Source organism: Leptothoe spongobia TAU-MAC 1115, from assembly GCF_018739885.1.
Taxonomy (GTDB): Bacteria; Cyanobacteriota; Cyanobacteriia; order Phormidesmidales; family Phormidesmidaceae; genus Leptothoe; species Leptothoe spongobia.
In genome coordinates, this window is the sequence record NZ_JADOES010000007.1 from 57,672 (window position 1) to 152,299 (window position 94,628).

Annotated in this window: 69 protein-coding genes and 1 CRISPR repeat array (1 of these 70 only partly in view); of the genes, 26 read left to right on the forward strand and 43 right to left on the reverse strand. The window is 47.8% G+C overall.

What is annotated here, in order from left to right:
• The 3 genes from IXB50_RS05355 to ppk2 form a co-directional block, all read left to right on the forward strand.
• Positions 1-1,891, forward strand: the 3' portion of a protein-coding gene (locus tag IXB50_RS05355; protein WP_215607916.1) for a CHAT domain-containing tetratricopeptide repeat protein. It extends 767 nt beyond the left edge of the window; the window shows 1,891 of its 2,658 coding nt (coding positions 768-2,658); its start codon lies off the left edge, out of view; its stop codon occupies positions 1,889-1,891.
• A 308-nt stretch (positions 1,892-2,199) separates the two neighbouring features.
• Positions 2,200-3,312 (forward strand): VWD domain-containing protein, encoded by a 1,113-nt coding sequence (locus IXB50_RS05360; RefSeq protein WP_215607917.1) that lies wholly within the window; start codon positions 2,200-2,202, stop codon positions 3,310-3,312.
• Positions 3,313-3,493: 181 nt separating this feature from the next.
• Positions 3,494-4,540, forward strand: a complete 1,047-nt coding sequence (gene ppk2 / locus IXB50_RS05365) for a polyphosphate kinase 2 (RefSeq protein WP_246564114.1) — start codon at positions 3,494-3,496, stop codon at positions 4,538-4,540.
• 129 nt (positions 4,541-4,669) lie between these two features.
• Here ppk2 and IXB50_RS05370 read toward each other — a convergent pair whose 3' ends face one another.
• From IXB50_RS05370 to IXB50_RS05380, 3 genes are all read right to left on the reverse strand, one after another.
• Positions 4,670-5,011 carry a DOPA 4,5-dioxygenase family protein gene (locus IXB50_RS05370; protein WP_215607918.1) on the reverse strand — a complete coding sequence of 114 codons (342 nt, stop codon included), beginning with the start codon at positions 5,009-5,011 and terminating at the stop codon, positions 4,670-4,672.
• Between the two features lie 43 nt (positions 5,012-5,054).
• The gene (locus tag IXB50_RS05375) at positions 5,055-5,699 is read right to left on the reverse strand and encodes a VOC family protein (RefSeq protein ID WP_215607919.1); all 645 of its coding nucleotides are present in this window, start codon (positions 5,697-5,699) and stop codon (positions 5,055-5,057) included.
• A gap of 136 nt (positions 5,700-5,835) precedes the next feature.
• Positions 5,836-7,476: an ArnT family glycosyltransferase gene (locus IXB50_RS05380; RefSeq protein WP_215607920.1), complete on the reverse strand. Its 1,641-nt coding sequence runs from the start codon at positions 7,474-7,476 to the stop codon at positions 5,836-5,838.
• A gap of 175 nt (positions 7,477-7,651) precedes the next feature.
• Here IXB50_RS05380 and IXB50_RS05385 point away from each other — a divergent pair, with 175 nt between their 5' ends.
• Positions 7,652-10,903, forward strand: coding sequence for a PAS domain S-box protein (locus tag IXB50_RS05385; RefSeq protein WP_215607921.1), 3,252 nt, complete (start codon positions 7,652-7,654; stop codon positions 10,901-10,903).
• 466 nt (positions 10,904-11,369) lie between these two features.
• Here IXB50_RS05385 and IXB50_RS05390 read toward each other — a convergent pair whose 3' ends face one another.
• Positions 11,370-12,665 carry a tetratricopeptide repeat protein gene (locus IXB50_RS05390; protein WP_215607922.1) on the reverse strand — a complete coding sequence of 432 codons (1,296 nt, stop codon included), beginning with the start codon at positions 12,663-12,665 and terminating at the stop codon, positions 11,370-11,372.
• Between the two features lie 184 nt (positions 12,666-12,849).
• A complete protein-coding gene (locus IXB50_RS05395; protein WP_215607923.1) occupies positions 12,850-14,589 on the reverse strand; it encodes a diflavin flavoprotein in 1,740 nt (579 codons plus the stop codon).
• A 464-nt stretch (positions 14,590-15,053) separates the two neighbouring features.
• On the opposite strand from IXB50_RS05395, the gene IXB50_RS05400 reads away from it, so the two are divergent.
• Positions 15,054-15,614 carry a Uma2 family endonuclease gene (locus IXB50_RS05400; protein WP_215607924.1) on the forward strand — a complete coding sequence of 187 codons (561 nt, stop codon included), beginning with the start codon at positions 15,054-15,056 and terminating at the stop codon, positions 15,612-15,614.
• Between the two features lie 163 nt (positions 15,615-15,777).
• Here the strand turns inward: IXB50_RS05400 and IXB50_RS05405 are convergent, their stop codons facing one another.
• Positions 15,778-16,623 (reverse strand): helix-turn-helix transcriptional regulator, encoded by an 846-nt coding sequence (locus IXB50_RS05405; protein ID WP_215607925.1) that lies wholly within the window; start codon positions 16,621-16,623, stop codon positions 15,778-15,780.
• A 135-nt stretch (positions 16,624-16,758) separates the two neighbouring features.
• Between IXB50_RS05405 and IXB50_RS05410 the strand changes: the two genes are divergently transcribed.
• The 6 genes from IXB50_RS05410 (at position 16,759) to cas3 (ending at position 24,367) form a co-directional block, all read left to right on the forward strand.
• A complete protein-coding gene (locus IXB50_RS05410) occupies positions 16,759-16,959 on the forward strand; it encodes a hypothetical protein (RefSeq protein ID WP_215607926.1) in 201 nt (66 codons plus the stop codon).
• Between the two features lie 310 nt (positions 16,960-17,269).
• Entirely contained in the window at positions 17,270-17,410 is a 141-nt protein-coding gene (locus IXB50_RS05415; RefSeq protein WP_215607927.1) for a hypothetical protein, read from the forward strand.
• Between the two features lie 78 nt (positions 17,411-17,488).
• Positions 17,489-19,957: a hypothetical protein gene (locus IXB50_RS05420; protein WP_215607928.1), complete on the forward strand. Its 2,469-nt coding sequence runs from the start codon at positions 17,489-17,491 to the stop codon at positions 19,955-19,957.
• Positions 19,958-19,959: 2 nt separating this feature from the next.
• Positions 19,960-20,832 carry a hypothetical protein gene (locus IXB50_RS05425; RefSeq protein WP_215607929.1) on the forward strand — a complete coding sequence of 291 codons (873 nt, stop codon included), beginning with the start codon at positions 19,960-19,962 and terminating at the stop codon, positions 20,830-20,832.
• Positions 20,833-20,835: 3 nt separating this feature from the next.
• Positions 20,836-21,663 carry a hypothetical protein gene (locus tag IXB50_RS05430; protein WP_215607930.1) on the forward strand — a complete coding sequence of 276 codons (828 nt, stop codon included), beginning with the start codon at positions 20,836-20,838 and terminating at the stop codon, positions 21,661-21,663.
• Positions 21,656-24,367, forward strand: coding sequence for a type I-D CRISPR-associated helicase Cas3' (gene cas3 / locus IXB50_RS05435; RefSeq protein ID WP_215607931.1), 2,712 nt, complete (start codon positions 21,656-21,658; stop codon positions 24,365-24,367). Before IXB50_RS05430 ends, cas3 begins: the two co-directional genes overlap by 8 nt.
• 355 nt (positions 24,368-24,722) lie before the next feature.
• Here cas3 and IXB50_RS05440 read toward each other — a convergent pair whose 3' ends face one another.
• A complete protein-coding gene (locus IXB50_RS05440; protein WP_215607932.1) occupies positions 24,723-24,890 on the reverse strand; it encodes a hypothetical protein in 168 nt (55 codons plus the stop codon).
• A gap of 28 nt (positions 24,891-24,918) precedes the next feature.
• Positions 24,919-25,323, reverse strand: a complete 405-nt coding sequence (locus tag IXB50_RS05445; RefSeq protein ID WP_215607933.1) for a hypothetical protein — start codon at positions 25,321-25,323, stop codon at positions 24,919-24,921.
• Positions 25,324-25,366: 43 nt separating this feature from the next.
• Between IXB50_RS05445 and cas6 the strand changes: the two genes are divergently transcribed.
• Positions 25,367-26,428 carry a CRISPR-associated endoribonuclease Cas6 gene (gene cas6, locus IXB50_RS05450; protein ID WP_246564116.1) on the forward strand — a complete coding sequence of 354 codons (1,062 nt, stop codon included), beginning with the start codon at positions 25,367-25,369 and terminating at the stop codon, positions 26,426-26,428.
• 117 nt (positions 26,429-26,545) lie between these two features.
• On the opposite strand, the gene IXB50_RS05455 is transcribed toward cas6, so the two are convergent.
• Positions 26,546-26,944 carry a four helix bundle protein gene (locus tag IXB50_RS05455; protein WP_246564118.1) on the reverse strand — a complete coding sequence of 133 codons (399 nt, stop codon included), beginning with the start codon at positions 26,942-26,944 and terminating at the stop codon, positions 26,546-26,548.
• Between the two features lie 49 nt (positions 26,945-26,993).
• On the opposite strand from IXB50_RS05455, the gene cas4 reads away from it, so the two are divergent.
• From cas4 to cas2, 3 genes are all read left to right on the forward strand, one after another.
• Positions 26,994-27,599 (forward strand): CRISPR-associated protein Cas4, encoded by a 606-nt coding sequence (gene cas4, locus IXB50_RS05460; protein WP_215607934.1) that lies wholly within the window; start codon positions 26,994-26,996, stop codon positions 27,597-27,599.
• A gap of 109 nt (positions 27,600-27,708) precedes the next feature.
• A complete protein-coding gene (gene cas1d / locus IXB50_RS05465; protein ID WP_215607935.1) occupies positions 27,709-28,710 on the forward strand; it encodes a type I-D CRISPR-associated endonuclease Cas1d in 1,002 nt (333 codons plus the stop codon).
• Between the two features lie 136 nt (positions 28,711-28,846).
• Positions 28,847-29,119 (forward strand): CRISPR-associated endonuclease Cas2, encoded by a 273-nt coding sequence (gene cas2 / locus IXB50_RS05470; RefSeq protein ID WP_215607936.1) that lies wholly within the window; start codon positions 28,847-28,849, stop codon positions 29,117-29,119.
• Between the two features lie 254 nt (positions 29,120-29,373).
• Positions 29,374-32,355: a CRISPR direct-repeat array (repeat unit 37 nt; unit sequence GTCCCAACATCCTCCAAACCCTCTCAGGGATTGAAAC).
• A gap of 153 nt (positions 32,356-32,508) precedes the next feature.
• On the opposite strand, the gene ald is transcribed toward cas2, so the two are convergent.
• On the reverse strand, positions 32,509-33,600 hold the full coding sequence (ald, locus tag IXB50_RS05475; protein WP_215607937.1) for an alanine dehydrogenase: 1,092 nt from the start codon (positions 33,598-33,600) through the stop codon (positions 32,509-32,511).
• An 822-nt stretch (positions 33,601-34,422) separates the two neighbouring features.
• Here ald and IXB50_RS05480 point away from each other — a divergent pair.
• From IXB50_RS05480 to IXB50_RS05500, 5 genes are all read left to right on the forward strand, one after another.
• Positions 34,423-35,202, forward strand: coding sequence for an SDR family oxidoreductase (locus IXB50_RS05480; protein ID WP_215607938.1), 780 nt, complete (start codon positions 34,423-34,425; stop codon positions 35,200-35,202).
• 2 nt (positions 35,203-35,204) lie between these two features.
• Positions 35,205-35,927 (forward strand): sulfite exporter TauE/SafE family protein, encoded by a 723-nt coding sequence (locus IXB50_RS05485; RefSeq protein ID WP_215607939.1) that lies wholly within the window; start codon positions 35,205-35,207, stop codon positions 35,925-35,927.
• 352 nt (positions 35,928-36,279) lie between these two features.
• Positions 36,280-37,671, forward strand: a complete 1,392-nt coding sequence (locus tag IXB50_RS05490) for an aminotransferase (RefSeq protein ID WP_215607940.1) — start codon at positions 36,280-36,282, stop codon at positions 37,669-37,671.
• A gap of 222 nt (positions 37,672-37,893) precedes the next feature.
• The gene (locus tag IXB50_RS05495; RefSeq protein WP_215607941.1) at positions 37,894-39,474 is read left to right on the forward strand and encodes an alanine/glycine:cation symporter family protein; all 1,581 of its coding nucleotides are present in this window, start codon (positions 37,894-37,896) and stop codon (positions 39,472-39,474) included.
• A gap of 5 nt (positions 39,475-39,479) precedes the next feature.
• Positions 39,480-39,905: a universal stress protein gene (locus tag IXB50_RS05500; protein WP_215607942.1), complete on the forward strand. Its 426-nt coding sequence runs from the start codon at positions 39,480-39,482 to the stop codon at positions 39,903-39,905.
• Between the two features lie 238 nt (positions 39,906-40,143).
• Here IXB50_RS05500 and thrC read toward each other — a convergent pair whose 3' ends face one another.
• Both thrC and IXB50_RS05510 read right to left on the reverse strand, forming a co-directional pair.
• On the reverse strand, positions 40,144-41,505 hold the full coding sequence (thrC, locus tag IXB50_RS05505) for a threonine synthase (protein WP_215607943.1): 1,362 nt from the start codon (positions 41,503-41,505) through the stop codon (positions 40,144-40,146).
• A gap of 86 nt (positions 41,506-41,591) precedes the next feature.
• The gene (locus IXB50_RS05510) at positions 41,592-41,759 is read right to left on the reverse strand and encodes a winged helix-turn-helix transcriptional regulator (RefSeq protein ID WP_246564120.1); all 168 of its coding nucleotides are present in this window, start codon (positions 41,757-41,759) and stop codon (positions 41,592-41,594) included.
• A gap of 122 nt (positions 41,760-41,881) precedes the next feature.
• On the opposite strand from IXB50_RS05510, the gene IXB50_RS05515 reads away from it, so the two are divergent.
• Together IXB50_RS05515 and IXB50_RS05520 are read left to right on the forward strand one after the other, a co-directional pair.
• Positions 41,882-42,676, forward strand: a complete 795-nt coding sequence (locus IXB50_RS05515; RefSeq protein ID WP_215607944.1) for an SDR family NAD(P)-dependent oxidoreductase — start codon at positions 41,882-41,884, stop codon at positions 42,674-42,676.
• A gap of 108 nt (positions 42,677-42,784) precedes the next feature.
• A complete protein-coding gene (locus IXB50_RS05520; RefSeq protein WP_215607945.1) occupies positions 42,785-43,327 on the forward strand; it encodes a cupin domain-containing protein in 543 nt (180 codons plus the stop codon).
• Between the two features lie 245 nt (positions 43,328-43,572).
• Here IXB50_RS05520 and IXB50_RS05525 read toward each other — a convergent pair whose 3' ends face one another.
• The 3 genes from IXB50_RS05525 to IXB50_RS05535 all read right to left on the reverse strand — a co-directional run bounded on the left by IXB50_RS05525 (position 43,573) and on the right by IXB50_RS05535 (position 51,598).
• On the reverse strand, positions 43,573-44,334 hold the full coding sequence (locus tag IXB50_RS05525; RefSeq protein WP_215607946.1) for a class II aldolase/adducin family protein: 762 nt from the start codon (positions 44,332-44,334) through the stop codon (positions 43,573-43,575).
• Between the two features lie 30 nt (positions 44,335-44,364).
• Entirely contained in the window at positions 44,365-49,806 is a 5,442-nt protein-coding gene (locus tag IXB50_RS05530) for an ATP-binding sensor histidine kinase (protein WP_215607947.1), read from the reverse strand.
• Positions 49,807-50,173: 367 nt separating this feature from the next.
• Positions 50,174-51,598, reverse strand: a complete 1,425-nt coding sequence (locus IXB50_RS05535; RefSeq protein WP_215607948.1) for an endonuclease/exonuclease/phosphatase family protein — start codon at positions 51,596-51,598, stop codon at positions 50,174-50,176.
• Positions 51,599-51,788: 190 nt separating this feature from the next.
• On the opposite strand from IXB50_RS05535, the gene IXB50_RS05540 reads away from it, so the two are divergent.
• Positions 51,789-53,216 (forward strand): sensor histidine kinase, encoded by a 1,428-nt coding sequence (locus tag IXB50_RS05540; RefSeq protein WP_215607949.1) that lies wholly within the window; start codon positions 51,789-51,791, stop codon positions 53,214-53,216.
• A 240-nt stretch (positions 53,217-53,456) separates the two neighbouring features.
• Here IXB50_RS05540 and IXB50_RS05545 read toward each other — a convergent pair whose 3' ends face one another.
• The 15 genes from IXB50_RS05545 to IXB50_RS05615 form a co-directional block, all read right to left on the reverse strand.
• Positions 53,457-54,788 (reverse strand): dicarboxylate/amino acid:cation symporter, encoded by a 1,332-nt coding sequence (locus IXB50_RS05545; RefSeq protein WP_215607950.1) that lies wholly within the window; start codon positions 54,786-54,788, stop codon positions 53,457-53,459.
• Positions 54,789-54,831: 43 nt separating this feature from the next.
• Positions 54,832-55,917, reverse strand: a complete 1,086-nt coding sequence (locus IXB50_RS05550) for a transporter substrate-binding domain-containing protein (protein WP_215607951.1) — start codon at positions 55,915-55,917, stop codon at positions 54,832-54,834.
• A 78-nt stretch (positions 55,918-55,995) separates the two neighbouring features.
• Positions 55,996-56,820 (reverse strand): aspartate/glutamate racemase family protein, encoded by an 825-nt coding sequence (locus IXB50_RS05555; RefSeq protein ID WP_215607952.1) that lies wholly within the window; start codon positions 56,818-56,820, stop codon positions 55,996-55,998.
• Between the two features lie 214 nt (positions 56,821-57,034).
• Positions 57,035-57,883 (reverse strand): PEP-CTERM sorting domain-containing protein, encoded by an 849-nt coding sequence (locus IXB50_RS05560; RefSeq protein WP_215607953.1) that lies wholly within the window; start codon positions 57,881-57,883, stop codon positions 57,035-57,037.
• A 99-nt stretch (positions 57,884-57,982) separates the two neighbouring features.
• Positions 57,983-58,375: a DUF4280 domain-containing protein gene (locus IXB50_RS05565; RefSeq protein ID WP_215607954.1), complete on the reverse strand. Its 393-nt coding sequence runs from the start codon at positions 58,373-58,375 to the stop codon at positions 57,983-57,985.
• Between the two features lie 13 nt (positions 58,376-58,388).
• Entirely contained in the window at positions 58,389-60,398 is a 2,010-nt protein-coding gene (locus IXB50_RS05570) for a VgrG-related protein (protein ID WP_215607955.1), read from the reverse strand.
• Positions 60,399-60,574: 176 nt separating this feature from the next.
• Complete coding sequence (locus tag IXB50_RS05575) at positions 60,575-61,048, reverse strand: CIS tube protein (protein WP_215607956.1); 474 nt, start codon at positions 61,046-61,048, stop codon at positions 60,575-60,577.
• A gap of 31 nt (positions 61,049-61,079) precedes the next feature.
• On the reverse strand, positions 61,080-68,642 hold the full coding sequence (locus IXB50_RS05580) for a hypothetical protein (RefSeq protein WP_215607957.1): 7,563 nt from the start codon (positions 68,640-68,642) through the stop codon (positions 61,080-61,082).
• Between the two features lie 12 nt (positions 68,643-68,654).
• Positions 68,655-69,251: a phage tail protein gene (locus tag IXB50_RS05585; RefSeq protein WP_215607958.1), complete on the reverse strand. Its 597-nt coding sequence runs from the start codon at positions 69,249-69,251 to the stop codon at positions 68,655-68,657.
• A complete protein-coding gene (locus tag IXB50_RS05590; protein WP_215607959.1) occupies positions 69,251-69,514 on the reverse strand; it encodes a hypothetical protein in 264 nt (87 codons plus the stop codon). Before IXB50_RS05590 ends, IXB50_RS05585 begins: the two co-directional genes overlap by 1 nt.
• A gap of 7 nt (positions 69,515-69,521) precedes the next feature.
• On the reverse strand, positions 69,522-69,953 hold the full coding sequence (locus tag IXB50_RS05595) for a hypothetical protein (protein WP_215607960.1): 432 nt from the start codon (positions 69,951-69,953) through the stop codon (positions 69,522-69,524).
• Between the two features lie 208 nt (positions 69,954-70,161).
• Positions 70,162-70,689 carry a phage tail protein gene (locus IXB50_RS05600; protein WP_215607961.1) on the reverse strand — a complete coding sequence of 176 codons (528 nt, stop codon included), beginning with the start codon at positions 70,687-70,689 and terminating at the stop codon, positions 70,162-70,164.
• Between the two features lie 8 nt (positions 70,690-70,697).
• The gene (locus tag IXB50_RS05605; protein ID WP_215607962.1) at positions 70,698-71,180 is read right to left on the reverse strand and encodes a phage tail protein; all 483 of its coding nucleotides are present in this window, start codon (positions 71,178-71,180) and stop codon (positions 70,698-70,700) included.
• A gap of 119 nt (positions 71,181-71,299) precedes the next feature.
• On the reverse strand, positions 71,300-71,797 hold the full coding sequence (locus IXB50_RS05610) for a phage tail protein (RefSeq protein ID WP_215607963.1): 498 nt from the start codon (positions 71,795-71,797) through the stop codon (positions 71,300-71,302).
• Between the two features lie 101 nt (positions 71,798-71,898).
• Positions 71,899-73,611, reverse strand: a complete 1,713-nt coding sequence (locus tag IXB50_RS05615) for a phage tail sheath family protein (RefSeq protein WP_215607964.1) — start codon at positions 73,609-73,611, stop codon at positions 71,899-71,901.
• Positions 73,612-73,937: 326 nt separating this feature from the next.
• Here IXB50_RS05615 and IXB50_RS05620 point away from each other — a divergent pair, with 326 nt between their 5' ends.
• The 3 genes from IXB50_RS05620 to IXB50_RS05630 all read left to right on the forward strand — a co-directional run bounded on the left by IXB50_RS05620 (position 73,938) and on the right by IXB50_RS05630 (position 77,506).
• Positions 73,938-75,185 carry a DUF4255 domain-containing protein gene (locus IXB50_RS05620; protein ID WP_215607965.1) on the forward strand — a complete coding sequence of 416 codons (1,248 nt, stop codon included), beginning with the start codon at positions 73,938-73,940 and terminating at the stop codon, positions 75,183-75,185.
• A 6-nt stretch (positions 75,186-75,191) separates the two neighbouring features.
• On the forward strand, positions 75,192-75,455 hold the full coding sequence (locus IXB50_RS05625) for a hypothetical protein (protein ID WP_215607966.1): 264 nt from the start codon (positions 75,192-75,194) through the stop codon (positions 75,453-75,455).
• Between the two features lie 83 nt (positions 75,456-75,538).
• Positions 75,539-77,506, forward strand: coding sequence for an ATP-binding protein (locus IXB50_RS05630; RefSeq protein WP_246564122.1), 1,968 nt, complete (start codon positions 75,539-75,541; stop codon positions 77,504-77,506).
• A 75-nt stretch (positions 77,507-77,581) separates the two neighbouring features.
• On the opposite strand, the gene IXB50_RS05635 is transcribed toward IXB50_RS05630, so the two are convergent.
• The 13 genes from IXB50_RS05635 to IXB50_RS05695 form a co-directional block, all read right to left on the reverse strand.
• The gene (locus IXB50_RS05635; RefSeq protein WP_215607967.1) at positions 77,582-78,391 is read right to left on the reverse strand and encodes a formylglycine-generating enzyme family protein; all 810 of its coding nucleotides are present in this window, start codon (positions 78,389-78,391) and stop codon (positions 77,582-77,584) included.
• 401 nt (positions 78,392-78,792) lie between these two features.
• Positions 78,793-79,884: an RNA-directed DNA polymerase gene (locus IXB50_RS05640; protein ID WP_215607968.1), complete on the reverse strand. Its 1,092-nt coding sequence runs from the start codon at positions 79,882-79,884 to the stop codon at positions 78,793-78,795.
• The gene (gene avd / locus IXB50_RS05645; RefSeq protein WP_215607969.1) at positions 79,881-80,288 is read right to left on the reverse strand and encodes a diversity-generating retroelement protein Avd; all 408 of its coding nucleotides are present in this window, start codon (positions 80,286-80,288) and stop codon (positions 79,881-79,883) included. Before avd ends, IXB50_RS05640 begins: the two co-directional genes overlap by 4 nt.
• A 186-nt stretch (positions 80,289-80,474) precedes the next feature.
• Positions 80,475-81,323 carry a formylglycine-generating enzyme family protein gene (locus tag IXB50_RS05650; RefSeq protein WP_215607970.1) on the reverse strand — a complete coding sequence of 283 codons (849 nt, stop codon included), beginning with the start codon at positions 81,321-81,323 and terminating at the stop codon, positions 80,475-80,477.
• 192 nt (positions 81,324-81,515) lie between these two features.
• Positions 81,516-81,716, reverse strand: coding sequence for an antitoxin (locus tag IXB50_RS05655; RefSeq protein WP_215607971.1), 201 nt, complete (start codon positions 81,714-81,716; stop codon positions 81,516-81,518).
• 191 nt (positions 81,717-81,907) lie between these two features.
• Positions 81,908-83,824, reverse strand: a complete 1,917-nt coding sequence (locus IXB50_RS22005) for a formylglycine-generating enzyme family protein (protein ID WP_246564124.1) — start codon at positions 83,822-83,824, stop codon at positions 81,908-81,910.
• 22 nt (positions 83,825-83,846) lie between these two features.
• The gene (locus tag IXB50_RS05665) at positions 83,847-84,965 is read right to left on the reverse strand and encodes a VWA containing CoxE family protein (RefSeq protein ID WP_215607972.1); all 1,119 of its coding nucleotides are present in this window, start codon (positions 84,963-84,965) and stop codon (positions 83,847-83,849) included.
• Positions 84,962-85,924 (reverse strand): AAA family ATPase, encoded by a 963-nt coding sequence (locus tag IXB50_RS05670; RefSeq protein WP_215607973.1) that lies wholly within the window; start codon positions 85,922-85,924, stop codon positions 84,962-84,964. Before IXB50_RS05670 ends, IXB50_RS05665 begins: the two co-directional genes overlap by 4 nt.
• A 20-nt stretch (positions 85,925-85,944) precedes the next feature.
• Positions 85,945-86,958: a hypothetical protein gene (locus IXB50_RS05675; RefSeq protein ID WP_215607974.1), complete on the reverse strand. Its 1,014-nt coding sequence runs from the start codon at positions 86,956-86,958 to the stop codon at positions 85,945-85,947.
• Between the two features lie 84 nt (positions 86,959-87,042).
• Entirely contained in the window at positions 87,043-88,335 is a 1,293-nt protein-coding gene (locus tag IXB50_RS05680; protein ID WP_215607975.1) for an IS5 family transposase, read from the reverse strand.
• A gap of 154 nt (positions 88,336-88,489) precedes the next feature.
• Complete coding sequence (locus tag IXB50_RS05685; RefSeq protein WP_215607976.1) at positions 88,490-89,191, reverse strand: DUF928 domain-containing protein; 702 nt, start codon at positions 89,189-89,191, stop codon at positions 88,490-88,492.
• Positions 89,192-89,783: 592 nt separating this feature from the next.
• Positions 89,784-92,465, reverse strand: coding sequence for a CHAT domain-containing protein (locus IXB50_RS05690; RefSeq protein WP_215607977.1), 2,682 nt, complete (start codon positions 92,463-92,465; stop codon positions 89,784-89,786).
• Complete coding sequence (locus IXB50_RS05695) at positions 92,462-94,489, reverse strand: hypothetical protein (protein ID WP_215607978.1); 2,028 nt, start codon at positions 94,487-94,489, stop codon at positions 92,462-92,464. The genes IXB50_RS05690 and IXB50_RS05695 overlap by 4 nt, the downstream gene beginning before the upstream one ends.
• Between the last annotated feature and the right edge of the window lie 139 nt (positions 94,490-94,628).

Genomic DNA, 94,628 nt, shown 5'->3' on the forward strand with positions numbered 1-94,628 from the left:
AACGGCCCTGGCCGAAGCTAAGTCTGCGGGCTATTGGGAAGGTCTACCCCAGTTTCTAAATGGGTTAGGTCATGTTTATTTGCAGCAACAGGCCTATGACAAAGCGCGGGATGTCTATCTAGAAGCCAGAGAAATTGCAATTTCCCAAGGGCAGTGGCATGAGTTGGCCAGTATTCTCAATAGCCTGGGTGAGCTATATGCAGAGCAGGGAGCGTTTAACAAAGCCTTAGACACCTTTACCGAAGCGCTGGGATATCGAGATAAATATGTAGGACCAGAGTATAGTCGCAGTCTCAATCATTTGGCACAGCTCTATGCGGTTCGGCAAGAAAGAGAAACGGCACTGGCATACTATGAAGATGCCTATGCCTGGGCCAGGCATAACTATGATGAGGTGGGTCAGATCAATGCCTTGAGCGGGTTTGCCGAGATTGAGCGCGGTAACGGCAACCTGCCAAAAGCGGCCAAAACTCTATATCAGGCATTGGATAAATTTGAGGCCCTGGAGCCGGGTCTGCAGGATATCAACAAAGTCTCATTATTTGAAACCCAATCCTATCTGTATGATCAGCTGCAGCAGGTTTTGATCCAACAGGGTGAGATTGAAGCCGCTCTGGTGGTGGCAGAACGGGGCAGGGCCAGAGCTTTTACCGAGTTATTGTCAAAACAGACCCTGGAGACAGAGTCCCCTGTCCCGTTGATGGATCTCAGCATTAACCAGATCAAATCATTAGCTCAAAAACAGGCGACCACATTGGTTCAATATTCCATCATTCGACAGCCATCCCCTGGACGCAGCCGCTTTGATGATCAGGCGCTGTTTATTTGGGTGGTCAAACCCACTGGGGAGGTACAGTTTGAGCAGGTCGATCTTGCTCAGCGACCCGAATCCCTCAAGGAGATGCTGGCCGCTAGTCAAGATAGTCTGGGGGTAAGGGGGGTTAATCCGTGGCATAGTGCTGCGAATACGACCCAGTTTTCCCAAGCTAATCAGGCTGATCTAAAACAACTGTATGAACTGACCATTGCCCCCATTGCTGACTATTTGCCGGAGTCTCCCGATGACAAGGTCGTGGTTGTGCCCCATCGAGAGTTATTTTTAGTCCCCTTCCCTGCTTTGCAAAATGCCCAAGGAACCTATTTGATTGAGCATCATACGCTGGGAACAACACCTTCGCTGCAGACACTACATGTCTTGCAACAACGTTCGGTTGAGCAGTCGGGTCAATCTCTTGTCGTGGGCATTGATCGGGCTCAGGCAGCATCAGCCGTAATTGTTGGCAATCCTGATATGCCGTCGGTCCCCTTTAGGGTGGGTGGTCCCCCCATGCCATTGAGTGATTTACCGGGGGCAGAAGCAGAGGCAATTGCGATCGCACCGATCCTCAACACCGCTCCTCTCCTGGGAGCTGCCGCCACCGAAACCGCCGTCCGCGAACGCTTAGCCGATGCTGACATCATTCACTTAGCCACCCATGGATTATTAGACGAGCAGCGGGGGCTGAGCAGCGCCATTGCCCTGACACCGACCCGTGAAAACCTCGACCTGGATCAGCCCGATGATGGTCTACTCACCGCCCAGGAAGTCATGCAGCTCAACCTCAAGGCCGACCTGGTGGTGCTCAGCGCCTGCAATACCGGGCGTGGTCGGATCACGGGGGATGGGGTGGTGGGGCTATCCCGCTCCTTTTTAGCCGCTGGGGCCAACAATCTTGTCGCCTCTCTGTGGGCCGTGCCCGACGAAGCAACGGCGATGCTGATGACTGAGTTTTACCAGCAGTTACAGACCGAGCCAGACAAGGCCGTTGCTCTACGCCAGGCCATGCTCAGTACATTGGCACAGCATCCCAACCCACGCGACTGGGCCGCGTTTTTCTTAATCGGATTATAAGTGACGGGCACCTGCGCTCTTTAATTTAGGTCAACATTACGGGTACCAACTGAAAGCGGAACGTTTTCCCAAAGACAGAATTTAGAATTCAGAATTCTGTACCTTACTGGCTTCTGGCTCCTGGCTACTGCATCCCCACCCAGTCAGGATATCCCAGCTAAAATTGATACCCCTATGGCAGACGCTATTGGTCAAAACATTAGGGGTGCATTTTCCCGAGGATCAGTAACGGTTTAAAACCAAATGACGGAATTATCTAGATCCAGGGTGTAGAAATGAAGGACTTCCATCAACGAATGTACATATCCATGACTATCCTGACCCCAAAATCGTTACGGCGATGTTTAGGACTGTTTTTAGCCGGTCTACTCACTAGCCTGATGGTGACGGCCCAGCCTGTAGCGGCCCAAACCAACTTTTGTGAAAATCGCTCTGTCCCGTCAAATGTGGTCCAGGGTCGCAGCTATGGAGACCCCCATTTCAATACGTTTGATAGTTTTAACTACTCATTGCAAAAGGTGGGTGAGTTTCTTTTGGCCAAAGATACCACTGGTGACTATGAGGTGCAGTCCCGTCAGGCCCAGGTACCCAACCGCAGCAACCTATCGCTCAACACAGCCGTGGCCATGCGCGTGTGCGATCATCGGGTGGGTATGTATGTGCAAGATAGCCCCGATGGCCGCAGTCTGATGTGGGTGGATGGTGTACCCATTGACTTTGCGGATAATGCGTTTGCTCTGCCCAATGGCGGTGAAATCCAGCGGCAGAATGACCGCCACTACACCGTCATCTGGCCCAGTGGCGACCAGGTAGCGCTCAAGATTATTACCGTTAGCGGAGCTCGGTTTATTAATATCATGCCGATTGTGAGTCGCGATCGCAGAAACCAAATGGCTGGCCTGCTGGGCAACTACAACGGCAACCCCGACGATGACCTGATGAGTCGTGATGGCACAGTTATGCCCGCCCGTTCCACCTACAGCATTGCGGCAAATACTCTGAATCGAGCCCTACCGGCAGCAATCCCTGTATATGAGCTAGAAACCGCCTACTTTGATCAGCTTTACAAGCAGTTTGGCGATAGCTGGCGCATTACCCAATCCGAGTCCCTGTTCGACTATCCTGCAGGTCTGACCACCGCTAGCTTTACCAACCGAGGTTTCCCTGATCAGTACCTGACGCTAAATGGCGTGAGCGATGCTGACCTAGAAGCCGCCATTGCAGAATGTGAAGCCGCTGGTGTGCCCGAAGATCAGATGGATGGCTGTGTCTTCGATGTAGCCGCCACCGGCAATAGCAGCTTTGCCAATGCCGCCGCTAATGCGGTCGCTAATGTTGTCGTTGATCGGTTGACTGACCGCATTATTGACGAGGTAGATGACGTGATTCCCTTACCAGGGGGTATTCGCCTACCTTTCTAGGCTCAGTTTGCATAAATTCATCCAAAAAGGCGCGATCGGATTGAGATCGCGCCTTTTTTGGCAAATACGTTACATTTGTTATTTTTATTTTCTGGCAATTATTTAGAGTAGCCTAAGCGTATCCACAATTCTGTGATTGAGCACATATCCTGGCAACCATAGAGACATTTTGGGACGTTCTATGGTTAAGCCAAACGCGCATGACACCCTGAAGGCAGCCGATACGACTCCTTCTAAAGAGAAACCCAACAAACCCAAAGTTACCAAGCAGCAATCTCCAAAAAATAGAGCGACAAAACGTAAGGCGACAAAACATAGGGCGACCAAAACGTCCTTAAATCAGGTCGCTACAATTCCTATGGCAAAACCCTCAAAAGCGATCAAAAAGAAAACCGCCAAGCATGATAGACCAAAAGACAAACCTGTTCAGCGAAAAAAACAAACAGATCAGAAAAAGCTGAGTAAGTCTGTTTACAACGCTGAACTAGAACGCCTGCAGCTAGAGCTAGTCAAAATGCAGGAATGGGTCAAACATACGGGACTCAAAGTTGTCGTCATTTTTGAAGGCCGAGATGCGGCGGGTAAAGGGGGAGTAATCAAACGGATCTCCGAATGTCTCAATCCCCGTGGGTGTCGCATTGTGGCCCTGGGAAAACCCACTGACCGAGAAAGAACCCAATGGTATTTTCAGCGCTATGTCAATCAACTCCCCGCTGCTGGTGAGATTGTTCTCCTGGATCGTAGCTGGTATAACCGAGCCGGTGTGGAGCGGGTGATGGGCTTTTGCACCCATAATGAGTACACCGAGTTTATGCGCACCTGTCCTGAGTTTGAGCATATGCTGCAACGCTCGGGCATTATCCTGGTCAAATACTGGTTCTCCGTCAGTGACAAAGAACAGGAAAAGCGATTTAAAGAACGCATTGACGACCCGACCAAGCGGTGGAAACTGAGCCCCATGGATCTAGAAGCGCGGGCCCGCTGGGTAGAGTACTCCAAGGCCAAGGATGACATGTTTGCCATGACCGATACGACTAATTCACCCTGGTATGTGGTTGATGCCGATGACAAGAAACGGGCTCGGCTCAACTGCATTAGCCATTTGCTCAGCCTGATCCCTTACGAGGAAGTGCCCTACGAACCGATTGTGTTACCTAAACGGCAGGGTTCGATTAATTATCGACGTCCCCCTAAGGACACTCAGCGCATGGTTCCTGCGCAATATTAACTGGCCATCCTATATGGGCATCTCTCTGGGGATGCCCTGGGGTAGTTGAGCCGTTGCCGCCCCATTGGGTGAACCATCAAACTTAATTTCTTGTAGCGGAGCAGCCAACTCAATTGGCATTACTAGTTTCTAAAAAATCAATAGATTTAGCGGTACCGGATCGCCGAGCCAGGCAGCATGCTCAGTATGGTCTGCAAGATCGTTTCCTGTCAGACCATGGACGAGTACTGTAAACTCTCCTCGGTTGTTCTCCAGCCATGGAATCAACCGATCAAATTGGCTTTTATCAAAGGCAAGCTGACAGCTCCGGCAAGGGTGTGGTCCAACTGGTTTCTGATGTACCCGACCCACCTTTACCCCAAATAACTCTCCCGCTTTCTGGCATAGAGAGGACGCTTTCTCTGTAGAGTTGCCATCGAAATAAACGTGGGCATGGTATTGGTCGTAGCTGTTGGTGGGGCGTTTTGTCATGGTTGAATCGCAGCAGATGTTTGGAGATTTTTGATTGATGGAGTTACCAATGTAAGATTAACGGCATTTGGGGTCGAAAATCTTCAGTCCGTTCCAAGGCACGATGATCTAACGTGATTTCCATCAGATGATCACTGGCTGATCGCATAGAGAGCCGATCGGCTTGGGCCACCAATCCTAATACCCCTTCAGTATCTACCGATGGTGTGGAAATTATGACCTCACTAATCATCTGAGGATTGCGTATCGGCTGTGGTCTGGAAACGCCTGGATCGCGAAATGGAAAGTAGAAACAAAGCGGTTCGGTAATAGTGTGAGCATTTGCGCCTACATGGAAACCTTTGGGTGGTGGAAAGTAAGCGGGTTGGTAATGCCAGCCGGGAAAAGGCATCTCTGAACTAATCGTCTTTTTGCCAGGCACAAAAATAACACCGAACGGAGATGCAGTTGAATTTCCGGCTCGCTCCGCAAAACCTAAATCTCGGCCTGGCCCCGTTCTTGCCTCGTTTGGATCCTGCACCCAGATAAATTCCAGCATGCCATTGGCAAAGTAAAAACGACGGTTAGCAGTGCCCTGACCGGGATGGGTATTTTGGGGTCCCTCTTGGAATCCATGTTCAAGCAATAAATCAGCTACCTTGGCTGTCGGCTTAACCAAAATGAAAACATGATCTAGTTCCAGATTCATTGTTGGTTTTCTCCGAATTCTATTGTATAAGATCTAAAAATTATGTCTGAAGAGGTTGTCATGGCAACCTGTACATCAAAAAGATAGAACCTAATTGAATCCTCATTCCTAAGAATATGCGAGTAACACCTGATTACTACTGAGGGCGGTATAACACCTGCCAGCGACCGGCCCATTCGATCTTGGGATAATTAATTTTCACCCAATTCCAGCGAGCGGGTAGGTCACCGGGAATCACCAGCACCGATGGAGCCGTCATCAACCGCCGCAAATAGCGGTTAGCACTGGGGCTACCCAGTCGAATCCAATGGGTTTCCCAATCTTGAGCAGTTTGAAAAAATGTCTCGTTGACCACACCATCATTGATGGTAATCGTATCCTTGTTGAGACCAAATGCCAGAGATGGCAGCGTTTCGTTGTACACCAGCACAGGTAGCCCCTCTAATCGTCTCTGTTGAATCATCCTGGATACAACATCCGTACTCTCCTTCCAGGGGCCGTTGGCATCCACATAGTAGCCACCGTACAACAACATCATCAGCGATGGCACCAGCACCATAGCGATCAATCGAAATCTCACCCCTGCCCGGATCGATCGATATAACAAAATCACCAATACCAATGTCCCCACTGCCGTGATCACCATCGGCCAAGTTGCTTTTAGGGGTTGCCCAAGCATCTGATAACTGAGGGGAATCATCAGGGCCAGTAAGCCTAACGTGCCGTAAATCTGTGCAAACCAGCGACTATATAGCCACACATATTGTTTGGATAGTAGGTGCACTAAATAGCTAACAAGAATCGAAAACCCAGCCAAGAGGGGTAAGAGTCCAGCTAAGGATGCACTACCCGTGAGGGTATAAAACCCTAAAGGTAACAACAGCCAACATACAGCGACCGGCAAAACATTGGGATTTTGCCATAGGGGAGCGGCGGTCATGTTAGGTATCACAATTATCCACCAGGGCAAACTCCCGGTGAGAAACCCCACAATATATTGCCAGCGGGGATGCCTAGGAATCCCAAAGAACGTCTCCTGCCAAAAGGTTTGGCGAGTAAAGGCCCAAAAATCAGGCAAATGGTCATTCATATGGACAAACCAAAACCCAATCAGGCCCAGACCCATAATCAAGGCCACCAGGCCATGCCGCCAATGTATCCAGTAATTGCGAGGACCAAACATCAGCACATAAGCCCCAACCAACAAAGGCAGCACTAGACTCCGCACACCTCCGCAGAGGAAGCCCCCGGCCACAGAAACGGCCAAACCATACAAAGCAACTGGCAGTTTTTCTAGGTGATACAGCAAAATGCAGTAAATAGCCGCCAGCTCAAAGGTCGTTAAAAATACATCGGCAGATAGGTAGCGACTGCAGACCAGGACCAGAGGACACGACAGATAGATCAGTCCTGCAAATAGCCCAATCTGAGGTGAACCAAACAGCCGCATGGCAATCCGGTAGGTAAAGATTACCTGGATAACAATGCTCACCTGGACAAAGAAGCGAGCACCAAAGGTATTGACTCCCCATAGTTTCATGCCCAGGCTGGTGAGCCATAGGGGGATCGGTAACTGGCTAAAGTCATTAACCCCCAGCAATCGCGGATGCATAAAATTTTGCCGGACCAGCATATCACGACTGATATCAGCTATGGCCCCCTCCGTGCCTGTGGTGATTACCCATAGGTGAAGGTTATAGAGCAGTACAATCAGCACTACCCCCAGCAATATGTAGATAAACCGGTCAAGTCTGACGGGCCTGGTTACAGGGGGCATGGACACCTGCTGAGAAGATCCCAATTATTACAGCATGCGATCGCAAATCCTAACACGGCCAGGCCTATGAAATTTCAATTAGGCTGGGCTATAAAAGGAATCATTGCTCCAGGGTAGGGAAATCTGATGTCAATGAGTCAGTTAACTCGTTGCCCTTGCTTCTCAGGTATTGACGATGAAGGATCACGTAGCTAGCAAACCCCCTGGCCAGCCGATTGAGGCCAATGAACATAAAGCATTAGGAAATACGGCATTAGAGGTATTAACCATCCTCAAAGCATCCCAGGCTATTGCCAGCGCGATTAAACAGGAGCAATTGCTGTGCCAGCTCCTTCCCCTTTTCTTAGAACACTCTGGGGGAGAGCGCTGCGCCATAATTTTGAAAAATCGTGACGACGATTGGCAAGTCAAGGCCATGGCCACAGCGGATACGGTAGAGCTATGTTCAGATGATTTGGCCCATCATCGTGATCTACCTATCAAGCTGATTGAGTATGTCAAAAACACCCAGCAAACCGTCGTCGTTGATGATCTAGAGAGTGATTTACCGATTATTGATGCGCATCTTCGTCAGCAACAGCCCCAGAGTATTTTGGGGTTACCCATCCTTTATCAAGAAAAGTTAATTGGCGTCCTTTACCTGAGCCATTCATCCATCAGGGGGGTATTTAGCCACCACCGCATCTTCGCCCTGACCTTACTCTGCAACCAGGCGGCCATTTCCCTAGAGAATGCACGAATTTATCACCTGGAACAAGAGAAAACGGCCCAATTGCAGGCCTCGGAACTGCGGTTCAAGGCCCTATTCGAACAAGCCGCCGATGCGATTCTACTGTTCGGGGACAATGGTCTGATCGACTGTAATCAGGCCACTCTGGATTTATTTGGCTATACAGATAAGGCACAATTATTGGCCATCCATCCCGCGAAAATTTCACCCGATGTGCAGCCCGATGGTCAGCGATCTAGCGATAAAGCCGATGCCATGAGCCAGGCAGCCTTTCAATCAGGCCGTCATCGCTTTGAATGGATGTATCGACGGGCCGATGGCCAAGACTTTTGGGCGGAGGTAATGCTGACAGCAATCCCTGATCGGGATACGACGATGCTTCATTGTTTGGTCCGGAGTATCAGCGATCGCAAACGCACAGAAGCCACCCTTAAGCTCAGCGAAGCCCGAGCCACCGCCGCCTTTGCCCAGGCTGCCATGGGCATTGCTGAAAGCGACATGCAAACTGGAAAATTTTCTCGGGTAAATGATTACTTTTGTGATCTCGTCGGCTATACCCACGGCGAACTGGCCCATATGTCCGTGGCTGAACTCACCCATCCCGACGATATGGCAGAATCTGGCGAACTGGTTCAAGCGCTCTTCAGTGGAGAGATCAAGGATTTTACGGCTGAGAAACGGTATATCCGCAAAGATGGTTCAGTGGTGTGGTCTACCACGACGGTCAACCTGGTAGAGATGGCCGATGGACAGTCCCAGTATTGTCTGGGAATGATTCGAGATATTAGCGATCGCAAAGCAGCAGAACAGCGGCTTGATCAATCCCAAAAGCTACTCCAGCTAGTGCTTAATACCATTCCCCAAAAAGTGTTTTGGAAAGATCGCAACTCTGTCTATCTGGGATGTAATGAAGCTTTTGCCAGGATTGCAGGCTTGAACTCAGCCGATGAAATTATTGGCAAACGTGACTACGATTTACCCTGGGAAAAGGAAAAAACAGACCTTTACATAGAGTGGGATCGCCGCATTATGGATAGCGGTCAAGCAGAACTCGGTATGGTTGAAGCCCAGTTAACCCAGGATGGCCAAGAAACGTGGATCGAAACCAATAAAGCGCCTCTGAGGGATGTCAACGACAATGTGATCGGTATTCTCGGCACATATCACGACATTACCCCACAAAAACAAGCTGAACAAACCCTGAAACAAATTAACGAGAAATTAGAAGCCAGAGTCCTGGAACGCACAGCCGCCCTCGCAGAAACCAATAAATCCCTGGCCAAGGCCAAAGAAACAGCCGATGCCGCCAACCAAGCCAAGAGTGAATTTCTCGCCAACATGAGCCATGAATTGCGCACCCCGCTAAACGGCATCCTGGGCTACGCGCAAATTTTAGAACGGTCGTCCACTCTGATTGATAAAGACCGGAATGGCATTAATGTTATCTACCAATGTGGTTCTCATCTGTTAAACCTGATTAATGACATCTTAGATCTTGCCAAAATCGAGGCCCGTAAGCTCAAACTCACGCCAACCCCCATCCACTTACCGTCACTATTACAAAGCGTGGTGGAAATGTGCAGCATTAAAGCCAGACAAAAAGAGATTGACTTTATTTATCAACCCAGTTCTCGCCTACCAGATGGGGTCATTGTCGATGAAAAATGTCTACGACAGGTGCTCATCAATCTTCTGGGCAATGCCATTAAGTTCACGGATAGGGGTGCCGTGACGCTACGAATAGACTTATTGGAACAATTGGATGCCCAGGTGACCCTACTATTTCAAGTAATCGACACGGGCCTGGGTATTGCTGAAGCCGATCTCTCTAAACTGTTTGAAGCATTTGAACAAGTAGGCGATCAGCATAAACAAGCCGAAGGCACTGGATTAGGACTGGCCATTAGCCAACGGATCGTGCAGCTCATGGGGGGAACCATTCAAGTTCAGAGTGATCTGGGCCATGGCAGTGAGTTTTACTTTACGATCAAGCTGCCATTATCAACAGACTGGGCACAACAACAACTGGGTGGGGCCCGTAGCGATCGGCTGATGGGGTACCAGGGAAAACGCCATACAATTTTGATTATTGATGACCGCTGGGAGAATCGTACCGTTCTACTTAACCTGCTGGAGCCTTTAGGATTTAGCATCATTGAAGCAGAGAACGGGGAGATAGGCTTAACCAAATTGCAATCGTGTCAGCCTGATTTGATCATTACCGATCTAGCCATGCCTGTCATGGATGGCTTTGAATTTCTACAGCATATCCGTAGTCACCCTGACCTCAGCCACCATCAGGTGATTGTGTCATCAGCGTCAGTCTCTCAAGCAGATCAACAAATGGCCCTTGATCAAGGTGGCAATAAATTTTTAGCAAAACCGATCGATGCGTCCACTCTATTTAAGGTGATATCTGATTGTCTGGACTTAGAGTGGATTTACGATACCCCATCAGAGACAACGACTCCAGAAACCGCTGACATCATTGTCCCACCGCACCAGGACCTGGAAACCCTATTGGCATTTGCCCAGAGTGGTCAGGCCAAAGCGTTGAGAGAAAGCCTAGAGCAATTAGTGGCGAAGGACAAGGCCTATACATCGTTTGTTGCTCCCATGCTCAAACTGGCCAAACAATTTCAGGTAGAAGAAATTGAAACCCTTTTGCAACATCACTTAAATGCAATGCCTCAGTAAACGACAGAGTCTAAATTGGATAATTTATGAAACACATATCTTGCACTCAGGTCGGTTTTAAACCTCAAACCCACGCCCGGTTCAAAACCGCAGGGCTGTTTCATTGTCTGGACAGAAAATCTGAAGGCAGGGACCCCAAGCAACCGGTTTTGGTTCCCTCCGATCATATCTCGATTCAGTATAAACGAAGTAATAAGCCTTACAGATTTTCTCTGGCAAACACGAAACAACCCTGCCAATTCTGGGGGCTTGGGGGCCTTGATAACTGGTAGCTTCTTTGTCATAAATGGTCTCATATCTTGCACTCAGGTCGGTTTTGAACTTCAAACCCACGCCCGGTTCAAAACCGGGCGCTAATCGAGTGCTGTCGCTATAGGCGCAAGACTTCTCGCAGAGTAGCGACAAGATTGGCTGTAGGACCTTGAATATAGGGATTTCGTATAACAGGATTGGAACATCTCCTGATTTAGTCAGGTGGCAAAATTGTGGAAGGCCTGGGGACGACGGGTGTAGGTTGACTACGAATGCTGGGCAGAGGGCTAGATTGACTATCGGGTAACCGGATTGGATTCCTGAGGCAGAGACCGCGAAAGGAGAGAAAAGAACGCGGCAAACCCGGTAAAGGCCGACGAAGAGTCAGGGGCGGGATCGACGCTATTGGCAAGAGCCCATTGAGCAAATCGTTATAGTCTGTTGCCAACTCATTTGCCGATGCAGTATCGCCTATACGTTCATAGAGGTTAATGAGATTAGAGACAACCTCGTATCTACTAACTTCTATATAAAAATCAGGCTCACTATTTATCAGGGTTAACAGTCCTGAGTAGTGCTTAATGGCCTCTGTATCATTACCCAAGGATTGTTCAGATTGGGCTAAGACATGGCGAGCATCCGCCGACCATGGTCCTACCCCATCCAATTGGTTAAACTCTGTTAGGACAAGGTTTCCATAGCTAATGGCCTGCTCATAGTTGCGATCGGCTAATGCCTGTTTACTCAGCAGGGTAATGGACTGCACTTCCCCGGATGGATAGTTGTGTAGACGACTCAGTTCTAATGTTTGCTGCAACAGCTCCACGGCAGTTTGAGAAGGGGCATCACGGTCACTCTCACTGAGAAACATGGCATCTGATAGCAGCCCGTTGATCTGATTGATCACCCCAGCTTGCTGACGCACGGCCATGATCCGTTGCAGAATGACGGTTGCCTCATGGCTGTCGCTGGATTGTAGGGCAAGTTGCGATCGCAAAAATTCGGCTTCTATACCCAATGGTAAATCCTCATCCATGGATGGAGAAATCGTAGCCAAATTCTCAAGCGCGGCTTTATATAGCTCCAATGCCTGCGCCGACTGTCCCTCTCTGCGATACGAACCCCCCAACAAATTGACCCAACGTTTATACTCAAATAATTTATCCCTCAGTTCAAAGTCACGCTGGGGCAAAGCAAACCGTTCCAACGCCTGACTTGCCCATCGAATCGCTTCCTCATCTCTACAGGCAGAGTGGTTAATGGCGTATAGCGTATCTAAAATTTCCAGACTTTTATCCGTATTGCCCAGCTCGTCGTAGGCCGCCAGGGCCTGCTCATAGGCCATCGTAATGGCGTCTATATCATCGCTGTCACGATCTAGACGTTCTGCCGATTCCAATAAGGCTCCCGCCTGTAGCTCAGTGGCGGATTGAGCAAATACATGGGCATTGCTACTCGCTAGCAGACTGGCCAAGGTAGCCGCAACAATAGATAGACGTAAGGATTTCATAGTCCTCAGGGTCTTAAAGACATCACCATTCAACCTATCTTTCTAACCAATGGCAAGCTATTCAGCCTGAAGCCGATGGCTCAGTAGCAGACTCATACCCCTTGCAGATAATACAAACAAACGGGTAGACGGTCATTCCCCTCTACCCGTTTGGCTCCCTGCCAAGGACTAATAGTTTAACCCGTTAGTAATAGTTACCAATCTTGCGGTGATGAACGGCAGTGATCGCCTCATCCTTAGAGACTTTGCCATCTTCAACGGTGCAGTACACTAGCCAGTGATCGGTTAGTTCCATCCGCGTAGTCACCGTGCATTCCAAATAGGCCAGGGCATCGGCCAAAATCGGCGACTTGTTGTTGGCAGGACGGGTGCGAATACCAGCAAAGCGGTCGGCACCGGGGGGAAACCGCTTGAGGAAATGCTTCATCAACGGTGAATAGTTGCCTTCTTCAAGAATATTCAGGACAAAGGTGTCACCCACCTGCATCAGGGACTCAATGGCTCGGTCCTTGGCCACCGCAACCGTAAACCCCAGGGGCTTAAAACTAGCCTGGGAAATCCAGGAAGCTAACATCGCACTGGTAACTGCGCCCTTAGCGGCAGTGATAATGTACAGTCCACTGCTAATCCGGCCCAGCGCCTTTTGCAGGTCAGCATCGAGGGACTTAATCTTTTTGATTTTCTTCGCTTTGGCCAGGTCCTGACCCAGGTCAGTGCCGGTCTCATCACAGAGTTGGTAAAGCGCTTCCGACGGTGTGTCCTTGACGCGAATGGGGGCAAAGGCCACCTTCAGGTCCAGGTCCTGCAGCTTGCTTTGCAGAGGGTCAATAGGTTCATCGTCACCGCCATAGGATTCAAATAAACCAAAGGTTTGCTTATCGGTTACGGCTGCCAGGATAGAACTAAGGGCGGTTTGGACTTCCTCCGCGCCCTGGCCTGAAGAGGGGGGCATGCCCATGAGAATGCCTTTGGCCCGACCGACGATTTCATTGACATCGTGGGGATCGGCCAGGCGCATGTCCATCATTTCAACGGCAACACCGGTCTTGGTGATGCCTTTGGCGAGAGCTTGGGAGATGCGATCGCAATACCCATAGTCCGACACATAGAACATCGCCACCATATTTTCGGCTTTGCTCTTCTCATTACTCCAGCGGCGATAGCGATCGGTAAGTTCTTCCAGATTGTGACGAATCAAAGGACCATGGCCCACTGCAATGGTGGAAATCTCCCCCAACTTATCCATCCGCTTCATGGCCGAAATCACCGAGCGGGCATTAGGAGCCATCAAACACTCATAGTAAAAGCGAAAATCAGGGGACAGAGCATCAAGATCTTCGTCAAAGACATCGTCAGTGCAAAAGTGGGCTCCAAAGGCATCACAGGTATAGAGAATGCCCGTTTTCTGGTCATAGGTAAAGATAGTATCGGGCCAGTGCAGATTGGGGGCACTGACAAACTCCAGCACATGGCCATTACCCAGGTCCAGGGTGTCACCATTTTTCACCAGCATGGATTCAAACGGCTGGTGTACCAGGTCTTCAAGAAACTTGACCGCAACTTTTGCACCGACAACAATCGCTTGAGGTGCCAGGTCCAATACATCCTTGACCAGACCACTATGATCCGGCTCAGTATGACTAATAACGATATAGTCAATTTCTTTGGGGTCAATCAACCCTTTCAGCGCATCCATATAGAGCTGCTGAAACTTGGCGTGGGATGTGTCGATCAGTGCCGTCTTTTCCCCACGCACCAGGTAGGAATTATAAGTAGTACCATTCTGCAAACCAAACTCAATATCAAACCGGTCCCGATCCCAATCCAGGGAACGAATCACGGTGGTATTTTCCGCCAGATCACCCGTGGTCAGGGTAAGGCGCTTTTCAGCTGAGTTAGCAAGATCTGGAGCAGCTACAACCATGGTTTTCCTTGATGGGGCGTCCTATAAACACACGACTTTAACAACATGCATGTTGCTTTAGTCTCTATTGTGTATCAAAAGATTAACTTTTGCACCCCCTCAAAAAATTAACTAGAAATCAAGGGTTTCAGCTCCTGATTGTTTCTGATTTATCAAGCTAACGTCCAGATAACGTCCACCACCAAAAGCATCATTCACGACCATTCCGGCATCGATGGTCTATCAATGAAGTGGGTATAATGATTAGCTACCGTGCTCCCTGAGTCACCAGCACCTGTGTCGCCTATGGCAGGCTCAGCCCTAACCTCAACCGTAGCTGGATGATGAGGCCTGTAGGGGACTTCGGCCAGCTCACAGACAGGTTTCTAGTAATGGCGTGCGAACTATACTGAACTTGAATACCCTCAAAACGTTTGCCGGTGTAGTGCTCAGTTACAATTCCAGCCCTAGGAATATCGCCTAAAATGACCGTCCAAATTCTGCGAAAAAAATTCACGGTAGGACAGTATCACCAGATGATCGAATCTGGCATTTTGACTGATCGGGATCATGTGGAACTTATTCAGGGAGAGATTATTGAAATGTCGCCCGTTGGCAGACGCCACGCTGCTTGTGTAGACAGGCTTAATGAGCTATTAGTCTTAAAACTATTCCGCAAAGCGTTGATTCGAGTACAAAGTCCCATTCTCCTGAGTGATAACTCCGAACCACAGCCAGATATCTCTATCTTGCAACGACGAGAAGATTTTTATAATGCAGGGCATCCCACACCTGCTGATATTTTTGTGCTGGTAGAAGTATCCGATAGCACCATTGACTTTGATCGAAACGTGAAAGTCCCTATATATGCCCAGGAACAGATTCCTGAGATTTGGCTGGTTGACCTAAACGATACCCAGATTGAACGCTATTGCCAGCCCATGAATAAGACCTACCAACAACTCCAAATTTTTAATCTAGGAGAGAGGCTTAACTTTCAAGCATTTCCTGAGATTTCTATAGAGGTAAATCAAGTCTTTGGATAGAACAAATGAGTTATCTCCAGATGGGTGGATGGGGGTGAGGGTAGATGGGTGGATGGATGGATGGATGGATGGATGGGTGGATGTGATTTTCCTATGCCCTTATCCAATCAGCATTACACTCTCAAAGCTGAGTATTTGTTGCTACACAGCTCTTATATTCCCCTCAATCTTGAGACTCATAATGTTGCAAGGTTAGCTCTAAGTCCTTTTTAAATTGTTTACGCACGTTATTGGGTGAAATAATCAGACAGTCTGGACCATAGCGACGGACTTCTCGAATAAACCAAAACGTATTGGCAACTTTACGAACAATCCGACGGTGATCATCAAATGTTTCGTCTGCCACATCTTCTTTTCTGGGCTCGTAAGCATAAATTAATCCTTTCAGTAGGTGAAATTCTACCGAGATGTAATCAAAGTTGCCTCGCCAATGGCCATCAATGGGAAAGATGTTTTGAATGCGATCCAACCGTAAAGTGCGATTGTGCTCAATGCCCGGAAAGTCAGTACTATCTGCTGTTTCCTCACACCATATTTGTAAGTACAGACGCTTTTCGTATGGTTCGATCTTAGCGTGACGAACGGTAAATTCGTGCATATTCCCATTGGGTCTGCCATATATGAGGTGAAAGGACTGGTGTTCATCGATAAACTTATCGACTTGAATCCGCCAGGCTTCCATCGGTTGGCTAACTTGCTGTAGCAAGGACTGACGCAGAGGTGCTTCTAAATCACCATGACTCAACAAAAGTGTAATTACACTTTTGGCTTCATTTATTTTTCCTTCATCTACTAAGGCCTTTACTGCTACCACCAAAGCCTTTGTTTGTTCACTGTTTAAGCTCATTTTAGGGCCTAGGGCCAAATCACCCCGAGCTATTGCAGTTATAAGAGCTGAGGGGCTTGGTTTTGTACCCCAGTGATAGTTTAACTGGTCCGCAAGGCGATCTAGCTGATCGCGCGTACCGGGGGGAATGGATAAGGTTAATGATTCTTTTTTTCTGGGCATTTTTTGAGGAATTGGCAATTTGCAATTGCAAATTTATTTTTTATGTGCCATACTCTCAATTGTAATTTCAAAAAGGCAATATAGGTTGTTTGCGATTGTAAATAAACCTCTGATGGAAGTGGAGGATACGCTGCAATGACGAAATTGGAAAAGCTAACGCAGGTTTTAGAGGATGGAGGATGGCATTCCACGGGTGAACTGGTGGAAAAGGTGGGTCATCGGTTTTCGGCGACAATCCATCAGGCAGTGAAGGATCAAGATTGGCAGGTGGAGAAACGTAGGCATGATGCCAAGACTTTTGAGTATCGACTCAGCACTAAAATCAGACAAAATTAAAGCCAGAGAAAGCCCTGGCTAGTCCTATCCCTAAGAGGGTTTTGTTGAGGTAAGTATCAATTAGCCTCTTTCTTAAGTACGTTTCAATCCCTAGGAAATTAAAGGGTTTTAGAGGCCATAGCTTAGTTTAAGCTATCTTGGCTCTGGGAAAAACGTCTCAATTTTAGCCTCATCTTTAGTACGACATAAAATTTTTATGCTATCTTTGAGCGGAACCGAAGGATGGCTCCGCTTCGTATTGACTCGTACCTTTACGTTAGCATGTCCCTCCTTCGGTCACTTTGTAAATTTTGAATTTCCGGAGGAAATAATGTTTGTCTATGACCCGTATGGTATAGCCCGCGAAATTGCTAAACGCGCAGCTCTCATTGAACAACTGAACTGGGAGATCGAGGAGCTGCGCCAATCACAGATTTTCGATGTGGAGGACAATACTGATTACACAGATTGATTAATTTGACCGACTAACAAACAGCGGGAGTAAATTACTCCCGCCCTGTCCAGTCAAGAACTATGGACACAGCACTGTATGGATACTAACGCCAAAATTTTGTTGAGTGCTCTGGCATCTGATGTCATACCTTCTTCAAAGGTGACATCCGTTGTGTCAACGCTAACAATGTCTCATGCTAACGAATATGTAGATATCCAAGGAATTGCACGAGCTTTTCACAATCCAAAGTTACTACGACAGCTTCGTACCAGCAAACATGAAGCTTCAGGATCGTCATACTCTTTGAACATCAATGAAGCATTTGTCACCTATGAAACTTATCCAATTGGGCAAACACAGATCCTTTATAAGTCTCCATTTCCAGGAGAACTGCAAGCCCGGCTAGCTATTGAAAGCATAATTGATCGATTCCTAGACTATCTACTGAAAGAACATCAGATTGTTGTACTCAATGAGAGTGACCGCCATGTTCAAGTTTTTATACCAGGGCAAACCATACCTGACTTCGAAGAGCAATGGGATAAATTTCTAAAAAAAGTTGCCTTCTCAGCATTTGGTGACAGCCGATTACAAATGCCTGGTCTAGTGCAGACTTTTATTATCATGCTCAATGCAGTTACCCTGTCGGGACGAGGATTTAGTACTCTTGATGTTCCAATTTTAACCAAGGAACAAGCTGAGGTATTGGCTGCCTGGTATTTTGCAGTGATCCAGCAGGTTGACCGGCGGCAACGTAATCGTCAAAAGCAGATTGATAGTATTCAAGAAGAACTTAAATCTTCAGATTTGAAAGAAAAAGAACGGCAGTCAAAAGAGAAAGAACTGGATGATAAGGAGGTAATGCAAGCTAAAGAAGCTAAAAAGTACACTGAAAATTTTGAAAAGTCTTTTGCTGGGTTGATCAATAACCAAACCGAACTATGGAAAGAACTGCACCAGCTAGACACGAAGCTATCAGATAGCAGTTTGCCTAAGAAAGATCAGCGTAAGCTTTACAAACAACGAGATAAAGTTGCGTCAAAAATCACATTTCCGGAAAAATGGCTACTTGAAAAGCGCTCACTTTTAAAGGAAATAGGATGCCAACCATTTAAGTTTGTCTTCCGTGACCGTGAACTTCATAGTGAAAAGTTTCAGAGCATCACCGAAATTGCCAAACGCTTTGATAGGAAAGCAACTGATCAGATAAATTCTACCCGTGGGGATATCTTTACCCAGTGCATTACTGAAATGTATCGGCTTTTAGAACTGGATGAAAAAGACCTAGATTCGTTGCCACCGCCCCTGCTAGCTAGTAAGCCACCTTTACTAGCTAATCGATTAGCGGGAGATGATAGCAAAGAGTTTTGCTACTCTTGCGGGGTTGGTTTAGATCCTAAAAAGGCTAAGTGGCAAGTACTGCGATTTATGTTCGAGCGACCATCCCAACGTCGACAATCTTCTAACAGAGAAGGAAGACCCCATATCTGCGCATCCTGTTCAGCACTAGCATTCGCATCACCACTCAAGGTTACTGACGAAAGTATTATTCTTAGACTATTACCAATCGATCAAGCATCTACGGCATCGATTAAACTCCAAGACTATGTCCGAATGTTGACTAGTAAGGAAGTACATCTAAGCGCTGGTAAATATATAGTCTTAACCTCTGACCGAACGAATAAGGGGGACTTGGCAGCCTCCAAACTAGGACAAGTGCAATATGCGCTTGCTAAAGTTGCCTCAATTTTTCCACAAGAAGTTCTAAAGGACTTTAGATTTAAATTGATTTTACAGGGCAGTGATATTGAACTTCGAAGTCGACATTTACTGTTTATCAAAGGCTTGATGGAAAGCTACGGACAATCAATTATCATCGCTGGCAAGGAAATAAACATTAGTTTAGGAGATGCTATTCGCTACATACAACAAGATTTACCATATTTGGCAGACTATTCATTGGTGAAAGTTTCCAGTATTTCTAATCACCTGATGATAGAACAAACTCGCTCAATTTACTGGGAAGAACTAAAAGGATTTATGGACTCAAATTCAAGACTAACAAAAAGAGCAAAGCTATATCAGGATGTAGCAGCACTGACAGGTCTAACCTACGCATTTGTTGAATCTTTAGAAAGAGTGGCAGAAAAGTCTTTAGAGCAACAAAAAGATCCTAAATATACCGCAAGAGAAGTTGGCAAGATTATTGAAAAAGCCGACGATGTGACAGCATTTTGTTACTACGCAACCTTAGGAGGAGAAGAGAAGAAAGATGTCCAGGCAAGACTTTATCATAATTCAAGAAATGATTTCATTTATAATCAGACATTGATATTGCTGAAAAATCTGGCTATCACTGGACGTGAAGATAAAACTGACCAAGGTGGAAAGTATATTCAGCTTTATGCTGATGATGTAGCTAAAGTCTACATACACTTCGCTAGCCAAAAAGAATATGAACAAGAGAAAGACTGGAAAGAATTAACTTATAATCTCAAACTTTCTCTTTATACTCGTTTCCCTGAACTAGTACGCAAACTAAAATCCACAAGCGAGAAAAACTAACTATGCCAACTGGACTTCCTAAAACAGACAACAAAAATCCTCGGATGCATTTTGACATTTATGCCATCTTAGAAGGCTCTCAAGAACTTTATCTCGGGGATGAAGTACAGGTTAACGTAAACCTGGTCGAGATGATAAAACTGGAAACAAAAGACGGGCAAGCCTTAGAGAAATGCTATATTTCACCTACCAAACGTCGAGGCGTAGAACGTCGTTGTCTACTATGGGCTCCTGTAAAAAGTGGTGAACTGCTAGGGGATAGCCAAAAATGCGGTATCCCTAAGACTTGTGCTGAACCAGCATGTCCTATTTGTGGTCCTTATGGTGCCTTAGATCCAGGTAAACGCACTCTAATCGGTCGAGTAACCCATGGTGGTGGAGTAGCTGTACAAAATTTATATCCTGTCGATAAACAACGGGCAATGCATCCTGCTCGATTAGTCAACCAAAAGGATGAAACTCCTATCCCTTTCAAACGGCAATATAACCAACCAGGATTGCTATATCCAATTACAAATCACGCTTTAAGTGTTACAGATAAAGAGTTTGCATCTGTCGCTTATGCCTTCCTTGATTCGTTGGCACGCATTGGTTCCGGCAACCCAAAAGGCGTGGCTTTAGCTGAGTCAACAGACAAAATGCCCTTACTCGTAATCGACCGATATCTTGTCCCAAGAGGCAAGCGTCCGGTTATTTCACCATCCGTGACCAACCCAGAAGAAGCAATTGAAGACTTCCTCCGTTTGGCACGTTTCTCCGATAGTAATTCAAACCATATTGAGAAAACTCACTTTGAACGCTGGATTGGTGATTCAGCCCTTGAAAAACTACAGGATTATTCCAGCCAATTTGTTGACACCGTCTTGCAGGCGTAACCCATGTACTGCATCAAGCTTACCCTTCAGCCCACGGCAGGGATGACGTTTCGCATATTGCCAGGTTCAATCCTCAATATTGCCACATATCCCTTTGTTCCTCCCACTACATTATCTGGCTTCTTACGACGGTTGGGTATGTTAAGCGTTGGACTGGAACTACCAGAAACACGTATCAACAAAGAAAAACCGCCAACCTACACACTACCCCCTAGGTACACAGCTTTAGGGGCATACCCTACACCAGGTAGCTGGCACGGAGTTCATCGTACCTATCGAAAAGGGATGCGAGAGTTTAATCACGACTCGTTTTCTAAGATCTATCAGGAAAAAGACAGAGCTAATTTTCAGCTTCATACCTGGGAATATCTGATCGCTGAGGAACTAACGGGCTATGTTGTGGCAGATACTCCAGAAGGCTTAGAACATTTTCAAGATTTAGAAGCCTATGGCTGCAAATTAGGTAAAGAGGGCTTTGCCTTTGTATCGGGAACCTCAGATGTTTTGACATTACAGTCCATGAATGTTGCGGCAATACCATCTACAATCCTCCCGATGGAGGCATTATTGCAAAGTAATCCGTTTGTCGGTGGATGCGACATTTATAACCTTTATCGTTATCAACAGACTGACCAATCTATAACAGAGTCAGACCGAGAGGGTTTTCTTGATACTCAGCCCAGTAGCGTTGAAGGATTTGTACCTTTTGTCGCAGGTTATTTCAGCAGTCCTTTAAATAACCCTCCCACATTAGACTATTACACCGATCAGGAAGATATCTACATCCCTGCGGCCCTTATCGAACTGCTAAGAGGTGAAGTTCATGCCTAATCAGCGAAAGCGACGGAGCGAGCGAAAAACTCAGCCTTATAATTTTGGTCGACTCTTCTTTCCAGGGGAACCAACACCCACTCCTGAAGAAGTACGCCTACAACCCCTTGGCGATCATGTTGGCAATGTCCGACGGTTGGTTAAGCAATGGAAAGTTTTTCCATGTGCAGACTCCTTACCTAGAGTATTGAAAGCCGCTGATATTCACGACATGGGAAAACCTCAAAAGTTTTCTATTCAAGTCAATACTGATCCAAAAGGCAAGTTTAAAAACTATATTTATTCTTTCCGAGGGCACCGCTTTTTAGCTGAAACTGAGGATGCTTGGGCACAAGCCTTAGCTAGAGGGCACCATGACTTCTCAGTAGGGGATATCACCCGTGATACTTATGAGCTTCGCAAAGACCCAAAGTATAAGGCTATCCTGAATCACAATCCTTTAGCTTATGCAGAGGAATTGTATATCTTAGAGATGTGTGACCAAATTGAGGCAGAGTTAGCTTGCCGGATTGTAGGTGATGAAGATCAAGCAGAGTCTCGCACCTTTATGGATTACACCATTTCTGATGCAGGCAATGGAACTTATTTGTTAGATCCTTGGCCATTTCAGCAGTCTCAACTAGAGCTAACGTTTCGTTATTGGTCTAAACAGCTGACGGATGTAGAAAAGACCGAATTGAGGGAGCTATGCGATCGCAACGAAGATAACAAACTAGGAAAAAAGCTGGATGCCATCGTCAAAACCTGGTGGCACCAGCAAACGTCTAACCCTAAAGCATATGTATGCCAGGTGATACTTAAACCGGCTCATCAGAAGCCACAGGAGCTACCAAAGGTAGATGATATATATCAAAAGCTTGCAGGTTTTTCACCGAATCCAATGCAAGCAGAAGTCTTCCAGGCATTCCAAGATAATGACTTTCCAGCACTTTTAGTCAAAGGACCTACTGGAGCAGGTAAAACTGAGTCCGTTCTCTTTCCTGCATTAGCCCAAGGGTATCGCCTTTTCTTACCCTTACCTGCACGCAGCCTCTTAGAAGATCAGAAAGCTAGAATCGAGAAGTATTTACTCAAGTTCTCTGAACTACCTGAAAATAAGCATCGTGAGATATCCTTAGTGGTCGATACCGGCTCACAGATGTACCGTTGGGTCTATAAAAATGGTAAAGACATCACTAAGACGCTGAAAATCAATCTACGTCGCCATCTCTATAAAGGTGATGTCATTCTAACCACATTAGACAAATTTCTATACCGTTACTTCTCCTTTGGAGACAAACAAAAATCCTTCACGTTCCCATTGAGGATTAACCAATCTAAGACTTTAATCTGCTTTGATGAAGCCCATAGCTATGACGATATCTCATTTACGAATTTTCAAAGCCTGGTAAGAGCACTCTATGAAGCCGGTCGTTCTCTAGTGCTGATGACGGCGACAATGCCCGAGGAGCTTTTAAAGAGATTTGACTACCTTGATCAAATCGACTATGTCGATGAACCTGCCAATGCCAAAAAACTGGAAGAGTATCAAAATATAGCCCTCAAACGACCACATCTTAACCAGCGCAGTTTTGAATGGCTGGATAACATTTCCCGAGATGTAGAACATCCTGAAAGCTTTCAGGATAAGTTCACTGAGATTATTAAAGACACATGGCAACAAAAATCAGATCAACGAATCTTAGCAGTGGTACAAACCGTTCAAGATGCTGCAGCCATTTATAAGAAGCTCATATCTCAGATTCAGCATGCAACAGATTCAGACAGAGTAGTCTTTTTATATCACGGGCGCTTAGCTGACCAAAAACGCCCTGAAGTTTATAAGCAAATTCAAGATCGAGATGAGCACAAACAACCCTACATTTTGATAACGACAAGTGCTATTGAAGTTGGCTGCGACCTAAATGCAACTACTCTAATTTCACAAATTTGTCCACCAGAAAATCTAATTCAACGAGCTGGACGATGTAATCGACGAGGTGATATTCCTGATGCCAAAGTCATTGTAGTTGGCAATAAAATACCTGATTTTGCGAATACTCTCAATGAAGGAGGATGGAAAAAATATCAGGAGACACTTAAAGCATTAACAAGTTTTGAGACCCAAAAAATTGGTGACTGTATCAAGCGCTCGCAGCATATTGACGATTATCGTATTGTAGAAATTTTCTCGATGCTGCATGACTATGTTTATGCCTCAGATTTGACATGCCAGTCAGCCTATGAAAAAGGTCTAGTCATCACACGCAGTTGGACACCATCCGCCACTCTAATTTATGACGACGGCCAAACTTCAGACTGGGAAAAGAATTTATCTGAGTTACCTAAGGCATCTATTCCACTAGACCGTTTAGTGCAAAAAAAAGATGATGGAGTTGTTATTAATCAATATGCCAACGTAGATGTTTATGAGCGCTTCTATGATCAAGAAGAAACCCGTTGGAAAATGGTCCCTCTAAGGTGGGGATCTGCGTATAACAAGGATATTGTTATACGCATTGGTGCTACCCATAACGGAGCCCAGAGTGACTGCCTGGAACCTTACCAATATGATTCTGATATTGGCTTCGTCGACTTACCAGGTATTTTTATCAACATCAGCAGTACTTTAGAGGCCAAGCTTCTCCACAAGCTATCCGAACACCACCAAGGAAAATCAGTAATCATCAAGTACATCAAACCATTGGAAAAACAAGCTGTTTAGTTAAAATCACTCTTTCTGAGGACTAACCTATGCCATGTCAATACTAGCTCCCAACACCTCTTACACCTTCAACCAACTATTCGACCTAAAGCTTCTCTCTGACAAACTAGCCGAAACCTTTGGATATGCATTCAGCCGAACCAAACTCAACCTACCCCAAACCCAACAACACCTATCCTGACTAGACGGACTCAAAAGCCGCCTAGAAGAAATCCTTCCCTTTGTAGACCTATCCAACAAAACCTCTCGACGAGAGATTTTAATATCCCCAGTCATTACCACAGTAATCCACTACACCAAAGCAAAATTATGCATCGAATACCCCATCACCGTCAGCCAACAACTCCAGGGCAATCTAGACTATCTCCTCCAAAGTCCCACACATCTTTTCATCATCACCGCCAAACACCAGGACCTTGACTACGGCATGACCCAACTCATCGCTCAACTCATCGCCCTGGACCAATGGGAGTACACCCCCCAACAGCCCATCACCCATCCACCCATCCACCCATCCACCCATCCACAGACTCTATTTTTTATGCAATCCCCTAGCCAAACCCACCACCCCGTTTTTTCTTCTTCTTTTTTGCAGCTTTTGCCTCACCCATCATGGCCGCAAACCCACGCTGGTCTTGTAAAAACAACCGACGAGTCCGCTGCCGTTGATATGCCTTCACCTCCTCCGCCAATGGATGTTCCGGATCAATGACCAGATGCGTAATCGAAGCCCCAAAAAGCTCCTTATCTGTCGACTTCCCCTGGAGCATACAGGTAATGCCCCCCTCATCCCCGCCATAGAACACCTTTTCTACCGTGTAATCCTTATCTTTCATCGACTTGCCCTGAGCCTGCATATTTTTAAGCATTTGCTTCCCAGGCCGAACCTTAAAAGGAATACTCGCTTCCAACCGGTTATTTAACGAAATTGCCACATCGTAGTCATCAACTGTCATAGGCTCAATCACTCCAAATCATTGCCTTAGTGTATCGAATCCCATGCCACATAGCTTAGTCCTCAACCTCTTACCCGAGTCTCCTATCCCACCAGGCTTTACCTCTAGCAAAAGCCTCCATGGCCTATTTCTCAACCTCGTTAGCTCCGTTGACGAAACCTTAGCTAATGACCTCCACAAAAACAACAGTAATAAACCCTTTACCCTAAGTCCATTGCAGGTAGGAATAGGGGTAGATGGGAATAGGAGTAGATGGGAGCATGGGAGACAGCGCAAGGGGCTACCTAAACCAGTTATCAAGAAAGCAGCCAAACCCACCCATTCACTCCGTCACTCATCCACCCTCACACCCATCCACCCCGCCACTCATCCACCCCGCCACTCATCCACCCCGCCACTCATCCACCCTCACACCCATCCACCCTCACACCCATCCACCCCATCCAAATCCCTCCACTGGACCTACCGCAACCCCATCCCTTCCGGTACCCCCTGCTGGTGGCGAATTTCCCTACTAGACGAGGCCCTATTCGGACGCCTGAGCCAACTATGGCTAAACCTCAACCCAGACCAACCCTGGCATCTGGGACCCGCCAACCTGCACATCACCAGTATATTGGGCACCCCCCAAAGCACCCAACCCTGGGCTAACTTCTGCAACTACCAACAACTGTATGAGCAGGCTTCGGAGAGAGATCGCAAACTCAGCCTGCAGTTTTACACCCCCACAGCTTTCCGCCAAGGTGGCCATGACTCTTCCATGCCCACCGCTCACCGCGTTTTCCAAAGTCTCCTACGCCGTTGGAACCGTTACAGCGAACTAGAGTTTCCCGCTACTATCATTGATTGCTTGCAAGATAGCCAGTTCAATGTACGCACTGAAATAGCAAGCGATCCACGTCAACAATTTCAACAGACTGGAGCAAGGGTTAACCCTTGCAATCAATTTACTGGCTGCGTGGGTACTGTTACCTATCGAATTTTGGGCAAAGTCGATGAAACCACCATTAAACAACTCAACACCCTGGCCGACTTTTCCTTCTATGCCGGTGTTGGCAGAAAAACAACTATGGGTATGGGAGTGACGAGGAGAGTGATGGAGTAGGGGGGTGAGGGGTGGATGGGTGCATGGGGAAGGGGGTGCATGGGTACATGGGTACATGGGTACATGGGTATTGCTTTTATCCACTCATCCACTCATCCACTCATCTACTCATCCACTCTAATGAATCAACCACTGATCCGAATTTTTGACCATTAGAACCAGCTGGCCCAAAATTTTGTCATAGCTTTTGTAAAGTGCTCTAGCACGCTCAGTTTCTAGATAATGGCATTTTACAGAGAACTCTAGCCAAATCTGTGTTTCTGTTGCTTCTGCCTGACAGTCGCTGAGTTTGGCAATGAATGCGGCTTTATATCGACGTTTTCTCCATGCTTCTCCCAAATTGGCACACACTGATCGAGAAGACCGTCGAATCTGATCGGTTAATGAATATCGTTCTTCTTTCGGAAACTGTTTCGACAGTTCAAAGATCTCCATCGCCGCATCAAACGCAGTCTGGTAGACCTCTAGATCTCGATATCTTTTAATCAGTCGCCGTTCCACATTCATATTCAACATCTAAGCAAACTGATTATGCCCACCCCCTTACCCCCTTACACATCTACTCATGCCCCCCCCTCGCCCATCCACCGACTACATCCCCATCGCGGCTCTCAATCAATATGCTTATTGCCCCCATCGCTGCTGGCGGATGTTCTGCGCTGGGGAGTTTATCGATAATCAATACACTCTGGAAGGTACCGGTCTACATGATCGGGTTCACACTCTTGGCAGCAACCACCGAGATACGACCTGGCAAGTGCGAGCCATCTGGCTCAAAAGCCAACGCTATGGCCTGATCAGCAAATCTGACTTGATTGAAGAAAATGATGGTCAGCTTTTCCCTATTGAATATAAGCGAGGCCAGCGGGGTGACTTTGATAATGATGCTCTTCAAGTGTGCGCCCAGGCATTATGCCTGGAAGACATGACCGGAAAACCGGTCACCCAAGGTTTTGTTTACTATGCGCACTCCCATCAACGGCAGCCAGTACCAATTACGCCGGAGTTAAGGGAGGATGCGATCGCAACCATCACTGCCGTTCGTAAGCTTCTCCAAACCGGTACCATGCCCCTACCTGTATATACCAAACGCTGTCGAGGCTGCAGTCTTTACACCCAATGCTTACCTCAAGCTAGCAAGAAAGTTAACCGCTACCACGAAAGTTTATAGAGAGTGATGGAGTAAATGGGGAAATAGCATCCACCCATCCACCCATCCACTCATCCACCCCCTCACCCATTCACTCATCCACCCCACCCCCTTTACACCTAAAACAACCATGGGCACAGTTTATATCTCTACCGACGATGCATTTATTGGCAAAACTGACGAACGCCTAAAAGTACGAGCACAAAAAGAAACCTTATTGGATGTTCCTCTCATCAAGGTGGATGGTGTTGTTGTACTGGGTCGAGCTACAGTGTCACCAGCCGCCATCGTTGAATTACTTGAGCGCAAAATCCCCCTTAGCTTTATGACAGGCACTGGACGATTCTTAGGCCGTTTAGAACCTGAACTCAACAAGAATATTTTTGTACGCTCTGCCCAATGGCAAGCAGCAGGAGAAACACCTCGTTCTGTCCATGCTGTTCAGGGATTCATTCGTGGAAAACTTAAGAACTATCGAACAATATTGATGCGCGCCCAGAGGGAGGGACTATCTAACCTGCAATCAGGTATCATTCGCTTAGAACAGGCAATGAAGCCGATTAACCAAACCTCTATCATCGATGCATTACGTGGTTTAGAAGGAGCAGGCAGCGCTGCTTACTTTGGACTCTTTGGCCGGTTACTCCGTAATAAGGCCTTTACATTCACAACGCGTAATCGTCGTCCACCGACTGATCCGGTCAATGCGTTACTCAGTTTTGGATATGCTCTACTACTCCATGACATTCAGGGAGCAATCAATATTGTGGGGTTCGATCCTTACTTGGGCTATCTCCATACCCAGCGCTATGGTCGTCCGTCCCTAGCCTTAGATCTGATGGAAGAGTTCCGTCCTCTGGTGGTAGATGCCATGGTGCTATCTGCTATTAATCGTAAGGCACTGACTGTTGATGATTTCTCTGATGAACCTCTCAGCCATGCGGTTTCACTTACTGATGAGGGACGGCGTAAGTTTCTGCGGCTTTATGAGCAAAAGAAGCAATCAAAATTTAAACATCCGGTGATGGGACGGCAATGTACCTACCAAGAAGCGTTTGAAATCCAGGGGCGTCTGTTGGCTAAATATCTGATGGCCGAAACAGAACAATATCCTCCCTTAGTCCTGAAGTAAGAGGATTGCACAAAAATAAAGTTCCAGACTAAAGCTGTAGATGGGTACATGGGTAGATGGGTAGATGGGAAAGCTCATCCACCCATGCACCCTGTTACCCCGATACTCATCCACCCCGATACTTATCCACCCCATCATGCACGTTGTTGTGACTTACGATATCTCTGAAGATAAACGTCGAACTAAAATTCACAAGGCTCTGACATCCTATGGTCAGTGGATGCAATTTAGTGTGTTTGAGTGTAGCCTTACAAATACTCAATATGCTAAGTTACGCAATCGTCTGAATCAACTCATAAAGCCTGACGAAGATAGTATTCGGTTTTATTTTTTGTGCGAGTGCTGCCAGAAAAAAGTTGAGCGTATTGGTGGCGAACTAGTTCGAGACGATACTGTATTTTTTGCTTAAGTGCTGCTCGTGGATAGGTAGGTGTTGGGAATGTTTTGGGCAGATATTTGCGAAAATGACTGATATACAAGGATTGCAGTGCTTACTATAGTATTAGGGGTTCGCGCAATGGCTGAAATGCTTGAATGGCCTGGGGTTTCGCTTTTTTGCTTGCTTGCTATATGCTTCGATTTTTGGCAGCAATGCTATTATTTGGATAGTCCGCGAATTCGAACCTTGAAAACTAAATATGACAAGGCTTTTCAAAGTGCGCCGTCCCAACATCCTCCAAACCCTCTCAGGGATTGAAACATTTTTAAGCTTATTTTTAGCATGATATTAGCGTTGTCCCAACATCCTCCAAACCCTCTCAGGGATTGAAACGTCCCCGGCTGCGATGATAACGCCGTCGTCCGTAACGTCCCAACATCCTCCAAACCCTCTCAGGGATTGAAACTAGGGGGTGAGCCAGTTTATTAAACCGGGTTTGATTGGCGTCCCAACATCCTCCAAACCCTCTCAGGGATTGAAACAGGCTGAGGGGGGTTTCAGTGTCCAACGGTAATCGTCCCAACATCCTCCAAACCCTCTCAGGGATTGAAACAGGTCGAGCTTGAACGGGTCTAGTTCGGTTGTAAGTCCCAACATCCTCCAAACCCTCTCAGGGATTGAAACTCTTAGCCCGCCACTTTGCCAGCTCATCAGTGGGCGTCCCAACATCCTCCAAACCCTCTCAGGGATTGAAACAGGCTTAAAACGAATTAACCCGCCGCGTTCAGCAAGTCCCAACATCCTCCAAACCCTCTCAGGGATTGAAACATGAACGTGATTCGCCCGAACAAGGGAAACAACAGGTCCCAACATCCTCCAAACCCTCTCAGGGATTGAAACTTTGCCCTTGGCTACAGTGGCGTTATTGGTTTTTTGTCCCAACATCCTCCAAACCCTCTCAGGGATTGAAACTGTTGTTGATGTAGTTGACATAATCTCTGATATGGTCCCAACATCCTCCAAACCCTCTCAGGGATTGAAACATTTTGAAAGGGGACGGGATAGACGAACCCCCCGGTCCCAACATCCTCCAAACCCTCTCAGGGATTGAAACTAATTCTTTTCCGAGTGCTCCAGCTCTCCATAGGGTCCCAACATCCTCCAAACCCTCTCAGGGATTGAAACTTTGAGTGTTGATGATGTCAATATTGATAAACGCGTCCCAACATCCTCCAAACCCTCTCAGGGATTGAAACCAGCGCTTGACCATTCCAGACGCCTTAACCCGGTGTCCCAACATCCTCCAAACCCTCTCAGGGATTGAAACTAAGCTGCCCCCACCCAGGCGATTAGAAAGATTACGTCCCAACATCCTCCAAACCCTCTCAGGGATTGAAACACTGGCCTATGCGAATAAACTGATCTTTTGCTTCGTCCCAACATCCTCCAAACCCTCTCAGGGATTGAAACCGGATACGTATTTGGCGGGGATATTGACGCCGTTATAAGGTCCCAACATCCTCCAAACCCTCTCAGGGATTGAAACCCGGTGGGACATTCCTGGTTGGTGAAGCGCCTGGGGTCCCAACATCCTCCAAACCCTCTCAGGGATTGAAACAAGTCTGAAAATCCTTGGTATTACGAACAATCAAGTCCCAACATCCTCCAAACCCTCTCAGGGATTGAAACGCGAAAGGAGTGACACCCCCCCCATGAACATAATCGGTCCCAACATCCTCCAAACCCTCTCAGGGATTGAAACAACAATTGCTCTAATGTTCCGATCATGGGGACGAGTCCCAACATCCTCCAAACCCTCTCAGGGATTGAAACATAGAAGGCGTAGGTTTAGAAATCAGTGCAATTAGGGCGTCCCAACATCCTCCAAACCCTCTCAGGGATTGAAACCAACTTGTAAGACTTTATGCAAAAGCTATAAAGCTAAGAAGGTCCCAACATCCTCCAAACCCTCTCAGGGATTGAAACGAAAAAGGAGCTACAGCCATGGAGCTGGGCTTTCAGTCCCAACATCCTCCAAACCCTCTCAGGGATTGAAACTAGAGGTCATCAGCTAGGGTCTGGCCCTAGTTGTGGTCCCAACATCCTCCAAACCCTCTCAGGGATTGAAACGCCATACCGCGTTTTGTATGGGTTTGGGCACCATGTCCCAACATCCTCCAAACCCTCTCAGGGATTGAAACCACTTGCCATATTTCAGCGCTGACGGGCCACCGGGTCCCAACATCCTCCAAACCCTCTCAGGGATTGAAACCCATTACAGGCCATTGTCTGGAACGGGAACCAGGCAGTCCCAACATCCTCCAAACCCTCTCAGGGATTGAAACCAAGCGTTGCCGTTGCCGTTGCCGTTGTTGCTGTGGTCCCAACATCCTCCAAACCCTCTCAGGGATTGAAACGTAATCTTAATTCTCCAAGCAAGTTGATTATTGAGTCCCAACATCCTCCAAACCCTCTCAGGGATTGAAACCATCAGAGCCCCGCATAAAAACCATCGACCTATCGTCCCAACATCCTCCAAACCCTCTCAGGGATTGAAACAGGATTTTCACATTTTGTCCATCGACTCATATTCGTCCCAACATCCTCCAAACCCTCTCAGGGATTGAAACCAGTCGGCTCTCGCCTAAAGTCAGCCACTACGCTAGTCCCAACATCCTCCAAACCCTCTCAGGGATTGAAACAGATTGTTGTTGCTATCTGCCAGTTAAGCGACTTGGTCCCAACATCCTCCAAACCCTCTCAGGGATTGAAACGCTCCAACTGGCTCTGGCAAGTCGGTCTTGTTGGGTCCCAACATCCTCCAAACCCTCTCAGGGATTGAAACAGGAGCCAATGGAGTAGGAGAGTCGACTTTATTGGTCCCAACATCCTCCAAACCCTCTCAGGGATTGAAACAAGGTAGATAGCCGTAAGCTAGCAACGTTAGAGAGGTCCCAACATCCTCCAAACCCTCTCAGGGATTGAAACACCATCGAAATACCAATAGCTAAATTTCTTTCGCAGTCCCAACATCCTCCAAACCCTCTCAGGGATTGAAACATCTAGAAAGTTTTGAGTATCTTGCAATATTTCTAGTCCCAACATCCTCCAAACCCTCTCAGGGATTGAAACTCAGTATCGGTCCAATCCCCCTGCATGCCCCAACACCCTCCAAACCCTCTCAGGGATTGAAACCGATGTGGGTAATGAGTCTGAATCCATGAGCTGAATCCCAACACCCTCTAAACCCTCTCAGGGATCGATTAACATTGGCCTATAAAAAATGAGTTTATTCCCCTAATAAGCAATAAACTTGATTACTGGCTGAGCTCGTACCCTCTAAAACATGACGCCTCCTAATGGACTAACCTGATGCTGCCCTTAACCAGGCGTCTGGTCTGTGTTTTAAATGAGACACATTAGGCAGCTACCATGACCGGAAAAGTCTCTTGTACCGCTGGATGAACAATCTTGCCATCGGTAACATTCAATCCCTGGGCCAGAGCCGCATCTTTTACAAAAGCGTCTTGCCCATGGTCAGCTAGTTTGAGAACATAGGGTAAAGTGCTGTTATTCAATGCCTGGGTTGCTGTCCAAGGGGTGGCTCCTGGCATGTTGGGGACACCAAAGTGAACCACACCTGATTCAACATAAGTAGGCTGGGTGTGGGATGTGGGGCGCAAGGTTTCAATGCAGCCACCCTGATCAACAGCAACATCAATGATGACTGAACCAGGACGCATTTTTGTAACCAGGGCTTGGTTGACCAATGTGGGTGCTTTGCGACCTGGTATAAGTACAGCTCCAATCAGTAAATCAGCATCGGGAACAACCCGCTCAATTTGAGTCGATGTACTGTAAAGCAATTCCACACGCGAGCCGAAGAGGGTTTCCAGGTAAGCCAGACGATCCACATTAATGTCTAAAATCTGCACCTGGGCTCCCATGCCTACGGCAATCCGTGCAGCTTCTGTGCCAACAATGCCGCCGCCCAAAATCACCACACGCCCCGGCTGTACACCGGGAACACCACCAAGCAAGACGCCTCGACCACCCTGTTGTTTTTCTAGATAGCGGGCACCAAACTGTACAGCTAACCGACCGGCAATGATGCTCATGGGGGTGAGCAGGGGAAGTTTCCCATCGGTCGTCATGACGGTTTCGTATGAGATCGCACTCCCCCTACTCGTTACCAATGCCTCCGTTAACTGGGGTTCTGCCGCCAAATGCAAGTAGGTAAACAGCAGCAAATCATCGCGAAAGTATGGATATTCAGAAGGCTGAGGTTCTTTAACCTTGACTACCATATCCTGGGACCATGGCATGGCCGGATCCAACACCAGCGTTGCTCCAGCCGCCGCATAATCTGCATTAGAAAAGCCAGCCCCACGACCCGCATTTTCCTGAACAACAACCTGATGGCCCCTTTGACACAGTGCCTGGACACTGGCGGGCGTTAATCCAACGCGAAATTCTTGATCTTTGATCTCTTTGGGCAGTCCAATTCTCATGACAAATTAACCTCCTATTGGTTAAGGACGTATCTTATTTCTGTTGTCGAAATACTTCCTGAGATGTGAGGTGGAGATGTGGGGAAAGCCACCTGTTCTCATCAAAAGCTATGACTTGAACGTTAACACTAATTTTGAAGATTAATCAATAGAATTTGTAGTCTATTGATAACAAATGGTGAAAATATTGGGATACCCGCGTAAGCCGGGAAATATCAATAAGTAGATTATGATACAAACATTGCAACTATTTATTGCTAATATTGCAGTATTGAAGACTCGCTGCATAGGCCTTGAAAGATGTTGGTGCTATCTATCTACTTTTCATCTCTAAGCCCATGTCATGAACCCTCCAACTTAAATACCAAGGAGGGGCGGCTTCATAAGCACTTGCTCAAATGGAATGGTGTGGGTTCTCCTTACGCCGTCGTGCTTGTGTAAGCCTACATGATGGCCTCGACTATCCTTAAGTTGCGGAGCCTGGTCAGAATTATGCTGGCCGATTAGGGAGCTACTGCTCTTAAGACAAAGTAGTATATGTACGATGCTCACCGTGAAATTTTTGGGTGGCTCTGACATAGCGCTAAATCTGTAGGTTTGACTAGAGTCGATGCTGTGCCGACGTCAGCATCCTAAAGTTTTTTTGTTTTCATTTGCTGATATTTCTGAGTGTTTCTAGGTGATTCATCTAGAGCTTAAACGTGTTAATGCCAAAATGTGGGGTGGCGTGAGACGGTTAGGTCTAGATGATGCCGGGCGGGGAAATGTTTGGCATTCTGAACAGATATAGGCTTACTACAACATCAGGAGTGATTCTTTGCTATGGCCCTATCTTTAAATAATCAGTGCGTGCTCATTACGGGCGCTAGCAGTGGCATTGGTCAATCCTGTGCCCGACTTCTTGCCCAGGCAGGGGCTCGGCTGATCCTGGCTGCTCGTCGCAAGGAAAAACTGAAAACATTATCAGATGAACTGCAGGAAAAATATCAAACCCAGACACTCCTCTTGTGTGTAGATGTACAAGAGCGTCAGACCGTGACAACAGCCCTTGAAGGCTTACCTGCAGCCTGGAAATCAATTGATGTGTTGATTAACAATGCAGGGCTGAGTCGAGGCTTGGAAAAACAGTACGAATCTCCTGTCCAAGATTGGGAGGAAATGATTGACACCAATATGAAAGGATTGCTGTACGTTACCCGTGCCGTTGTGCCAGGAATGGTGGCGCGCGGGCGCGGGCATGTGGTCAACATTGGCTCGATTGCAGCCAGGCAAACGTATACGGGGGGCAGTGTTTACTGTGCCACTAAGGCAGCGGTAAAGTCCTTGTCTGAGGGATTAAAAATTGATCTATTGGGGACTCCTGTACGGGTAACCAACATCGAACCAGGGTTAGTAGAAACAGAGTTTAGCAATGTGCGATTTCGGGGTGATGACCACAGGGCCAACTCGGTTTATACCGGCATGACGCCCCTTACCCCAGATGATATTGCTGACACCATTGTGTTTGCAGTGACTCGTCCTGCCCACGTCAATATCAGCGAAATTTTTGTTATGCCCACCGATCAATCGTCGGTTACCCATGTCCACAGGAGAACGGTCTGACAATGGAATTGCTCATTGTCATCACTACGTTTGTAGCCGCCTTTGTCCAGGGGGTGTCAGGCTTTGGTTTTGCCCTGGTGGCGATGCCAATTTTGTCTGGTTTAACCAGTATCCAAACCGCAGCTCCCCTGGTGGCCCTGACGACGTTAACCAATAACCTCCTCCTATGTATTTACTACCGTCAATCCTTCGACCAAAATGTTGTCAAAAATTTGTTACTGGGATCAGTATTAGGGATTCCCATAGGTTTTCTAGCCTTAAATTATCTGCCTACAGCGTTGATGTTAATCGCATTAGGCATCCTCATCGTCACCTACTCTCTGTATTCATTAGTCAGTCCAGTTGTGCCAGTTTTGAAGTCTAGGCTGTGGGCCTACGGTGCTGGCTTCTCATCAGGCATTTTGCTGGGTTGTTTTAACCTGCCGGGACCCCCCATTATTCTCTATGGCAGTAGTCAACGGTGGTCTCAGGAACGATTTAAGGGTAATCTCAGCAGTTTTTTCTGGATAAGTGTCGCCATTGTTGTTGTGGGACATGGGTTACAACAACGCATCTCAGCAGATATTATTCGACAGTTTTTAATAGCTGTCCCTAGTTTAATGCTGGGATTATGCCTTGGTGTTGCTCTAGCAAAGCAGTTTAATCCTAATGTTTTTCGAAAAATTGTCACCATTTTATTGTCGATAATTGGAGTACGGCTGATTATTTCTGGATTTTACTTATAACTAGAAAACTATTTTTAGAAAGGATAGCAATGCCCTTTGAGATGGGCTTAAGAGCATGCTGCCTGATTTTTTTGCGTCATAAATGTTAACACTTTCAAGGCATGGTTTTACTGACTTAAGATCAGCTTTTCTAGGTAAGAATCTTTTGTTAGATCGTGTGTAAATATACAGAAGAGAGCTTTTGATTGCTTTTATTGTATAGAACAACATTTGTAGGAATTTGCTTCACGATAAAAGTGCTCTGCGTCCAGATTAAAGTCCAGGGTGTTCTATAGGAAAACTACTGTTCAGGATGCAGGCAAAATTTCATTAGCTCTTTAGAAATGTTCTGTCACTTTAGGGACTGTTTTTAATGTTTGCTAGTTTGAGTCCAGAAAAGACTGATTTATCCAAAATGGATGCCGCATCCCTTTGGCATTCTCTGGTACAGCACAAGCCGTTTTCTCAAAAACCACCCAAGTGTATGGCCCGTGGGGTGGGCTGTCATGTGACAGATACAGAGGGAGTTGAATACTTCGACGGTGTTTCCGGATTGTGGTGTGTGAATGTAGGCTATGGTCGTCAAGAGCTGGCGGAAGTGGCCTATGGACAGATGGTGGATCTGGCGTATTTTCCGCTCACCTCCATGGGCCATGAGCCCGGCATCCGTCTGGCCCACAAGCTACTGGAACTGCTGGGCTATGAGGGGAAGGTGTTCTTTTCCACGAGTGGTTCAGAAGCCAATGAAACGGCTTTTAAGATTGCCCGCCAGTACCATGCCCAGACAGCGACCGCTGGCTCTGGTCCGCGCTATAAAATTATCTCTCGCTATCGTGGCTACCATGGCCATACCATGGGGGCTTTAAGTGCGACGGCTCAGGCTGAACGTAAGCTGAAGTATGAGCCATTAGTGCCTGGTTTTCTCCATGTGAGTCCTCCCTACTACTACCGATTTGGCGATGGGCAGCCAGAAGATGTGTACAATGCGGCCTGTTTGCGAGAGTTGGAGCAGACGATTCGCTACGAAGGGGCTGAATCTGTTGCAGCGGTCATTGTGGAGCCGATTATCTCGGGTGGTGGAGTGATCCCGCCAACGGAGGGATACTTGCGTGGAGTGCGGGAGATTTGCGATCGCACCGGCATCTTGCTGATCTACGACGAAGTGGTAAATGGCTTTGGCCGCACCGGCAAAATGTTTGGCTATCAACACTGGGGTGTGGAACCCGACATCATTAATTTTGCCAAGGGCCTAACCAGCGGCTATATGCCCCTATCCGCCACGGTGGTCAAACAACATGTCTTTGCAGCCTTTTTGGATGAGCCGGGTACCGACAGCCATTTTCGCCACATTACCACCTACGGCGGTAGTCCCGTTTGTACAGCGGTTGGCTTAAGAAGCATCGAAATTCTAGAAAGAGAAAACCTGTGTGAGCGAGCGGCTGAAATGGGCGAGTATCTCCTGGATAAGTTGCAACAGCGACTGTTGGATCATCCCAACGTGGGAGATATTAGAGGTCAGGGGCTGTTGCTGGGTATCGAACTGGTGAAAGACAAGGCCAGTAAGACACCGTTAGAGAGCGATATTGTTGCCTCAGTCCCCCGCTACTGCATGGATAAACAGATCATCATTGGTCGCAATACCAATACGATTCCTGGATTTACAAATGTATTGATTATGGCCCCACCATTGGTAATCAGCCGAGAAGAAGCTGACCAATTAGCCGATACCGTCTGCGAGGCTGTTTTCGCTATGCCGAGTTCCTGAAGTTGTCAAAGATTGGAAAGACGTCTCTAAAAAACAAGGCTTTTATCAGGTTTTCAATTAGATCCCCTCCTGGGAGGGGTGCCTGAAAGGCGGGGTGGGTTGACCGCTAGCGCTAACGGCCAACCCACCCCGTTGCCCCTCCTAGGAGGGGAGAAAGTATTGTACTTCGCATTAAGTATTGCATTGAAATTCTGATATCTCTCTCATTTGGAGTCAATACCCATGAAACAACTGCTATCGAGGAAAACCTCGCTGTTCAGGTTGAAACATTATCTCTACGGCCTTGCCTTTTTACTTATTTTTCTGCCCCGAGTGGCGTTTGCCCAAGACGATGCTGCTCCTGCTGGATTCTTGGGCTCCATTGAGGCCGGGGTTCAAGGTATCGTTGATATCCTCAACCTTATCTTTTACTTCAAGGTTGGCGGCGAAAATGGCATGCCATTTATCGTACTTTGGTTGGTGATTGGTGCGGTTTTCTTTACCTTTCGGCTTAAGTTTATCAACATTCGCGCATTTAAGCATGCCATTGATGTGGTACGCGGCAAATACGATAGTGAAGAAGACGAAGGCGATGTTTCTCACTTTCAGGCACTGGCGGCGGCGCTGTCTGGCACCGTGGGGATTGGTAATATTGCTGGAGTTGCGATCGCAATTCGTCTCGGCGGTCCTGGAGCCGCATTTTGGATGACCATGGCAGGGTTCCTGGGCATGTCCAGCAAATTTGCCGAATGTACCCTCGGTCAAAAGTATCGTGTGATTAAGCCAGACGGGACTGTAGGGGGTGGTCCCATGTATTATCTTTCCCGTGGGCTTTCGGCCATGGGCATGGCCCCGGTAGGTAAAGCTTTGGCCGTGATTTTTGCTGTCATGTGCGCCATTGGCAGTTTAGGCATTGGCAACATGTTCCAGGCAAACCAGGCATTTGCTGCTGTTTCCAATGTGTTGCCATTTCTCACTAGCCTAAGCTGGTTGTTCGGCATTATCTTAGCGCTGATCGTTGGGTTGGTCATTCTGGGTGGAATTGAACGAATTGGCGCGGTGGCCGGTGTGCTAGTACCGGTTATGGCAGTGATCTACGCCTTAGCCTGTTTCTGGGTGATGTTGGTAAAACTGCCCGAGGTTCCTGGTGCCATCAGTACCATTATTACCACTGCCTTTAGCCCAGAAGCATTGGCCGGTGGCGCTATTGGTGCCCTGGTGATTGGATTTCAACGGGCGGCATTCTCCAATGAAGCCGGGTTAGGATCAGCCGCCATTGCTCACTCTGCCGCTAAAACAGATGAACCGGTTCGAGAAGGGATTGTCGCTTTGTTAGAACCCTTCATTGACACCATGTTCATTTGTAATCTCACGGCCATAGTGATTGTGCTCACCGGGGTTTATGCCGACCCGACAGCTACCGACCTCAATGGAGCCCAGCTATCGGCAGCCTCTTTTGAAACCGTGATTAGTTGGTTCCCCTATGTGATTGCAGTCGCCGGATTTTTGTTTGCACTATCAACGATGATTTCCTGGAGTTATTATGGGCAACAATCCTGGGCCTTTCTCTTTGGTGAGAGTACCACAAATATCTACAAGGGTATTTTTCTATTCTGTGTCTTTGTAGGGGCAGTAGTTAACCTGGGACCTGTCCTTGAGTTCAGTGACATTATGGCCCTGGCCATGTCATTACCAAATCTGTTGGGCTGCTTTTTGATGTCAGGGCTGATTGCTAGAGAATTAACAAGCTACATGGATCGGCTGAAGTCAGGAGAAATGCTACCAGAACCTCAGGTTGCTCAAGAAACTGTATTGCGGAGATAAATGAGATGAGTTGGCTTAAACGAAAATCTGTTCTCATTCCCATTGATTTTTCTGATCTTTCTTATCAAGCACTGGAGCCAGCCAAAGAACAGGTTGAAAACATTTCGGCCTTAAAGCTGATTCATGTCCTGTCACCATTACATCCTGCTGACCCAGCAGCTATGTGGGATACAGTCAGTGATCAGGACCGCAAACAAAAAGTGCGAGCGTTTACCCGTGATAAGCTCAGCGAAATGGGATACGACGATATTCACATTGAAGTCGCCATTGGTGACCCCATGTCAAAAATTATGGACTATGCCCAGGAAATAGATGCCGACCTGATTGTGATGTCATCCCACGGGCGCAAAGGTGTTAGCCATTTTCTGATGGGCTCTGTCGCTGAACAGGTTGTGCGATTGTCCCATTGTCCGGTGCTGATTCTCAAGTAGGTGCAACCTTGACAGAAGACTATTTATCGGGTGAACATCTCGTCCAGCAAGATGTTCACCTTTTGTGTGGGATGCCAACCCCCTCCAACCCCCTCTCAGGGATTGAAACAACTCTTAACATTAGTGGTTATGGAAATTAGTGGTTCGTGGTTGGTCGTTAGTCCCTGACTGGAGTTTAACGACTCACTACCAACTACTATCTTCCCAAAAACGTCCCGCATTAAGTTGATACCCTGAATTAATGCATAAGTCGTTTTTCGATTTCAGCTTTCACGGCATCCACCCTGGCTGGTAAATGAACCGCAGGGTTAGCGTATTGGCTAGTGACCTCTTCCAATGTCGATTCGTGGTAACCAACTTTAAAGTCCGTGAATTTCAAGCCGTGGGCTGTGCTAATCACCACAGTTTTGTCATCAGATTTGATCACACCACGCTTAAGCAATTTGGTCAGGACGGCAAGAGCCACACCAGTATGTGGACAAGTGAACATGCCGGTCAAATCAGCGTGGGCAGCGGCAGCGGCCAATTCATTTTCAGTGGCCTGTTCCACAATACCGTCCGTTTCCACGATCGCTTTTGTGGCTTTTGCATAACTAACGGGATCACCAATCCTGATGGCATTAGCCAATGTCTGTTGGGCCGTCATACTGACCTTTTCTTTGAATCCATTTTTGAAGGATTCATAAAAAGGATTGGCCTTGGCCGCTTGAGCCGCGACTAGTCTTGGCATTCGACTAATCAACCCCAAGTCCATCATCAATTGGAATCCTTTGTAAAGCGCACTGATATTGCCAAGGTTGCCCACTGGAATAATGATCCAGTCGGGCACTTCCCATTCAAACTGTCGAATGATTTCGATGCCAACTGTCTTTTGGCCTTCGATGCGTAAACTATTCATCGAATTGGCCAGGTAGATTGAATTATCCTGGGTGACTTCTTGGACAATTTTCATGCAGCCATCAAAGTCAGTATCAAGGGCGAGGACATGGGCACCGTTAGCAACCGGCTGGATCAACTGCGCCGTACTGACTTTACCTGCGGGCAAGAAGATGATTGCCGGAATACCAGCATAAGCGGCATAGGCAGCCAGGGCGGCACTGGTGTCCCCGGTACTGGCACAGGCCACGGCTTTAACAGGGCTGCCCTGGGCCATCATTTGTTTGACCACGCTCACCAGCACCGTCATACCGAGGTCCTTGAAACTGCCAGTATGGCTATTGCCACAGAGCTTGATCCACAGGTCAGGAACGCCAAGTTGCTGACCTAAGCGTTCGGCCCAAAATAAGTTGGTATTGCCTTCGAACATACTGACCACATTGTCGTCAGTCAACGCAGGCACGACCCACTCACGCATTCCCCATACACCGCTACCGTGGGGCCATTGAGTGGTACCAACCCGTGAGTCAAACAGCTGTTTCCACTGGGATGCATCGCGTTTTTTTAGCGGCTCACGCTCATGGTGTACTTCTAGGAGGCTGCCACATGATGGACAGGTGTAGATCACATCAAAGATCGAATGCTTGCCAGGGCAGCCCGCAATGCAGCGAAAATAGACCGTTTGATTATCTGTATCCAGTTTGGGCTCGACAGCTGACAACATGAGTGGTTTCTGGTGGTAGGTAATAAGTGGATATATATATGTTCATAGCTGCCAAACGGGGCAAGGGGCAAGTGTGAGCTAATGAATTACACGTCTTCTAACTCCTCAGCTAACCGACGGGCCTTGAATGCACTGCCCCACTCTTGCATGAGAACGAGGATGGCCTCAAGAGAGCGTCCGAACTCCGTTAACTCGTACTCAACGCGCGAAAGATCTCCATTACTTACAAAAATGTGGGTACTTGTCAATACCATTGTATGGGCGTGATAATTTACTTCTTAAACAAAGAACGTCAACTAGGCAGATATGGAGACAACGCTAAAATGTCTCACCGATAAAATACTGTCAGACTTCGCTGAGTAAAGGAAACAAAATTATGGAAAAGATTATTCTTGTGACGGGGTCGACCGACGGTATCGGTCTGGAAACAGCCAGGATGTTGGTCTCGATGGGGCACAATGTTTTGTTGCACGGACGTTCCTCTGCCAAATTAGAACAGGTGAAAAAAATGCTTTCTGCAGACGGTGGGCTGGTTGAAAGCTACGTGGCTGATCTATCGCGCATGGCTGATGTGGAGGCCCTTGCAAAGGCTGTAGCCGCCAACCATGGCAAACTTGATGTGCTGATCAACAATGCTGGTGTGTATAGCGCGCCCAATTCTGTCACCCAGGACGGTCTGGATGTACGGTTTGTTGTTAATGCGATCGCACCCTATCTGTTGACCCAACGGCTGACGCCGCTAATGGGAGAGTCTGGCAGGGTGGTTAATGTCTCCTCCGCTGCTCAGTCGCCGGTGGATCTAGAAGCACTGGCCGGACGAATCAAGCTGTCTGAAGACTTTACAGCCTATGCGCAAAGCAAACTGGCTTTGACAATGTGGTCACGCACACTGGCGCTCAAGGAAGACGGCCCGGCCATGATTGCGGTGAATCCTGGCTCAATGCTCGGCAGCAAAATGGTGAAACAGGCCTTTGGTGTGGCCGGAGGTGATATCCGTATCGGTGCTGAGATCCTCACTCGCGCTGCACTGTCAAAGGAGTTTGAAACGGCTTCCGGCCAGTATTTTGACAATGATTCAGGCCAGTTTGCCTCGCCCCATGCGGATGCCCTCAATCCACAAAAATCCGAAGAGATTGTGCGCACGATTGAAGCAGTCTTGGCTGAGATATAACAATATCGGAGGTGGACCCACTAACTTTTTGTGAAAGCGCCCCCTACATACCACCGGCAGCGATAAGATAGAATCTGCTGTCTGCAGGGTTACTAAGTGAAAAACCAGATGCGATTCTTTGCAAGCATTCCTCTATTAGGACTGATAACGAGTGGGATGCTATCTGCCTGCAGTGCCATATCTACAGTAGAGCAGCCATCTGCGATCGCACAGCAGTCCGAATCGTCCGAATCGTCCGAATCGACTGAGAAACCTACCATTGTTCCCCAGCAAGAGCGCGACAACGCACAGCAACTGAATGCAGCAGGTCCAACAGAAACCAGTGGCATTGAGTCGTTGATCATGCTAGGTGCTATCGACCTGCAGAGTGAATTTGAAGCACTTGAAGGATATACCTTGCGGGCGCGTGAGCTTGTGATTACCCCAGGTGGTCAAGTGGCTGTTCATCAACATGATAATAGACCAGGCTTAGCGTACATCATTGAGGGAGAAATGGTGGAGTATCGAAATGATCAGGATGAACCAATAGTACGAAGTGCAGGGGCAGTTTCCTTTGAAAAGACGGGGGTAGTGCACTGGTGGAAAAATGAAAGCTCAAACAATGCACGGGCCCTTGTGGTGGATATTGTGCCTGAGACTGGCCCGAACTAATACCAAATCCGAATTCATTAAACCCGATTAAAAATAGACAATCTTGTAGGGGCACTCCCTTGTGGATGCCCTTCGATACCGGACGCTATCAGCTAGGATTTCGTATAAAATATTACCTTAGCGTCATTAAGAGTAGAGCATATGTTTGCAGCAGATGCAGCTACCCATAAGGTTCTAAGAGCACAAATCCAAGTTGAAAAAGAGCAATAGAAAACCTCAAAAACAACTGTAGCCTTCACATAATACTATTCCAACAAATCAGGTTCCTGACGCACGATTTTGTCATACAGAGACTGAAAGCTAAACCAACCGATCCGATGAGAACCGATCTGACTATAGGTTAAACTAGCCGTCTCAGGTTCAATTAGCACTGGTTTTCCTGTCGCTTCCGCCATGAGTTGTGCCTGACAAGAACGATCCATCGTAATAAACCACCAGGCGGCTTCATCCACCGTATGACCCACCGTTAGTAAGCCATGGTTACGCAAGATAACAGCTTTTTTATCTCCTAAGGTAGCAGCAATGCGCTTGCCCTCGTCAGGGTCTAGCACCACCCCGGTATAGTCATCAAACAAGGCATGGTCTTGATAAAACGCACAGGCATCCTGGGTTAGGGGATCGAGCAGACGGCCAAGGGTGGACCAGGATTTACCATGGAGAGAGTGAGCATGGGCCGCCGCATTCGCATCCGGTCGGGCCTGGTGGATTTGGGCATGAATCGCAAACGCTGCTGCATTGACAGGCTTGTCTCCTTTGACCACCTCACCCTTGTGATTCACTAGCAATAGGTCAGATACACGAATATGACCGAAATACATACCAAATGGATTTACCCAAAAGCAATCTGGCCATTCAGGATCACGTACAGTAATGTGTCCGGCCACACCCTCATCAAATCCATATCGGGCAAACAAACGAAATGCAGCGGCTAATCGCTGTTGGCGATGACAACGTTCATCTTCCACATTGTTAAATGTAGGCGGGGTGGGAAATTTTAAGTCTGACATGGACTTACCTTGAATAGAACAACCGATATTTTACATCGGCAAACCGATGACAAATTCTGTTCCCTGGCCCAAGGTAGAGTTCACGGTTAGACTACCACCATGTTTTTCCACAATCACCTGATGGGCAATGGCCAATCCTAGTCCCGTCCCTTTGCCAACGCCTTTTGTAGTGAACTTGCGATCAAATATTTTGGCACAGGTTTGCTCAGACATACCTTGGCCATTATCGCTGATACTGACGGTTGCACTGTCGTTGATAATACGGGTGTGGATTGTTATTTTCTGTGGGTTTGTCTCCAGGGAATCGTAGGATTGTTCCTCAGCCATTTCGTCAAACATATCGATGGCATTGGCCAGGATATTCATAAACACCTGGTTTAACTGGCCCGGAAAACAATTGATGTCCGGTAGTTCGGCATAATGTTTCACGATCTTAATCTCAGGCCGAAAGTCTTTAGCTTTGAGGCGATATTTTAAAATTAATAGGGTGCTATCTAGGCCTTCGTGAAGATTGGCCTCAAATTTTGTATCGGTATCGGCACGGGAAAAGATGCGTAGACTATTGCTGATGGCACGGATGCGATCGCACCCTGTTTCCATAGATGTCAGCATTTTCGGAATGTCTTCTAAAACAAACTCGATATCAGCGGCTGCTAAGATTGCCTGAATGTCATCCCCCGGATTGGGAAATGCATCACGATACGCTTGCAAACAGTGGGTGATGTCCTTGAGTGACAGCTGTAGTTCACTGATATTGCCACCGACAAAACCCAGGGGATTATTAATTTCGTGGGCCACCCCGGCCACCAAGTTACCGAGGGCTGACATTTTCTCACTTTGCACCAGTTGCAATTGTGATTCTTCTAGCTGTTGAGCATAGGTCTGGGCCTGTTGGTAAAGACGCGCATTCTCCAAAGCAATTGCCGCTTGAGTACATAGAAAATTGAGGACCAGGATGCGATCGCTACTAAAGACACCACTGGTGAGTTGATTGTGGAGGTACAGCACGCCCACCATGACATCATGATGCAATATCGGCAAACACAACACACTCTGGGGTTGGTGTCGATTGAGGTAGGTATCAATGATGGGTAAATCTATGACAAACTTGTCCACCATCACCACTTTTTGAGTGTGTTTGACATAGTAGATTAGCTGAATGGGAGCATCCAGGTGCTCGGCCAACAGCTCAGTAGAGAGTTTAGTATTGCCAGGTGTGGCGATCGCCCTCAGCTGCCAGTCATCATTGTTATTGGGTAATGCCAGAAAACAATGGTCACCGCCAGAGGTTTGCAACATGATCTGGGTTAACTGCTGCAGTAAGGCATCTAATTGAATCGTATCTGAAATCGTTTGGGCAGATTTCAACACCGATGCAAAGTCAAAAACAGTATTGAGAGCTGTGAATGAAGCAGCGTTGAAGGTTCCTGTGGAATGAATCGTCAGGTTAGGAGGCGCAATTGTGGCCAGGGTATCCAAAAAATTTATAGATGAAGCTGCTGGCTGAAGAATAGGCTGCAGCAAGTGGGGATAGTGTTTTTCGAGATCATCGGTTTTAGCGATCGCGCCCCAGTGAGCATAACAATAATAGGCCTCCTGGATATAACTGGCCGCTACTTTATCTTTGCCCCAGGCCAGATAGAATTTAGCCGCAAGTTCATGGGCAAGCGCCTCTTCTTGGGTATAGCGATTCTCTTTCGCACCACTGATAGCTCGATCATAGGCTTCAATTGCCTGAGATTTCTCGCCTAAGACACGATGCCGCTCTGCGATCACTAAATCTAATTTATGTTGAAAATTCATGGGAGCAAACGTTGCCCAATGCTCCATTTTTAATTGATTCTTGTTAACCTGCTCCAAAATCGACGTCTGCTCTGGGATTGAAACAGTGGCATACTGAGCCAGCGCGGCTAAGGAATCATAAAAATAGAAGAGAGGTACAGTAGCCTGGGCGGTTGCACCAGCCAAATAATCAGCAGCTTGTTTGGCATGGTCTACAGCTGCGTTTACCTGACCAAACCAGTAGCAAAGTAAAAGCTTATACAGGTGAAAACAATATAAGCCTAGGATGTTGCTGGTCAATTGATACTGGGACAACATTTTATCTTCATTAAAAGCCTCACCCACTAACCGATAGACCTGGTCAGGTTTGCCCAACAAATTTAAAATGACTTGGCGCAGTAACTCATTGTTATTGAGATGCAATTCTTGCTTTATCTGACGGAGCTGTTGACTGCGAACAGCTACTTTATGTTCTAAGCCTGTTAACTCCTGTCCGATCAAATAGGAGGACTGACTATTGTAGTAATGGCCTAAGGCTGCACCATCTAAATTCCCAGATGCCATCCCATCTAGAAATGCTGTTTCTAATAACGGTAATCCTTTGCGTAGATGATCTTTCCAGGGAACTGTCAAAGCACCTACCATCAAAAACACACGGGTATTGATGGCTTTATGATTAAATTTTTCGGCTAATGATAAGGCTAAACGACCAAACTGGTAGCCTGACTCAATATCATTAACCTTGCCACATAGAATGAAACTATAGCGTGCATAAACCCCCGCAGATATCGGTGAATTACCATACATAACCGATAGTTTTACCTGCTCTAGCACAACCAAAGGGAAGAGTTTCGGCTGAGACAAATAGACTGTTGCCGCGATGGTATTGAGAATAGTTAATGCCGCCAACGACCGACTATCGGTCATCGTAGGCAATTCAGCCAAGGATTGAATTTTGCTGGGAGGCACCAGACTCGCGGTCGTTGTTAATGCTTGTTGAATGTCAGCCTCTGTGGGTTCAACAGGAATCTCAATATCCAATTGTCCCAGGGCCTGTCGCCCCATTTCAATGGCTGCTGATAGCTTTTTTTGAGCTATATTGGCAAGAATCTGAATTTTATAAACCTTGACCTGGTCTAAGAAATATTTGGCGTGCTGCATCAAATGGTTTGCCCATGTTTGGCTCTGGGCAAAATCACCATTGAGGTAGGTCACCTCTGTTGCTAACTCATGCAGCGTCAGCATAACATCATAATCTGTTTGCCAGCCCTTCGGAGCCAGTAACTGAATCCCAACGACGGCATATTGTTCAGCCAAGGCATAGGCTGTAGCTTCTTTGGCACGTTGTCCAGCAGCTAAATTGAGTTGGCACAACTGACGTTGTTCTGCTGGAGTATTGATCAGTTCAAGTCCTCTGTTCCAATGGTTAACAATATCAAACAGATTCACCTCAGTCTGAAGGGTTAACGATGTCTGATATAACAATCGGCCAATTTCTAGATGTGTAGCTTGTTTTTGACTATCTGGAATTAATGCATAGGCTGCTTGTTGAATTCGATCATGGAGGAAACAATAGTCGGCAACAGCGGGTTTAAGGCCGATTGTATCGGTCCTCCCTCCCTGAAAAAACTTATAGTTTTCATTGACAGGAACAATTAATTGCTCCTGCAACGCCAGCCATAATTCTGTTGCAACAGTTTCTTGAGGCAACTCACAAATCGTTGCTAGGGCACTTAAGTCAAAGCAGTTACCAATACAGGCAGCGCGTTTTAAAACCTGTTGAGCTGATGGGGATAATTTTTGTAATCGCCTCATCATAAATGCCATCACATCTTCAGTGAGGGCTAGCTGCCGTACCTTTGACAGGTCACATTGCCAAGCACCCAACTCGACATCAAAATATATACAGGTCTGCTCATATAGTTCTTGTAAAAACTGGGTGGTAAAGAATGGATTGCCCTGGGTTTTTTGATAGACCAACTGGGAAAGGGGCTTAGCTATTTCTATGGAGCATCGCAGCGTATCTGCCACCCATTGATTAATATCAGGTTCACTGAGTGCCGTTAGGGTTAAGGTATGGATGAGTTGGCCATGGTGCTCCAGGTCATCCAAGGTGAGCATGAATGGATGGGTCGGAGATACTTCGTTATCTCGATAGGCTCCTAATACTAATAAATAGCCAGTGTTGGCATCTAATTCAGCCGTATCCATCAAGCGCTTGAGCAAATTCAAAGAGGCTAAGTCTGCCCACTGCAGATCATCTAGAAATATCACTAGCGGATGGTCTTTGCTGGTAAATACCTGGACGAAATTGCCAAAGACTACGTTAAATCGATTCTGAGCGGCACTGCCGGAAAGCTCTGTTAAAGCAGGCTGTTGACCAATAATTTGCTCCAGGTCGGGAATGACATCGAGGATGACCTGACCATTAACACCCACCGCATCCAGAATTTTTTTCTGCCAATGATCGAGCACGGCATCGGACTCACCCAATAGCTGTGCTATCAGACTACGAAACGCTTGGATAAAGGCTGAAAAGGGAAGATTACGATTAAGCTGGTCGAATTTACCGCTGATGAAATACCCGTTTTGATGCGTGATGGGTTTATGAACTTCCTGGATAACAGACGTTTTACCAATGCCGGAGAATCCGGTCACTAACATTAGTTCAGCAGCTCCCGCTGCCACCCGCTGGAAGGCATCCAGCAGAGTCTGGACCTCAGCCTCACGACCATAGAGCGTTTCTGGAATCAGGAAACGATCGCTGATGTCCCGTTGTCCCAGTTCAAAGGTGGAAATTCTCCCGATTGCTTGCCACTGGATTAAACATTGTTCCAAATCATGTTTGAGACCCAGGGCATTCTGATAGCGATCTTCAGCATTTTTGGCCATCAATTTTCCGACAATGGCTGCCACCATGCCAGGCACATCAGGATTGATCTGATTGACGAGTGTAGGCACCTCGGCCATGTGACAATGCATCAACTCCAGCGGATCTTCTGAAGTAAAGGGTAAACGGCCACTTAGCAATTGATACAGGGTCACCCCCAACCCATAAAAATCAGCCCGATAATCAATGCCCCGATTCATGCGCCCGGTTTGTTCGGGGGCCAGATAGGCCAGGGTCCCTTCTAAGATGGTGGGACTCTGGATTTTCTGGGTTTCCTTAGGCAATCGGGAGGCAATACTAAAGTCGATCAATTTGATTTGCTTCGACTCAGGCCGAATCAAAATATTGGCTGGTTTAATGTCCTTGTGCACCACCCGCCGTTGGTCTAACCCATGCAGAATATCGGCCAGTTGTAAGCCTATGTCCAAAACCTCTGTCAGCACCAACGATTGCTGCTGAAGGTACTGCGCTAAGGACAATCCCCCCCAATCCTCCATCACCAGGGCATAGCCGTTGTCCAGGGGCTCTAAGCTTAAGGGTCGAAGAATCCCGGCAATGGGTGGATTTTGGGCGCACTGACGGGTCAGTACTTGTGCGATCGCATACTGGTTACGAAACTGCACCAGTTCACTAAAACTAGGATAATCCTGCCGCAGCGCCTTAATCACCACCGGACATTGTCCATTCGTCTTAATAGCCCGATAGACAACTGTTCTAGTCCCTTCGTATAGCTGTTCTATTAAGGTATAACCAGAAAGCTTAGCTAATGAACTCGGGGTAATGCTGCTTAGGCGTATCATAGGTTTGAGCAGACAAAATGCTCTAAAGCGATGAGATTATCTTTAGATTTCCCAGCACTTTGAGTATCAATAAGTAGGTTATCCAAATTAGGCTTCAGATGCATATGCCCCTTCCGTTCCCCTTTCTGAATGCCCCTTGGGCTATATCCTGGGGGGAACTGGACTCAAAGCCCCCAGGATTGGGAGTTTGGAGCATATGCGAGGAGGCCTATTTTCGCTCTTCTATCTTATAAATGATTAGGTCAACCTAATTACTATGAACGATTCCTCTTCAATTAAGCACTAGATCCATACAATTTCCCTTGAAGTATTCTTTAAGTTTAGGCATTTGTAACTGGGAGTTGTTTTCAGTGCACTAGCCGTTTATTCAATCGAGCTTAGCCTGCAGGTCAAGCTCAATTTTGTCTAAATATTCCTGGGTGAAATCAATCCGCAACTCCACCCACATGGGCAAATGATCAGACATCTGGTGGGTTCGCCAGTTTTTATAGCTAGAGTAAAATTTACTAGATTTGGGTTTACGCATAAATGGACGGTAAACCTCTTCCTCATCAGTCCGATAAACGACATCAAAGAAGTCAAAGACACCCGCACGATAAGGCACAATCCGCGTATAGGTCTTACGACGACTTGATTCTCCGGTCCACAGGGCAATCTGATCGTAAAACTTGTCCTGTTTAACATTGGAACCAGGCACGTTCTGTAGCGGTTTTGGGATCATAAAGTCGTTTGTTTTCAGGGCATCCATGGTTTCATGTCCCGGACCAACAATATTGAAATCCCCCAGGGCAATAAAGTATGAGTCAGCGTCTGAGTCACTATCACTCTTGGCCCGATCAGCGAGGAGTGATGTGAGACGTCGGATTTCTTCCTTGCGTCGTTCCATACCAGTGGCACCCGAGCCATAGTAGATGTGCACCGTCGCCAGGTTAAGCTTGAGCCACCCAGCCTGGAACGACGCAATAAATGGTGTGCGGGCAAACTGCTGCGGCCCACCTAGTAGTGAGTTTGGCGGCAGTACGATTTCAGCAGACTCTGGCAGAATTGGGGTATTGGTTGCTTCGATGTCTATCTTGTTGTCAGGGGTGGTTGGCACCCTCGCATGCTTGGCAAAGCGGATGGATGAGCCTGGTGGCAAGACAATCTTTGTACCCTCAGGGATAGGTATCTCTACCGCTTTGCCAATTTTTGTCTGCCCAGAAGAGAGAGTGTCAATCTTCAGGTCTTGCGGAGATACGATATTCTCTCCTTCAGGCAGTTCTAATTGTGCTCCCCCTTCCACCCTAAAGCGGTCTCCAAACGGATCGGTGATCCGTTTACCGGCTGGTAGCGTGAGTTCTCCAGCAACATTTTGAAACCAGACCTTATCTTGATTAAACAGGAACACCATACGCTCCTTATTGCCGGATGCACCTTCAGTGACGTCGGTGGCAATGTAGTCCCAGTTAGGTCCCAACAGTTTTTTGACATCATTGAGCGCGTCGAGGTCCCGCCGGATCTCTTGAAGTGCAATCAGATCAAACCGAGAAAGAATCTCGGCGATATAGGCTTTGGCCTCTTGGCTCCGATAGCCATAGCTAGACGAGTCAAACTCTCGGATATTCCAGGTCGCAATCCGCACATACTGCGACTTATCGGACGGCATTTCCCCATTTTTTAGAACCGTGGCATCTTTGACATGGGCATCAAACGCAGCCCGCAGTTCCTTAATCTTTTGGGTAGCTCGCTTTTTCGTTTTTAGGTTTCTGACGCTATCATAGGAACGGGGGCGAAGCCAACTATAGAATGGCATCAGTATCTCCTTTCAGTGTTGGAACCATGAAACCGTGGAACGACTCCATGGTTCTATCAATAACACCCATGGGGCTACTTTGTGCCCAATACCCCAAATTAGAAGCAAATAATGTTGATGCTAGATTCTTGACGGGCATGTTAGGGGAGATGCTTATGCCCTAAGGCTTCTCCTAACGACGGTCAATCTAATGTCATCAAACTCTAAGAGCTTCCTATCCACTAGTGTTACCACAGGAGTAAATGCCACTAAACGGCTCGTCTCTATTCGCTGGAGTCTGCCCCTATGTGTGATCACACCGTTAGTCTCTGGCATCCTGTTGACTAGTTGGTTAGCCTATCGTAGTAGCCAGAAGGCTGTTGATGAATTAGTTGGGAAAATCAGTAAAGAGGTCGCTGCCAACATTGAGAAACAGGTGGACAGCTATTTGACCACACCATCGCTGATTTCTGCTGTAATTGAAGCGGAAGTTGCTAATGGCAATTTAAAGGTTCAAGATACTCGCGAGTTGGCTAAATCGCTCTGGGGACTGACCCAATCAGAGAACCTAACGAATAATCTCTACTATGGCAATGAGGCAGGGGAGTTTGTCTATAGTGAGCATCACGATGATGTGAGTCGCATAGACTTTGTTGATCAGGATACCGATTTTCGTCGCATTGCTTATCAAGCGGATGATGTGACTGACTTATCCGAACAGCTTAAAGTATCTGACTACGATCCTCGGGTCAGGCCCTGGTATAAGGAAGCGGCCTTTAGCAAGGTTCCCATTTGGAGTCAGGTGTACATTGCTAACTCCAGAGATGCGCTAACGCTCACCCGTGCCACTCCGATCTTTAATCAAGCGGGTCAGCTGCAGGGGATTTTTGGCACCGATGTTTATCTTTTTGAGCTGAGTAATTTTCTCAAAGACTTGTCGGTTAGTCCCAATGGTAAAGCCTTTATTATCGAATCTTCTGGAGATCTGATTGCTATTTCTGCCAATGAGAAACCGTTTATGGAAGTAGATGGTGAAAAGTTACGATTACCTGCTAGCAATAGTCAAAATCAACTGGTGCGCGAGACTGTCACCCATCTGCTACAAAACCTTGATGATCTGAGCCAGATGAAGGATCAGTATTCTTTTAATTTTGCTCTAGAGGGTGAGAAGCAGCTGGTTCATATTTATCATTTGAAAGACTTAGGGATTGATTGGATAGTGGGTGTGGCTATCCCTCAAAGTGATTATATGGAAAAGATTCGAGCTACGACTCGACACACACTGATCATTGGTGTGGGTATCACCATTGTTGCTTCGTTAATGGCGCTGGCAGCAGCACTCCATATTATTCGCCCCATTAATAAACTCAACCAATCTGCGGATGAAATCAAACGCAATCGGTTTAATCCTCGCACCCTAGCCCATGTGATGGCTCGCCCTGATGAATTTAGCAAACTGGCCAAGCTGTTTAATGATATGGCCATTGTTGTCATGAGTCGTCAGCAAAGTTTGTCAGAGCAAGTGAAGCTACTAAAAACAGAGATTGATCAGAATGGTAATGCTGGTGATAATCGGCAGAAATTAGAAATGTTATTGAGACATGCTAAACAGGTCCGTAAAGCCTATAAAGATAAATAACCTCCAATTTCTGGGCACCAATTTAACGCGGGACAGTTTATGGAAGATGGTAGTTAGTCGTTGATGGTTAAACGCCAGTCAGGGACTAACTACCGACTACTAACCACTCACTCCTTACCTGTTCAGAATTTCCCGGCTTAATATTGATACCCCAATTTCTTGTGAGAACCTAAACCACGTCCAAATTGAAACCTGTCGTTTCTCCCACGGTAAAACTCCAGGTCTGGACGTGGACAAGGTTTACATTATATTAAGACCGGTGATAATCGTATTACCACTAGATTCATCAGCAATCACAGCGGTGGTTGCAATACCCGTATGAACAATAGCTAGGGTACGAAATGGGTCCATAATTGGGTCAATCGCGACGAATAGAACCAGGACGGCCTCTAACGGTAGCTGCAACGGTTCCAACACAATGCCTAGCATGGTTAGGGTGAGAAGACCGGTTACCCCCGACGTGGCCATACCGGCAAAAATAGATCCGACAATTACAATGATGGCACTCCCCAAATCCATGGGTTTGTCATATAGTTGCATCACGAACACTGAACCGAGGGCAAAGTAAATCACTGAGCCAAAGCGACAAAGTGTAATGGCTAGTGGTGTAACTAAATGGGCAGTTTGACGACTGAAATTTAAGCCTTCAGTTAACTGGGTAATAGCGGATGGCAGGCAAGCCAGGCTGCTGGAGGTAGCTAAGGCTAAGATTGTTGGTTCACGTAAAGCTGCCAAAACCTTAATAAAGGAAGTCTTAGCCTGTTGCCAAATAATCAGCGTGCTCAGTACATATACCACTAAAAAAATAACCAGGGCTGCTATCACAAAATTCATCATCGATAGCATCACATCTAATCCCTGCTGGGAAAGCTGATAGGCCAAAAGACTAAAGAGGCCTATCGGTAAAATCAGGGTAAGCCAACTGATCAGTTGATTAAATGTTTTATAAATTGCCCTTAAGATATCGAAGCAAGGTTCAGTAACGCGATCGCGAACCAGCCCCAGTGAAATACCAACAATGATTGAGAAAACTAATACCTTTAATGTTTCACCCTGACTCAGGGCACTAAAAATATTTTCAGGCACTAAGCTAATCAGAAAGGAGGCCAGACTCTGGGAAGATTCTTCGGGAATCGGTCCTGTCAAGGCCATTTCCAAATCAATACTTGAATTATTAATCAACCCCCCCAAAGACTCCAAAGTTTTTGTGGATAGGTTACGTCCAGGCCCCATAATGGTGGCAAGAATTACGGTTACACTACTGGAAGCCAATAGCCCTAAGGGGAATATTACTAGGATACGTTTGATATACTGGGTGGCTTTACTACTCTGCATCAATTGACCAATGCTGGTAGTAATAGCGGACAAAAGAATGGGTAGAACACACATCTTTAGTAACCCCAAATAAAAGTTGCCTAGGGGGGCTAGTAAGATGGCAAGTTCTTTATGAGTAGTGCCTACATACACGGCCAGAACAACACTAGCTAGAATTGCCCAAGGGCTACGTAACCATTTAAGGGAGACAGTATTTGGCCAAAACTGTCGTTTTTTGATCCCTGAGTTAATTGTCATAATGACCTTATAAGGAAAGAGGGGTTAAGGGATAGTTTTGATCCTATAGATAATCGGCATATTCTTCTAAAACTGTGTCAGCCGTATAGTCGAGATTGAAGGTATCTAAATACTGGTTAACAAAGGCTTGTAAATGGTGGCTATCCCAGGGCAAGGCCATAGCAATTTGATCCCGAGTGTCATTTAAAGCAATTGTTTGTAGTCTGAGGGCAGCATCTGGATTTTTATAAATAATCTTTTTGATTTCGAGTTCATCTCGATAAGCTGCCTGAATATCACCATTAATGACGGCTTCTACAATGTCCTCCCAGGTGGGATATTCTTTAATGGTGGCGTTAGGAAATTTTTGCTTAATAAAACCACCATAGGACGATCCTTGAATCACACCAACCTGGCCATTAAAGTTACGAATTGCCTCAACTACATGGCTGCCTTCGGTTTGTTCTGCAAGCTGTACCCGATTCACTAACAATCCCTGTCGCATAGTGACATAGGGACGGGAGAATTGTACTCGTTTAGCCCGGCTGAGGGTGCGACTCAGCTTAGAAATGGCAATATCGGCTTCCAGATGGTAGACCTGATCAACGACCTCATTAAATGTATCTGCTGACCGGTTAAATTCTAAGTCAACGCCTAGGGACTCTGCTAATCCTTGGGCAATTTTGATGTCTAATCCCTCCAGATCATTGGTGTCACCCATAAAGAAGGGAGGATTATCGGTGCCCAGTAAGGCCACAATCAACGTGCCTCGATCCAGGATTCGCTGAATATCAGAAGACATTTCAGCGCGGGGAGAGAGGGTGCCATTCTGTCCTGTTAGCTGTCGTTGGGTCTCCGCCCCAGCGACGCCATCAGCGGGTAAGGATCGATCCGTCTGAAAGGCTTGAATCGCTTCACGAGTAGAGGCATCATAAATCCCATTGATGTCTGAATCTAAGTATCCCAACGTGCGCAAACGAATTTGTAGTTGCTCAACCGGTGCGCCTTCACTGCCTAATTGTAGGGTGGTTGTATTAGCCAATGCAGGTTGACTCAGGCAAAACGCCTGCAATAGGCCACACCCCATGACTAAAACAACGACGATGAGAGCGTGCGATATCCGGTGTAGGAGTGACGATGGTTTACTCATGGGAGTGTTGCTGATCCTCGGTATGATTTCATCGAAAAGATATGGTACAAAGCACTTCTGACCGATCGGTTTATCCCCTCAATCAGCAACAACATCGTGAGAAACTAAACGCTTAGCTGACATAATGATCGGAGCCTTAATCAGGCCGTAGGCAAGGTCGAGGGAGAGATTGGCCATGACATCCAGAGGGTCAATCCAGTTGATGGGCAGTTGACTAAGTTTGGCAAGACCGATGGAGATTTCGGTACATCCGGCGATGATCAGTTCTGCACCTTGGTCTGCTAACCAGCGGGAAGCAACGATCAGCTCGATCAGGGCAATCTCTGACACCCAGGCACCCGTGGCTTTGATACCCCAATCTGGCGAATAAATTGAGTCCATAACCCGGTGTTGAATGGGGGATCCTAGGGGGGGCAAAATGGAGGAGATTCCATATTGGGCAAGACTGGTGGTGTAGAGTTGCGATCGCAACGTTCCATCTGTTGCTAGCACTCCCACCTGCCGCACGGTGGGAAAACTCTCGGCGATGTACTTCACTGTGGCATCCATCATATGCAGCCAGGGAATATCTATTTGGGCTTGGACCTGGTGGTAAAACCCGTGGGCGGTGTTGCAGGTTACGACCAAGAAATCAGCCCCCATAGCCTTGAGCTGACAGCTATTGCGCACCAGATAGGGTACACAGTCTGTCCCTGTTCCCAGCAAGCTTTGAGTTCGATCCGGCGTTGACGCAGCACTGAGGACTACCCAGTTGGGGTGGTCCTGGTCGCACTGCGCGCCCCGACGCGAGCTATGGTGTAGCAGGCGTTGTTCGAACTCAATATGGGCCAATGGACCTAACCCACCCAAAATGCCCGGTAGCTTTAATTGCCGCTGAGGTGTTTTGGGGAGAGTGTATGACATTTTGGACCCATAGGGTTACTGGGAGTTATTACTCCTTGAGAGTTCCCGTTTTACCCTAGGGATTAGCAGTGAAAAAAAGCAGAAGAGAAGAGGGCAAAATCATTCCGCAACAACTAGATAAGCCCTTATTCATTTTTTGAGGTGAATGGTTGAATTCAGCAGAGAACTGAAAAGGTTTACGAAATTAACTTAGATCTTATAAAATCCTTATCCCTTAGTCAGTTGCTTGTTCTTGACGCCGTAGGGAAGAGATACCAAATCCAGCCATTGTAAGCAACCCTAGCATCGCTGCAGGCTCAGGAACGGCTGTTTCCTCACCTTCACTAGAAAAACTAGAAAAATTATCAAAGGCTAGTCCGACATTTTGAGCGGGACTTTTTCCTGCAAATACGAAACGAATTGCCTTAACATCAGCCGAATCACGTTTAAAGGACCACAACCAAGGCTTCCCATCAAGGGGAGTATGGGCTGTATCACCTAGTGGGCTGAAAATTGTATCCAAAATCGAACCATCATTATCTAGTAACTGCACTTCCCATTTTTCAGTTCTTGCAGAACCATCAGCAAAGAAACCTTGGTTACCATCAATATCCCAAAGTTCACCAGAAGCGGCAGATGTACCTTCGGTGTAACTGATCAGGAGATTTCCTCCATTACCACCTAGCCCACCTGTTCTCAGAAAGTAGTTACCCAAGCGATCTACATAGGTAATATTATTCTCTTCATCAAAGAAGCTAGCTTCTGCAACATCATTACCCTTACCGGCATTAAAAAAGCCGTTTTTTCGATCATCACCCGTTTTTTCCAGTGCAGGGGCAATTCCTACATCAGCGATGCCATCTAAATTATTATCTAAATCAAAACTAAATCCTAAATCTAAATATTGGTTTGTGATTAATTGATTATCACTTAGCCCGAGGGCAGGTGCATCTTCAAAATTTATAAAGGTATTAGCTTGCGCAGATGTTGCGGGCCCAAAAAAAGTAAGCGTAGCAGCAATACTAGCCATAGCAAAACTTACTTGCCCTAACCTTGTATTTGCTCTCGTGATTCCGATTTTCATGATTCTGATTTCCTTTCAATAGCTGAAGAAGCTAAAATCACAACCTATGTTGTCTCGCATGGTTTTACCGTAAAAAATAGATGCGATTTTAATCTTCTTTTAGGGAATTTGCACCGTAAATTGGCCAGGATTCATCACAGAAATAACTCCACCCCACGTACACATACATTTGGAGCTATTGTTAAGAGCTGGAAAGTTGTTGATGTGTACGGTGGGTGAGCCTGGTGCCCAGGGTGCTGGAATGACCGGCAGACAGGGCATCGGGGTAAGTACACCTAAAGCCGCAGCTGTCGCACTAGCAACGGTAGGATTTGCTAAAGAACTACACATGCCAAAGGGTGGAATGTTGACAATGGGAGCATAGTCCATGATGGTGGCAGCCAGGGGACCAGATGCCATAACGGGTGGGCCTTTGGGCAAGACACTTAAGACACTGGGGGCAACACCAAAGGGACATTTGAGCATGGCCCCTGCGACAACTTGCATTCCCATGATTACTCTCCAATTAATTTAACTTCAACAAACTCCCGGCCACCTTTGTCATGCCCGAACACTGCACATTCACCGTGGCCTTCCCTTTCACATCCACCATCGAACCCTCTACCTTCGCCGTCGCATTCGCCTTCACATTCACCTGGGTCCCCGAAATGTCCACCCCAGTGTTACTCAAAACAATCTTGCTACTGCCCACCTTTAGCGTGATTTTAGTAGCTCCTGTTAAGGTGATTTCTCCCCCATTAATATTAATTTTCTCGCTTTTGCCACTCTTACCCGATTTCGCATTCAGGCTGCCAGTGGAGATAATATCCACCTTCTTCCCACTGTCATCCATCGAAATCTGATGACCGCCCTTAGTCTTTAGATCGATTTTCTTATTCTTATCATCAAACTTCAGCTGATGACCGTCCTTAGTCTTCAGCTCTGTATACTTCTCAGTATCATTTAGATGCAGCTGATGCTTATCCACCGTCGTCAAATAAACGCCCTGCTTACTATCCCCCTTATCCTCTTCTACAAACTGCAGCGTATGGCCTAGACGAGTCTTCAAAGTTCTCAAACGAACCTTACCATTGACAATCGTCTCCTCAGTCTTCTCCGGTGGTGCATCCTTGCCATTCCACACCCCACCCAGAATATAAGGCCGATGAATATCCCCATGTTCAAACGCCACCAGCACCTCATCATTAATCTCAGGTAGCCAGTCCAAACCTCGGGTGGGACCTGCTCCCACCGCAACCATCCGAGCCCAGTTACTCATATGGTCTTCCGTCAGTGTGGGCAGCTTCACCCGCACCCGGCCCCAACCTTTCGGATCTTTGTTATCAGCCACAATCCCCACCATCAGGGTTTGCCCCGGCTGCAGGGTATTGTTCGTCTCCAAGGTCTGCAACAGATCACCCCCGCGCAGTCCCCGCACCGAAAACTCAGTCTTGTAAATGCGCTCATGCAACACATGACGAGTTTCGGTGACATAGTAGCTGCCACTGTAGCTACCCATGCCCGTCAGCTTAACCACCCGTCCCGGACGAATGGAGGGATCCCCTTCGCTACGAGCATCAGCCTGGATAAACTCTCCACCCACTTCGTCATAGAGAGCTTGAGCCATGGCCTTTGCCTCTGTCGCCTGGGAAATCGGCTGATCCACCATCACCAATGTCGGTGTTTTCGGCTTACCATCAAAAACACTGACCGTCTTACTGCCGTCACCGTTATCTGTATCCGTCAGAACCTGCTTGGCTTTACTAATAGTCTCAGCAATCACTTCTTTGCGACTATAGTCCCAGCCACGCACCTCCACACTCTTTACCTGATCAGCACTGCTCACCCGCACCCGAAAACTATGGATATCCTGCAGCCACTCCAAGGACAGGGTGCTGTCCTTGGTGGGCTTACGAAAGTTGAGCTTGCCATCTTGAACAAATAGCTCAAAGCCATGGCGCGCCGCCCGCTCCCGCAAAAACTCCATATTTGTTTGGTTCTGCTGAAACACATAGCCACTGGAGCCACCAATATCTCCATAACCATAGGGACCACCGGTAGAATCGACCTTGCCAACAGAGATACCCACCTCCGAGGCAATAGATTTAACAATGTCAGAATCCGTTTTATTTTGAAATGAGCGGCTATGTCGTCCCCGATGCAACCGATGAGACGCATCATACCCACGCACAATAATAGGAGCCTGGGCCTCAGTCGTAAAATGAGTTTCAATAGCCGTGATCTCTCCCTTGATCACATTGCCTTTGTTCTCTTCATCAAACTCATCCGACTCAGTAGTACTGGCCGCAAAGCCAATTTCAATGGACTTGCCAATCTCAAACAGCTTCTCGTGTTTCCAAACCTTATAATTCTCTTCGCCACCGTAATAGTCATTTTGAATGACTATAGTAAACATCCCTGGCAGATGTAAGCTTTCCTCTACCACAATCTGCAAAAGATCTTCCATTAGCTCACTAGAGGCAGCTTTGCCGTCGATCTTTAGCGTCGGTGTCGCGACAAATTTAGTGGCAGCCATGCATTAGCATCTTACAAATCAAACTTGATTGTAATAGCGTTGTGTTTGGAGAACATGGAGGTAATCACGGGTCTCTTGGTATGTCAAATTATTACCATTGCGTATTTTCACACAATCTCCAGTGGGCACTGAGTTTTAAACTCGGCGTAGGCTGAGCCATACAACCAGTCCTACCATTAAGGCCTCGACGGTGTACCCGTATTTCCCGAACTACTAGTCTCTCCAATTTCCTGCAACGTAACATCCACCGATGCTCGTACAGGCGTTCCATCGGGTAAAAACATCGTTAGTTTATAGGTCAATGACTGCACAAAACAACGTAAATATTCTTGTTTTCCCCACGTAAAAATATACATAGGAGGACGCTCAGAACTATCCAGAAACTCAACGGCCTGGCGAAAATATTCGACATGCTTATCGAGTACATTCTCGCCCGTTTCATAGGTATCAAAGATCAACCCACCAATTGTAATGTTGTAGGGATCGGGTGAACCAAAGCTAACCTTAGGGACACCGTCATCTGTGCGGGCTCCACCACAGGAGTTAAGGTTCATCTTACGCGTAAAACTTAACTCAGTTGGGTTAAACATAAACTCAATATTGCTACCACCGCCTTGGGCAATGAGTTTAGCTTTTACAAATTTACTCATGGATCAACTTAACAATTAAAATCTAGTTGAGTTATCGGGGATATTTAGGTCCTCGTCGTTCTTGTTCTAGGGAGAGCCGCTGACGCAACAAACTATAAACTTCCTGAACGAGCAGCTCTAGGTACTGACTGTAGTTATGATTGGTATCTTGTTCTTCATTACTGGACGAGTTAGCATCAGAATCAGTGGCAGAATCATCTTTACAAGCCTGGATAATGGTTGGTTTTGTTGAAGCCGCCGGACTTGCCATCTGACGTTGAACAGTGACCGTAGCTGGCTGGGTTACTTTGACAGTTGGGGATGATTGTTTAGGTTTTGGGGGTGATTTCGAAGTAGATTTGCTGTTATCAGTTGACGGTTTAGGAGTCGTTGACTTAGCTGATGTCTGGTCTGATGTCCTGCCGCTCTGTAGATGGGTGACTAGGCCTTCTAAGTTAGACCAAGCACTAGGAATGCTGCCAGGGTCCTGCTGTCGTTGAATGTTAGTGTCATTTGCAATTGTAGAAGACTGGTTAGCACTATTGTCAAAGTTTTGCTGAGCCTGAATGTTAGCGTTATTTTCAGACTCAAAAACCTGGCTAGGAGGGCTACCAGTGTCTAGCTGTCGTTGAATGTTAGTGGCATTTTCAGACTCAGAAACTTGGCTAGGAAGATCGCCAGTGTCTAGCTGTCGTTGAGCGTTAGTAGCATTTTCAATGCTAGAAACCTGGCCAGGAATATTGCTAGAATTTGGTTGTTGCTGAATGTTAACGTCATTTTTAGACTCAGAAACCTGACTAGGAAGGTCACCGATGGCTGGCTGTCGTTGAATGTTAGTGGCATTTTCAATGCTAGAAACCTGGCTAGGAATATTGCCAGAATTTAGTTGTTGCTGAATATTAGCGTTGTTATTTCCAAATTTGGAAACCTGCCTAGGAGAGCCACCAGAGTCTAGCTGTTGATGACTATTAGGATCATTTTCAGACTCAGAAACCTGGCGCTGAATTGTAGCAGGATTACTCATTGAAGAGTTTGAGGAGTTTATCGCTGCTGTTATATCACTGTTTCTGTCTTGCTCAACATTTGTATTAACTTGTTGAAAGTTAGCCGTCAAACCAGCGACTGCCCCATCGAGGTTAGACCACTCGTTGGGAATATCCTGACGTTGAACTGTGTTCGGTTGAGTCCTCCCATGGGCAGTCACCTCAGTTTGCAACGATGGCAACGGCTTCAGCACCCCCAATGGTTTCAAAACCCTTGGCAATTGCCTACTATTGGAGACTCCTGATGTCCCACGGAGTAAACCTGTTTCGAGTGGTGCAGATAACTTTTGCACACTATCGCTATCAGGCAACCGTTGTAAGGATGTCGCAGGGTCTGTCGAACTGCGTTGAATCGATCTCGCAGCCAAGTTTACATGGGATAACGGCTCAATATTGGCAGAAGCTGTTTGCTCGGGAATAGGATTTGATTGATTCTTAGCAAGATCAGCCTGTGGCTCAGACACTTGCTGTATGGCTGAAGCGTCAGTTTCTGTAATTGGCGGTGGGAAGTCTGCGGCTAGCGCTGATGGCGGCTCTGTATGGGAGGGCGTCTGATTTGATAGAGGTCGCTCTAGAGTCGGATCTGATCGATTCTCATTAAGATTATCCCATTGCTCAGACACTCGCTGTATAGTTGATGGAGAATCAGGTATTCCAATGGATTGCGGTAAGTCTGCGGCTAGCGCTGATGAGGGCTCTGTATGGGAAAACTGATTCTGATTTGATAGAGGTCGTTCCCCAGGTGGAGTGTCGTCTTCAGCCAAAGTATTTGAAGCACGTTGAATGGTAGGTTCAGATCGCTCTTGATGGGTGATTGCTGAATCTGACGGACCTGATTCCCCAGAAAAAGACTCTTGGGACTGTTGAAATGTGTTTGAAAAGTTGACTAACCCATCACTAGAAATATCCTCACCAACAGATTCCGCTTTCTGGACATTTGAAGCTATCTGATTCTCGGTAATGTCTGATAAGCGCTGCATTACGTTCCCAGAGTTTGCATTCACTGCCAACCCAGCACCAGGTGAATGGACTTTAGGGTGCACTCCCTGTGTTTGGGGCGTGTTTAAGGAAGGGGCTAATATATCCGATTCATTCTCAGAGGAAACTGTGGTGGGTAACGCACCATCTGATGAGCGTTGAACTTTAGCAACAGAGTCTGACAAATCGTTACCCGTAGACTCTGACAGAGATTCTCTGAGAGGGATGTGTTCTGACGTGGTACCTGACGAGTGCTGTACTGTTGGAGCAACGTCTGAAGATACTTGCTGGTCAGAGGTCGGTATCTGAACAGGAGAGTCGATGTTTTGTCGTTGCAGTGTATTTGAACCACCTAATGACGGATCAGATACCTTTGCGAAGGGTTCTATATTGTAAGCGGTATCATCTGGCGATCGCTGTAATGCAGCAGTTGAATCTGTAACAAACTCATTACCTGACTCAGACCGTTGGTCTTGCAAATTTGCTTGATCCGTTGTCATCTCTGGCAGGCGTTGTACTGTTGAGTCAGTAACGGAAAACACCTCCATACTAGAGTCAGTTGCCTGAATTTTAGAGTTAATTTCCCGTTTCGGATCTGGTGAACCGCTTACTTGCTTGCTTGGGTTATTTTGAGTGGCTAGAGACTTATTAGTAACTGTTCGTTGAATTTCGCTAGAAACCGGCTCATGGCTATGGTATAAGGCATCGTCAATAATCTTGGGTTGATCTGTAACCGAGGCATGATTTGTGATAGCCGATTCGGTTGCGCTCACTTCAGTAACAGGCTGAATAGTCTCTAAGCCTGGCTGAAGATTTTCTAAATCTGACTGATTTGGTTGTAAGTCAAGAACCCGTTGAACATTCCCTCGGGGGGATTCGGCAACGTGACGTTGAATTGATGGATTGGACCGGTCTGTAGAACTTACATCGGTGTTAGCAGGCCAGGGTTGAGACTGTGGTTCAGGGCGAGTTTCAGCAAACGTTACTGGTTTAGAAGATGTCTTACTTTGATCAGTCTTATGCTGAGTAGTGAAAGCCTCATTAGTCGAAGTTTTTTCACTTGAAAGTGATTGATAAAGTGATTGATTCTCAGACGACGACTGCTTGTCTAAAGAAGATGACGTGTTTATGTCAGAAGTATCTGCAACTTTTTGAACGTCTGGAGCAGAGAATTCTTGACGAATAGCTGGCTGACTTAAAGCACTCGTTGCCTCTGAGGACTGATCCTCAAATAACGACTGCACGTCTAAAGAGTTTGAAGTATCGATGTCAGAGGTCTCTGCATTTTTCTGAACGTCTGGAGCAGAGAATTCTTGACGAATAGCTGGCTGACTTAAAGCACTCGTTGCCTCTGAGGATGGAACTTGCTCACGTTGAATTGTCTCGGACAGGTTCTCTGGTGTATCAGATATCTCTTTTGATGAATTTGAGATCGATGAGTTTGAGGTATCTGTCGCGGAAGCCGATACCTGCTGTACCTCTGGATCAAGACCTGACTGCTGCGACTTTAACTCAATAGGCTGACTGGCTCCTGACGGCATTAAGTTTGATTGGGGCGATTCAACAACATCGCGTTGTACAGGGGGAGTAGAGGTATCCGTAACTTTTTGAATTTCTGGAGCAGAAAACTCTTGGTTAGTGACTGGCTGACTTAAAGCACTAGAGGTCTCCGAGGAAAGAGCTTGTTGATGTTGAATTGTCTCGGATAGGTTTTTCTGTGAGCTGGATGTCTCTTCTAGGGTGGGGGATATATCTGGAAAGGGCTCTGATATCTGCTGTACATTCGTTCCAAGCGTTGAAGGTTGAATGGTGCTGGTCTGAGAGGATGGTCCAGGTAAATCAGGCTGATGCTGCAGGGAACCTGATGAAACTGTTCCATTCAGTTCATCAGGGACATTTCTTTCAGAGGCAACAGTCTGACGCTGTAATGTGTCGGATGTACTAGATGCTAGAGAAGCCTCAGATACTTCTCTAGGGGGACTCGTTTGCTCAGAAGCAGGCTGTATTTTGACTGCTTGATCGCTCGATATATTAGTACCTGTATCAGACTGATTTTGGGAAGTATTAGCCGCTTGAGATAAGTCGACCTGGCTAGGGTTAATTTGCTCAGAAACAGGCTGTATTTTGACTGCTTGATCGCTCGGTACATTAGTACCTGTATCAGGCTGATTTTGGACAGATTCATCAGTTACAGATAAAGCCTGGGCTACGTCTAAAGTGGGAGGGGTAGACGAGCTAGATGACTGTATAGAATCTGACGAACTTACTGATATTTCAGGGCTTTGGGAAGATGATGAAAGATCAGCTGATGTCTGGTCTTCAGTGGAAGTTACTGCATCAGGTTCGGCAGTAGTCTTTTGTAGACTTGGTGCTAAAGGCACAGCCAATTGCTCTGGTGCGAGACTGGTTGTGGACTGTATTGTTGCTGCTGTCTGAGGTTGAGGGATTGCTGATGAATCACTCAATCGCTGAATAGATTGGGACGTTTCAGATGAGTCTGGTAGCCCCGCTGAAGTGATTGAAGCTGTCTCATCATTGACAACAAGCTGAGATTCTAAGGGTGCTTGATCCTCATAAACTGATGCTTTAGAAGCCGAGCCTGCAGGAGTATGGTCAGAATTGGTAGCTCGCTGAACAACCGAAGCTTGACTTGATGATTCAGATTCAAACTGGGTTGGTTGAGTCAGAGATTCAGTAAAGGCAGTTTCATCATCCGATGCATCTGGTAACCGCTGAATAGGTAAGGACTGAATAGGCGTTTGTAGTGCAGCCGTTAGGTCCTCTTTATTGTTGGTATCAGAGGTAACCTGGGTGGAAGATTGATGGGTAGAGTCTGTCTGGCCAGGGGAAGATGGGGTTAACGCCGTTGGTTGAGTAAACTCTGTCTGACTAGGGGAAGATGGGGTTAACGCCGTTGGCTGAGTGAAATCAGCCACTCTTTGGATGTCTTCTACTGAATTAGAAGTAGATTGAGCCTCACTCACACTTTCGATCAGCTCAGTTTCGACCAGCTCAGTTTTTGAAGCGATGTTAGGCGTGAACTGAGCTGTATCAATCTGTTCCTGAGTATCTACTAGCTCGGCAATGCTGTCGCTATCATTAGAATCTACCGTAGACCGTTGAACAGAGGCCGTTGGATCGGACGGCGTTATTGGCAATGCCGCCACATTATCCAATGACTCACCCTTATCTAGAATCGTATCTGTATTGTTAGACTGGACGAAGGCTGATGATGAATCTACAGATAATGAATTGTCGTGATTAGCAGGGATATTGGTTGTCTTGCTTGCACTGACAGATCGCTGAACATCAATACCAGCAAGAGTTTTATCGATATTTTGGGATGGTGGCGGGCTCTGCTCGAAGGCAGGTTGGGATTGAGGTTGGATATTTTCTAAATTGTTTGAGAACAGATTGGATTGAGCGGCTCCTTGGGGGATATCTAATGCTTTCTGGATATTAGTATCAGTTGAAGTTAACTGATTAGAGGATGCGATCGCTTGATCTGAAGCTGACCGAATCTCATCTGAAGTAGAAGGTTGAAGCGATGTCTTCCCCTCAGTATCAGGCAGTTGCTCAAGGGAAATATTGTTCTGATTAGCAGCTCGTTGGCTCGATAAAGACGACTCCGAAACAGAGGGTGCCAATGGTACCGACTGAGACAATTCGGCAGCACGTTGCACAACTGATTCAGCAACAGGTTGAGTACTCTCTGGACTTTGGGCAGGGACTATGGACGCACTGGTATGATACGAATCTGCTATTGAGGGTTGAGCATCATCAATAGCAGATTGAGCTGAAGTCCGTTGAACTGATTCAGCTGAGTTAAGCACGTCTGAAACATGACTCAATTCCTGATTTTGTTGAGAATCACTTGAGGCGTTGGAGTCATGGGTAACCAATTTTGGCAGCTGAGATTCATCAGCGGTCCGCTGAACTGATGCAGCTAAATCAGGAGCGATTTGATCATCACTCAGTCTCTCATTAGAAGTAGCCTCTGACGGATCAGGGGAGAGCGGCTGTTGAGCCGCTGATAACGGCGTCCTTTCAGAATGAGCTTCATCCTCCAAACTCTGAGACCTTTGAACCTCAGGATAAGAACCCTGATTATCTAACTCACTATTATCGATATTAGCCGCATCCCTAGCAGCAAGATCGGACTGCCGTTGGACCTGATCCGAGTTGGCCGATATCGGCCTTGATGATGTTGGGCCTGATTCTAATGCAGTTTGGATTTCGGGTAGCTCTACTGAACTAGAAGCAAATAGGGGAGACTGGTTTAATGAAGACTGCGATTCATCAGGATGAATGACATGATAAGATTTTTCATCACTTGTATTAACAGACTGTTCTAAGTTTGGACTATTTTGAGCAATTGTACGTTGAACAGACTCACCCGTCTGAGGTATTGGATTTTCTGCCCGGTTGCCTGGGACTGCCGAAGTCGTCACGTCTTGCCAGCCTTGTACAGGAGCAGTTGAGTCACTTGCCTGTGCAACAGATTGAACCTCAATGGTTGGAGATGGACTTGAGGATACTGGGAGCTTAGCACTAACTTCTGACTGATGCCCTAAGTTAGTTGACTGCTCGACAATTTGATCGTGTTGATTGGTAGCGCGTTGAATCGAAGACGACGATTCTCGAAGGCTCTGATCGGTGACGCGTTGAGTCGAGAATGACGATTCTTGAAGACTCTGATCGGTGACGCGTTGAGTCGAAGACGACGGTCCTCGAAGACTTTGATCCGTGGCGCGTTGAATCAAAGACGGCGATTCTTGAAGACTTTGATCGATGGCACGTTGAGTCGAAGATGACGATTTTTGAAGACTCTGATCCGTGGCGCGTTGAGTCGAAGACGACGGTTCTCGAAGACTCTGATCGGTGGTGCGTTGAATCGAAGACGACGGTTCTCGAAGACTCTGAATAGATTGGTTAATATCTGCTGAGGTCAGTCCAATCGGCGGCGGCTGAGGTAAAGCGGCTGTATCTGTTTCACGAATAGATGAGCCAGGGGGTGGGCTCACCGAGTGAACCGTATCGGTAACTGCCGCTGTTTCTATAGGTGTCTCAGGAACCGCTGTTGCAGGAGCTGGTTGTAAGCTGGGAGTAGACGGCTGGGGCTGGGTTACCTCAGGGGGGGCTGTGACCTGATTATCTAATGCTGGCAGCTGGGTTCCCCCCTGCTGAGGCAGCCCTTGATCTGTTGCCGTCTTTTCTGTCTCAGACGCGTTAGCCGCCTCAGGTTTAAAGTAACGTTGTAAACTCGTGCGAAATGGGGTGGTAGGTTTGGTTGAAACAGATTCTGCAGAATCTGGTAAAGATGTTTGCTGATTACTGGGTGTTTGAAACGCTGAGGCAGGTGCTGAAGGATCTAGTTTACGAGCAACAATGTTGGTATCCGAGTTGGTATCTGAAGTGCTAGATTGTTGCTCATTGTCTAAGCCCTCTGGTGCAGGAACGGGAAAGCCCTGGGGATAAAACGTTTTAAGGTCAAGTATCGATAAAGATGATGGACCCAGCCCACGTCGTTGTATCCAACTACCTAAGTTGCGAAATGAGCCTAGTGGAGTGTCATGTCCCAGGTGCTTGACCATACTAAAAGCTGCTTATTTGCTGGCAAAGTAACCGGTGTCGGAGCGTTTTGTCAGCATGGTGGCACCGCCACCGCCGCTGCCAAAGGTGACGTTTAAACCTTCGTAGGCTAGGGTAAGCTCTTCAATCGCGACAGAGTTACCATCGGCCTGTAGAGAGGGAGCCTGCCAACCTATGGGAACAGCACCAATCAGAGTCCAACATTGTTGAGTCTGTCCGGCTTGGTTGAAGACCAGGATGTTAATGTTGCGGCGGTAATCCTTGAGTCCGGTGCCTGAGGTGCGGGGTTGAAATAATGCACTGATCCAGTCCCAAAAAACTTGATTGCCGCTGATGCCTCGCTTAAGGGTAACATCGCTAAAGTCAGGGGTTCCCAGCAAAATTCGCTGTTGGTCATTTAAACCTCCTTCGGCCACGGTTTCTTTTTTGATCGTGACACCTAGTCCACTACATTCAGTAAAACAAGCCGTGATTTGACTTTCAATTTCGACATAAAATCGATTGCTAGTGACATAGTTCTCTGCTGTAGAGGTTGACGTTCGACTATCACCAAACAGATCACCTGCGACAGATGAGACTAGATTGTTAGCAGCCAGTAACTCATTGAACATCAGTGACGTCTCCCGCTGGAGCGTTCTTGTTGGGCTTGGATATCGTCACAGAGAAGTTGGTGGATGCGATCGCAAAACTCCTCCATCGCCATGGGATTATGGGCTAACTTCATCGCCACCTGTGCCATCATCTGCTTTACCTCCAGCGTATGATTACTTTGGGTAATCGCCGGAGCAACAAATCCTGCTGGATTAGCAACAGAACCACTGGGCGGTAAAAATATCGCCTGTTGAGCCCCAGTCTTAGGATCTAATTTCGTCATTGTTCACCTACTCCATCAGATTATTAATCTCTCTGTAGAAGTTCTGAAGATAGTTCAAGTCTCCGGCAAATAGCCCTTCAATAACGATTGGATTGACATCCGGCAAGTTGCCCAGTGACAAGATTACCCGTGCCAAAATAATCACCGTGGCATAGGCCGGATTTGCCTGCACTCGCAGATCAGACATGGGCTCAATCTCATCCACAGTGCGAGCGAGTCGCATCACTCCGCGACGATGAACTTGACCGGAAGCATCCAGGTAACCGGTGGGTAGTTCAAAGACAAACTGCGTTTGCACACCAGCGGAGAAATCGGCTGATTGATCAGCCAGACGGTCTGCACCAGTTGGTCCAGACAGCGACGGCTCAATCGGCTGAATAGAAGGCTTTGCCTTGGGTGGAGCTAGCCCTAAATTGTTACTAAGTTGAACAGCTACCATCGTTTGTTTGGGAACAAAAAATTAATAAGGTATTTGCTTAAATCCCCTCCTGGGAGGGGTGCCTGAAAGGCGGGGTGGGTTTGACCGCTAGCGCTAACGACCGAGACCCACCCCGGAGCCCCTCCCAGGAGGGGATAAGATATCGATTAGCGCATTCAGTTTATCGATTCTTCGATTTATTCCATCAAGAACAAAAACTAGCGTGAATCTAACTCGTTGCCATTCCCAATGTCGCTGCCGCCAGCATCCAGTTATCCGATACTCGCTTGAGCGATTCAACAGCAATCTCCACCTCCTCCACATTGTGTTCAGCCCCTTTCACATCGAGATCAGAGATCTTGTAGCTAACGGGCCAGGCTCCCGTAAACTCAAAGCGAAACTGTTCTAGCCCCAATTGACCGTAGATACACAAAGCACCATTGCGTCTCTGATCGGCCCAGTTACCTTCACCGATAGTATCCATCCAATCCCAAAAGGCGGTAGAAACCGTCAGGCCTCGTTTGAGCGTGATATTCGTATAGGAACTGTTGCCTGGGATCTTAGAACGTACCACATGTCCATGGCTACGTCCCTGCTGTCCCCAGACCTGGGGGGTTACTTCACAGACTTCGATGACTTCTTGCGATCGCTGAAAGCCAGCACATTCCATGAAGTAACCATCGATCAGATCAACACTGCCATCTAACCTGAGTTCCAGATAAAAACGGGCCTTGGTTAAAATCTCAGGAAATATCATCAGTAGAGTTAAGCTGCCCGAACAACTTGGGTAAAGTATAGCTCCAGCGTATCCTCGGCCAGGCTGCCACCGCTATCCACAGACAGGCTACCAATTTGTTTTTTAGTACCCGGAAAAAGATCGATATAGTTATAGCGCATCGCCTCTTCACCGTTAGGATTGTAAATCACCAGGGATCCCGTTTTACGGCTATCCATCGCCTTCGATCCCCCCCCTGAGAAGGTGTCAGGATGACAGTCGTTATACCAATCCGATAACTTTTGCTGATCGGATTCGTTACCAGCGACATAGGTGAGGGTGACCGTACTGTTGTATTTCACACCACCAATGGTTGATTGGGTTTGGGTGATAGCATTTTTGGTGACACCAATAGCAGCATCGCCTCCAGCTACTTCTAGTTCGATCTCGGGACCGCTACAGGTTTTGACGGATAGGGAGGTAACACCGTCAATCTCGAAGTAGAATTTTGAATTCGATAAATACTGAACCATAGCTATGATCTCTTGACTGTTCTCTCTTAGGAATCAAAATCAATTAATTGCCAAATTCTGGACGTACAGACGTTCCATGTACAGACGTTCCATGGAACGTCTCTCCAACGACGGTAAAACTACATGACGCGATTAAATTTCTCACAGGTAATGGTGTACGTCTCTTCGATGTAAGCATCAGCGGTTACATCCAGATCGGCACATTTATACTTTGAGGGCCAGGACTCAATAAACTGCCATTTGGCAATTTCATTGCCGTCCGTATCGTAGGCAGTAATGCTACCTTCCTTTTTATTACCACCCCAGTTACTTTTGCCACCATTAGAGGCCGGCAAACAGTTCTCAAACCACTCATAGAGTTTTTTGCTGGTACTATCGCCATCACCGCTGGCAATGCAGACACAGTCAAAGCTGAATAATCCTTCAAAACCAGCTGAGTTCACTTGCCACAGGGTTTTACCTCCCTTAGTGGTGCCAATGGCCTGCTGTCCCCCCTGTACCTTAGGGGCATAGTCAGGAATATTGACATTTTTGAAAACAGACTGTTCCCCTTCACAAACCCCAGAAAACTCCAGGTAAAAACTACTCGGGGCAATTGGCTTATTTAGATCAGCCATCAGGTTACCTCCTTGTCCTTAAAACTTTAAAGATGGTGTATAGGCGTTCCATGGAACGCCTCTTCAGACATAATGTTTGGATCTGATAAAATCCTTATCCCCTACTGGTTAGGAGCCCACTGGCTAATGCGGAAGATGACAAATTCTGCGGGTCTCACAGGGCAGACACCCACTTCCACATACAAACGACCCAGCATAATGGTGTCATGGGTGTTAAGTTCACCATCACATTTCACATAGAAAGATTCTGAAGGAGACGTGCCAAACAAGGCACCATCCCGCCATAGTCTTTCCAAGAAATTACTCACGGTGCGGCTGACCCTGGCCCATAGATCGGGATCGTTAGGTTCAAAGACCACCCACTGGGTACCGATTTCGATGGACTTCTCAATGTAGCTCAGCAGACGACGAACACTGATATAGCGCCACTGCACATTGTCGGGCTCAACCAGGGTACGCGCACCCCATACTTTGAGGCCACGGTTATAGCTGGAGAAGTTACGGATACAGTTAACACCCAGGGGGTTCAACAGTTCCTGCTCACGCATATTAGTCTCGTAAGCCAGGCCAATCACACCCCGAGGCGTCTCATTGGCAGGCGCTTTGAACACACCCCGAGACTCATCTGTCCGGCACCAGATTCCCATCATATGACCCGAGGGAGGCACGAGCTTAGGCCGTCCACCATTACGAGGGTCAGCCACCTTAATCCAGGGATAATAGGTAGCCCCAAACATAGAGCGGCGGTTAAACAAACTCAACCACTTAGCTGCATCGGCTGGGCGCTGACGGCTAGGATCTACCGGAGCCATACTCTTACCCGGCTTGACCGGTGGTGGATCAATCACGGCCATGCGGTAAGCGGGGCCAGGGAAAGAATTCTCACACATACTTAGCATCATTTCCATGACACCATGTACTTGATCAATATCGATTAGACCTCTTTCATAGGCCAATAACAGATCAGGGCAGGCCACCATAGAGACTTCATCAATCTCATATAGGCCTTGAATACCGGTACGGTCATCGCGATTACCCTGGAGATCGCGGTTAAAGCGATCGGGTTCACCCACATAGGGGGGCGGTGCAATCTCATAGGAGCCATTGGCGGGACGGCGGGAGAGGGCTTGACCTGACTGGGAAATATCGCCGATAACAACATATTCAGAAGGCTCTAGCATGGTAACGGCATAGTCCGCTAACTCAGTGGCAGCCTCTGGATTCATACTCAGATGATCATACTGTTCCAGGATGTCATCACCGTTTCGAACCACAACAGTGAAATATTCACCGTTGTTTACGGGTGGTTCAGCATCCTCTGGAGCATCCTCTGGCAAGGGCTTGGGCTCTCCATCTAATACACTTACCGTTAAGCGACCGGCACTAGAGGGTAAAGCTAGGGTCCCTGCCTCTTCTGATTCAGATGGCTTCAGATAAAACGATAGAGAAGGCTTACCACTAGAAGTAATCAGTTTGGTGGCATGGTCAGCGGCAACAGGTTGGGGAGAGCCAGGCAACTGTGTGCCAATGCTCACCACCCAACAGCGTCCGCCACCATTGAGAAACCAACCTTGAACGGCAAAGGGAAGATAGGCACCAAAGTCGGTAAAGCCATCAGAGCCGGGCTTGCCAAAAAACTCTAAATACTGAGCCCAGTTTGTAACCATCATAGGCTCAAACAGTTCGGCATCTCCTCGCACATCTTCAGAGAAGCCGACAAACCCAGCAACACTCATGCTGACGCCCTCAATCGGGCGACTACCTCGGTCTACTTCTTCGACGTAGACTCCTGGTGCAAAGTAGTCTAAGGCCATACTAGCTATCCTCCATCCGGATTAATCTGTAATATCTGTTTTATCTATGGGAAGGAAGATCTATCGCTTCTTCCCATAGAAGAAGAAAATACTGCGCCACTAAAATCAGCAACGACAAAATGCTTGAATCAACTTCTTGAATTTTGTTTTCCCTAGAAACAACTGTCAGTATCAACAAAAGTCAAATTAGGTATAATTAGTTTTGATTGTTACTTTGAACTACGCTAGAAAATACCGAAACCCATCAATTTATCAAACTGTGTTGAATTCAATGGATCAAGTGGGCACTGCTATACCACAGATTTTCCTAACCATTTAGTTGTTGAATGAGTAATCATCTTGCGATCGCAACCGTCACCGCCACTCTCCAACGGCTACTTCAGGGTGCGATTCAGCACGATGTCGATGGAGCCAGAGTAACCACCCTCAAACCCAACAACATTGGCAGTAGTACGCCAGAGTCAGGCATCAACATGTTCCTGTATCAGGTCGCTCGCAACAGTGCGCTACGGAATAGCGACAACGCCGCCTTTCGCTCAAAAAAAGGACCCATCCGCCGTCACTCCTCCCTAGATCTGTACTATATGCTCAGCGCCTATGGCAATGACACAGAGCTAGAGCCCCAACGATTATTGGGCAGTGTTGTCCGAATTCTCAGCGATAAAACTGTACTCACCTCTGACATGATTGATTCAGTTGTGGAGGATTCCGCCTTTTTAGGCGAGTCCGATTTGACCCATCACCCGCAACAAATCACCATTAATCCAGTGGACATGGATACCGATGAACTCTCCAAAATCTGGTCCACCTTCTTTCAAGCCCCCTACTCCCTGTCTCTGGTATATAAAGTGATGGCCGTAGTCATTGATGGCGAACTGTCCGCTCAGCACGCCCTACCTGTACGGGAAACATATTTTAAAAATTCTCCCTTTGCCTACCAACCTATAGTAGAAAAGGTCATATCCAGTGCTGGCCCCCGGTCCCCCATTGAAGCCCATACATCCTTACGAATAATAGGCAAACGACTAGAAGGGCCACAGACCAAAATCAAGGTGGGGAGTACTGAAATGACGCCCCAATCGATTACCAATACTGAAATTATGGTATCCCTGAGTGATGCTCCACCCCAGTCACTCCAAGCAGGCATTCAACCCTTACAGGTACTGCATTACCCATCCCAAGAACCATCAGCTGTACCCGCTGCATCCAATGCCTGTCCCTTTGTGTTGCGTCCCACCATCACGTCGATACAGACAGACGAGCTAGAAGGTCTTGACGACGATCCTCGCACAGGAAGCTTAAAAATTTCTACACAGTTACCGGTAGGCCAAAACCAGCGTGTTATTATAGCGCTCAATGAATGGTCGGTTGAAAACCCTGCCATCTATCTGTTTGAAGCCTCCCCACGAAAAATAGAGACCGACTGTCTGACAATTCCCATTAACAATGTGAAACCTGGAGAATATCTCATTCGTCTTCAAGTAGATGGGGCTGATAGCCAATTGGGCGTAGATACCGATCCCAATAGCCGAACCTTTAATTGGTTTAATAGTCCCAGAGTTGTTATTGAATGAGTTGTTATGAGTGACGTTCCTGACGCCAATGCCGATCAGCCCCCAGAATCCGATCTTGAAACCTTAAAAAATAAAATGAACTTAGAACTCGAAGCGATTAGTGTTAATCAACTCCATAATTTAGCGACTCAAGCAGTGGAGAAAAAATTGATTACGGCCCATGGGTATCGGGGCGGGCAGTATGAGTTACTCCGCGATGGAGAGTTTGTGCTGTTATCTCCGACAGAGGCAATTCAATATTTGCAGGATTTGTTAAATACTGAAGATTAGGCGATTCGAGGATCGGTAACACCATGTAAGCCTATAACAATGGTTCTCCGTCACAAGGGGAACCAGACATCACTAGTTTTCTAATGGCTAACACAACCATGACAGCCACTCTCCAACCATCTAAGGCTATCCAGAGTTGGCACGGTGCCAACCAGCAATTTCTCAGTCAGGCTCTAGCTCAAGTCCGTCAAGCCCTTGCCAAACAAGCAGGCGAAGAAATTGATCAGCCTGAGCTAACTCAAACCAGGTTAGAGAACAACCACGAGGGACAACCCTTTGCCCTGGAGTTGTTAAGCCGTTGTTTTGGATTAACCGAGTTCGAGCAAAATATCCTCCTGCTGTGTGTTGGCATGGAGCTAGATGGTCAATGGTCAACGTTATGTCAAACTGCTAGTGGCAAGGCTTGTCCCACCCTGGGTCTGGCATTAAGTCTCTTTGAAAATACCGACTGGGGTGCATTAACCCCAAGTGCGGCCCTACGCCGCTATCAGCTGATTGACGTCGGCCCTGGCAATGCTCTGGTTAACAGTCCTATCCGCATCGATGAACGAATATTACACTATCTAACAGGAGTGCAATATTTAGATCAACGATTACAAATACTCATGCATGCTGTCCAGGCATCCAGCTTGTTAGTGCCTTCTCATCAAACGCTCATTGAGCAGATAGAGCATGGATGGACTCAGTGTTTGCCGGGTAGCCTCCTGCCTATTATTCAACTAACCGGTGATGATGGTGCCAGCCTCAGAACAGTGGCGTTAGAAACCTGCCGTCGGCTAAATCTGGAGTTACAGGAGCTATCTGCTGAGGCATTACCCACGGATTGGCAACAGTTGAAAACATTGCAGACGCTGTGCGATCGCGAATACCGCCTCAGTCGCATGGCCATATTACTCAACTGTGAGAATTTAGAAGTTGAAGGGACAGAGCGCAAAAGTGCAATCTCGGCCTTTGTCGACACCACTAACATTCCCCTAATTATCACCAGTCGTGATCGTCGCCGTCAGCGTCAGCGCCCCATCATCACCCTAGAAATAAAACATCCCACCCCCACAGAACAACGTCAGCTCTGGACATCGGGTCTAGGGGAACGCGCAGAAACCTGGCACACCTCAATTAACTCCCTAGTTTCTCAGTTCAACCTGAGCCCCAGCGCAATTCAAACGGTATGTCTACAAGGGCAGACGGCCAAAACCCCTGACCCTCTCTGGAACCTGTGTCGAACCCAGGCTCGACCTCGTTTGGATGAATTAGCTCAACGGATTGAAGCCCGAGCTAATTGGGACAGTCTCATACTGCCGGAAAAAGAACAAAGCATTATTCAAGAATTATCAGCCCATGTGGCCCAGCGTTCACGAGTTTATGAAGACTGGGGATTTGGGGGCAAAAGTGGGCGTGGACTAGGGATTAGTGCTCTGTTTTCTGGGGCGAGTGGTACTGGAAAAACGACGGCGGCAGAGGTGATTGCTCAGGATCTTAATCTCGATCTATATCGAATTGATCTGAGTGCGGTGGTGAGTAAATATATTGGTGAAACGGAGAAAAATCTGCGTCGTATTTTTGATGCAGCTGAAGGTGGCGGTGTGATTTTGTTGTTTGATGAAGCGGATGCTCTGTTTGGTAAGCGCAGTGATGTGAATGACTCAAAAGATCGCTATGCCAACATGGAAGTTAGCTATCTTTTACAGCGCATGGAGTCCTATCGTGGATTAGCCATTTTGACGACAAATTTGAAGAAATCGATGGATCAGGCGTTTTTACGTCGTCTGCGGTTTGTGGTGCAGTTTCCGTTTCCGGATGCTAAGCAACGGGCTGAGATTTGGCGCAGGGTATTTCCGGTGGATACGCCCACCGAAGGCTTAGTCTATGAGCGTTTGGCCAGGCTTAGTATTACTGGGGGAAATATTCGCAATATTGCTCTCAATGCTGCATTTATAGCCGCTGATGCTAATGAACCTGTGATGATGAAACATCTGTTACAGGCGGCTAAACGTGAGTATTTGAAGCTGGAAAGACCTTTGACTGATACGGAGATTAAGGGCTGGATCTAAAGTTATCCTGGTGATGACAATCACATACCAACCGCTTAGAGAAAAGAACAAGAGGGCAAAAGAAAAAAGAACAATTTAGAGTCCTGGGGGCTCACAACTCACTCGAAAACCGATATAGGAGTCGCGGTAGCCGGGTAGACCGTAGACGCGCGAGGCGGAGCGGCAAACCCAAGGACTGCTGATCCACGAGCCGCCGCGTAGCACTCGACTAGCCTCTGAATCCTGCGACAGCCAGGGACTTCCATCCGTTGGTGCCTTGTCATAACTACCATGCCAGTGGTCTGCACACCACTCATCCACATTGCCGTGCATGTCGCATAGACCATAGGCATTGGCTAGACCAAAATGCGTTACATCTACTGTTTCTTCTAGAAATTTACCTTTTGGGCCATTTTTATAGGTAGACGTTGCACGATAGTTCGCCACCTCGTCCGTCAGCGTCTGACCAAAGTAAAAGGGCGTCTGGGTACCTGCCCGACAGGCATATTCCCACTGGGCCTCGCTGGGTAGTCTGTAGGGCCGTCTCGTATGTACTGCCAGCCGCTCACAAAACTCTTCTGCTTCGTACCAACTCACTCGCTCCACCGGGCGATTGTCTCCCTTAAAGTTAGCTGGGTCAGACTTTAGCTCTATTTTTACCTGGGTCATGGCCGCCACCGCTCGCCACTGGGCCTGGGTCACCGTATAGCGCCCCATGAGGAACGTAGACACCGTCACCTCATGCTGCGGACCTTCGGAGTCGCTGCGCTGGGGTTCATTCTCTGGTGAGCCCATCAGAAAAGTGTCTCCAGGTACCAGCACCATATCCAGACCTACGCCATTGCCCAGGTCTTCAGTAAAATATTGTGCAGTGGCCGTACGCTGACGAATCGTAAGTTCTGCCATGGCAATGGATGCAAACGCTACCGCATTCTAACCCACATCTCCCCACTCCTGGTGCCCAGGCTCCGCCTGGGTACACTCCCCTGAGGCTCTGCCTCGACAAATGCCTCCAAAACAAGAATCCGCCAACTCTTCGGTTACCCTACCAAGCTAGCGGATCCGGTTTTATCTTTGGATGCACCTAGCAATTAAACAAGTGAGCATCGCCGGAGTAGGTCTGGACTCTTCGAGGGTACGCCCGACAGATTCCCATCTGCCAGTTCTGACCAGGCCAGAAGAGTGCTGGGGGCTCACAACTCACTCGAAAACCGATATTGTTGTTGCGGTTGCCGGGTTGATTGTTGTTGCGCGAGGCGGAGCGGCAATTCCTAGGATTGTTGATCCACGAGCCGCCGCTCTGCGGCCTACCCCGCTAAAAGGCTATCAGCCCCATCCTCCATCTCTCGCACAAATACCAATTGATCAAAGATTTTACGCCGCAGCCGATACGTATCCCCATGGATCAGGTGCGCTTCCCAACTGCTCAAACGCTGCACCAGGGTTTCCAAACTCACTTCCCCCCTGCCATAAAGCCCCTGTAACAGCTTCATTCGTTTTCTCGCCCGCTGCAAATTGTCATTGCGTACCCGGATGCGGTCTGGCAAAATACGAAACCCCACAAAATTCACTCCATAACGGGTCTCAAATAACTGACTCTTAGTCGGATGCAGCCTCAACCGCAGAGTAGCCAAATACTCCTCCATAGCAGCCCTGGCATCCGCCAGCACCTGCCAGTCATCCCCAAAGGCCACAAAATCGTCAACGTATCTCAGATAGCGCCGCAGCTTCAGTTGCTCCTTAACAAAATGGTCAAACGGGTTCAGGTACAGATTGGCAAAAAACTGACTGGTCAAATTTCCAATGGGCAGCCCCCGTCGTCGCTCAACCGGCGTTAGCAAATCATCCCCAGGAAAGTACTCAATCACCGGCATCTGAGGATTACTGGCATCGATAATTTTATCAATCAACCACAGGGTATCCGGGCACTTTAGCTTACGCCGCAACAATCCTTTGAGAATCTTATGATCGATTGAGGGAAAATATTTGGAAATATCGCACTGCAAACAATAGCGATATCGTCGCGCCAGTCCTACAAATTTCTTCAGCGCCCTATGGGTACCATAGCCCAGCCGATTGGCATAGGTGTGACCAATCAGCGTTGGCTCCAGTAGCGGTACGATCACATTACATAGAGCATGGTGCACCACTCGATCCCGGTAGGGTGCCGCCGAGATCATCCGCACCTTGGGATCATGAATGTAAAAAGTGTAATACTTGCCAGGTTCATAGGTCTTGTCCCGCAGTTCCCGCTGTAGGCTCAGCAAAGAACGCTCCAGATGGTAATTAAACTCCAGCACATTAGGCCGATAGCGCTTGCCCTTCTGAGCCTTGCGAGCAGCCGTCAACAGATTTTCAAAAGCGATGATCTGGGGCCATAGGTTACCGTACCGCTTCATGCCAGTACAGGCTTAAGAATTGGCTTCGCCTGCGGCTTGCGAGGGGGCACAGCTGCTTGCTTAGCCTGCTGTTGCTTGATCCACCCACCCAGGTCATTGCCAATGCCATCGACCAGCTCGCTCACATAGGTGTAGCGTTGGGTAGACAACAGATTAAACTCAAACAGCAACCGAGTCTGGTAGCGCAGCACATCCAGCTTGCTGTTAAGCGCCTGCAAAACATCCAGCTTATCTTGTTGATACTGAGCCACAACTAGCGTTTCTAGCAGATCATAGAGCCCATTGATCACCCGATCCCCCAGTTGAAACCGATGATTACGCGGCAACTTTTGCAATATCGGCACGTACCACTTGATCAGATCATAGGTTTTCTGAATAATTGGCAGCTCTTTTCCCTGGCTCATGTTCACTACTGTAGATGTCTGAAGATTTTCGAGACTACAGTAATCCCATCGCTTTCAGATCAAGATTTATTTCCCCATAAGAATTGCGCAACACTTAAATACTTTTCTTGAAGAATATAAATCATACCGATCTTATCTATTTTTATTTAATTAGAGAAAAGAGCAAGAGGGAAAAAGGAAAAAGGACTACTGAAGAGAGCCTGGGGGCTCACAACTCACTCGAAAACCGATATTGCCGCTGCGGTAGCCGGGTTGATAGTAGGTGCGCGAGGCGGAGCGGCAATTCCTAGGAATGTAGATCCACGAGCCGCCGCGTCGCACCCGTGCAGCCTCTGAATCCTCTGTCAGCCAGGGGCTTCCATCCATTGGGGCTTGATCATAATTGCCATGCCAATGGTCCGCACACCATTCCCATACATTGCCATGCATATCATACAGACCAAAGTCATTGGCTACCTCAAATAACCCTACAGATGTGGTTTCCTCTCGATACTCCCCCTTGGGTCCATCACCATAAGACCCAGACCAACCTAGACTTTCATCATCCGTTCCCCGATAGTTAGCCAACTCCGTCGTAATCGTCTCCCCAAAGTGAAACGGCGTCTGGGTCCTTGCCCGACAGGCGTACTCCCACTGAGCCTCGCTAGGCAGCCCGTAGCGTCGCCCCGTATGCACCGACAGTCGCGCACAAAACTCCTCCGCCTCATGCCAACTCACCTGCTCTACCGGACGATCCTCACCTTTAAACTTTGAGGGATTCGGATTCAGGCGTCCTTTCACCCTGGGCAGCCCCGCCACCGCTCGCCACTGGGCCTGGGTTACAGCATACTTCCCCAGAAAAAACCCTGGCACCGTTACCTCATGCTGTGGCCCCTCCCAGTTAATTCGGTCCACCTCAGTCTCTGGTGAGCCCATCAGAAACGTATCACCGGGGATCTGCATCATTCGTAGGGTGATCCCATCGGGCAGCGCCTCATCGTAGTAGGTCACCCGCTGCTGCCGTTTATTAATGACTAAATTCACCGCCTGAGCCATAATTATTCTCCCTCTCACCTCGGCCCCAGGCTCCGCCTGGACCGACACACCTGAGGCTCCGCCTCCAACAATCTCAATCCCCTACTTCTACCCAATTCTCCAAATCAACATCAGGATACGCCCGAAAATCATCCAAATTATTCGTCACCAACGTCAAACTCAAACTCCTGGCATGGCTAGCAATCAGTTTATCTAACGTCCCGCTGCCATAAAGTCTGCTGAAAACGCAGCAAACCGTTCCATTACGTCCAGCAGCGGAGGACCAACAGGCCGAATAATCAGCACCTCCCCCTGACGTTCAATCTCATAGTCAATATCAACTCGCTCAAACTGTAGCTCCTTAGGAATTCTCACTGCTTGAGAGTTACCACTCTGAAAAACACGCGTTCGCATCAGCTTTCATCTTAATCACCACTTGTATCCGCAAGTATATACAGAATATAACTCCATACTCAGTCCCAGGCTCCGCCTGGACTAGATGCTCTGAGGCTCTGCCGTCTTTCTGGAGGCAGAGCCTCCCGCCATCCGCCACCCAGGCAGAGCCTGGGAACAAGAAAAGGGCAAGAGGGGAAAAGGAAAAAGAACTACTGAAGAGAGCCTGGGGGCTCACAACTCACTCGAAAACCGATAACGTCGTCGCGGTCGCCGGGTTGACTGACGTCGCGCGAGGCGGAGCGGCAATCCCTAGGATTGAAGATCCACGAGCCGCCGCGTAGCACCCGATTTGCTTCTGAATCCTCCGTCTGCCAGGGTCTGCCATCCGTTGGTGCCTTGTCATAATTCTTGTGCCAGTGGTCCGCGCACCATTCCCACACATTGCCATGCATGTCATATAGGCCGAAAGCATTGGCCACCTCAAAATGACCCACGGACGTAGTATTGTTGCGATACTGGCCCTTTGGCCCATCACCATAGGTAGCATTACCGTTGTAATTGGCAATATCCGTCGTCAATGTCTCCCCAAAGTGAAACGGCGTCTTAGTCCTTGCCCGGCAGGCATACTCCCACTCCGCCTCGCTCGGTAGCCGATATTTCCGCCCCGTATACACCGACAGCCGCGCACAAAACTCCTCCGCCTCATACCAGCTCACCTGCTCCACCGGGCGATTGTCCCCCTTAAACTTCGAAGGGTCCGACGGCATCTCTACATTCACCTGGGGCAACCCCACCACAAACCGCCACTGAGCCTGGGTCACCGCATACTTCCCCAGCCAAAACTCAGGCACCGTCACCTGATGCTGTGGTCCCTCATAGCTCTGACGATCAGTTTCTCCCCTGGGAGCCCCCATCTGAAATGTCCCTCCCGGCAATGCCACCATCTCCAGAGTCAGCTCATCCGTCAATCGCTCTACCCATTGGCTTCCCTGCCGCCGCTGCCGGGTCACCACCCACTCTATCGATTGTTGCCGCCCCGGCAATAGCCGAGTTAGAAAGTTACCGCGCTCACGTTTTTCTAGCCGCCCTGTTCTAAACTCAAAAGTCTCTAAACCAGGACCTTCTAACTCGGATACCAGTTGCTCCACAGCCTTTAGCTGCACCTCCGCCACCGTTACCGTTTCCTGCTTAAGTTCTGGCCGGGAAGAGTCATCAGGTGTGGCTGGCTCAGCATCCACATCCACAATCTGCGCCGTCACAAACTTCAGCGTCTGAAATACTGGCAGCTCGACTCTAGCCTCCCCTACATCAGAAGACTTTGAAACTGGTGATTGAGGTCCTCCAAATGCCACAGCCTCAGTTACACCAACAACATCTGATTCTCCTGCTCGAATCCGATTCTTCGCCCTCAACTCCTGCTGCATCACTGACGGCAACCGCAGAAACTTACCAGGGGCCACCACATAGGTCTTTTCCACCCGCTCCGCCGCTAGCTGCCGATTGCTCCGTTGCACATCGCTCACCAGCGACGCATAGTCTATCAACTCCTTATAGTCCGCTAATTGCTCCCTAAGCGTTTCAGTTACCTGAGCTAAGCGAGCCATTTCTGCCCGGCTCAGTAGCTCACCGCCCACCTGTTCTCCCCTACCCATACTGGCCTGAAATCGGTCTGCTATTTGCGTCACCACCTCTTCTTTTTCCGCTGGCCCCAAATACACCATGGCCGCCCACTGCTGGCTTTCTAGCTCCTGGTCACTCAGCTGAGCATTATTAGCCAGGTAGCGCACATAGCTAATCAACAGATTCGCCACATCTCGCTTACGTTCCTCTGTAAACGTTGGCGACGTTTGCTTCAGCACATAGGCCCGCACATCCGTATCCATGGCATACAGTTCATAGCCCACCTGGGAGCACAGCTCCGACAACAACAGATCCACCTCCGCCATCCAGGGCACCTCCCGCAAAAACTGATGCCGCAAATAGCTCACCAACTCCGGCGTCAATACCAGGGGTAACGCCGCATGGCACACTAGCTCATAATATCCAGGCTCAAACCGCTCCACAAAGCGCTGCACCCGGCGCTCAGCCCGCTCCCTACGTTCGTCCAGTGTTAGCCCTGCAGTCATTGCGATTTTCTGTTATTTCTCCTTACAGAACCTGCGGTTGCAACCCACGTATCACATCAATGGCATTACTCAGCCCATCATCATCCATCTGAAACATCCGCACAAGGTTAGCAACAATCTCGGCAGAGCTACCTGGCCACCGCTCCACCGGCACCGGATTTAACCAGGCACATAGCTGAGTCCGCTGCCGCAACTGTCGCAAAAATCGCGTTGTTGCTCGAATTCTTTCTAACCGTCGGTACCCCCGTGAAGCTCCACAATCACTCACCACCAAAACACTAGTATTGGCATCACAGGTCGCCAGTACCGTCGCCAGGTCCAGAGGCTTAGTCATAAATGCATCAGTGTAAACATAGTCCGCAGGCACATTTTGAAAATAACAAACCGTCACCTGCTCTGCCGGCAAACCGCTTTCATAAAGGGCCGTATCCACCACTTCCCTTGTGAGTGAATGCAACGGCATCATCGAACCATTCTGGTCAATAAACAACACCAGCTGCGCCCGGTTATAGCCCCGTCGTCGCATCACCGGCTCTAAATAAAACCCCTGCTGGGCCGACCGCTGCACCGTTGCCGCCACATCTAAAATATCCGCCGGTCCCTCCGCCACCGTACGCCGCAGATAGCGCCAGCCATAACTCATAGACCGCCTCGACACCGGCAAATAGCCCTGCAAATCAACAGACTGAGCACTCTCCGTCAGCGTAAAAGGTGCCCGCACTGGCTGGGCAGCCGTATCTATAGCAGCACTCTCTTCTTTTTGGGTAACCGACTGCGGCGGGTCTTGCCTAGGCACCGATGACGGCAACGGCTCCACCGGAGCAGCAGGAGCAGGCTCACTATCATCATCCTCAAATCTCACCGACGAACTGCTGGTAGCCATCTCCTCCAGGCCCTTTTGCCACAGGGGATCAAACTGCACCCGATCCGACTGAGAGCTACACCAGATCAGCACCAGCGCCTGCTTTAGCCCTTCTATATCCGGTGTCTCCTCAGACAACGGTGCCAGGGGACTGGCTGCATCGCTCACCAGAGCCAATCCCGCTAGCAGCTCATCCACCCCCAGGTTAAAGCCACTCTGGCGCAGCCGCCCAAAGGTATCGAATATCAGTTCAGGTAAATCATCTCGGGTCATGGTCATGAAGAAGCCGCAAACCCAGCCCGACGCCAGTCGTCCCGCAGCTTAAATAGCAGCTCTTTATAGGGCAGTTCGCCTGCCTTGGCCTTTAGAGCCGCCGCCGAATAGGGCTGATTGGCAAAATGGGCCAGTGCCCCCAACCAATCTAAAAATTCACTGGTCCCCGGCAACTTGGTTAAACCTTTCTGACCCCGAATCGCCAAAAACTCATCCAAGGCCGCATCCACCAGGTCTACCGACGGGGGTGTCTTCGTCGCTTCATCTCCCTGTTCAGCCATCTGCTGAAAGTGGATTTCCACAATCTTTTTCAGGTCATCCCGCTTAGGAAACTCAATAAAGTAGTACACACAGCGTCGCAAAAATGGAGCCGGTAGATTTCCTTTCTCTTTATTACTGGTGATGATCACGATGGGCGGATAGTTAGCCGTAATGGTTTTACCCGTCTCACGCACCCGAAACTCATAGGGTTTCTCCAAAAGCGCCAGCAAATCGTTAGGAAAGTCCAGATCCGCCTTGTCAATCTCATCGATCAGCACCACCGAAGGACAATCATTTCTAAACGCCTGCCCTAGCTCCTTAAATTCCAGGTAGTTATTAATGCTCCTTGGGTTAAGGGTGCGTTCACCCTCCTTTGCTTTGGCATTAACATCCTTCAGCAAATTGACATCGTGCAGACGCAGTAGCGCATCATATTCGTACAACCCTTCCTGATACCGCGTAGTCGAGCGAATATTCCACCGATAAAGCGGATACCCCAGCTCATGGGCCACCGCTGATGCCAATCGCGTCTTGCCACAGCCCGCCTCCCCCTCCAGCAACAAAGGTCGCTTTAGAAAAATGGATAGATTAACTGCCTTGATTAGCTCCTCAGAAGGTAAGTAAGGCTCTGGTCCCGGACATTCAGCGTGGATAGCCTCGGGTTCAGTAGGACGGTTCTCCGGATTACCAGTAAAAAATCTCATATGGTGACTAACTTAGGGAATCAAAATATGGCTTGAGCATGGGCAGTTTCTAACGCTACGCGAATTTTAATGGGTAACTCCTCATCTTTCCCATTAAAAATGTTTTCCACCAACCGATTGCGCTTAGACTTCTCCTTAAGTTTTGATGAATAACTACCCAACCAACTCCGAATATCTGCCTGACTCCAACGTGTTAGGGGCAGTTTCAATACTTTTTGACTATTCAAGGGTTGCTCATTATAAAAGCAATCTATCGCTTGACAAGCTGTGGTCATTTCAGCATCGACCATAATGACGAATACTACACGAGGCGAATATTCTTTCATTGCTTCCAATACAGTCTGCCGCAATGACGTCCAAAATTTGTTAACGAACCAGTCTAAAAAATCTGCTTGGTAGACTTGATCTAAGCTTTTCCAATTCTTGAGGGGAATCAAAATAGTAGCTCCTGAGCTTAGTGAAGGAGCAATCGAGGAAAGAATCTCTTGAGTCATCTGATCCAGGGTCTTTTCAGACTCTGGATCAGTAATATCCTTAAAACTTAGATCAAAATACTTACCTAAACTTTCCAAAAATGACATTTTATTGGCTGTTATGAAGGGTGAAAACTCTACCACATATTCTTTAGGGATCTGCTTACCAGGAGATGTGGATGTCAAAATATCTCTCAATCTGTTGAGCAACAATCTTCCCTCTAGATCAAAACATTGCTCCATCAGCAATAAGGCTGAACCACCCTCGTTTGCAGTCAAGGTATCAACAACACCATGAATAATTTCTTTCGCTGCATCAAAGTCAATTTCACACAGACCTTCATCCAGGTTTAAAGCGTTTCGATTTTTACTCACTGGACTGTCAGATAGTTGATCTAGCTCACGTTCTTTTACTTTAATTTTCTCTTCCAGCTTATTCTCTAGTTTTTCTAAGTTAACTTCTTGAACTGGATCTTCAGTCAATAGACGTTTCTCAAAACATCGATCTAGCTTTTCCTTGAGATCTTTAATTTCTTCCTCTAGCCGTTCATGTCGATTCACAGAAACCGTTTCCTAATAGCTCGATATAAGTAAAAGACAAAAGCAATTGACTATCTAGCTAGTCGCCCCTGAAAAACTCCATGCTTAGGTCCTAACTGAGATCGTGGCAGGTGAGTCTAGAAAGTATCGGCAAAGCTTTCTGAGATTAAAGCCGCAAGCGACCATCAAGGCATTGATACGGTCACCGTGGGTGCCCTTGAGATAATTGCGCTTGAGCCCATGATCGTACTTGATATGGCCAATCACCGGTTCAATGGCACTGCGCCGTTTGACCAACCGTTTGAGCACCCCTTTAAATTTGCGAGTGCCCGCGACCAACACCTCTACCCCTTGAGGATGGTGGGATTGCCCCCGAAAGCCTTTGTCAACCGCCGCTTGTTTGGGCTTCACCCCGGTCAATGCCTGGGTTTGTTCGAGCACCGGGGTGAGGGTGGCCCCATCATAGGGATTGCCATGGATGGCCTGGGTCCCCACAATCCAATTACTCTGACTGGTGGTCACCAACACCACTTTGCAGCCAAATTCATACCGTTGGTGCGCTTTGCCTTTGGCAATACACTCCACTTCAGGCGCATGCAGACTGTAGAGTTTGTTGGAATCGGTGCGCTGTTGTTGGTAAATTCGCTTGGCCCGCTCCAACAACGACTGCATATCGGGGTCCGGTTGGGGGAGTTTGCGTTCAATATCTCGAATCACACGACCCAAATACGTGCGCAGTTTTTGAGTTTGTTTTTGGGCTCGTTTGAGTTGTTTCGCAACCCGGTAACGACTTTGTTGAAAGAGCGTTTTCTTGCCCACACGTTCATAGCTTTGACGTAGCTTTATATTTTGTTTTCTTGCCGCTCTAACCAACGCACGACGAGCTTTATCATAGAGTCGAGAATCTGTTGGGAAAGCAATCGCTTTCTCTTGTACAGTGGTGTCAACATTCACTCGTGAAATCTCTCTCGGCTTCAATATCTTTATCTCCATCGCTGTCTTGAGAACTTGTTTCAACAAGTGTTCCATCCCGTCAACTCCCACATACTTGCGCCAGGTCACTAAACTGGTTGGGTGACACGGCAATTGATGCTGGAACTGCTCCTCTCCACAGAAATGCTGCCAGTACGGATTCTCCACCCATTTGCTCACCACCGATTCATCACTTTCGTCATACAGTCCTTTGAGATAGTGCAGACCCACCATCAACCGAGTCGGTAGGGGCGGGCGACCCCCGGCACTCGTCGTCGCTCGACTAAACGACGTCTCAAACGACGCCCAGTCAATAGATGCAGCCAGTTTAATCAACGGATGCTGAGGGTTCAGTTGGCGCTCTAAGGCCGACCCCGAAGGGCTGGGCTCAGAGCTGGGGGATGAGGGGCTAGATGAACGGTTCATTTTGCAAGCTTTTGACTCAATCGTGAGGCTTCTCTGGCAATTCTATACCCTATTGCAACGCATGAAACCCCCGGCAGCTCTTACCTGAGCTAGTATTTCAGGGACGACTAACTACTATCTTCCATAAACTTTCCCGCGTTAAATTGATGCCCCGTTATTTCAGGTTCTTATGTGGAAGAACAGAGCGCCAAACCTCTTGGAGATGTTGATTGTGAGGATATAAATTGATCTCCCCCATTAACACTTGCAACATATCATACCAATAGCCATTTTCAGCTAACCATTGAGCCTGCCCTAAGGGAGATTGCTGCTGCAGTGATTGACTCAATGCGGCGTCAACCCGCTGAACCCAGCCAACCAATACAGGGTTATCAGGATCTGCCTGTTCACCACAAACCACAACAACATGCCAACGATAGTTGCGACCTATAGCTAGAGGCGGTGCCTGGCTAGAGAGCGACAAGGTGATCAATCCAGTTTGATCTACGACCGAGAACTCTTCTTCTGCATAGTAAAGACCGGCTTCATCCATCACTGTAAGAATTAGCCGTTGAGTCGATGTGTTTTCAGGCAGCTGTACAACTACGGTAGGGCGCTCTGCAAAGGTAAGCCCAAAGTTATTTTCCGGCATTAGCGCCTGTACCGGTTGTTCTTCAATGTTACAACGACCACTATCTCGTGAACCTACACCCGATGTACGATTCGGAGAATCATCTCCAGGTGGGTCAAAGGTTTCATGAAAAACAATCTTGTCTATCGGATTCACCCTCTTAGGAGATCTCTGGGCTTTTCCTGGTTGAGTAATAGCAGCCGTAAGAAGAATGGAAAGTACAGCGGTCGTTCCCCAAAAAGCCATGGGGGAAGAATGAAAAAATGTCCCGAGGTGCATTGAATTAGAAGTTTGGTAAAGTACTAAACTTGATCAATTTGCTGTGACAATCTCTACTCAAACTTACAGAGGGGGTTTGTCGATTCAGTGAAGTTTTCAGCAAAATCACTCAAAAAAAATCAGAACCTTAGCCGAATCTTTTTAGGTGCTCTATTGTTTATCTATTTGGCTAAAACTCTCTTGGACATTTCATCAATGCCATTAGTATGTTGTGCAACTTATGTGTCCCCACAAAGTCATCGCCATTTTGCACAAATGTTGAATTTATGTTTCTACTTTTCAGGCATCAATTTAAGCCGGGAAATCCTGGCCAGGTGGGGAGGGTTGATTTTCTAATCAAAAAAATGTCTATGATCGAGAGACTGCCAGAGAGGCTCAATGTAGTCCAAGCCCCCAAACCCCCAATCCTGGGGGCTTCAGAGACAGAACTCAGCTAAAACTACCTAAAGCTGGTAATTTCTCTGAATCAGCCCTAGGCCAGGTGGGGAGTCAGGTCAGGGATCAGGATCAGACGTCAGTGAGGGACTAGATTCTGACGCCTGAAGTCAGTTGAGCCCCCTTACAACCAATTTCCAATCAAAACAAAAGGAGCCCAATAATAAGGATGAGCATAATCTTCACTTCGCAATAGCGACAATTGCGCCTGTTGCAACGCTTCAGCTCGCGTTGGCTCCAACGAGCCCAGCTGTTGATAAAACCGCTTCATCAGTGCCGCTGTGGAAAAGTCTTCCACCGACCAAAGTGACGCGACCGTACTTCTCGCCCCTGAACGCACTGCCACACCAGCCATCCCCAACGCAGCGCTATCATCCCCCTTAGCCGTTTGGCAGGCACTCAAAATCAAGATTTCAATCGGTGATTTCAGCTCACGCTGCTTTAATAAACGCTCTAGTTCTTTTATTTGTAAACGATTATTCCAAGTCAAAATAAATGTCTCATCAGCCTTAGAACTAAACTGTCCATGGGTGGCTAAATGCACTATGGAAATAGGTCGTTCAACCACCTCCTGGGCCAGCTTATCCTTAGTAAACTCTTGATTGAGTAAAACTTGGGTTGATGCCTGGGCCTGGATTTGCTGAATTTCCACATCCACAGCTGGCAGAGCGTTAAAGCCTTGATGGGCAACTGACATGCCCCCAGCTAATACCTCAAAGCCTTGATCGGGCACTCCCGGCGATTCAAAAAGCTGTAACCCAGGCGTCAGGGCTAAGCTGTAACGTTCGAGCAGAAACTGGTTACCATCATGTAACACTGCCATGGGCAAATTGCGTAGGTAACCGTCTAGCACAAACACCAACCGCTGCACACCAGACTCAGCCAGGGCAGGTTCTGCTGGACGTAGCAACCAGTCATACAGGTGTTGTGCCGGGGGCAATACTCGATTGGCTGGAAAAGCAGGATTGAGGGCCTGACGTAGTTGCTGAAATGTTTTTTGTCTGGCCTGGGGAGATAGGCTATTGCCATAGTGCTGTAGCGTACCGTTGGGCAAGGCTAAAATCACCTCTAAACGATCATCGAGCAAAATTGGATATAACACAGCGGCTTGAGGATCAATCTGATCAATGGGGCGAGCTGTATAGGTTAGACAGGCCTCTCGAAAAAAGTTCTCTAGCTCAGCCAGTTGTAGAGCCTCAATCACCTGCCGAGACTGAGCTAGTCGCTGCTGTTGTTGCTCTGGGGATAGGTCATCAACATCCTGCAATAATAGCTGGACAAACTCTCGATAGACCGGCTCTACCTGCCGTTGAAACGAAAACTGTATATCCGGGTTGGATGCCACCAGATCTTGATCCAGAGATTCCAGCAGAGTAACTGCTTGACCATAGGCATCAATAGCTTGCCCAATCTGTCCCTGTGCTTTTAGAAGGCGTCCTTGTTGCCACTGCCAGGCAGCCGTAATTTCATCTGCCTGAACCTGTTGCGATCGCACAATCGCCTGTTCCGTTAAAGCAAGTGCCTCAGACCATTGTTGTGTCTGTTCATATAGCTTAGCCAGCTGGCCAAGAGCATAGGACTCTGCCCGAGGATCGTTGAGGGTTTGAGCTTGTCGAACAGCCTGGGCGAGGAGGTGAGCCAGGGAGAGGGGGAGAGGGGGAGAGGGAGTGACGGAGAGAGGGGGAGAGCCTGTGAGTTTTGAATTTTCAATTTTCAATTTTGAATTCGTTAGCAGAGTCTCCGCAAAATTCACCTGAGCATACACCCCCCAACGACTGGGAGGAAGCGTTTCTAATTGAGCCTGTATGCCGTTTGCCAGGACAACGGCCGTCTGCTCCTGTGACTGCTCAAATAAAAGGCGTAACTGGTTAAGGGCGGTTTCTAACCACAGCCGGGATTGGGCAGGATTTGTGTTGAGAACCTGCTGATAAAAAATAAAGGCTGTTTTGAGATCACCCTGGGCATGGAAGGTGTTACCAAGTTGGAAACGGGCGTTTGCAATCGCGCCCCCATCCTCCAATTCTTGGGCAATCGCCAAGCTATCAGTCAGGACAGCCTCAGCCTCTGTCAGCTCTCCAGTTGTTCTGAGAATGATCCCAATGGACTGCAGCCCCTGGGCCTTGAGTAAAGAAACAGGCTGGTCGGCTAACGTGCGACGTATATCATCGATTAATCTACTGGCTCGGCTATAGTAGCCAAGGGAACGTAGGGCTTGAATTTGATTGGTTTGGGTCAGCATCACTCCAGCGGGATCATGGGCTTGGCGATAGTTTTGTTCTGCCGTCTGCCAGGTGGCTAATGCTTGGGCCGGGTGGCCTTGGTGAAACTCTAAATTGCCCTGGGCATTCAGCACTTGGGCGACCGCCGCAGGCTGGTTGGGCACATGGGCATGGGCTTGCGCGATCGCATCTGCTGCCGCCGACCATTGGCCGAGATCCTGATAGGCCAGGGTGAGATAGGTATAGGCCAAGGCCTGATCGGCTGATGCAGTCGCGGTGGCGATGGCCTGGTGCCACCGGTGAATGGCCTGATGCAGCTGTCCGGCATGATAATACTGTTGCCCTTGGGCCAACAGGTTGGTTGGACTATTGTCGCCACTGTCATGGGGGCTATTGACAGGGAGGGCAATGCTGGCCATGCCAGAAACGCTAGGGCGAGGGGATAGATTGCGGGAGACCTGCGACAACAATAATGGCTCAAAGGGCTGCCCAAATGACGGCTCAACAGCTGCTGTGCTGACCTTGCCCATGATCACAAAACAGCAGGTAAGCACTAGCAGTAAGGCGTAGCGAAGTTGTCGGTTCATTCTGCCCTCCTGGCTGCACAGTGGGTGGTCGCGAGTTGATTGGTCTGGGGAGCCTGGGCCACCAATTGCACCTGTCCCTGGGAGTCAATTAACCAGTCTTGGGCCTCAATCAAGTCTTCAGCCAGATCTTCAGAGGGTATAGCTGGTTCGATCACCGCCCCAGTTGAGGCTGTCCGCTCAGGCCGTCGCCAGTCTTGTAACACCATTTGTCCCTGCCAGATCTGGCGTGGGTCCGTGGGCAATCCCCCTCGCCCTGTCGTGACAAAAGCGTTGTTTCGACCAGCCGCACAGCGGGCGGTAATTTGATCAGCGGCTGCTAGCTGGTCTGGCAGCTCTATTGTCGTGGGTTCGAGTTCTGGGTTGAACTGTTCAATAATCACATCGCCATCGAGACCAAACTCTGAGCTGGCGGTAACATCATTAAGTGGAGTGAGATTTTCTCGAAAGTCAATGCCCAACAATCCCTGGGTGGCAATGGTAATATTGCCACCATTACCTTCAAACGCATTGGCCGTAATGTCGCTGTTCTCCCCAGGCACCGCAATAATAAAGCCATCGCCAACAGTAATATTGCCGCCGTTGCCGCCAGCCCCGGCCTGACCCGCTGTAGTCGAGATCAAGCTACCGTTACGCAAAAACAATAGATCCTCAACTTGTAGGATCACATTGCCCCCTGTTCCCGATGCACTGGTGGCGGTGATATTCCCCCGGTCCAGGGACAGTAAGCGGGCTCCAATGCCAATATTGCCAGCGTCACCTTGCCCCTCGCCACTGACGGTGACAGTGGCCCCATCTCGGATGCGAAACTCTCCTGTGGTGACTTGAATATCTCCCCCAGTGCCGGTAGCCGTCTCAAAGGATGAGGCCAGTAGGCCACTGGCAATACCCGTATCGGTGGGATCTGTTAAATCAATCGACTCGGAGGCAACGACGGTTAAATCTCCGGCTTTGCCGACACCAAATGTGGTGGTAATGGCCTGGGCTCCACCGTTCGCCCGTAGCCGCTGGGTGTGCAAGTTGATATCACCCGATGGAGCCGCCGTAAATGAACCGGTTGTCAGTAAAGAGCCTTCTAGTTGTAAATCATTCATTGCTGTGATGTTGATATCACCACCAGCCCCATCATTCAAGGTAGTTGTAGCCACCAAGGCTCCATCGCGGGCAATAAACTCAGGTGTTTCAATGTCTACCGTACCAGCGGCACCCTCACCAGCGGCCACAGTTAAAATCCCCTGGGTAAAGTTGTTGACACCTAACGTGCGATTTAGGGCCGGATCGATAATCTGTTCTGTTAGGGTACTAAACCCACTACCCACCAGTTCAACCGATTCATTGGCTTGAATCAGGATATTGCCACCCCGTTTATCTGTTGTAGTGGATGCATTAATCTGACCGTTGTCTAACCGCAATTCGTCTGTATCGATGGTTATATTAGCGCCAGCACCCCGATCAGCGGTTGATGTCGTTATCGCTCCTCCATCCATCACGCTCAGTTGACTGGTCTTGATATCTAAAGGTCCAGAATCTCCACTACCTAAGGAATTAGAGGCAATTTCACTCGGGCTGTCTCCCGCTAGATTAGTTCCCACTACCTCAATGTGCTCACGGGCCTGTACCAGGAGATTGCCTCCGTCCCCTGAGCTAAACGTATTGGATGCCAGTATACTGCCACTCTCAATTGACAATCGTTCAGTTGAGACCGATAAATCGCCAGCATCACCGATTGAAACCGATGATGTCAGAATAGCCGCCCCGTCTGAAAGTGTTACTTGCTCGGATTGAATCTCTAAGTTACCGGCATCCCGTCCCAAAAAGTCAGTGGTTGTAAAGAGTCTAGATTGGCCTTGTAACTTAATATCGTCGGCATTAATAGCCAGATCTCCACCATTACCCAAAAAGGCTGATGTGCTAATCCCAGCCCCATCCTGGAGACTTAACCGTCCAGTATTCAGGGTAATAATGCCCCCATCACCAACTCCAGCAGATCCGGCAATAATGGTGGCGCTATCCTGGGCAAGATCCAAGACGTCCGTTATGGATAATTCTAGTGGAATGGTTGATGGACCCGGTACAGCCCCGATCAAATCTAGGAGTTACGCATTGACAAAAGTCCATCAATAGTATCAGGCAAAGGTAGCTTCTGTTGCATGGTCCAGAATAAAC

What these genes read in the sequence shown, in the direction of transcription:
- IXB50_RS05360 (WP_215607917.1), top strand. Translation starts at nt 2,200, where the DNA reads ATGACTATCCTGACCCCAAAATCGTTACGGCGATGTTTAGGACTGTTT.
- ppk2 (WP_246564114.1), top strand. Translation starts at nt 3,494, where the DNA reads ATGGTTAAGCCAAACGCGCATGACACCCTGAAGGCAGCCGATACGACT.
- IXB50_RS05370 (WP_215607918.1), bottom strand. Translation starts at nt 5,011, where the DNA reads ATGACAAAACGCCCCACCAACAGCTACGACCAATACCATGCCCACGTT.
- IXB50_RS05375 (WP_215607919.1), bottom strand. Translation starts at nt 5,699, where the DNA reads ATGAATCTGGAACTAGATCATGTTTTCATTTTGGTTAAGCCGACAGCC.
- IXB50_RS05380 (WP_215607920.1), bottom strand. Translation starts at nt 7,476, where the DNA reads ATGCCCCCTGTAACCAGGCCCGTCAGACTTGACCGGTTTATCTACATA.
- IXB50_RS05385 (WP_215607921.1), top strand. Translation starts at nt 7,652, where the DNA reads ATGAAGGATCACGTAGCTAGCAAACCCCCTGGCCAGCCGATTGAGGCC.
- IXB50_RS05390 (WP_215607922.1), bottom strand. Translation starts at nt 12,665, where the DNA reads ATGAAATCCTTACGTCTATCTATTGTTGCGGCTACCTTGGCCAGTCTG.
- IXB50_RS05395 (WP_215607923.1), bottom strand. Translation starts at nt 14,589, where the DNA reads ATGGTTGTAGCTGCTCCAGATCTTGCTAACTCAGCTGAAAAGCGCCTT.
- IXB50_RS05400 (WP_215607924.1), top strand. Translation starts at nt 15,054, where the DNA reads ATGACCGTCCAAATTCTGCGAAAAAAATTCACGGTAGGACAGTATCAC.
- IXB50_RS05405 (WP_215607925.1), bottom strand. Translation starts at nt 16,623, where the DNA reads ATGCCCAGAAAAAAAGAATCATTAACCTTATCCATTCCCCCCGGTACG.
- IXB50_RS05410 (WP_215607926.1), top strand. Translation starts at nt 16,759, where the DNA reads ATGACGAAATTGGAAAAGCTAACGCAGGTTTTAGAGGATGGAGGATGG.
- IXB50_RS05415 (WP_215607927.1), top strand. Translation starts at nt 17,270, where the DNA reads ATGTTTGTCTATGACCCGTATGGTATAGCCCGCGAAATTGCTAAACGC.
- IXB50_RS05420 (WP_215607928.1), top strand. Translation starts at nt 17,489, where the DNA reads ATGGATACTAACGCCAAAATTTTGTTGAGTGCTCTGGCATCTGATGTC.
- IXB50_RS05425 (WP_215607929.1), top strand. Translation starts at nt 19,960, where the DNA reads ATGCCAACTGGACTTCCTAAAACAGACAACAAAAATCCTCGGATGCAT.
- IXB50_RS05430 (WP_215607930.1), top strand. Translation starts at nt 20,836, where the DNA reads ATGTACTGCATCAAGCTTACCCTTCAGCCCACGGCAGGGATGACGTTT.
- cas3 (WP_215607931.1), top strand. Translation starts at nt 21,656, where the DNA reads ATGCCTAATCAGCGAAAGCGACGGAGCGAGCGAAAAACTCAGCCTTAT.
- IXB50_RS05440 (WP_215607932.1), bottom strand. Translation starts at nt 24,890, where the DNA reads ATGGGTGGATGGGTGGATGGGTGGATGGGTGATGGGCTGTTGGGGGGT.
- IXB50_RS05445 (WP_215607933.1), bottom strand. Translation starts at nt 25,323, where the DNA reads ATGACAGTTGATGACTACGATGTGGCAATTTCGTTAAATAACCGGTTG.
- cas6 (WP_246564116.1), top strand. Translation starts at nt 25,367, where the DNA reads ATGCCACATAGCTTAGTCCTCAACCTCTTACCCGAGTCTCCTATCCCA.
- IXB50_RS05455 (WP_246564118.1), bottom strand. Translation starts at nt 26,944, where the DNA reads ATGTTGAATATGAATGTGGAACGGCGACTGATTAAAAGATATCGAGAT.
- cas4 (WP_215607934.1), top strand. Translation starts at nt 26,994, where the DNA reads ATGCCCCCCCCTCGCCCATCCACCGACTACATCCCCATCGCGGCTCTC.
- cas1d (WP_215607935.1), top strand. Translation starts at nt 27,709, where the DNA reads ATGGGCACAGTTTATATCTCTACCGACGATGCATTTATTGGCAAAACT.
- cas2 (WP_215607936.1), top strand. Translation starts at nt 28,847, where the DNA reads ATGCACGTTGTTGTGACTTACGATATCTCTGAAGATAAACGTCGAACT.
- ald (WP_215607937.1), bottom strand. Translation starts at nt 33,600, where the DNA reads ATGAGAATTGGACTGCCCAAAGAGATCAAAGATCAAGAATTTCGCGTT.
- IXB50_RS05480 (WP_215607938.1), top strand. Translation starts at nt 34,423, where the DNA reads ATGGCCCTATCTTTAAATAATCAGTGCGTGCTCATTACGGGCGCTAGC.
- IXB50_RS05485 (WP_215607939.1), top strand. Translation starts at nt 35,205, where the DNA reads ATGGAATTGCTCATTGTCATCACTACGTTTGTAGCCGCCTTTGTCCAG.
- IXB50_RS05490 (WP_215607940.1), top strand. Translation starts at nt 36,280, where the DNA reads ATGTTTGCTAGTTTGAGTCCAGAAAAGACTGATTTATCCAAAATGGAT.
- IXB50_RS05495 (WP_215607941.1), top strand. Translation starts at nt 37,894, where the DNA reads ATGAAACAACTGCTATCGAGGAAAACCTCGCTGTTCAGGTTGAAACAT.
- IXB50_RS05500 (WP_215607942.1), top strand. Translation starts at nt 39,480, where the DNA reads ATGAGTTGGCTTAAACGAAAATCTGTTCTCATTCCCATTGATTTTTCT.
- thrC (WP_215607943.1), bottom strand. Translation starts at nt 41,505, where the DNA reads ATGTTGTCAGCTGTCGAGCCCAAACTGGATACAGATAATCAAACGGTC.
- IXB50_RS05510 (WP_246564120.1), bottom strand. Translation starts at nt 41,759, where the DNA reads ATGGTATTGACAAGTACCCACATTTTTGTAAGTAATGGAGATCTTTCG.
- IXB50_RS05515 (WP_215607944.1), top strand. Translation starts at nt 41,882, where the DNA reads ATGGAAAAGATTATTCTTGTGACGGGGTCGACCGACGGTATCGGTCTG.
- IXB50_RS05520 (WP_215607945.1), top strand. Translation starts at nt 42,785, where the DNA reads ATGCGATTCTTTGCAAGCATTCCTCTATTAGGACTGATAACGAGTGGG.
- IXB50_RS05525 (WP_215607946.1), bottom strand. Translation starts at nt 44,334, where the DNA reads ATGTCAGACTTAAAATTTCCCACCCCGCCTACATTTAACAATGTGGAA.
- IXB50_RS05530 (WP_215607947.1), bottom strand. Translation starts at nt 49,806, where the DNA reads ATGATACGCCTAAGCAGCATTACCCCGAGTTCATTAGCTAAGCTTTCT.
- IXB50_RS05535 (WP_215607948.1), bottom strand. Translation starts at nt 51,598, where the DNA reads ATGCCATTCTATAGTTGGCTTCGCCCCCGTTCCTATGATAGCGTCAGA.
- IXB50_RS05540 (WP_215607949.1), top strand. Translation starts at nt 51,789, where the DNA reads ATGTCATCAAACTCTAAGAGCTTCCTATCCACTAGTGTTACCACAGGA.
- IXB50_RS05545 (WP_215607950.1), bottom strand. Translation starts at nt 54,788, where the DNA reads ATGACAATTAACTCAGGGATCAAAAAACGACAGTTTTGGCCAAATACT.
- IXB50_RS05550 (WP_215607951.1), bottom strand. Translation starts at nt 55,917, where the DNA reads ATGAGTAAACCATCGTCACTCCTACACCGGATATCGCACGCTCTCATC.
- IXB50_RS05555 (WP_215607952.1), bottom strand. Translation starts at nt 56,820, where the DNA reads ATGTCATACACTCTCCCCAAAACACCTCAGCGGCAATTAAAGCTACCG.
- IXB50_RS05560 (WP_215607953.1), bottom strand. Translation starts at nt 57,883, where the DNA reads ATGAAAATCGGAATCACGAGAGCAAATACAAGGTTAGGGCAAGTAAGT.
- IXB50_RS05565 (WP_215607954.1), bottom strand. Translation starts at nt 58,375, where the DNA reads ATGGGAATGCAAGTTGTCGCAGGGGCCATGCTCAAATGTCCCTTTGGT.
- IXB50_RS05570 (WP_215607955.1), bottom strand. Translation starts at nt 60,398, where the DNA reads ATGGCTGCCACTAAATTTGTCGCGACACCGACGCTAAAGATCGACGGC.
- IXB50_RS05575 (WP_215607956.1), bottom strand. Translation starts at nt 61,048, where the DNA reads ATGAGTAAATTTGTAAAAGCTAAACTCATTGCCCAAGGCGGTGGTAGC.
- IXB50_RS05580 (WP_215607957.1), bottom strand. Translation starts at nt 68,642, where the DNA reads ATGGTCAAGCACCTGGGACATGACACTCCACTAGGCTCATTTCGCAAC.
- IXB50_RS05585 (WP_215607958.1), bottom strand. Translation starts at nt 69,251, where the DNA reads ATGTTCAATGAGTTACTGGCTGCTAACAATCTAGTCTCATCTGTCGCA.
- IXB50_RS05590 (WP_215607959.1), bottom strand. Translation starts at nt 69,514, where the DNA reads ATGACGAAATTAGATCCTAAGACTGGGGCTCAACAGGCGATATTTTTA.
- IXB50_RS05595 (WP_215607960.1), bottom strand. Translation starts at nt 69,953, where the DNA reads ATGGTAGCTGTTCAACTTAGTAACAATTTAGGGCTAGCTCCACCCAAG.
- IXB50_RS05600 (WP_215607961.1), bottom strand. Translation starts at nt 70,689, where the DNA reads ATGATATTTCCTGAGATTTTAACCAAGGCCCGTTTTTATCTGGAACTC.
- IXB50_RS05605 (WP_215607962.1), bottom strand. Translation starts at nt 71,180, where the DNA reads ATGGTTCAGTATTTATCGAATTCAAAATTCTACTTCGAGATTGACGGT.
- IXB50_RS05610 (WP_215607963.1), bottom strand. Translation starts at nt 71,797, where the DNA reads ATGGCTGATCTAAATAAGCCAATTGCCCCGAGTAGTTTTTACCTGGAG.
- IXB50_RS05615 (WP_215607964.1), bottom strand. Translation starts at nt 73,611, where the DNA reads ATGGCCTTAGACTACTTTGCACCAGGAGTCTACGTCGAAGAAGTAGAC.
- IXB50_RS05620 (WP_215607965.1), top strand. Translation starts at nt 73,938, where the DNA reads ATGAGTAATCATCTTGCGATCGCAACCGTCACCGCCACTCTCCAACGG.
- IXB50_RS05625 (WP_215607966.1), top strand. Translation starts at nt 75,192, where the DNA reads ATGAGTGACGTTCCTGACGCCAATGCCGATCAGCCCCCAGAATCCGAT.
- IXB50_RS05630 (WP_246564122.1), top strand. Translation starts at nt 75,539, where the DNA reads ATGGCTAACACAACCATGACAGCCACTCTCCAACCATCTAAGGCTATC.
- IXB50_RS05635 (WP_215607967.1), bottom strand. Translation starts at nt 78,391, where the DNA reads ATGGCAGAACTTACGATTCGTCAGCGTACGGCCACTGCACAATATTTT.
- IXB50_RS05640 (WP_215607968.1), bottom strand. Translation starts at nt 79,884, where the DNA reads ATGAAGCGGTACGGTAACCTATGGCCCCAGATCATCGCTTTTGAAAAT.
- avd (WP_215607969.1), bottom strand. Translation starts at nt 80,288, where the DNA reads ATGAGCCAGGGAAAAGAGCTGCCAATTATTCAGAAAACCTATGATCTG.
- IXB50_RS05650 (WP_215607970.1), bottom strand. Translation starts at nt 81,323, where the DNA reads ATGGCTCAGGCGGTGAATTTAGTCATTAATAAACGGCAGCAGCGGGTG.
- IXB50_RS05655 (WP_215607971.1), bottom strand. Translation starts at nt 81,716, where the DNA reads ATGCGAACGCGTGTTTTTCAGAGTGGTAACTCTCAAGCAGTGAGAATT.
- IXB50_RS22005 (WP_246564124.1), bottom strand. Translation starts at nt 83,824, where the DNA reads ATGACTGCAGGGCTAACACTGGACGAACGTAGGGAGCGGGCTGAGCGC.
- IXB50_RS05665 (WP_215607972.1), bottom strand. Translation starts at nt 84,965, where the DNA reads ATGACCATGACCCGAGATGATTTACCTGAACTGATATTCGATACCTTT.
- IXB50_RS05670 (WP_215607973.1), bottom strand. Translation starts at nt 85,924, where the DNA reads ATGAGATTTTTTACTGGTAATCCGGAGAACCGTCCTACTGAACCCGAG.
- IXB50_RS05680 (WP_215607975.1), bottom strand. Translation starts at nt 88,335, where the DNA reads ATGAACCGTTCATCTAGCCCCTCATCCCCCAGCTCTGAGCCCAGCCCT.
- IXB50_RS05685 (WP_215607976.1), bottom strand. Translation starts at nt 89,191, where the DNA reads ATGGCTTTTTGGGGAACGACCGCTGTACTTTCCATTCTTCTTACGGCT.
- IXB50_RS05690 (WP_215607977.1), bottom strand. Translation starts at nt 92,465, where the DNA reads ATGAACCGACAACTTCGCTACGCCTTACTGCTAGTGCTTACCTGCTGT.